Source organism: Sphaerisporangium sp. NPDC051017, assembly GCF_040683095.1.
GTDB lineage: Bacteria > Actinomycetota > Actinomycetes > Streptosporangiales > Streptosporangiaceae > Sphaerisporangium.
In genome coordinates, this window is sequence record NZ_JBFBCI010000019.1 from 1 (window position 1) to 115,343 (window position 115,343).

A 115,343-nucleotide genomic window follows, 5' to 3' on the forward strand; every position below is an offset into this window, starting at 1 on the left:
TGAAAGATCACCAGAAGTCGCGCTCTTTCGTATGCCACCTGCCGAAACCTCAACCGCGCCATACCGCATCAGAACTCAAGAACGCCGGGGCCCTGCTACAACTCCTGCTATTGGGGTTACTGGAGGTATTGGAACTTCAACACGACGACCGGCAAGTACATTGGCTACATCCAGTTCAGATACACCGTTATCGGCGAACTGAATCGTAATCGTAGGTCGTTCGTGTACTCGGTGGTACTCGATGACTGGTCGACCGAGGGCTACGTCACCAGCCTATGGAGCGCCAGGATGAAGGTGGGAGTCTCATCCACCACAGATCAGACGTCACCTGATCGCCAGGCTAACTGCAAGCCGGACGCCTCCAATAACAAAAAGGAGCAGACATTCTTACAATGGAAGCTGGACGGCGTTGCGAGCGGTGGTATCTTTACATCTCCTCCGCCTACCCCTGCTCCGCCCCCGGGAACCACGGGAGAATGGCGCGACTACTGCCTCATTAAGATCTGGGCCTCTATGCCGGACAGCCAGACGGTCAAAGGTTACGTTTCCGATTCCTGGCAAACCGTTCGTTGTGACAGTGCGTCCTATATCAGTTGGGGTGGCGGGTGCGTTTTCCCCTGGGTTATCCCGCATCTCACCATCGCCAAAAATACAGGATACGATAACCAGGTATGGCACATCTGGTTCGCCTTGCACTATCCGGAGGCAACGCAGCCGCCAATAGCCGGGAAGCGCATACCTGGAGGCTCGTTGAACTCCAGGCTGACCCGTACGGCCGACCAGCAAATGAAGGCACGTAACAACGGTAGATCCTACAGAACCTGCAAGAGAATATGGGGGAAAAACTTCTCGGCAGACTATTCGATCGCGCATAGAAGTCCGCAGGGGCAGGCCGGACCTGTAGGGAACTGCGATGAATTCCCCTTCCAGTCCACGCGGGAGGGCTCAGCCCAAAGGGACCAGGCGACCAAAAAATTTAAGGACAACTACTCTGTATGGGTAATTCCTGGTCCCGAAAACCAGTTGTGGGGTACGGCCGTACTAGACGTGTTCTACTCGAACGACCACGTATTGGACGGCGATGAATTCTGGGTGAGAACCTGGGATCCCCCCGTGGGGTGACACAACCGTAACAGGTAGGCAGTGACGCGGGCTCAAGTATCCCTCGGAGCCCGCGTCCCTCATTCCAAGGGAATTATCATCGCCGGCGGCGATATGAATCGATGCTGGCGAGCCCGAGACTGATCTCCCTTCCAGGGCTAGCCGCGGGACGTCGTCGAGGAGTACGGTCTATCGGTTGTAGCCTAGGAGTTCGTTAGGAGGTACTTGACCATGGCCATCGATAAGTATTCTTGGATCACCGCGGATCATTTCTCGGGCCTATGGATATCAGGGTTCAGCGTTATCTTTGTAACGGGGGTCAGTGAAGAGAGCATCCGAGAAAGGCTAGGGCTGAACGCTCCTGTGGATTCTGGAAGTATGCAAACATCGGGAGGGCCGTTCGTCGCGGCGCTCCATACTGTGAATGGAGGGGTGCTCCTTGTCGAGCGCGCCGGCTACGCTGGCATGCTACAGAGCGTTGTTGGAATCTTGTCCACGGATACCACTATCGCAGCAGTGTCGCTTACATCGGATGATATCGCCAGTTTTGTATACGCGGTTGACGGCGAAGTTGTAACGGTATTCGACATCTACGACTCGTCGTTACGACGCGGAAGTGATGAAGATGCCTTATCAAGCGAGATAAGCGAGGTAAACCTCACTCCGTCGGACGAAGATCAAGATGAGGACGACGACGACTTCTACGACAAGATGTACGAATTCCGTCAGGCTGCCATTCCAAAGGCTTTGCTGCTGGCGTCTCGCCTGACACACCTATGGGTGCAGGAAGCGTACATGACGGAGGCATATCCGAGATACTCACTATCAGATTTCTACCTGAACGCAGAGGGGGTTCCTCCGGCTCTGGTGTAGACGATGATCTTCGTGCCGACGAAAGGACCTTCGATCGCCCTCAACCCCGTGCGGTGACCAGCCACAGCGCGATCGCAACCTGTACCGGTGTGATGGCCCAGCCCTAGCTCAGCCACGACGACGGGAACTCATTGGAGGCCATCGAGAACGGGATGATCTCGACATGCCGCAGTCGAGCGATCTCCGTGACGGTCGCTGCCGGGACAGGTACCAGGTGGCCGGCGCCCAGGCGGCATGACGAGGACCGGAGGAGGGGAGGAAGCGGCTCTCATCGTCTTACTGGCTGCTGCTGTCGGGCCTCGGGCGCGCGGGGCGGTGCGTGCCCGGACCGGCCGAAGAGCCGCAGCCGGGCACGCTTGCCGACCGGCGCGCCCGGCGGGCCGCGCAGCGGGCCGCCTTTCATACATGTACAGATAAGTTACTTTCGATCTTGGCCGGTTCGCATCTTCGCTGGTTGTACGTGTGGTGGTCGGTGTTCCGCTCGCTGGCCGGTGGAGCGGTGTTGAGTACGACTGGGGACGTCCTGTCTCAGCAGGGATTTCTTGGACGTCTTGGTGGTGTCCGGCTGTGTGGTGTCCTGGTTCTGGGTGTTGGTCGCATTCTTGGTCTCGTCATCGATGGAAAGGGGCGAGAGGGGAGGCGAGCATGCAGCGGAGGGAGGATCTGGGAGCGCGGTGCCGTGGGGTGGGCGTCGTGTGGGGTGGCTGCCTGGTGGCGGGTGTGGGTGAATGACGAGATGCGGGCGCGGGTGGCGGCATCTCGGGCGGCGCAGGGGCTTGCGCCGGTGGTTGAGGATCTGGCGGTGTTGGAGCGGGTGGCGTCGGTGTTCCGGCTCGTCGGCGGGGACGAGCCGGTGCTCTTGGATGCTGCCGCTTAGGCGATCCATTCGATGGTGAACCGGTCGGGGTCCCACTTCTTGCGTGGGTTGGCGGTGGCGACGGTGATGGAGCGAATGACCGCGGCGACGATGGCGCGTCGCTGGGAGACGTTCATGGCCTGCCACCTGGTGAGCATGTCTTGAGCGGTGCCGATGAAGGGGATCAGGGGCGAGGTTCGGGAGAGGCCGGCCAGTTGTGCCCTGTTCTTGTTCAGTGCAGTTCGATTGGGGCGCAGGCGGCCATCCATTCTCTGCGGGTGATCTCGCGGGTGGCCCATGCCTGGGCGAGTTCTTCGAGGAGTCCCTCGTCGGCGCGGATGGCCTCGGCGAGGTTGTCGTCGTCGCCGTCCTGGTGGCGGATGCGTTCGGCGAGGGCGGGGGAGTCGAGTGCGGTCAGCAGCATGTCGCGGATGTGGTCGTCGGTGCGGGCGGTGTTGCTGGCGACACCGCCGCAGGAGCCGCTGCCGGGGACGTTGGGGCAGACGTACCGGGGGACACCTTGCCGGGGGCGGCCGTTCATCCGGTGCCCGCATCGTCCGCAGCGCAGGATGCCGGACAGAAGGTAGGAGCGTCCGGTGGCGGCCTGGCGGCGGTAGTCGCGGGTGGGATCGCTGAGCAGTACACGTAGCCGGTCGGAGTCGACGGGGGTGATGATCGCGGGCCAGACGGCGTCGGCGACGATCTCACCCAGCAAAGGGCGGGTGGTGTGGAAGCTGCTGCGTGGCGTGTGCTCTCTTCGGCCACTGATCCGGGCGGACGCGAGCAGGCGGCGCAATGTGGTGGGGATCCAGTGACGGCCGGAAGGGGTCTTCACGTCCCGCTGCTCGAAGTCCTTGCAGACGCTGGCCAGTGATTCGCCGGCCAGCACCCGGCGGGCGGCCTCGCGGATCACCTGGGCTTCTTCTTCGAAGACGGTTATCCGGTCGTCTGCGTAGCCGTAGGGGCGCATTCCACCGCCGGATACCTTGCCGGCTTCGGCGTTCTGGCGTCGCTGGCGCTTTTGCCTTTCGGCTTTGTGCTCGGCCTCGTGGCGGGCGGCGGCTCCGAGCATGCGGGCGATCAGGCGGCCGGTCGGGGTGGCCAGGTCGATCTCTCCGGTCACGGTGGCGAGTTCGATGCCGCGCCGGTCGGCCAGGTCGATGACGTCTTCGAGTTCGCGCGGGGATCGTGTCAGTCTGTCGACGTGCCAGCAGACAATCGCATCGACCGTGCCGGCCTCGATGTCGCTGAGCAGTCGTCGCCAGGCGGGGCGGGGGCTTCCCGAGTACGCGCTGACGTCATTGTCGGAGTAGACGTCCGCTACCTGCCAGCCTCGGCGCTCGGTCATCGCCCGGCAGTCGGCTTCCTGGCGGGCGACGCCGAGTCCAGCGCCCGCGCGGTCCTGGCTGATCCGGCAGTAGATCGCAGCTCTCCGCATGGGTCACATAGATACACGCTCGTTGGAACGGGTGTGGTCTGCCCGGTTGGGCTGACGTCCGGTGAAGCCTGACGAAGCTCTCCCGTTAGCGGGTGAGGTGCCATCGTCCCCACGTGGACGCCTCGGGAGTTTCGTGGTCGAGCCGGGCCAGAGGTTGATCCAGAGGCCGCTGACGACCTGCTGGGTGACTTCCAGCCGCAGTCCGTCCCAGGAGTAGGGGTAGCCGTCAATATCGGGCCCCTTCATGAGGATGGCGGGGTGCGGACGTCCTGGGCCGAGGAGATCTTCGGCCTCGGCCAGGGTCATCCCGCAGCGAAGTAGCCCGATCCGACCGGTCCGGGCGAAGTCGACGAGTACGTCCATCAAGGTCACGACAGTGACTGTGGCACTCGCGTGAGCCTGTTCGCACGCTGTGCGGTAAAGGGTCTGGGTCGTAAGCGTCTGAGTGGTTCAGCCGACACGTAGCCTGGACCCTCCGCCCACGCCGGTTCACCGCGTCTCAGAATGTGTTCTGATTTACGATGGTGAGGTGAGCGCTAGCAATGTCGACGCCGTGACGTTCTCGGATCTGTCGAGGAACCCTCGAGCCGTGGCCGAACGCGCCACACGGCTCGGTCGAGTGCGGGTTACTCACCGCGATGCCCCGGATTTCTACCTGACCGCAGCAGATAGAGAGGAACGGCGCGAGCAGACGCTGGCTACGGCATCTCGCCTGTTCCTGGCCCTCATCAAGCATGATCCGACTGCTCGCTCCTTGGTCATCGCCATGCCCGAGGTCTTTCCCTGGGTCCGCCACCTCACCTCTGCCGAGCTACGTGCCTTCACCCTCGAACTGGTCGAGGCGCTGTCCGATGCGGCGGAACTTGATGTTGATGTCACCCTCCAGGAGGTCATCACCGGTTGGCGGGCAACCGCTCGCATCAAGGCCGACCCCGCCGACTATGCCCAGGCCCGTACGGCTACGAGCGGCGACTTCGGACCGGTCGAGGTTTCGGCGTGAGTCCGAAGCGTGGAGACCGGGTGACGGTCCCACCTCCGGACGGTGAGTGGGATGTCCGGTTCGGTACCAGCGACGCGGTCAAGGGCTGGGAGGAACTGTGCCGTCACGCCTTGGCCAACACGCGCCGCTGCTTCGAACTGCTACGCACCGATCCACGCTCGCGGGCAGATCATGAGCGTCAGCACCGCCTACGCGGCGACCTCGCGACTCATCGTCATAACGGACAAGACCTTGAGCAGTGGGAATTCGAGGTCACCAGCGGCGGGCGCGTCCGCTACGCCATTGATGATCTCACTCGAACTGTCTGGGTGATCTACGCATCGCCTCGTCACCCGAAGGACACCGGCGCCTGAAGACTGACGGGTAATCCGGCAAGCCACGGCCTTGGGCCTGGTCTACGAATTACTGCCGGAAGCAGACCGCTACCACCAGCAATACTTGTTTAAGGTGCCAAACGGCTACTGCGGCCTCGGGGCACCAACGTCATGGAGCGCCCCGGGTTGGTTGGAGGCCCTGATACCTGGAAGGGTGAGGGCTATGGCACCCCCGAGGAAGTACTCCGTCGAACTGCGTGAACGCGCGGTCCGGATGGGGTCCCGGTCCGAGGCTGTGGCCTCTCCTCCATCAGGTCTCCAGTCCCCTTGGCGTTCGGAAAAAACCCTACCTCCGTTGCGTGCGGAGAGTGGGTATTTCCCGAACGCTACGCTGGTCGTGGTGACGTCCCGCCATGGGGGCGGTGCCGTTGGGCCCTTGGTCCCGATTGCCGCATGAAGCGCAGTGCTACCACCAAGCAGTAGCTGTACAAGCTCCCCAACGGCTACTGCGGCCTCGGGGCACGGGCGTCGCGTGTCCGATTGGAGTCGTCCGTGTCCGCTAGGCGCCTGGAAGCACCGTGGTGCCGCTCGCCCTTGGAGGCCAGTCGATCTGGCCGTGGAGGGCCGCCTGGGCTCCGGTGAGCAGGGCCCAGTAGCGGTCGCCGTATGACCAGTGCCACCATTCGGTGGGGTAGTTGATGAATCCTGCTTCCTCAAGAGCCTCGTTAAGGATCATCCGGTTGTCCCTGGCCTGAGCGGAGATGTTTTCCGCAGCCGTGTAGCAGGCGTTTTCGCTTTCTTCGGGACTGGCGTTGACTTCCGTCCCCATGTCCAGCTCCTGGCCGTCCCGTGTGCACAGGGTGAGATCTACGGCGGCGCCGCAGACATGAGGGCCGATGTGGGGTGGGGAAAGGGAGCGACTTGCCTGCACGTAGACGTGTTCCTCGGACCAGTCAGGATTGGCGTCGCTCAGCTTTGCCGCGTATGCCGAGAAATACTGTTTCTGCAATGCCAGCGGCCGGTAACCCTCGGTGATCAGCAGACGCAGGTCTTCCGGCAGCCGTTCCTGAGCTCGCAAGAGCCGGCCGACATGTCCTTGGCGAATATGGGCGTACGCGCCGTCGGAATCGGCGAGGCGCTGATCCAGGAGCAGATCCGGGATCGAACGCAGGTCCACAAGCGGCTCTCCCCGGTCCTCGACAGGGATCGCGGACACACGAGGGTCGGACATGAGCACGATTTCCGGCACGTTGTTCTCCTGGGACTGAAAAGAAGGTCGCCGCCACGAGCCCGCCGGTTGGGCGCGCTCGTAACGGCGGATAGATCTCCCCCAGGTTCGGCCTATGCTCTATAAGTTCCCTACAAGAACGCACCAAGCGGGTCGTTGGCGATTCAGCCGACCGAGCCGTCCCGTTGACCGCCGAGCTCGCCGTACTCGCGTGTGCCGAATTCGGCGAAAATGCCGAGGGCGGTAACCCGGAGGGACTCGGCGGTCTTCTCGTCTCCGACCGCTTCGCGAACGGACGCCAGGTCACGCATCGTACGCGCGCGGAACAGCGGAAGTTCCAGCCCGTCCCACATCACGATGGACCGGTTGAGATGGGCCTCGGCAAGGTCGTGCCGCCCGCGGGCCAAGTGCAGTTCTCCGATGGTGCGCTGGATGAGTCCGACCCCGAACCGGTCGCCGTGCTGCTCGCACACGCTCAAGGCTTCGACGAGGTCGGGCAGAACCGGGACATCGCCCCCGAGCCGGATCCGAATCTTGGCAAGGGCCTGAACCGCGTATGCCTCCATGAGCGGATCACCCGCCTCACGCAGCAGAGCGGCCGCCTGCACGCACAGCGCCTCCGCCTGCTCGAGGTCGCCCAAGCCTCGGTGGACCAGTGCGATCGACCGCAACGTGAGGCCTTCACCCCGCTTGCTGCCCAACCGCCGGAAAGCGGCCAACGCCGCGTTCAGAAGTGACGACGCGGCCTCGAAGTCACCCGTTTCGAGCATCACCGACCCGGCCAGCCGGTTAACGTAGCCGATACCGGCGTCGTCGCCGAGCGATTCGAAGGCGGCACCCGCGTGCCGGAGGTGGACCAATGCCTGCGCGAAATCTCCCTGTTCTCGGCAGGCGGCGCCGATTCCGGCGATGGCCACAGTTTCCCCATGGGTGTCCCCGCCCTCCCGCAGGAGCGGAAGCGCTTGGCGGAAGAACGCCCGCGCCTCCGGATAGCGGTCCTGTCGCTGGCGCAGCTGGCCGAGCCCCACCAGCAAGGTCGCTTCACCCAATAGGTTTCCAGCCCGCCTGGCGGCGTCCAATGCCGATTCGTGGGTGCGTTGCCACTCCTCGAATCGCGTGTCCACGGAGAATGACGAAGGACACAGTGCGGCGGCCACCTCGCACGTCACCTCGTGGAGATCCATCGTGGCGGCCCGTTCCACGGCTACGACGAGCGCCGAAGCCTCGGCGTCGAACCACGCCGTCATGTCGTCGGCCACCCGCTCCGACACTTCCAAGCCGATGGGCCGAGCCGTGGCGTAGTCGCGGCGTAACGGAAGCGCGCCCGAAGGGCTCGCGGCGGCGGCATGCGTGATCAGCCACAGCCATCCACCAAGCGCTCGAGTCATCGCCGCGGCGCGTTCCTCGGCCGGTTCCTCCGCCTCTGCTCGCTCGGCCGCGTACACGCGCAGCAGGTCGTGCAGCCGGTAACGGCTCTGGCCGGCGGCGTCGACAGCGACGTGGTCGAGGAGCTGGGCGTCCATCAACCGCTCGATGATCTCCTCACCTGTCACCTCTGCCACGTCCAGGAGCGCCCCCACGACCCATGACGTGAAGTCGGGCACTCCCAGCAGCCCGAGCCGGCGGAACGCCTTTTTCGCCATGTCGTCGAGCCCTCGATAGCTCAGCCCTACGCTCGCCCGCACCTCCAGGTCGCCGGCGGTGAGTTCGTCGAGCCGGCGGCGTTCGTCGCCGAGACGCGTGGCCAGCGTCGCGAGCGACCAGTGCGGGCGGGCGGCAAGTCGCGCGCCCGCTGTACGAAGCGCCAGCGGCAGGTGGCCGCATAGACGGACGATGCGCTCGGCGGCATCGTGCTCGGCATAGACGCGCTCGCGTCCCGCGATGCGGGCCAGCAGGTCGACGGCCCCCTGCGTGTCGAGCACACCGAGATCGCTCAGGCTCATCCCGTCCAGGCCCACCAGCCTTCGACGGGCTGTGATCAACACCGCGCAGGTATGGCTGCCCGGCAACACTGGGCGAACCTGCTGTTCGGTGCCCGCGTCGTCGAGGACGACGAGCAGTCGGCGGCCCGCCAGGAGGCTCCGATAGGTGTCGACCCTTTCCTGAAGCGTGTCCGGGATCGCAGCCGGCTGGACGCCGAGGGCTCGGAGAAACCGTCCCAGCACCTCCAGAGGCGGCGCGGGCGACTCGGTGACGCCACGCAGGTCGGCGTACAGCTGGCCGTCGGGGAACGCCTCGGCTACGTGGTGCGCCGCCTTCACCGCGAGCGCGGACTTGCCCACTCCGCCCTTGCCAGAGATGACACACACCGTCACAGTGTCGCTGGGCGTGGTGAGGATGGCGGTGAGCTCGCTGAGCTGCTTGTCCCGCCCTGTGAAATCGGCTATACCTCGCGGGAGATGGCTCGGAACGACATCCGGTCCGGCCCGGCGTACGGGTTCCTGGACCTCCGGTCCGGCCCGGCGTACGGGTTCCTCCGCAGGCACGGGCTCGGCGACGTCGACACACTCGGCCACCCGTTGCGCCGCAGACGGAAGCAGCGACGAATCCGCTCGCAGCATCGCCTCGTACAACTGCCGTAGCTCCGGGCCGGGATCGACGCCCAACTCGTCTGCCAACGTCTGACGGCCCTCGTGATAGACGCTTATCGCGTCCACCTGGCGACCCAGCCTGTACATGGCCTTCATGAGCTGTGCGCGGAGGCGCTCGCGAGTTGGGTGGCTCCTCACCAGCTCGGTGAGCTCGCCGATCATCTCCGCTTCCTTGCCCAGCGCGAGTTCGGCGTCGACTCGCTCCTCAAGGACGGACAAGCGCGTCTCCTCGAGCCGCTCCGCTTCGGCGCGCAGTGCGAGGCCCAGCCCTCCGAGGGCGGCTCCTCTCCACAACGTCAATGCCGCTCGCAGATCCCTGGCGGCGGAATCGTGGCGACTGTCGGCGGCATGTCGTCGGCCGTCCGCGACCAGTTGCTCGAAAGTCTCCAAGTCCACTTGCCCGGGTCGGGGGCGGGCCACGTAACCGGGCGGCCGGGTCTCGATCACGGGCGTCTCGCCGATCGCGGCAAGTCCGCGGCGCAGCCCGTAAACGTAGGTCTGGATGAGCGCGTGGGCACTTCCCGGCGGTTCCTGCCCCCAAAGGATGTCCACCAGGCGATCGCTGGAGACCACCCTGCCGGGGCTCAGCAGCAGAGCGGCCAGGAGAGCACGGGGTTTCGGGCCCCCCAGCGGTAGGCGGCGCGCACTGTGCCATGCTTCGACCGGCCCGAGCAGACGAAACTCCAACAATCCCCCTGTGGGGGCCGACGTGACGAAGTAAGGCAATGATAGGAGCCGGGCTTCTCAAGCGGAACCCATTGGCGGACTTCCGTCTCCATATCTCCAGGTCGGGCCCAGGATCGGTCTCCAGCCGTTGTCGCGCGACGTGATGGCTCGATGGCGCAGCGCACGAGCAGGGAGCCTCTCCAACTCACCAGGCCTAATGGGCACGGGCGACGGCTTCCGCCTGCCGGCGTCGTCCCGGCTTCTATAGATGACGCTGGAGCACTATTACAGGAAATTTGGAGCGCCGGAAAGCAGCCTTTCTCGCAGAGGTCGACCAGGACCCCCGGAGAAAGGCACGCCCATGAGCAAGAAGGTTGCCCGGATAGGAGCACACAGCGGCCCGCGATTCGTCCGACGCCTCGGCGCCGGGCTGACCACCGCGACCGTCCTGGGATCGGGATTGATCGCCGCCACCGCGACGCCGGCCGCTGCCGTGTCCCGCAACACCATCGTCTCGGTCGCGCAAAGCCAGCTCAACAACTCATCGCGCAACCACGAGCAGCCGGCGGGAAGCGGGTGCAACTACTACACCGGCTACTTCCGAAACTGGAAGCCCGCATCCGGTTGCCCCTCCACAGACGGAGTTCAGTGGCGCCAGAGCGACTGGTGCGCCGACTTCTCCAAGTACGTGTGGAAGAACGCCGGCGTGCCGTACGCCGATGTGCCCGAGACCAGCGGAGGCGTGCTCACCGGCTGGGCCAGTTCCTTCAAGGACTACGGCACGAAGCACGGCACCTGGCACACCCGCGCCAGTGGCTACACACCCCAGCCGGGCGACTCCCTCGTCTTCGACTGGGACCAGAACGGCACCATCGACCACGTCGGGATCGTCAAGTCGGCGACCAGCAGCACCGTCTACACCATCGAAGGAAACAGCAGCAATCGCATCAAGGAGAACAGTTACTCCCGCACCAATATCGACATCGTCGGCTACTCCGCCCCCGTGGGCGGGGTGGGTGGTTCGGATCTGGGGGTGCTGGACTTCTATCTGACCGACGATCAGAACTCCACCGTTGCCACTCGGCCGGTGATCCATTTCGGCAATAGCCCGATGGTGCCCATCTCGGGTGACTGGGATGGTGACGGCAAGGACACTGTCAGTGCCTACGACCCTACTTCGGGTCGTTTCTTCATCAGTAACAACCCGGCCGGTGGTCAGGCCGAGTACACGTTCGTGTACGGCGACCCCGGTGCGGTGCCGTTCGTGGGTGATTGGGACGGTGACGGCAAGGACAACGTCGGTGTCCGGATGGGCAATGGGTTCTTCATGCGTACCAGCCCGGTCACCTCGGCGACCGAGACCACGCAGTCGGTGGCCTACGGCGACGCTCCCATGATCCCGCTGGCGGGTGACTGGGATGGTGATGGCAAGGACACCGTCAGTGCCTACGACCCGGCGTCGGGTCGTTTCTTCATCAGTAACCATCCCGCCACCGGTCAGGCCGAGTACACGTTCTTGTACGGCGACTCCGGTGCGGTGCCGTTCGTGGGTGATTGGGACGGTGACGGTAAGGACAACGTCGGCGTTCGGATGGGTAGCGGGTTCTACATGCGTACCAGCCCGGTCACCTCGGCGACCGAGACCACCCACCTTGTCAGCTACGGCGACGCCGGCGACCTGCCCGTGATCGGCGACTGGGACGGCGACGGCAAGGACAGCCAGGGCATCGTCCGCTGACATCCCCGTGACTTAGGGCCACCAAGGCTCTTCGAGCCGGATCTCGGCCGGAGAAGACATCCGAGCACGACATCCGGCTGCCCTCCCCTTCTCACTCTCCCTGCGCCCTGTCTCCCGACGGCTGGAGACAGGGCCATCACATCCCTCCAGGAGAAGACCATGAACACCCTTCCCCGGCGCCCCCGTTCTTTCGTCGTCCGACCTCTGATCGCGCTTACCGCTCTCGTCGGCGGACTCCTCGCCTCCGCCGCCGGGGCGACCACGGCCCAGGCTGCCGGACTCGGACCCACGCCTCCCGTTCCTGGTCCCGCCGGCCCTCCGGTGTCCGCGGAGCTCTCGGCCGCGCTGGCTTACGCGGCGTGCGTACCGGGCGGGGAGACCGCGGCCGACGGCGCGGTCGCCAACCAGGTGAGGCCGTCCATGAACGGCCCGCGCCTGGGACGGAGTGTGAACGCCTACAACGTGTCGTGCGCCCGGATCATCACCCGCACCGTCAAAGGCCGCGGGCTGGACAAGCGGGCGGCGGTGATCGCCGTGACCACGGCGATCACCGAGAGCACCCTGCACAACTACACGGTCGCCGCCGACCACGACAGCCTGGGACTGTTCCAGCAGCGCCCTTCCCAGGGATGGGGTACCCCGGCCCAGCTGACCGACCCGGTGTACGCCACCAACGCGTTCATCAACGCCATGCTGCGCAAGTTCCCCAACAACTCATGGATGAGCGGGGACATCGGCGCCATCTGCCAGAAGGTACAGGTCTCGGCGGTTCCGGACGCCTACGGCCGCGAGGTCCACGACGCCCAACTGCTCGTCAACGCCCTGTGGAACGGCTCTGGCGACTTGGGGGTGCTGGACTTCTATCTGACCGACGATCAGAACTCCACCGTTGCCACTCGGCCGGTGATCCATTTCGGCAATAGCCCGATGGTGCCCATCACGGGTGACTGGGATGGTGACGGCAAGGACACCGTCAGTGCCTACGACCCTACTTCGGGTCGTTTCTTCATCAGTAACAACCCGGCCGGCGGTCAGGCCGAGTACACGTTCGTGTACGGCGACCCCGGTGCGGTGCCGTTCGTGGGTGATTGGGACGGTGACGGCAAGGACAACGTCGGTGTCCGGATGGGCAACGGGTTCTACATGCGTACCAGCCCGGTCACCTCGGCGACCGAGACCACGCAGTCGGTGGCCTACGGCGACGCTCCCATGATCCCGCTGGCGGGTGACTGGGACGGTGATGGCAAGGACACCGTCAGTGCCTACGACCCGGCGTCGGGTCGATTCTTCATCAGCAACCATCCCGCCACCGGTCAGGCCGAGTACACGTTCTTGTACGGCGACTCGGGTGCGGTGCCGTTCGTGGGTGATTGGGACGGTGACGGTAAGGACAACGTCGGTGTCCGCATGGGTAGCGGGTTCTACATGCGTACCAGTCCGGTCACCTCGGCGACCGAGACCACCCACCTTGTCAGCTACGGCGACGCCGGCGACCTGCCCGTGATCGGCGACTGGGACGGCGACGGCAAGGACAGCCAGGGCATCGTCCGCTGACTTGATCCTTAACCTGTGGGTCCCCTGGGGCGACCCCGAGTGACCTATGAGACAGCCCTTGGCTGATCGTCTTCGTGTCTAGGGAAGAAGATCAGCCAAGGGCTGTCTGGTGACCTGCGCCAGGAGTCGACGGGGAGTACCTTCCCCGGTCAATCCAGATCGTACGGAGACCGGCGGCCCGTCCCCCACCAATGTCGGCGACCAGATGGTCCCCGACCATCCATCCCCCACCAGCAAGGTCCATGCCACATCGTCGAGCAGCGATCTCGAACAGGCCGATGTCGGGTTTAGTGCGCGTTTTCGAACCCAGGATCCGTGTTGCGTAGTTTTACCGATGCCGATAAGCAACGAGTCTGGAAGTATCACGTCCGCCTTTGCGGCGGGCTTCGCCATTGGCCCCGGGAAGTGCCAATGGCGGCCGGTATCTTGCGTCAACCCACGCGACACGGCATGAAGGAGTGCTCATGGTGACACCCGAGACGGACCCGGCGACTGACCTCAGCGGGTGGGGTGCCGCGCTGGCCAGTGCCTTCGAGATACTGCTCGGTGGAAAGCCGACCGTCGACCCCGCCGCCAGATACGGGGTGTATTACGCCTCGGACCCCCTCGACGAGTTCCTGTTCCCGAATCCCTGGGCCATCCCTGACGCGCTGTCAGGTCGGGAGCCGAGGCACCTTCCGGATTCGGACGGTGAGTACCCCTTCTCCCCTTGGACATGGCAGTTCAACCTGAGCGAGTCGCTGTTCCGCTTCGATGCCGAACTCCTGGCAGGAACGGGGCCGTGGGGCGACGGCGGGCACAAGGGCCCCCGGCCGTTCGACGACACCTTCGTCGCCGACCTGCGGACCGTCTCCTCGGTCGATGAAGCCGGTGAAGTGCTGGTGCACGGCGCGGAGTTGGGACCGCTCCTGGGCCGCCATGGCGTCGACCTGACCAACAAGGAATCCAAGAAACTGAACGGCTGGCTGACCGTGCTGCTGCGCGTCGCCACCGATGGCACTCTCACCGATGCGATGCGGGCCGCTACGTTCACCGAGCGTGGCCCCGAACACCTGGTGTCGATTCACGACATGGATGGCGCCTGCTCCGCCGACGAACCCTGGGAAGAAAGGCTGAGCGCGGTCACGCATCCCGCGCTCCGCGACCATCTCCGCATGCTCTGCCTCACCGAGGACGACGCGCGCAGCGAGGGCGGCTTCTACTGCGGCACCGACTACTGGCCGTGGACCGATGTCCTGGAAGCGGTCGGCTGCTCCCTTGTTGCAGGCTGGGGGTTCGGCGAGTCCCAATCCGGTACAGCCGTCGTGCGATTGCCAGACAAACCAGGAGCGCGCTGAACACGCCGCTTCGGCTTTGTGTCCGGCCTCGTGGCGGGCGGCGGCTCCCAGCATCCGGGCGATCAGGCGTCCGGTCGGGGCGGCGAGGTCGATCTCCCCGGTGACGGTGGCCAGTTCGACGCCGTGGCGGTCGGCCAGGTCGATCACGTCTTCCAGTTCGCGCGGGGAGCGGGTCAGCCGGTCGACGTGCCAGCAGACGATGGCGTCGACGGCTCCGCCTTCGATGTCGGCCAGCAGACGTTTCCAGGCGGGGCGCGGGGCTCCGGAGTAGTCGCTGACGTCGTTGTCGGGGTAGACGTCCACGACGGTCCACCCTTTGCGTTCGACCAGGGCTCGGCAGTCGGTTTCCTGGCGGGCGACACCTGATCCTGCGCCTTCGCGGTCCTGGCTGATCCGGCAGTAGATCGCTGCTCGTCGCATGGGGCACATAGATACACGTTGGTAGGCACCGGCGTAGCCTGCGCGGTCGGCCTCACCGCCAGCGAAGCGTGATCCGTGAGCCCGCCCTCACCTGGAGGGCGCCTCCGCCCCGGGATGTCAAGGCCAGGAACTTCTGTCATCACGTTCGGTATCTGTATAGTGACATGTATAGTTAGGTGTATGACGGTTCTGCATGATGCCACCGAACTGAGCGTCACTGAAGCCGCCCAGCGCGGAGTAGCGCGCCTGGTCGCCGACGCGGAGAAGGGAACCGACCTGGTGGTGACCCGCCGACACCAACCGGTGGCGGCGGTGGTCAGCATTCGTCGCCTGGAAGAGCTGGAGGAAGCCGCGGCTGACCTTCGGGACTTGGCTCTGGTGCTCGCGCGCTCGGTCACGGACACGGGTGAGCGGATCACGCTCGATGACGTGCTTGGCGCCTTCGGGCAGACGCGGGAGTCACTGGCCGCGATGCCGGATGACGAGTAGGCATGTCCGATGTCGTCTTCACCGCCCCGGCGGTCGATGACCTACGGCGAATCGGTCCCGATGCCGCGCCGAAGGTTCTCAAGAAGATCCTCCTTCTGCTCGACAATTCCGAGGCCGGCTACCCCTTGGGCGGAGAGCTGACGGGGTTCCGCAAGCTCGTGGTGGGGCGCAACACCTGGCGGGTCGTCTACCGCATCGCTGACGACAAGTCGATCGAGATTTGCGAAGTATCGGCTGTTGGCGAAAGAGCCGACGCGGAGGCCACGGCCAGGGTCCGGGCCGCTGGAAAGGGGCGTCCCGAAGTAGTGCGACTCGCGGAGCTCATCGAACGTCTGGGCGCTATGGCCGATCACATCCGCGTCGATCAACCGCCTCCCCGGGAACCGGTGCCGGACTGGCTCGCGGACCGCCTCATATACACGGCGGGGATGTCTCGCGAGGACGTCGCCACTCTTGATCTACAGCAGGCTGTTGATCTATGGGCTGAGTACCGGTCAAACCGACGCTAGGCCATCAGATCTACGGTGAGCTACTGCAGTTGTTTCGCAAGGATCGCAAATGGGCGAACCCGGCGTTGTCTCCCCTCGTCGGCCGGGACGCCCCCTGCCTCCGAGCCGCCGGGAGGTGGTACCAAAAAGTGGTACCGTCGGTGGTATGGCTGAGACACGGCTTCGGCTGCCGGATGAGACGTACGAGCAGATCAAGAAGATCGCCAGTGGGGACGCCCAGAGCGTCAACTCGGCGATGGTGCTCGCCATCGAGGAGTACATCGCCCGGCGGAGGCGCGAGCGCTACCAGGCCATGGGGCGGAAGATCGCGGAGCGAGACTGGGAGCTGCTCGAGCGGCTCGCCCGATGACCGTCTATCCGACCACTGAGGACCTGCTCGCGCTGGCCGAGGCGGTGCTGCCGGAGGTCCGTCTCCGCGACGGTGGCCAACTGCATGCCGCGGTGCTCCGCCCGCAGACCACCGTATTCGGAGACGACGCCTATCCGGATTTGTGGGGAAAGGCGGCTGCCCTGATGCAGAGCATCCTGATCGGGCACCCGCTGGTGGACGGCAACAAGCGGCTCGGCTGGTCGGCGGCCGTCGCCTTTCTGGAGGACCACGGGGAGATCCTGGAGTACCAGGACGTGGACGAGGCCGAAAGAGTGGTCATCGCCGTAACGACGGGGGAGTTGGAGGACATCCCCGACCTGGCGCAGCGACTCCGCAAACTGCGCGGCTGAAGACCGGCGAACAGATCGACACGGTCATCGCGGGCGTGATCCCTATCTGCCCTGTTGAACGCCACAGCGAGGGGGCCTGTGTCGCAGAGGATCACGCGATGATCGCTCCGTCGGACTCCTCGTGGTGAGGATAGGTGAGCTACCGGTCATGGTGGACGCCGAGATCTGCTGGCCCTTGTAGGGCGCTGGCCAGAGCGGCGAGGTGCCGAGGCAGCTGCGGCTCATCGAGGGGTTCCTCAGTGCCGGCCCAGGCATCGTCATCGAAGTCCATGGTCCCAAGTGTGGGCGCTGACCTGCCCGGGGCAGAGGAATCTGGATGCTGCAGTGACGACAGTTATCGCCCGAGGTGGACCGCTACCTCGAGCGGGACCTTTCCGTGAATGGTCGAGGCGCCGTGCGGTGGTCCGGTGCTCTCCCCGCGAACGCTACGGGCTGGAGTACGTAGCACCGGTCGGCGAGGCCGAGCGCGGAGTGGTTTGTACGGCCCGCCCGCAGCGCCAGAGCCGGTTCAGATACGGACCAGCGCCGCCACGGCGGTGCTGGTCCGAGGGCTCGATCGGTTCGGGGCTGGTGCGGTGGCCGGGTGGGGAGGTCCCGCGAGTGATCACGGGAAGGCGGCTCTGGCGCACCTCGGTCGTGGTTAGCTGAACGTGATGCGGAATTGGTAGTTGTCGCCGTAGGTGGAGCCGCGGATGGTGAACGCCGCGCCGCCCGAGCTCACTCGGCCCGAGACCGTCGCCCCGGCGTTGACAGCGTAGACGAACCGGGTCGAGCCGAGGTTGCGGCAGGGGACGATGGCCTTCTCCCCGTAGAAGTGGTTGAACGTGGCCCCCTCCGCGCGGTGGCTGTCGACCAGCTTGCCGGACCAGGAGGTTCCCGATCGGCCGGTGACCCAGTAGCCGAGCAGCAGCCTTGGGTCGCGCGGGTTGCCGCCGATGTCGCGGCCCGACGTCGTGACGATGGTGGCCGAGCCGAACTGGAACGACCCGACCTGCCCGATGTTCCCCACGTACAACTCCCAGTAGAAGGGGTTGCGCTCGACACGGCCGGCGGCGGTCTTACGCGGACCGGTGACGAACCTGGCGGCCGCCTTGTACCGGCTGGTGCCGATGAACCGGTGCTCCCCTCCGAAGGAACCCCCACAGTAGTCATAGGAGTCGACCACCACGGTGGCCGTGCCGCGATATACCTGCAGAGCGGATTGCGCGTCGGCCGCCGGACTGGCCGGGAGCGTCAACCCGAGTACGGCGGTCACCGAGGTGATCGCGGCTAATACGAGTTTTCGTGCTTTGCCCTTCATAGAGCAACCCCTCCTTGTCGTGTCGCTGATGGTCACACAAGGAGGGGCTCGCGAATACGCTAAAAATACTGCTTTCGCGGGAAGCGCTGACGCGTTCTTCTCCGGATCCCGCCCAAACCCCAAGACAGAGGCTCCGCCTCAGCACCTCCGACCCTGGAGCCTGAGTGATCGGAACCGGCCGGGCCTCCGCGTCGGTCGGTTCGTCTTACACGCGACCGTTATACGAAGGGCGCGTGGCCGAGGGTCAGCCGGTTCGTTGGAGTAGGAGGGTGACGAAGCCGAGGATTCCTCGGTAGCCGTGCAGCCACATCGCGCGGTGCTCCAGGGCGGCCGCGCGCGCTGCGGCGGCGTCCGGGCCGGGGTTCTCATTGGCCCAGCGCAGGAGCGTTCCCGTCCAGGACCATTCGTAGTCGTCCCATTCGGACTGGTCGCTGGTGTACGCATAGACCGTGTCGAAACCGGCGGATTCGGCGGCGGCGACGGTACCTGGCAGGTCGAGGAACTCCGACGGTTCGGCGCCGAGCCGGGTGAGCGCCTCCGGCGTCGGATCGTGCTCCCAGAACCCCTCGCCGATGAGCGCCAGACCGTTCGGCCTCAGGTAGCGCCGTACGTGGTCGACGGTGGGGCCGAGTCCGCCGAACGCGTGCGTCGCCCCGACGCAGAGCACCAGGTCGTACCGCTCGGCCACCGGGAAGTCGGCGGCCGGCATTTCGTGTAGCCGGATGCGCTCCCAGACGCCCTGGGCGTCGGCATATCCCTCGGCCGCCTTGAGCCCGTCGGCGGAGATGTCGACGCCGTCGGCGGTCGCGTCCTCATAGAGTGCCAGCGCGCGCAGCGTCCAGGCCGCCTCACCGCAGCCGAGGTCCAGGATCCTCGCTCCCTCGGGCAGCCGGGCCCGGCGCAACAGCCGGGTCACATGCGCGCCGGACACCGGAGCGGCGATGGGATGGTCTCGATGGGCAAGGTGGCTGATGAACTGGCGTTCCATGGAACAAATCTGTCGTATCCCCGCAGGCCACACCAGCCGTTTTGGTCGCACATCCCGAACCAGCCACGTCCCGTCCCGGGATTCCCCGGCGAGTTCGGGTGATCCCGGGACGGACGGTTCCCGGTGAGGAGCCTCTCCAACGGCGTTCGGGCTCGGGGGCCAGAGGGCGTTACAGGATGGACGGGGGTCGTCCACCGGCGCCACGGGTACGGAGTTCGGCGTAAAGAGGGGAGATCGTTGTCCTGCTTGGCCGCCTGCCACAGACCGCGCTGCGGGGAGAGCCCTGCGGATTGAGCGAGGGCTCTCCCGCATTGTGGTCGGCTACGTGCAGGTTGGAGGGGTCAGGCGTTCAGTGCGCCGAGTTTGAGGCCGGTCATGAACGTGGACCATGCGCTTGAGGTGAAGCCCAGGGCGGGGCCGGTTGGGATCTTGCTGTCTCTGACCGCGACGAGTCCGGGCAGATTCGACGCGACCTCGACGCAGTTACCTCCGTCGCCACCGCTGTACGTGCTCTTGCGCCACCGTGCGCCCTGAAGGTCATGAGCCACTGAGGTTCACCGCTTCCTTTATGAGCTGGAGGGACTGCCTAGACGGTAGCGCCTCGGCTCTTATGGCGTCGTAACGGCGGAGAAGTTCGGCGATGACGTTGCGGTCGTCCACGGTGCGGCCCTTGGGTTGGGACTCGATGTAGGCCGCCTGTGGTACTCCGGCTCGCTCGGCGATGATGAACCCTCCGAGGAGACCGCACATCGCCCGGGCCGAGTACGGCACGATCTGTATGCTCACCTGAGGTAGTTGCGCCACTTCGCACAAGTGCTTGAGCTGCGCGTGCATGACTTCCGCGTCCCCCAAGGGCCGCCGTATCACGGCCTCGTCGATCAAGGCCGCTACCAGGGGCGGTCGATCACGGTAGAGGATGGATTGCCGCTGTATGCGAGCGGCGACGCGCTCGTCGATCTCGGCGCTGGTGGCCGCCTGGACCGTCGCCGAAAGCCTAGGCGATCAGCCCACTTACCAGCGACCGCCCCCTTGGACTGGAGCGATGGCGAGGTGAAAGCCCCTACGCCGGATCAGGGGCACGTCTTCCCCCGGGCCTCGCCGTCGCTCGACATTCGGCGCACGCGCCGGCTCGTCTAGTGCTGTGACTACGAACGTTCACCGGGTTGGCCGCCGTACGGCGGCGCCGGATTCGCCGTGCGCCTTCCCGCCGACGCGGCGCCCCGCCGTGGAAAAGCCACGCGGTGAGCGCGTGGAAAGGCACGGCGAAGGTAAGTGGTCACCGCACTAGCCGCAATATTTCCACGTGTCTTCTGGGGTGCCTCCGTGGACGACGGGCTGGGAGCCGATTCTGATCGCTCCGGTGAACTGGACGCAGAGGCCTTCGGCGGGGGCGTACACCGGGCCCGCGAACCACTTGTACTTCGGGCTGCCGTCGGCGATTCCTATGTCAGGGCCGTCGTACTTTCTGTTCCTGTTCTTGTCCACGTAGAGAGCGACGTACAAATAGCTCGACTTCCCGACGTAGCGGTCCGCCAACCGGGCTATCACGCACTTCCTGTGCGCCGTGGGGCTCTGGTACAGCGTGACGGTGCCGTACGAATTCCCGTCCTTCGCGCCCGTCGCGATGGGATAGGTGGCCACTTTGCGGTACGAATTCCCGCAGGCGCCCTGGGGAAAGGCCTGCGCGGGACCGGCGGACACCAAGGTGAGGGCTGCCGAGGCGGCCACGGTCATGCCGCCCGCCATCCAACGAGTGATCTTCACGTGCGCGAGCCTGACTGCCGGGGGGGTGGTCATCGAATATCCGTAACGAGCGAATACGGAGGTGATCACGCTAGCATGGCAGCTTTTGCGATTGGTGACGTCGTTCGAGAATCACAGCTCAACGTGCGGTACGCCTCCCCGTCCATCAACTGATTCGACGCCCTGCGGGGGTGCGCCGCGGACGTGGACTGATGGGCGTTCGCGGAGGCCGCTGTCGTCACGGTGAACGGGCGCTTCGCGTTACCTGTGAGGTCAGGGGCAGCGCGTGCGGAGGTGTGTACTGGGGACAGAATTGCCTCCTGCGCTGTGAGAGGGAGAGATATGGGCGACGCGATGTGGGCCGGAACGGTCACGATCCCGGGATACGAGCAGGCCGAGCTGGAGGCGTATCTCGCCAGGCCGCTGGACGATCGGCCGCGCGGGGGTGTCGTGGTGATCCACCACATGCCGGGGTACGACGAGGCCCACAAGGAGATCGTCCGCCGGTTCGCGGCGAATGGATACGCTGCGATATGCCCGAATCTTTACTCGCGGGAGGGGGCCGGCGTCAGTCCGGACGACCAGGCCGCCGCCGCCCGGGCGAAGGGCGGTGTGCCGGACGAGCAGGTCGTCGGCGACGTCGCGGGGGCTGCCGGGTACCTCAACTCCCTCGACCACGCCAACGGGAAGATCGGCGTGATCGGGTACTGCTCCGGGGGACGGCAGACCTTCCTGGTGGCCTGTTCGCTCGACGTCGACGCGGCGGTGGACTGCTACGGGGCGTTCGTCGTGAACGACCCGCCCGCGCAGTTCCCGCTCAAGGTGAAGCCGCTGCTCTCGAAGGCCCCCGGCCTGTCCTGCCCGCTGCTCGGCCTGTTCGGCGCCGACGACTCCCACCCGGCTCCGGACGAGGTGGCGGTGCTGTCCGCCGAGCTGGACAAGCTGGGCAAGGAGCACGAGTTCCACACGTTCCCGGGCGCGGGCCACGCGTTCTTCTCCGTCGACCGCCCCGCGTACCGCCCGGCCGCCGCGGTGGAGGGCTGGAAGAAGATCTTCGCGTTCTACGGCCGCCACCTCGCCGCCTGAGCCGCCGCCACCTGAGAAGGAGACCGGTATGTGCACCTACGTCACCGAGAAGATCGCGCTGGACGGCGCCGGCAAGGGCGGGTCGGGCTGGTTCACGGTCCGCGAGGGCCTCGTCTACGTCGACCACCCCTACCACGCGTGCCACGAGCACACGGTGAACATCGACTTCACCAACCCGGACGAAGGCCCCTCGGCGCGGGTCGCGGTCGAACTGACCGAGGAGTCGGCCCTGGCCCTGATCGAGGCCATCCAGAAGGCCCTCGCCCTGGCGCCCCCGGGACTGGCCTCCGCCCGTAACGGCAGGTAGGGGACCTCAACCGAAATCCCCGTCCCCGCCGCGGCTCCCGCCCGGATCTCGCCGATGCGGGGCCTTTCGTACGGAGGCGCTCGGCGTCGCCGCCAGGTTGGGGCGTGCCGGGCCGCGGGAATGCGCCGCCGCCGCTCGACGTCAGATTGAGACGTGACGGAATTTCGGCAAGCCGCAGCCCCCCTCTCCGGACGGACCGCATGGGCGCGACGATTCGACACGCCCCTGCGCGAGTTCCTGCGTACCGAGACGGGCAGCGCCGCGATCCTGCTCGCCGCCACGGTCGCCGCGCTGGCCTGGGCCAACGTGGACGCCCGCTCGTACGAGGCCCTGTGGAGCACGGACCTGTCCATCCGGTTCGGCGGGTCCGGCGTCGCGATGGACCTGCGGCACTGGGTGAACTCCGGGCTGATGACGTTCTTCTTCTTCGTCGTCGGGCTGGAGGCGCGGCGCGAGTTCGACATGGGGGAGCTGCGCGACCGCCGCCGGCTCCTGCTGCCGGTGGTCGCGGGCATCGGCGGCATGGTCGTGCCGGTCGTGATCTACCTGCTGTTCAACGCGGGACGGCCGTCGGCGCACGGCTGGGGCGCGGCGATGTCGACCGACACGGCGTTCGCCCTCGGCATGCTGGCGCTGGTCGCGTCCCGCCTGCCCGCCCGCGCGCACACGTACATGCTGACCGTCACGGTCGTGGACGACCTGGTCGCGCTGGCCGTCATCACGATCTTCTACAGCGAGCACGTCTCGGGGCCCGCGCTCTTCGCCGCACTGGTGATCTTCGCGCTGACGCTGCTGGTCAAGTTCACCCGCGTGCGCAACGGCTCCGTCTACGTGATCCTCGGCGTCGGTGCCTGGGTCGCGCTGTTCATGTCCGGCGTCGAACCGGTCGTGATCGGCCTCGCCATGGGCCTGCTGACCTACGCCTCGCCCGCGACGCGCGGGGACCTGGAACGGGCCTCGGACCTGTTCCGGCTGTTCCGCGAGCAGCCGACCGCCGAACTCGCCCGCTCGGCCAGCGCCGGGGTGGCCCAGGCGATCTCGCCGAACCACCGGCTGCTCCAGCTCTACCACCCGTGGTCCAGCTACGTCATCGTGCCGCTGTTCGCGCTGGCGAACGCCGGGATCCCGATCAGCGGCGGCTTCCTCGAACGGGCCTTCACCTCGCCGATCACCCTCGGCATCCTCGCCGCGTACGTCCTCGGCAAGCCGGTCGGCATCGTCGGCGCGACGTGGCTCGTCAGCCGGCTGACCCGCGGACGGGTGCGGCCGCCGGTCGGCTGGGCGGCCGTCGCGGGCGGCGGCACGATCGCCGGGATCGGCTTCACCGTGTCCCTGCTGATCGCCACCCTGGCCTTCCAGGGAGAGCGACTCGAGGAGGCCAAGTTCGGCGTGCTCGCCGCGGCGCTGCTGGCGTGCGTGCTGACCTGGGTGGTCGGCCGCGTGACCGCCATGCTTCCGAAGCCGGTCAAGGTCCGGGCGCTGCTCGGCACCGCCGAGAGCATCGTCGACCTCAGCGCGCCCGTCGACCCCCGCCGCGACCACCTGCGCGGGCCGGAGGACGCGCCGGTCACCCTGGTCGAGTACGGCGACTTCGAGTGCCCCTACTGCGGCCAGGCCGAGCCGATCGTCCGGGAGCTGCTCGCCGACTTCGGCGACCTGCGCTACGTCTGGCGGCACCTCCCGCTGCACGACGTGCACCCTTCCGCGCGGCTCGCCGCCGAGGCCGCGGAGGCGGCGGCCGCGCAGGGGGCGTTCTGGGAGATGCACGACGTGCTGCTGGAACACCAGGGCGACCTGCTGATCACCGACCTGGCCGGCTACGCCGAGAACCTCGGGCTCGACGTCGAGCGGTTCCTCGCCCACATCGAGGAGCACGCGGGCACCAGGCGGATCGAGGAGGACCTCGAGTCGGCCGACCTCAGCGGGGTGTCCGGGACGCCGACGTTCTTCGTCAATGGGCGGCGGCACCACGGCGCGTACGACATCGAGACGCTGTCGGCGGCCGTCCGCACGGCGAAGGCGCGCGCGTACGCGTCCCGCGTCGGCGTCTCGTGGCGGGGGAGTGCCTGATCCGTCCGGTGTCCAGTACCTGCAGCCCTCCCTGGCAGCGGGCGACGCGACCTAGCCTGGTCACGTGAACGGGCGACAGAAGGCCACCGGGCTGGTGCTGGTGCTGGTGCTGCCGCGGGTGAACCTGCTGGACCTCGGCGGCCCGGTGCAGGTGTTCGACGCGGCGGCGAGCCTGGGCGCCGGGTACCGGCTGCGGTTCGTCGGCGACGAGACGGACGCGACGTCCGCGCAGGGGCTGAGGCTCGCGGGGCTCGACGGCCTGCCGGAGATCGCGCCTGGCGACCTCGTCCTGGTGCCGGGCCCGCGGCTCACGTCGGCGCGCCCGGAAGCGCCGCTGGTGTCCGGCACGGTCACGCGGTGGCTGCGAGAGGCGTACGAGAACGGGGCCAGGATCGCGTCGGTGTGCAGCGGCGCGGCGGCGCTCGGCGAGGCCGGGCTGCTGGACGGGCGCCGGTGCACCACTCACTGGTCCCTGGTCGAGGCGATGCGGCTGCGCTACCCGGCGGCCCGCGTCCAGCAGAAGGTCCTGTACGTCCACGACGGTCCGGTGAGCACCAGCGCCGGGATCTCGGCGGGGATCGACCTCGCGCTCTCGCTGGTCGAACGCGACCACGGTCCCGCGCTCACCGCCGCCGTCGCCCGGGAGCTCGTCATCTACATGCGCAGGGACGGGTCCGCCGCGCAGATCAGCCCGTTCCTGCGGTACCGGTCCCACCTGCATCCGGCCGTCCACCGGGTCCAGGACCACCTCGCGCAGCACCTGGACTCCGCGCACACGCTCGCCGAACTGGCCGCTGTCGCGCATCTGTCCCCGCGCGGCCTGAGCAAGGCGTTCAGCGCCGCGATCGGCATCAGCCCGCTGGAGTACCAGCAGCGGCTGCGCCTGGAACGGGCCGCGGCGCTGCTCGCCGAGACGGATTTCGGCGTGGAGGCCGTGGCGGTCCGCTGCGGGTTCCGCGACGCCCGCCACCTGCGCCGACTATTCGCGGCCCGGTACGGCATGCCGCCGTCCGCCGCCCGTGTGAACCGTTCCTGACCTTCCCCCAGGAGGCCGCGCCCGCCTGCCCGGCCTCCTGGGGAGAGCCCGCGCCCTGTACTGAATCGGAAGCCGGAAGAGAGCCCGCCATGACCAGTTCTCGCCATGCCCGCACGTTGCCGGGCCGATCCCCCACAATGCCCCCCTCTACCCGCAAGCCGCCAGGCGTCCTGCGGCGTGCCGGGCGCGTGCTGCCGGCCGTGCTCCTGACGGCCGCCACCCTGAGCGGGATCTGTGCCGCGGGCGTCGCCACCGCCATGGCGCAGAGCTACGCCGGGGCCGGTGAGGGCATGCCCGCCGCGCCGCCCGCGCCGAAGGCGATACCCAAGGGGAAGATCAGCGTCGCGGTCGTCGTGAGCGGCGCCGGGTCGGTGACGGCCGACGTCCTCGCCCCGTACGAGGTCTTCTCCCGTTCCGAGCGGTTCGTCGTGTACACCGTCGCCGCCCGGCGGGTTCCGGCTCCGCTTTCCGGGGGGCTGCGCCTGCTGCCCGATCACACCCTGGACGAGGTCGACTCCGGGGCGATCCCCGAGCCGGACGTGGTCGTGGTCCCCGCCGTCGTCGACCCGGCGGGCGCGGCCGAGGCGCCGCTGCGTGCGTGGATCACCGCGCGGGCGCGGCACGGCGCCCGCGTGCTCGGCGTCTGCGCGGGCTCGGCCCTTCTCGCCGCCACCGGCGTGCTCGACGGCCGCCAGGCGACGTCCTTCTGGGCCAATATCGACGGGCTGCGGGCCGACTATCCACGCGTCCACTGGCTGCGTGGTGAACGCTATGTCGAGGACGGCGAGATCACGACGACCGCCGGCATCACCTCGGGCACGGTCGGGGCGCTGCGCCTGGTCGAGCGGCTCGCCGGCGCGGCCGAGGCCGGGCGGATCGGCGCGGAGCTGCGCTATCCCGGCTGGACACTGGACGGCCCGACCGCGATCACCGCGAACCGCCTCGTCCCGTCCGACCTGCCCTACGCCCTGAACGCGGCCTTCCCCTGGCTGCGCCCGACGGTCGGCGTCGGCCTGTCCGACGGCGTGGGCGAGATCGACGTCGCCGCCGCGTTCGAGGTCTACTCGGGGGTCTCCTTCAGCGCCCGCGCGATCCCGGTCGGCGCCAAGGAGACGGTCACCACCCGGCACGGCGTCGTCCTGGTCACCGAGCCCGCCGGCGAGGCGGTTCCGGCGCTGGACCGGCTGCTCATCCCGGGCACCGACGCGGCGGGCGTGGCGGGGGGCACCCCGAGGGCGGGGGAAGCAGGTGGCGCGGCCGGGCCCGGAACGGGCACCGGAGGTCAGGCGGATCCGGTGCTGGCGCGCTGGGCGTCGGGGCGGGGGCTCGTGCCCGAGACGCCCGGGGGCGGGCGGCGGGCGGCCGAGTTCGGGTTCGACCCGGTGCTCCGCGACCTCGCCCGGCACGCCGACCGCGCGACGGCCAGGATCACGGCGAAGTTCTCCGAATACCCGATCGACGGCCTGCGCCTGGAGGGGCCGGCCTGGCCCTGGCGTTCCACCATCCTGCTGGCCGCCGCCCTGGCCGCCTCCGTCTTCGTCGGCCTGACGCCGACGCTCGTCCGCCGGGTCCGCTCCTCCAGAGCCCGGGACCGGCGCGCGGCCGGGTGAGGCGCGCGGTCTGAGTCGCGGCGAGCTTGGCGACGTTCGCGTCCCACGAGCCGCGTCCGGCTTCCCGGTGAGGACGCCGATCGGACGGCTGCTCGGCTGATCAGGGCGTGATCTGCACGGCCGGGTTGCCGCGCCAGCGGGCGCCGGCGGCCAGTTCCTCGCCTTTCATGAGGAACGAGTCGGCGTCGAGGGTCGCGCCCTCGCTCATGGTCACGCCGTAGTGGACGAGGGCCTTGATGCCGATCGTGCATCCACCGCCGATCACGATATATCCGGACTTGAAGGTGCCGTCCTCCAGCGAGTGCGCCTGGATCAGCGCCCCCTCCGACAACGTGCAGTCGCCGCCCACCGTCACCAGGGTCCGTTCCGGCATGTGGCACCCGTCGTCGAACACACGAGGCCCGAGGCGCACCCCGAGCAGCCGCCAGAGCAGGTTCTTGAACGGCGTGCCGTTGTACACGTCCAGCAGGGTCGTGCCGCTGAGCTTCCAGAACCGCTCGTGCCACCAGTAGTACGGCTGGTAGATCGAGCAGAACTCCGGCCGCAGCGCCCGGAACCCGGTCGAGGCGCGCTCCACCAGCACGAGGAAGATGCCGGTGAACGCCAGCGTGCACAGCACGTCCGCGGCGATCACGGCCGGGCCGAAGCGGCCGTACAGGCTCGTGGCCGCCATGGCGATCAGCGTGGCGCCGAAGACGTACCCCCACCGCACGAGCAGGAACAGGCCGACGGTGACGGCGTTGTGCCGGTTCTTGGCCGCCAGGCGGCGGCGGAACTCCTCGCCGGTCTTCAGGCGGTCGAAGCGGGTGTCGCGCTGCACCGAGCGCGGGATCTCGAAGCACGGCGAGCCGAGCAGCCCGACGTCACGCCGCTCGGGGCCGTCGATCGGGATCATGACCTTGGTCGCGAGCAGGCAGTTGTCGCCCGCCCGGCTCTGCGCGGGGTAGGCGATGTCGTTGCCGAGGAACGTCCGCGCCCCGATCGCGGCGCGCGAGAGGCGGAACGAGGTGCTGGAGTAGTCCGCGTTGATGATCGACAGGCCGTCGGAGACCATCGTGCCGCTGCCCACGGTGGCCAGGTACGGCGTCTCGTGCTTGAGCTCCAGGCCGAAGTTGGACCCCGTCTGGTCCACCGCCGACAGGTCGTACCCGAGGCGGCGCAGGAAGTGGACGATGGAGGAGCTGTCGCCGAACAGGCGGTTGAGGAACGCCGAGTTCGTGAATCGCGCGACGGCGCGGTGCGCCCAGTAGTGGAAGCCGTAGAGCGGGTAGACCCTGCCGGGCGTGAGCGCGAGGTTCAGCAGCCGCGGCACGGTGGTGACCAGCGCCAGCCCGGCCGCCACGACGCCGAAGAACAGCAGCGCGGACGCCGCCAGCGCCTCGCCCACCAGCCCCCACCCGTCGGCGTCCTCCCCGGCGAGCCCGGCGGGCTCCAGGACGAACGTGCCGAGCGCGTAGGCGCCGCCGATCGTCAGCGGCATGATCACCAGCAGCGTGCCGAGTAGTTGCAGGGCGCCGTAACACAGCCGGCGCGCGGTGCCGCAGGCGGTGGGTTCGACGAGCCGGTAGTCGGTGTCCGCAGGCTGGGCGGGCGAGCCGTGCCAGCGCTCGCCGTCCGGCACCCGCTGGCCGGTCTGCAGGGAGGACGTGTGGCCGAGTTGCGCGCCGTCGCCCATCCGCGTCCCGATGTCGATCACGGTGAACTCGCCGACCACCACGTCCCTGCCGAGGGTCACCGGTCCGGTCTCGATCATGCCCGCGCGGGCCCGGTAGCAGCTGAAGTACGCGTCCTTGCGGATCACCGTACCCGCCCCGACGGTGAGCAGGTCGGTGCAGACCGGGACGCGGCGCGACAGGATGACCGCGCCCGGCCCGATCCTCGCCCCGAGCGCCCGCAGGTACATCAGGTACAGGGGCGACCCGGCGAACAGGACCATCGGGCTGTGCCGCACGAGGGTCTTCACCGTCCAGAACCGCAGGTAGGCGAGGCCCCAGACGGGGATCGCGCCCGGCTTCCACCGGCCGACCAGCGTCCACTTGGCCAGCACGGGGACGGCGGCGAGGCCCGCGAACGCCGCGCCGCCGCACGCCAGCGCCCGCAGGTAGAACTCGGCGGGCCCGGCGGCGTCCGAGAGCCACTCGTACGCGCCGACCAGCGCCAGCCCGCCGCAGTAGGCGTAGCCGAGGAACAGCAGCAGTTGCAGCGCCCCGCACAGGACGTACCTCGCCGTGCTCCCCGCGCGGCGCGGGACGGCCTGGGGCGCGACGGGCGGCTCGGGGGCGGGCTCCGTGGTGGGCTCCGTGGTCGGCGCGGCCTCGGTCAGCGCGGCGGCCAGGTCCCGGACGGTGGGGTGCAGGTAGACGTCCTTCATCGACACCGGGGGCAGGCCGCCCTCCTCGCGGACGCGGGCGCAGAACCGCGCCAGGAGCATCGAGTTCGCCCCGAGCTCGTCGAAGAAGTGGCTGCCGACCGACACCTGGTCCAGCCCGGCGACGCGGCCCAGGGTCTCGGCGAGGATCTTCTCCGCGACCGTCACCGGCGCCTCGTACGCCTGCCCGCCCGCCGTCCCGCGGGGCCCGGCGGGCGCGGGGAGGCGCGCGCGGTCGGCCTTGTCGCTGGGGAGCATCGGGACGGCGGTCAGCGGCTCCAGGTACGCCGGGATCATGTACCGGGGGAGGCGGCGGCGCAGGTGCGCATAGATCTCCTCCCGGTCCAGGTCCGGGGCGTCGTCATGGGTGCTGTAGTAGGCGACCAGCTCGACCACGCCCGGTTCCGGCTCGTGGGTGCCGGCGACCGCCTGGGCTACGCCGGGCACCTCCAGCAGCACGGACCCGATCTCCGCCAGCTCCACGCGGAACCCGTTGATCTGGACCTGGTCGTCGATGCGGCCGTGGTACTCGATCTCGCCGTCGTCGTTGATCCGGCCGAGGTCGCCGGTCCGGTAGATGCGGCCCGACGGGTTGCCCGGCAGGCCGACGAAGTCGGGGACGAAGGCCCGCGCGGTCAGGTCGTCCCGGTTGACGTACCCCCGGGCCAGGCCGATGCCCGCGATGCCGATCTCGCCCGGCTCGCCCGGCGGCACCTCCTCCGGCCTGTCCGGGTCGAGGATCACCACGGAGTACGTGGGCAGCGGGACGCCGAGCGTCACCGGCCTGCCGGGGCGCAGCGTCGTCCAGGTCGCGCTGACCGTCGCCTCGGTGGGGCCGTACACGTTGAGGAACCTGCGGCCGGGCCGGTGCCACCGCCGGACGAGATCGGCCGGGCACGCCTCCCCGGAGACCAGCAGGAAGCGCAGGCCGGGGACGTCCTCGTCCAGGGTGGACAGCAGGGTCGGGACACAGCACAGGGCGGTGACGCGGTTGTCGCGCAGGTATTCGCCCAGCTCACGGCCGATCAGGCTCGCGCCTGGGGGCCGCGGCACGAGCGTGGCCCCGCATATCCAGGGCACCCAGATCTCCTCCACCGAGAAATCGAAGGCGATCGTCATGCCCTGGTACACGCGGTCGTCCGCCCGCAGCCCGTACGTCGCGGCGGCGACGCGGACGAAGTTGCAGATCGAGGCGTGCTCGACCGCGACGCCCTTGGGACGGCCGGTGGAGCCGGAGGTGTAGATGATGTAGCAGAGGTCGTCGGCCGGGTCGCCGTGCTCCTCGCGGGTCAGGCGGTGGGCGTCCTCGGCGGCGATCGCGTCCTCGGCCTCGTCCAGGCACAGCAGGGCGGCGCCCGGCACGCGGTCGCGCAGGTGGCCGAGGGTGAGCACCATCCGCACGGCGGCGTCGCGCAGGATGTAGGCGAGGCGGTCGGGCGGGAAGCCCGCGTCCAGCGGCACGTACGCGGCGTTGATCTTGAGTACGGCGAGCATGCCGACGTAGGCGTGGACGGCGTGGTCCGACAGCAGCGCGATCCGGTCGCCCGGGCGGGCCCCGCGCCGGATCAGATGGCGGGCCAGCCGGTTGGCCCGCGCGTCCAGCTCGTCGTACGTCAGCACGACGCCCCCGGCGTCCACCGCGGCGGCGTCCGCGTGGCCCGTGGCCCGCAGCCGGTCGCACTGCTCCTCGAAGAGGACGCCGAGCCGGCCCCCGCCCGGCTCCGGCGCCGATGCGGGCCCGGATTCCGGCCTGGCGCGCCGGGCGTCCTGGACATTGGCCTGTCTGATCATGCTGCCTCCGTCAACCCCCGCAGGTGCGCGTCGTCGCCGAACCCCTCAGGCCGCCACCAGGCAGCACTCCTCGATGGCGTCGATGAGGATGGAGCAGGCGGTGTCGACGACGTCGGCGGTCACGTTGAGCGGCGGGAGGATCCGCATGACGCTGTCGTCGCGCCCGCCGACCTCCATGACCAGCCCCCGGCGCAGCGCCGCCGCCTGGACGCGGCGCGCCGTCTCGGCGGCGGGGCGGCCGTCGCGCGGGTCGGCGAGCTCGACCCCCCACATCAGGCCGAGGCCGCGCACCTCGCGCACCCACGGGTTCTTCTCGGCCAGCGGGGCGAGCCGCCCGGCGACCTGCTCGCCGCGCCTGCGCACGTTGCCGAGCACGTCGTCGCGGCGGATGATCCGCACGGCCTCCGCCCCGGCGGCGAACGCGAGCTGGTTGCCGCGGAAGGTGCCGATGTGGGCGCCGGGCTCCCAGACGTCCAGCCGCCGGTCGTAGAAGATCACCGCCACCGGCAGGCCGATGCCGCTCAGGGCCTTCGAGGCGACGATCACGTCCGGCTCGATGCCGTACCGCTCGAAGGCGAACCACGTGCCGGTGCGCCCGCAGCCGGTCTGCACTTCGTCCACGATGAGCGGGATGTCCAGCTCGCGGGTCAGGTCGCGGACGCGCCGCACGAACTCCTCCCGGGCGGGGACGACCCCTCCCTCGCCCTGGACCATCTCCATGATGACCGCGGCCGGCCGGGCCACGCCGCCGTTGGGGTCCTTCAGCGCGCGTTCGAGGTAGGTCGCGCAGTTGGTGGCGCACGTGTCGGGGGCCAGGTCCAGCGGGCATCGGGCGCAGTAGGAGTACGGAAAGAAGTGGACGCCCGGCACGCCGTTGGCGACCGGCGCCTTCTGCCGGACCAGCCCGCTGAGCGCCATCGCCGCGTGGCCGCTGCCGTGGAAGCCGCCCTGGAAGGCGACGACGTCGCCCCGCCCGGTCGCGATCTTGCACAGCTTGACGGCGGCGTCGACGGCGTCGCCTCCCGTGGGGCCGCAGAAGTGCAGCTTCATGCGGTCGCGCATCGGTTCGGGCAGCATCGACACCTGGGCCTCGGTGAACGCGTCCTTGGCGGGGGTGGGGAAGTCGAGGCCGTGGGTGAGCCGGGAGACCTGCGCCGTCACCACGCGCACCAGCTCGGGGTGGTTGTGGCCGAGGGACAGCACGCCCGCGCCGGTCAGGAAGTCGATGAAGGTGTTGCCGTCGAGGTCGCGCAGAAAGCTGCCGTGGGCGTCCGCGACCGCGATGGGCAGGCGGCGCGGGTAGGTCCGGGCGTCGGACTCGCGTACGGCCTGCCGGGCGAGCAGTTCCGCGGAGCGCGGGCCGGGGAGTTCGCTGTCAACATTGGGCTGCAGGAATAGGTCGTCTTTGGCGCTGCGCTCGGCGAGACTCATCGAGGCTCTCCTCCCAAGGGTGCCGGCGTGCTCGTTCCTTTCAAAAGGTGTCATCGTCCTGCTCCACGATTACAGATTAACCGGGCATTTCGGAAGTCCAGCCCGGGGGACCGGGTCGGGGTAGAGAGGGCGAACCCGGGCGTCGCGGCCGTGATCCAGGCGGGCGAACTCGCGGGAACGGCGGACGGCGGCGCGGCCGGGGGAACCCGCCGCGATAAAGTCGCGCGGCGGTAAAGCGAGGCTCATGCCTGGGCCGCCTGGTCGATCGTTCGCCCAGGTCAGTGGCTGTATGGTATCCGTCAAAGGGTCGGCGGCGAGCAGGCCTGGCGTCCACGCGAACACGGGGGACGTCCCGGCGTCGGCATCGGAATCGCGCCGTGACGGGCATCCCGCCGGGCGGTGGGCAAAAGAAAACCCGCGAGTGAAGGCGGCCGGGTAAAAGAGCGTTCACGGCGTCGCGCCTCGCGTCCGCCAAGCGGTTCATCAAATCGCGGTCAGGCGGTCCGGCGGTGCGCGTTCCCATGTTCTCCGGAATTCGCGGCGTATTCACGATCGCCTCTCCCGGCGGGCCCCGCGTGAAACCGTATTTCCCGTCCGATGACCGCCCTCTGTGCCATTCCATGCCGATCGGCGCCGGGACGGGGGGCGCGCGGCCGATCTCGGGGCCAATCGTTGATCGCGCGGCCAGTTCCCATGATCTTTGGTGTGGTCTTCGTAGATTCGCTGCCCACGCGTCACACACGCGCGGTGCCGCACATCAGCGCGGAGCGGCCAGGATGGGAGCATGCGCGCCTCGCGGTTGATCTCCGTTCTCCTGCTGCTGCAGTCGCGCGAGACGATGACGGCCGCCGAACTGGCCCGCGAGCTGGAGGTCTCCCCGCGCACGATCGCCCGCGACGTGATGGCGCTGTCGGCCGCGGGCGTGCCGGTGTACGCCGACCGGGCTGCGCGCCCAGGTCGCCGGGGCCGCACGGCGCATGGCCGCGCTGTACGGCCCCGGCGCCGAGCGGCCCTGAGCCTCCTGGCGTGGCGAGCGGCGCCGGGTTCCGGCGGCGACGATCGCGCGGGCCCCGGCCGGCGGAGGGTCGCGTAGGTCAGCGGTAGGAGTCGGCGCTCGCCACCTTGCCCCCGTCGACGACCTCGGTGATGTAGGCCCACGCGTCCGGGCGGCTGCCGTCCAGGTCGGTGAAGCCGTACACCTGGGCGAGCCCGGCGCTGGACAGGGACCGCCCGTTCCAGCGGGCCACATCGGGGTCGGCGGCGAGCGCGGCCACGGCCCGCCCGACGTAGGCGGGTGTCTCGGAGATGCCGAAGTGCGGGTCGCGGGCGACGTGGTCGCGCCAGGTCTCCTCGGTGACCCCGTAGATGTCGAGCATGTTCTCCGAGCGCAGCCAGCCGGGGGTGAGCGCCACGGCGGTGCAGCCGTACGGCCTCAGCTCCTCGCCCTGGCCGTACGCGAGCCTGATCACCGAGGACTTGGCGAGGTCGTAGAACGCCGACAGCCGGTAGTTGGCGGCGTTGTACTCGGCGGTGCCGTCGGTGACCTCCACGAGCAGCCCGCCCGGCCGCCTGATCAGCAGCGGCAGCAGGTAGTGGCCGGTGATCAGGTGGGTGTCCACGGCGAGCCTGAGCAGGCGCAGCCCGGCGTCCAGGTCGTGCTCCCACAGCTTGCTCTGCCACTCGAACAGGGCGTCCCCGCCCCAGATGTCGTTGACGAGGATGTCGAGGCGGCCCCGCTCGCCGTCCACGCGCTCGGCGAGCGCCCGTACCTGGTCCGGTTCGAGGTGGTCGACGCGGACGGCGATGGCGGTGCCCCCGGCCTCGTTGATCAGCTCCGCGGTCTCCTCGATCGTCTCCGGCCGGTTCATCTCCGAGCGGGACGCGCGCGTGGAGCGGCCGGTGACGTACACCGTCGCGCCCGCCGCGCCGAGTTCCCGGGCGATGCCCCGCCCGGCGCCGCGCGTGGCCCCCGCCACAAGGGCGACCCTGTCGTCGAGCGGTCGCTCCGGTGGCCCCTGCGGTGGCCCCTGCGGTGGCCCTGCCACCGGTTCGTGTGTCGATGTCATGAAGGGGATGCTCCCAGCGATATACGACACCTCTTGTCGGGTTTTCCGGGGCTACCCGGGTACATCAAAGCTTTGCGAACCGCTGGGGGTATCGGTGCGTCGTATACGTGCGTAGCGATCGACGCCGGACATAATCTGACTTATGCCGACTTGCGTGCTTTGGTGGATTCGGGTCGGCGGGTGAGGCACGAAAAGATCGGGATGGGCGCGATGGCGGTGAGCACCACGAGGTCCCGGCGGACGCACGGGCTCCCGGCCGAGGTCACGAGCTTCGTCGGACGCCGGCGCGAGCTCGCCGAGACCAGGTCGCTGCTGTCGAAGTCCCGGCTGGTCACCCTCACCGGCGTGGGCGGGGTCGGCAAGACCCGGCTGGCCTGCCGCATCGCCGCCGAGGTCGGGCGGGCCTTCCCCGACGGCGTGTGGTTCGCCGACCTGAGCTGCCTCGGCGACCCCGAACTGCTCCCGCTGGCCGTCGAGGACGTGCTGGGCTTGCACGAGGAGGGCGGCCGGCCGTGCCTGGACCGGCTCACCGAGCACCTGTCCGGCAAGAAGGCGCTGCTGATCCTCGACAACTGCGAGCACCTCGCGCACGACTGCGCGGTCCTCATCGAGGAACTGCTCGCCTGCGCGCCCGAGCTGCGCGTGATCGCCACCAGCAGGCGGCCGCTGCACGTCGGCGGTGAGCGGACGCTGGCGGTGCTCCCGCTGCCGCTGCCCGAGGAGGGCGGCAGGCCGATGTCCGTCGACTCGCTCGCCCAGGTGGACTCCGTACGGCTGTTCGTCGATCGGGCCGAGGCCGTGCTTCCCGAGTTCGCGGTCACGGACGCCAACCGGGACGCCGTGGAACAGATCTGCCGGCGCCTGGACGGCATCCCGCTGGCGATCGAGCTCGCCGCCGTGCGGCTGCGCGCGCTGTCGGTCCGGCAGCTCCTGGACCGGCTGGACGACCGGTTCCGGCTGCTCGTTTCGGGGTCCCGCGCGGTGCCGCCCCGGCACCAGACGCTGCGGGCGCTCGTCGAGTGGAGCTACGACCTGTGCACCGAGCCGGAACAGCTGATGTGGGCCCGCGTCTCGGTCTTCTGCGGCGGGCTCGACCTGGAGGCCGCCGAGGCGGTGTGCTCCGGCGACGGCATCGCGCGCGAGGACGTCGTCGACCTGGTCAGCGGGCTGGTGGAGAATTCCGTGCTGCTGCGCGAGGAGGCGCCGTCGGGGGTCAGGTACCGGCTGCTGGAGACGATCCGGCAGTACGGCAGGGACCGGCTCGCCGAGGCCGGCGCCGAGGACGCGTTGCGGCGGCGGCACAGCGCCTACTACCGCGAGCTGGCCGGGCGGGCGCTGGCGCACCTGTTCACCGCGGACCAGGTGGAGTGGCTGGCCTGGCTGCGGCTCGACCACGCCAACCTGCGCGGCGCGCTGGCGTACTGCTTCGAGCAGGGAGGGCACGAGGAGGCGCGGGAGGGCCTGGAGATGGCCGCGGACCTGGTGTTCCACTGGAAGACCAGCCGGCAGGTCCGGGAGGGGCGGCACTGGCTGGACCGCGGGCTCCTCGCGGTCGCCGAGCAGGACGAGCTGCGGGCGCGGGCACTGTGGGCGAACGCCTGGCTCGCGCTGATGCAGGGGGGCGACGCCGTGGCCGTCCCGATGCTGGAGGAGAGCCGCCGGATCGGCGAGCGGCTGGGCCTGGACCGGGTGCTCGCCTACGCCACGCTCTTCTCAGGCATGGCGTCGCTCTACCAGGGCCACACCGGCCCGGCGATCAAGATGTTCCAGGAGGCCCTGGCGTCCCACCGCGCCGTCCACGACGAGGTGGGCGAAGTGGTGGCACTGACCCGGTTGTGCCTGGCGTACTCCCTGGAGGGGGACTCCGCGCGGGCGGTGAGCTGCGGCCAGGAGGCGCTGGAGATCTGCGAGGCCCGCGGTGAGCTCTGGCACAAGGCGTACGCGCTGACGGCGCTCGGCATCGAGGTCTGGCGCCAGGGGGACGGCGCACGGGCCTCGGCCATGGTGAAGCAGGGGCTGCGCGTCAACGGCTCGCTCGACGACTGGATCGGCGTGGGGATCTGCCTGGAGGTGCTGGCCTGGTTGGCCTCGGGCGAGGGGGACCACGAGCGGGCGGCCCGGCTGTTCGGGGCGCTGGACGGCATCTGGCAGGGCGTGGGCCACCAGCTGTCGGTCTTCGGATACCTGATGCGGTACCACGACGAGTCCATGACGCGGACACGGGACGCGCTCGGCGAGCCGGCGTACCGCGCCTCGGCCGCGCAGGGCGCCCGGCTGTCCCTGGACGAGGCGCTCGCGTACGCGATGGAGGAGCCCGCGCCCGGGCTGGAGTCCGTGGGCGCGCCCGAGCCGGCCCCCTCGCCGCTGACGCGCAGGGAGACCGAGATCTCCCAGCTCGTCGCCGAGGGGCTGAGCAACAAGGAGATCGCCGCGCGGCTGGTCATCGCCCAGCGCACGGCGGAGGGGCACATCGAGCACATCCTGGGCAAGCTCGGGTTCCACTCGCGGGCGCAGATCGCGGTGTGGGTGGCCGAGCAGAGACGGGCCTGGGACGGCGCCGCGTCCCGGCGGCGCGGAGCCTCGCCCGAGTCCTGAAACCCGAGAGCCCGAGGTCCTGAGGCCTGAGAGCGGGGGCACCGGGGCTGAGTGGTGTGGGCGGTCCGTCTCAGCCCCGGTGCGGTGGGGGAAGCCTGGGGATCGAGGGGGGACCGGCCCATTCCGAGCCGGGGTGGTAAGCGTTTGCCGTACGGTCTCAGTAAGGTCAGTAAGGAAGGACGCGTCCGGACGGGGTCCGCAGGTCGGGAATGTCCCCTTCGGCGGCGCGGGCGCGCTGCCTGCGGACGCGGACGCGCCGATGGGCGTGTGGCCTCCCGGCGTTCGGCGGGTCCACGCCCTGGTCGTCCGGTCTTCGCGTCTCTCTCATGTCTACATCACCGTTCCTTGTACGGCCTCACGCGGTACGGCCTCACGCGGTCCGCTCGGCGTCCTCGGCCGTACGGGCCGCGGATTCCTCGGTGACGGGCAGTTCGAACCAGACGACCTTGCCGGTGGGGACGCGGTAGGTGCCCCAGGAACCGGAAAGCGCTTCCATGAGGTACATCCCGCGACCGCCCTCGTCGCCGTCGTGGGCTTCGCACACCCGCGGGAACGCGGGGTTGGTGTCCTGCACCTCGCACCGGAGCACGCCGTCGACCATGGTCACGGTCATGACGGCCGCCCACGCGTGGCGCATGGCGTTGGTGACGACCTCGCTGACGAGCAGCTCGATGATGCCGGCCTGGTCGCCCTGCTCCCCGATGCCCCAGGCGGCCAGCAGGTGGCGAACCCGCCTGCGGGTCTGCGGCACGGTGGTCGGCTCGGGGAGCAGGACCCACGTCGCCTGCCTGCCGCGGGGGCGGGCCGGGCGGATGTGGAGCACCGGGCCGAAACGGCGCAAGGTGTCCATCGCGGGTGCTCTCTCGGTCATCGTCATTGTCATCGTCATGCCGCCCGTTCGTACGCTTCGCGCCCGTAGGGGACCTGGTGGAGTGGAGGAACGCTGCGACCGTCCGGCAGGAGTTCGCCTGTGTCGTCGAAGACCACCACGCCGTTGCACAGCAGGCCCCACCCCTGCTCGGGGTGGAACGCCACCAGGCAGGCGGCTTCGTGATCGACGGCATCCGCCGGCGGGCACTGAGGTTGGTGTTGACACATGGCTGGCACCTGATCCGATTGGTCTCTTCGTGGCGTTCTTTGCCAACACGTCGAGCATCTCCCGACGACCCCATACCTAGTAACGGGACATCTACCCACATCACTACCCATTCCGCCCAAATGGGTACCGTTTCTTTACGTTGAGGCCTCCCTCATGGGGGTCCGCATGACCCGGGCGCGTGGTTGGGAAAGCGCTCGCCCGTCGGGACGTCCGGGCCGCGGGTCACCTCCGATGCGAACGCAAGGGGCCGTTGACACATATGTGGTCCTAGTGCTTCCATTTGTTAGGTAACTTTCCTAACTTCGCCGGAGGCGCTCCCGTCTCCGGCCAGACCGCCACAGCCTCCCGGCGGCGCGAGACGGCCGTACCCGGCTCGCGCACCCCCGTCAGGAGCGGCGAAACGGAGAGACAGGTGCGCATCCCCCGGCAAACCACCCCCCGCAGGGCCGCGTTGCTCGCGCCCGTGCTGGCCGCGGCGCTCGTCCCGGCCGTTGTCGGCGCGGTTGGGATCGGCGGCACCGCACACGCGGCCGCCTCGGTGATGTCCGCCCCCGCGCGTGCGGCGGCCGTGGACCTCACCGACCCCCACAAGAAGGACATCGCCATGCAGCTGGTGTCGAGCGCGGAGAACTCCTCGCTCGACTGGAAGGCGCAGTACAAGTACATCGAGGACATCGACGACGGCCGCGGCTACACGGCCGGGATCATCGGCTTCTGCTCCGGCACCGGCGACATGCTCGACCTCGTGGAGCTCTACACCCAGCGCAAGCCGGGCAACGTCCTCGCCAAGTACCTCCCGGCGCTGCGCAGGGTCAACGGCAGCGACTCCCACAGCGGCCTTGACCCCAACTTCACCAAGGACTGGGCGACCGCCGCCAAGGACTCGGTCTTCCAGAAGGCGCAGAACGACGAGCGCGACCGGGTCTACTTCAACCCGGCGGTCCAGCAGGCCAAAGCGGACGGCCTGCGGGCCCTCGGCCAGTTCATCTACTACGACGCCATCGTCATGCACGGGCCGGGCAACGACAGCGTCAGCTTCGGCGGCATCCGCAAGACGGCCATGAAGAAGGCCAAGACCCCCGCCCAGGGCGGCAACGAGACGACCTACCTCAACGCCTTCCTGGACGCCCGCAAGGCCGCCATGAAGACCGAGGAGGCCCACAGCGACACCAGCCGGGTCGACACCGAGCAGCGGGTCTTCCTCAAGGCCGGCAACCTCGACCTCAACCCGCCGCTGACCTGGAAGGTCTACGGCGACAGCTACCGAATTCCTTCGTAGTGCTCCGGCATTCAGGCCGGGGTGATGCGGACTCTCCCGCGTAGCGGGGCAGGGAAAGCCGATCCGCCGCCATGGCGGATCGGCGTCTGTTAGCCTGCTCGCGTCAGGTACCGCCGGATGGGCGGGAACGGAGCCCTCGGGTTCGAAAGCCTGTGGAGACCCGGTAAGACCGCTTCGGTGGCGCAGGTCGGTGAAGCAGGAAGCCGCAGAAGTGCCGCACGCGCGGCACAGACTGAATCTCCGGCATTCATGCCGGAGAGCGCGTCAAACCATCAAGAGCTAGCGGACATGGCACGGGTCCCCTCCGGGCAGGGGGGACCCGTGATCCATGACGAGCCCGTGCGGATCGCCCGCCCGGACGTAGGGGGTCACAAGGCCCGCAGGCCCTGGATCACCTCGCGCAGGATGCGTTCCTCCGGAAGCTGCGACACGTTCGCCGGGGCCCTTACGGTGACGAGCTGCTGGTCGCGTAGATCGCCCAGCAGGACGCGGATCACGCCGAGCGACAGGCCGCTCTCGGAGGCCAGGTCGACCACCGACGTCGGCGCCGCGCACATGCGCAGGACGCGCAGGTGCTCGGGGCCGAGCCCGGGATGGGGCCGCCCGCCGGGGACGGCTCGTACGATCGCCACCATGTCGAACGCGGGCCCCGTGGGGCGGGTGCGGCCCCGCGTGACGGTGTAGGGGCGGATGATGGGGCCGGCGTCCTGGTCGAGCCAGCGCTCACCGCCGTCGTTCACGTCCGGTCCTCCTCTCCGTCGCGCGCGCGCTGCCATCCTGCCCGGAACGAGGAGAACATGTCGGGGGTCGGCTCAAGGTGCTCCCCGCCGCCGGGGCCTTCCGCCGCGCCGCCGGGCTGCGGCGTGGCGGCGTCGCGCAGCTGCGGGGCGAGGTTCGCCTGCCGCACGCGGTGGGGGAGGCCCGCGGTGCCCTTGGGACGCCCGTTCGCCGCGCGCCCGCCGTTCCCGTCCGTGGTGTTCCGCGCCGCCGCTTCCCCGTCTTCCCCGTCTTCCCCGTCGTTTTCCCCGTCGCCTGAGCCGCCCGCGACCGCGAGGCCGCCGGGCGTCCTGCCCCCGGACTGGCGGGCGTGGCCCGTGCCGGCCTCGATGGCCGCGATCCGCTCCACCGAGTAGTGCTCCCGGGGGACGGATTCGGCCGGGGTGACCAGGCCCTCCGGGATGAGGACGATCGCCGTCGTGCCGCCGTACGGCGAGACGCGCAGCGAGACGCGGATGTCGCGCCGCGCGGCCAGGCGGCCCACGACGAACAGGCCCAGCCGGTCGCTGTCGGCGAGGTCGAACTCGGGCGGATCGGCGAGCCTCGCGTTGATCTCGTCCATCTCCTCCGGGCTCAGCCCGAGCCCCCTGTCCTCGACCTCGATCGCGAACCCTCTGGCCACGGCCTCGCCGCGCACCTCGACGTGGGTGTGCGGCGGCGAGAAGATCGTGGCGTTCTCCACGAGCTCGGCGAGCAGGTGGATGATGTCAGTGGCGGCGTTGCCGCTCAGCGCCATGTCCTCGGGCACGGCGACGTGCACGCGCAGGTAGTCTTCCACCTCTTCGACCGCCGCGCGGACGACGTCGAACATCGGCACTGGAGTGCGCCATCCGCGCCCGGGGACCGCACCGGACAGGATGATCAGGCCCTCGGCGTGCCGGCGCATGCGCGTGGTGAGGTGGTCGATGCCGAACAGCTCGTCCAGCAGGTCGGGGTCGGTGACCTTGTGTTCGAGGGCGTCCAGCATCGAGAGCTGGCGGTGCAGCAGCGACTGGTTGCGGCGCGCGAGGTTGAGGAACACCTTGCCGACGCCCTTGCGGATCTGCGCCTGCCCGACGGCGGCCTCGACCGCGGTCGTCTGCACGGACGTGAACGCCTGCGCCACGATGACGATCTCCTGGGTGGTGCCCGTGGCGATCGGCGGGGTCTCCGCGGCGACGTCGACGTCCTCGCCCTGCCGCAGCCTCCGCACGACCGAGGGGAGCCTGCGGTTGGCCAGCTCCAGCGCGACGCTCTGCAGGATCACCAGCTCGGCGGTGATGCGCCGGCCGAAGCGGACGCATACCCACAGCGAGAAGCCGATGCCGATCAGGCCGAGCGCGGCGGCGACGCCGATCCGCCATAGGATGCCCATCGCGATCGGCTTGGCGCGGTCGATGATCTGAGTCGCCGCGACCCTGTTCTGCCGCTCGAAGAGCTGCGTGATGGCCTGGACGTTCTCGGCCCAGTTCGACGAGGCGGCGGGCAGCGCCCTGCCGGGGGTGACGTCCTGGCTGATCTGGTCCTCGATGGAGGAGAACTTCGTGTAGGCGTGGGAGTTCTGCAGCACCAGGTACGGCTGGCGCAGCTCGTCGTCCAGGAGTTCGAACCCCATGTCGTACAGAAGGCGGCGCTTGGTGACCATCGCGGCGAACGCGGTCCGTTCGTCGGCGCTCATCGTCCCTGTGCCCACGGTGGCCACGACCAGGGCCGCCTGCTGCCACATGAGGTCGCGGCTGCGGTCGATGAGCATGACGGCCCGCGTCTGCGCGCCCAGCTCGGGGTCGCCCGCGAGGCGCACGCTGCCATAGACGCGGGCGACGGCGTCGGCGAGCACGTCGTAGGCGTCCAGCGTGAGCAGCGGCGTGAAGCTCCTGGCGTCGACGCGGGCGCGGATGTCGGGCAGCCGGCCGGTGACGGTGATCAGCTCGATCGTCCGCCGGTAGATCGGCATGTCCGGCGCGTCCTGAACGCCGCCCGGGAGCGCGTCGTGTTCAAGCACGGCACGGGCCTGGTCGGTCCTGGCTCGCTGGGCGTCCAGGGCGGTGCGGTCGCCGGGGCGCGATCCCAGGTAGGCCAGCGACTCGTAGCGCTCGCGGTAGAGCTGCGTCGACAGGTTCTCCGCCGGGATGATCACGCGGGTGTAGATCGTCTGTACCTGAAGGAGGTCGAGCCCGCTCTGCACGGTGATCGTCGCCGCGAAGGCCCAGACCCCGACCAGGGAGATCATTGGTACCAGCGCCAGGGTCAGGATCTTGAACTTGATGGATCTCGTACGCCCACCCATGAGACCTCGCTGGGGAGCCGCATCGTTACACGCGGGTGATTGGTGGCGAAACAGTACCAACGTGGGTGTGGGGGAGACAGGGTCCTTAAACAACGAATCATGCGCTATTTCCGACCGAAACCCGCCCCTCCATTGCGGCAAGTGTCTAGTTGTCAGACAATATCCGCATGGTGTCCATCCCCGCCAAGCACGGCCCCTTCCGTGGCGCCGCCGCCGGTCCCGCGGGCGTGATCGCCGCCGCCGTCCTCTGGGGGACCGCGGGCACGGCGGGGACGCTCGCGCTCGCCGGACCGGCCGACCCGATCGCGCTCGCGGCCGCCCGGCTGGTCATCGGCGGCATGGTCCTCGCCGCCGTCTCCGGCCGTCCCGCCCGGCGCCTGCTCGCCCGGGGCCGTACGCTGCCGCTGGCCCTCGCCGCCGCGGCCGCCGCCGCGTACCAGCTCTGCTTCTTCGGCGCCGTCACCCGCACCGGCGTCGCCGTCGGCACCGTCGTCGCGATCGGCAGCGGCCCCGTCTTCACCGGCCTTCTCTCCTGGGCCTACGACCGCAGGCGCCCCGGCCGCCGCTGGGCCCTCGCGACCGCCGCCGCCGTCGCCGGGTGCGCCGCGCTGGTGTCGGGCGGCGAGGCGGTCGGCGTCGACCCGCTGGGCGTCCTGCTGGCGCTGGCCGGGGGACTGCTGTACGCCTTCTACGCGGTGGCCGCCTCGCGCGCCATCGCGGCCGGGGCGCCGTCCAACGCCGTGATGGCGGTCATGTTCGGCGGCGCGGCGGTGGTGATGCTGCCGATCCTCCTCTGGAGGGGCATCGCGTGGCTCGGCGAGCCGCACGCGCTGCTCGCCGCCGTCTACCTCGGCTGCGTCACGACGGCGCTGGCCGCCTTCCTCTACGGGCGCGGCCTGCGCGCCACGCCGGTCGCCCGCGCCGCCACGCTCACCCTGGCCGAGCCCGCCGTGGCGGCCCTGCTCGGCCTCGCCGTCCTGCACGAGCGGCTCACCGCGGTCTCCTGGGCGGGGCTCGCCCTGCTCGGGGCGGCCCTGGTCGTGGTCGCCCTGCCCGGACCCGCCCTGCCCGACCCAGCCCGGCCCGAACCATCCGGGCCGGTCCCCGCCGAGCCGGCCGTGACGGCACAATCGTCGGCGTGAAACTGCGCCCCGTCTCGACCGTCGACGCGCTCGCGGACGCCCTGCGCCGGCGCGTGCTCTCCGGCGAGATCGCCCCCGGCACCGCGCTGCCCGAGCAGGAGCTGTCGGCCCTGTACGGTGTGGCGCGCCCGACCGTCCGCGAGGCCCTCGCCGTCCTGGTCCACGAGGGGCTGCTCCGCCGCGAGCGCAACCGCAGCGCGTACGTGCCCGAGGTCACGCTCGCCGACCTGGACGATCTGATGTACGTCCGGCGTCCCCTGGAGGATCTCATGGCGGCCGCGCTGGCGGGCCGGCCGGTGCCGCGGGCGGACGCCGCGCTGACGCGCATGGCGGTCCTCCCGGCTGACGCGCCGTGGGCCGACGTCGTCGCCGAGCACATGGCGTTCCACGAGGAGCTGATCCTCGCCGTGGGCAGCCCCCGCCTGGAACGGCTGTACGCCGCGCTGGCGGCCGAAACCCGGCTCGGGCTCGTCCGCCTTCGTGCGATATATCACGACAGGGCGAGACTCGTGGACGAGCACCGCGCGCTGCTGGACGCCATCACCGCAGGTCCGGCCGAGGCCGCGCGCCGCGCGACGGCCGCTCACCTCGTGCACGCCTGGGGTGCTGATTAGCCGCTTCTCTTGCGAGGACGCCTCGGAAGTCGTCACAATCGCGCCCATGCACGGCAACTCAGTGCCGGACTCTTACGTGTACGTCACCGAAGAGGGCGTCACCCGTCACTACGCCGACGGCAGTGTCGAGGCCCTCGCGTGGGAGGACGTGGTCGAGGTCCGCGTCGGCGGCGTCACCGAGTCCGACATGCTGATCGTCCTGCTCGACCGCGACGGCCAGGGGTGCGTGGTGCCGCGCTCCGCCACCGACGCGACCTTCCTGGCGCGGCTGCGGTATCTGCCGGAGTTCGACCTGGAGCGGCTGAGCGACGCGGCGACGTCCGCGCACGCCGCCTCCGGGGGCAACGCCGGCGCTGCGGGGCACGCGGGCCACTCCGGGTACTCCCGGTATTCCGAATACGTGGTCGTGTGGCGAAGCCCGGATCCGCCGTCGTCGTTGCCGGATCTGGAGTACGACTAGCCGCGGGCGATCACCGGCCGGGCCGCGTCAGGTTCCGTGGCGGCCGGCGCCCGAGCGGAACCGGCCGACGCCGCCGGCGGCGCTCCGGAGCGAGACCAGCCCATGGCGGAACTCGCCGCGCAGCGCCTCCTCCTCCGGCAGCCCTTCCTGCTCCAGCAGGGACAGGCGATCGCGCCGCATGCACTCCTGGGGCAGGGCGGCGAGCTCGCGGGCCAGCTCCTCGGCGTGCCGCCGCGCCGTTCCCGGCGGGACGACCCGGGTGACCAGGCCCATGTCCAGCGCCTCGGCGGCGCCCACGGCCCGTCCGGTGAGGATCAGGTCCATCGCCCGGCCCGTGCCGATCAGCCGCGGCAGCCGCACGGTGCCACCATCTATAAGAGGTACGCCCCAGCGGCGGCAGAACACCCCGAAGACTGCGTCCTCGGCGGCCACCCGTAGGTCGCACCAGATCGCCAGCTCCAGGCCGCCCGCCACCGCGTACCCCTCGACGGCGGCGATCACGGGCTTGGACAGGCGCATGCGTGTGGGGCCCATGGGTCCGTCGCCGTCCTCGCTCACCCGGTTGCCGCGCTCGGTGCCGATCGCGTGCAGGTCCGCGCCGGAGCAGAAGGTCCCGCCCTCTCCCCACAGCAGGGCGACGGCCGCGTCCGACTCCTCGAAGTCGCGGAACGCCTCGGCGAGCGCGGCGGCGGTGGGACCGTCCACCGCGTTGCGCACCTCGGGCCGCGACAGCACCACGGTCATCACCGGGCCGGATCTCACCACCTGGATGTCAGACATGTGCTGAAATCTAGCCGGGCTCCGTCATCTACACGGGTTTGGACCGTTCCGTCAAGGGATTGCCGTGTGCGGGGAGGAGGCCGATTGTGGCCAATGCCCGGCTATTTCGCTTGTTAGAGACGATCTTTAGTATTTGAACGGGTACCCACGCTCCTGATGTTTCGGAGCCATGTGTCAACCAAAGCGACGCGATGGCCGTCTGCTATCTAGGTCTGACAGGAGCAGGGCAGGGGTTAAGCATGAGGGTGGGGTTGCAGGAGCGCTCTGTCGCGCTTCTCGACACGGGCCCGCTGACGTCGTCGAGCATCTGGACGCGCTCCTATATGCGGGCTCTACTCGCAGGTGACATGGCATGCGCCATGATCGCCTGCGAACTGGTGATGGGATTCAGGCTCTGGGTGGGCGCCTTCATCCCCTGGTCGGAGTTGTTGTTCGGGTTCGGTCTCGCGCTGGCCTGGCCCGGTGCCATGGCACTGGCCGGCGTCTACCGCGAGAAGAGTCACGGAGAGGGCAGCGAGGAGTTCCGCGGGGTCTTCGACGGAGGTGTGGGGCTGACGGCGGCCGTCGCCATCGGCGCCTACGCCACCCAGACGATGATCGCGCGTAGCTACGTGATGGCGATGCTGCCGCTCGCGACGGTGCTCACGCTGGCGTTCCGCCACCGCATGCGCAAGCGGTTGCACCGGCGCCGGGCCGAAGGTGAATATCTGCGGCGCGTGGTGGCCGTCGGCCACCGCACGGCCGTTCTCGATCTGGTCATGCAGTTCCGGCGGCAGCCGTACCACGGCATGCGGGTCGTCGCGGCGTGCCTGCCGCCCGGGCAGTACCCGGGCAACGGGCTCGACATCGACGGCGTGCCCGTGTACGGCGACTTCGCCGACGTCGCCACCGTTGCCGACAAGGTGTCGGCCGACGCCGTGGCCGTCCTCGCCTGCCCCGAGCTGGACGGCGCCGCGCTGCGCCGCCTGGCCTGGAGCATCGAGACCAAGGGCACCGAGCTGTTCGTCGCCCCGGCGCTGATGGACGTCGCCGGGCCGCGCACGAGCATCCGCCCGGTCGCCGGGATGCCCCTGCTGCACGTGGAGCACCCGGAGTTCGACGGCGGGCGGCAGATCGTCAAGAGCCTGTTCGACAAGCTCCTGGCGACCGCCGTGCTGACCGTCCTGGCGTTGCCGATGCTGGTGATCGCGTTCCTGATCAGGTCGACCAGCCCGGGACCGGCGCTGTTCCGGCAGACCCGGGTCGGCCGCGACGGCCGCGAGTTCCGGGTCTTCAAGTTCCGCACGATGGTGCGCGACGCCGAGAAGCTGAAGATGGACCTTCTTGACAGCAACGAGTTCGACGGAGTGCTGTTCAAGATGCGGAACGATCCAAGGATCACCCGCGTGGGCGGCTTCCTGCGCCGGTACTCCCTGGACGAGCTGCCGCAGCTCTTCAACGTCGTACGCGGCGAGATGTCTCTGGTGGGGCCGCGCCCGCCGCTTCCCGAAGAGGTGGCGCAGTACGGCACCGACGTCCGCCGCCGGCTCGTCGTCAAGCCCGGCATGACGGGCCTCTGGCAGGTCAGCGGGCGCTCCGACCTGTCCTGGGAGGAGTCCGTGCGGCTCGACCTCCGGTACGTGGAGAACTGGTCGCTGATCCTCGATCTGCAGATCCTGTGGAAGACATGGTCTGCCGTCACCCGTGGTGGAGGGGCTTACTAGTGAAGGCGCTCGTGCTCGCCGGAGGCTCAGGCACACGCCTCCGGCCGATCACTCACACGTCCGCCAAACAGCTCGTCCCCGTCGCCAACAAGCCCGTGCTGTTCTACGGGCTGGAGGCGATCGCCGCGGCGGGCATCCGCGAGGTCGGGATGATCGTCGGCGACACCCACGAGGAGATCGAGGGGGCCGTCGGCGACGGGTCGGCGTTCGGGCTGGAGGTGACCTACCTGCGGCAGACCGCGCCGCTGGGCCTGGCCCACGCGGTGATGATCGCCCGGGAGTACCTCGGCGACGACGACTTCGTCATGTACCTCGGCGACAACTTCATCGTCGGCGGAATCGAGCCGCTGGTGAGACGGTTCCACGACGAACGCCCGGCCGCGCAGATCATGCTGACCCGCGTCGCCGACCCCCGGCAGTTCGGCGTCGCCGAGCTGGACACCTCCGGGCGGGTCGTCGGGCTGGAGGAGAAGCCGGCCGACCCGAAGAGCGACTTCGCCCTCGTCGGCGTCTACCTGTTCACCCCGGCGGTCCACGAGGGCGTGGCCGCGCTGAAGCCCTCGTGGCGCGGGGAGCTGGAGATCACCGACGCGATCCAGTGGCTGATCGACGAGGGCCACCAGGTCTCGTCCACGATCATTTCCGGCTACTGGAAGGACACCGGCAACGTCACCGACATGCTGGAGGTCAACCGGCTGCTGCTGGAGGATCTCCAGCAGCGCCTCGACGGCGTGGTGGACGACGCCTCCGAGATCATCGGCCGCGTCGTGGTCGAGGACGGGGCCGAGATCACCCGCTCGCGCATCGTCGGCCCGGTGATCATCGGGCGGGGCGCCGTGGTGCGGGACTCCTACGTCGGCCCGTTCACCTCGGTCGCCGAGGACTGCCAGGTCGTGGACAGCGAGATCGAGTACTCCATCCTGCTGCGCCGCGCGTCGATCCACGGGGTGCGCCGGATCGAGGCCTCCCTGATCGGGCGCGACGTGGAGGTCACGCCCGCTCCCAACACTCCCAGAGCCCATCGGCTGGTGCTCGGCGATCACAGCAAGGTGCAGATTAGCTCATGAGGGTTCTGGTAACCGGCGGCGCCGGTTTCATCGGGTCGCACTATGTCCGCACGACGCTCACCGGCGGCTACCCGGCGCTGGAGGGCGCGAAGGTCACCGTCCTCGACGCGCTCACCTACGCGGGCAACCTCGCGAACCTGGAGCCCGTCCAGGGCGGGTTCGAGTTCGTGCACGGCGACGTCTGCGACGCGGCGCTGATGGCCGACGTCGTCCCCGGCCACGACCTGGTGGTCAACTTCGCCGCCGAGTCGCACGTCGACCGGTCGATCGACGGGCCGTCGGCGTTCGTGCGCACCAACGTGCTCGGCACCCAGACCGTGCTCCAGGCGTGCCTGGACGCGGGCGTCGCGAAGGTCGTCCAGGTGTCGACCGACGAGGTGTACGGGTCGGTGGACGAGGGCTCCTGGGCCGAGGACGCCCCGCTCCAGCCGCGCTCGCCGTACTCCGCGGCCAAGGCGGGCGGGGACCTGCTCGCCCGCGCGTACGCGGTGACGTACGGGCTGCCGGTGTCGATCACGCGGTGCGGCAACAATTACGGGCCGTACCAGTACCCGGAGAAGGCGATCCCGCTGTTCGTCACCAACCTCCTGGGGGGCGGGAAGATCCCGCTGTACGGGGACGGCCTGAACGTCCGCGACTGGGTGCACGTCGACGACCACTGCCGGGGCATCCAGCTCGTGGCCGAGCGCGGCGAACCGGGCGAGGTCTACAACATCGCGGGCACCGCCGAGCTCACCAACCTGGAGCTGGTCCAGCGCATCCTCGACGAGCTGGACGCCGACTGGAGCGTCGTCGAGCGCGTGCACGACCGCAAGGGGCACGACCGCCGCTACTCCCTGGACGACTCCAAGCTGCGCGCCATGGGGTACACGCCCGCCACGTCGTTCGACGAGGGCATCACCGAGACCGTCCAGTGGTACACCGACAATCCCTCGTGGTGGAAGCCGCTCAAGGGCGCGCGGTGAACCCGATCTCTGGGGGTGCGGTGAACCGCGTGCTGGTCACCGGGGCCGCCGGCATGCTCGGCACCGCCGTGGCGGCCGAGCTCGCGCGGCGCGCGGACGGCCCCGACGTGCTGGCCTACGGTCGCGACCGGCTGGATCTGCGCTACCTCGACGGCGTCCGCGACACCGTCCGGCGCGAGAAGCCGGACATCGTGATCAACTGCGCCGCCTGGACCGCCGTGGACGACGCCGAGACCCGCGAGATCGACGCGCTCGCGGTCAACGGCAGCGGCGTGCGGGCCCTGGCCGAGGCGTGCGCGGAGGCCGGCGCGCGGCTGGTCCACGTCTCGACCGACTACGTCTTCGACGGCAGGGCCGGTACGCCCTACGGCGAGGACGCGCCGACCGGGCCCGTCAGCGCTTACGGCCGTACCAAGCTCGCCGGGGAGCGCGCCGTGCTGGAGGTGCTTCCCGAGGCCGGGTACGTCGTGCGCACCGCGTGGCTGTACGGCGCGGGCGGGCGCAGCTTCGTCCGCACGATGATCGGCCTGGAACGCGCGCACGACACCGTGAAGGCCGTCGACGACCAGGTCGGCCAGCCCACCTGGACCGGCGACCTGGCCGCCCGGCTCGCCGAGCTGGCCCGCGCCGACGTCCCGCCCGGGGTGTACCACGGCACCGCCTCCGGCGAGGCGACGTGGTACGACCTGGCGCGCGAGGTGTTCACCCTGCTCGGCGCCGACCCCGGCCGGGTGCTGCCCACCGGGAGCGCGAGCTTCCCCCGCCCGGCCGCCCGTCCCGCCTACAGCGTGCTCGGCCACGGCCGCTGGACCGAGGCCGGGATGCCGCCCCTGCGCCACTGGCGCGACGCGCTGCGCGCCGCCTGGCCGTCCATGATCGCGGCGGCCGTCTGATGTACCTGTCCGAGTCGCGCCGGTCCGACTCCCACGCGAAGGCGGCCGACGCCGAGGGAGAGCCGACGTCCGGCCGTACGGCGACCACGCGCGTGCTCGCGGGGAACGTGGTCGCGCTCGGAGTGGTCAGCCTGCTCACCGACGTCTCCTCGGAGATGGTGACGGCGATCCTGCCCCTGTACCTCTTCTACCAGCTCAGCCTTAACCCGGCGCAGTTCGGCCTGCTGGACGGCCTCTACACCGGCGCGACCGCCGTGCTGCGCCTGGTGGGCGGGCACGTCGCCGACCGGTTCCGCCGCCGCAAGCTGGTGGCGGGCGCCGGGTACGGCCTGTCGGCGGTGGTCAAGCTCGGGTACCTCGCCGCCGGGCGCTCCGTGCCGCTCATCGGCCTGATGATCGGCCTGGACCGCACCGGGAAGGGCCTGCGCACCGCGCCCCGGGACGCGATGATCTCGCTGAGCGCGCCGCCGGAGGCGCAGGGCCGGGCGTTCGGGCTGCACCGGGCCATGGACACCGCGGGCGCGCTCATGGGGCCGCTCGTGGCGTTCGGCGTGGTCGCGGCCGTCGGCAGCGCCTACGACGCGGTGTTCGTGGTCAGCTTCTGCGTCGCCCTGCTCGGCGTGCTGGTGCTCGTGCTGTTCGTCCGCGAGCCCGGCGGCCCGGCGCGGGAACGTCCCAAGGTCACGCTGCGCGACACCGTCACGCTGCTGCGGGACCGGCCGTACCGGCGCGTGCTGACCGCCATGGTGCCGCTGTCGATCGCCACCGTCAGCGACTCGTTCCTCTATCTGGTGGTGCAGCGCGGGGCCGGTCTCGACGCGGGCTGGTTGCCGCTGCTGCCCGTCGCCGTCTCGGCGGCCTACCTGCTCGCCGCCGTACCGTTCGGCCGCCTCGCCGACCGGGTGGGCCGCTCCACCGTCGTGGTCGGCGGGTACGCCGCCCTGCTGGCCTGCTACGCGCTGCTCCTGCTGCCGCAGGGCCCGGCGGTGCTGGTCGCGGTCCTCGTGCTGCGCGGCCTGTCGTACGCGGCGACCGACGGCGTGGTCAGCGCGCTCGCCGGGCCGCTGCTGCCCGAGGAGCGCCGGGCCACCGGCCTCGCGGTCGTCCAGACCGGGCAGGCGCTCGGCGCGATGGCCGCCTCCTGGGCATTCGGCGTGCTGTGGACGGCCCTCGGGTCGCGTACCGCCGTCACGGTGATGGCCGCCGCCCTGTGTCTCGCCCTGGCCGTCGCCGTCCCCCTGCTCAGGAAGGCACGCGCGTGAACCTGTCCGTGATCATCGTGACGTACCGCAGCGCCGGCTACATCGCCCGCTGCCTCGCGGCCGTCGAGTGCGCCGCCAAGGCCGTGGACGCCGAGGTGATCGTCGTCGACAACAACTCGCCCGACGACACCGTCGAGGTCGTCGAGGCCGCCGCGCCCTGGGCCCGCGTGGTCGCCCGGACCGAGAACGGGGGCTTCGCCGAGGGCTGCACGGCCGGGGCCGAGGTCGCGCGGGGACGGCACCTCGTCTTCGTCAACCCCGACGCCGAGGTCCGGCCGGACGCGTTCGCCGAGCTGCTCGCCTGCGCCGCGCGCCACCCGCGCGCCGGCATCGTCGGCGGGCGCTGCGTCACCGAGGCCGGCGACAACGACCCCCGCTCCTGGTGGGGACGGCCGACGCCGTGGTCGGCGCTGTGCTTCGCCACCGGCCTGTCCACCGCCTTCCCCGGCAACGCGCTGTTCGACCCGGAGTCCCCGGTGACGTGGACCGGCGAGCGGCGCGTGCCGATCGTCACCGGCGCGCTGATGCTCGTCGACCGGCGGCTGTGGGACCAGGTGGGCGGGTTCGACACGCGCATCTTCATGTACGGCGAGGACGCCGACCTGTGCCTGCGGGCGCGGGCCGCCGGCTACCGGCCGATGGTGACCGACCGGGCCGTGTTCGTGCACCCCGGCGGCCTGTCGTCCTCCAGCCTGAACAAGCTCGTCCTGCTGTTCACCGGAAAGGCCACCGTGGTGCGCCGCCACTTCCCGCGCGGCCTGCGCGCCGCCGGGGTGTTCCTGCTGCTGTTCGGGGTCTGGCTGCGCGGCACGCTGAGCCGCCGGGTGTCGTCCCCGGACGCCGACCGGCAGGGACGCCCGACGGCGCGCGGCGGCGACTGGGCCGAGCTGTGGGCGCTTCGCGCCAAGTGGTCCGGGGGCTGGGATGCCCGCGGCGCCTGACATTCACGTTTCACCATCAAGTAGTCACATGAGATCGAAGGGTTGGGGTGGTGAGCGATGACTCGCCATGAGGGTCGTCTCGGCGCGCTCGCCGAGGTCGACGCGTCCGCGGCGGAGCTGGTCGACCGTATGGTCGCGCTTTCGGTCCGCGGGCTTCCTCCCGGTTACGCCAATGGTGAGTTCGTCTTCACCAGGCGGGGAAAGCTCGGCGCCGACGGGCGCTGGACGGCCGTCCCCGAGGGCCGCAGCGTGCGCTACAGCGCGATCGTCGCCCTCGGCGTGGCCCCGCTGCCGCGGGAAGCGCAGCGCGCCGCGCTGGCCGGCGACCTTGTGGGCGACCTGGTGGGCAACCTGGTCCGCGGGCTCCCGGGGGTCACCAACCTCGGCGACGTCGCCCTGATCACCTGGGCGGCCGCCGAGGCCGGGCACGAGGGGCTGGAGCAGGGCCTCGCGCGGCTGGCCGAGCTGGAGGCGGGGCTGCGCGACGGCGAGCCGGTGTACACGGTCGAGGCGGCGTGGGCGCTGGCCGCGCTGGTCGCCGCGCACCGCGTGCGGCCGGGCGCCGAGCTGGAGAAGCGCATGGCCCGCGCCCGCGAGAGGCTGCTGACCGGGCTCGGCGACGACCGGCTGTACCGGCACGTCATCGGCCCCGCGTCCTGGTACCGCGCCCACGTCGGCTGCTTCGCCGACCAGGTGTACCCGTTGCAGGCCCTCGCCCGCCTGCACGCCCACACCGGCGACCAGGCGGCCCTGCGCGCGGCCGAGCGCGTCGCCGGGGGCATCTGCGCGGCCCAGGGCGAGCACGGCCAGTGGTGGTGGCACTACGACGCCCGCACCGGCGGCGTCGTCGAGGGCTACCCGGTGTACAGCGTCCACCAGCTCTCCATGGCGCCGATGGCGCTGCTCGACCTCGCCGACGCGGGCGGCACCTCTTATATGAAGGAGATCGCCCTCGGCCTGCACTGGATGACCTCGCGGCCGGAGATCGACGACGAGCTGATCATCGAGGAGCTGGACCTGACCTGGCGCAAGGCCGCCAGGGACGACCCCAAGAAGATCGTGCGCGGCGTGCGCGCCGTGGCCACCGCGATCAACCAGGGGTCCAGGCTCGGCGTGCTCGACCGAATCTACCCGCCGCTCGCCGTCGACCGCGAGTGCCGCCCGTACGAACTGGGCTGGCTGCTGTACGCGTGGCTGTTCTCGCTGCCCCGCGACGTGACCGGCGGCGCCCGGTGACCGCCACGGCCCCGCGCTCGGCGATCCTCGGCATGTCGCTGGACGCGCTCACCATGGAACAGACCATCGCCCGGTGCGTCCTGGCGGTCGAGAACCGCGAGAACCTCACCATCGGCGTGGTCAACGCGGCCAAGGCCGTCCGCATGCGCGAGGACGCCGCGCTGCGCGACTCGGTCGTCTCCTGCGACCTGGTCGTCGCCGACGGGCAGGCCGTCGTGTGGGCGTCGCGCATCCTCGGCAGGCCGCTGCCCGAGCGGGTGGCGGGCATCGACCTGTTCACCTCGCTCATGGCGGAGGGCGCGCGGCGCGGGCACCGCGCGTACTTCCTCGGGGCCCGGCCGGAAGTGCTGGAGCGCGTCGTCGAACGGGTACGCGCGACCTACCCGGGCCTGGTCGTCGCGGGCGCCCGTCACGGGTACTTCACCGACGACGAGGCGCCGTTCGTCGCCGCCGAGATCGGCGCGTCCCGGCCCGACCTGCTGTTCCTCGGCATGACCTCGCCCAAGAAGGAGATCTTCTGCGCGCGGTTCGCCGACGACATCAAGGCGGGCGTCGTCCACGGCGTCGGCGGGTCGTTCGACGTGTTCGCCGGGAAGGTCCGCCGGGCCCCCGCCCTGTGGCAGAGGCTCGGCATGGAATGGCTGTACCGCTTCCTGCAGGAGCCGATGCGGCTCGGCCCGCGCTACATGTCCACCAACACCAAGTTCGCCTGGATGGTGGTGAAGGAGTACGTCCAGGGCCTCGGGCGCGGGCGCCGGGGGTGATCCCTCAGGTCCTGCTGCTCTCGTCCCGCAGCCACGTGGTGTAGTCCTTGGACTTCACCGCGCGGCGCGCCCGCGCCCGCGCGACCAGCGTGACGGCGAGGAACACCGCGAGGTGGGGGACGAGCCACGGCGCGCGGCCCGCGATGCCCGCGAGGTCGCGCAGGCCCGTCCGCGCCTCCTGGCCCTGCATCGGGCCCTGCTCGATCTCGGCCACCACCGTCACCGCGCGCACCCGGCGGCGCATCAGGTCGCCCAGCGTGCGGGGCGGGTGGATGACGGCGCGGGCCGTGCGCACCACCCGCCGCTCGCCGGGGGCGAACGCGAGCGACGCGGCGAGGTCGTCGCCCATGACCGGCGGCAGGTCCATGAGGCGGCGGTTGCCCTCCTCCGACACCGCGATCACGCCCCGCCCGAACAGGCCCTCCCGGACGGCCGGCAGCCGCGTCCACACGGCGTAGTACGCCCGCACCGGCCAGGGACGGTCGCGCAGCGCCAGCGCCCGCTCCGGAGCCGCCGCGAGCGGGCCGCCGGGCGCGGTGAGGGCGTCGCGCAGGGCCCGCACGTCGGCCGTGCCCACCTGCACGTCCGCGTCCACGTAGACGCGCGGGTGGCTGTCCGCGGCCTCGTCGCCGAGGCGCAGCGCCTCCCGCTTGGAGGGGATCTCGGTCTCGACCACGCGGACGCCCTCGTACCCGCGGGCCACGCCCGCCGTGTCGTCGTCGCAGCCGTTGGCCACCACGATGACGTCGAACTCGCCGTCCTTCGCCTCCGCGAGCAGGCTCGTCAGGAGTCGGCCGATTACCCGGGCTTCGTTGTGTGCCGGGATGATTACGCTCGCGCTTGGCATAGTTCCGAAGTATCCACCCTGAAGGGGAATGTCTGATGACAGAACCGCGAATCGCACCCACCGCCGACGTGGACCCGAGCGCCAAGATCGGTGCGGACAGCGCGGTCTGGCATTTAGCCCAGGTACGTGAGGGCGCCGTCCTCGGCGAGGGGTGCATCCTCGGCCGCGGCGCCTACGTCGGCCCCGGCGTCCGGATCGGGGACCGCGTCAAGCTCCAGAACTACGCGCTGGTGTACGAACCGGCCGTGCTGGAGGACGGCGTGTTCGTCGGACCCGCCGCCGTGCTCACCAACGACGTGTACCCGCGCTCCACCGACGTGGACGGCGCGCTCAAGCGCGACGGCGACTGGACCGCCGAGGGCGTCGTCGTCCGCGAGGGCGCCTCCGTCGGCGCGCGGGCCGTCGTCGTCGCCGGGCGGACGATCGGACGCCACGCGCTGGTCGCGGCCGGCGCGGTCGTCACCAAGGACGTGCCGGACTTCGCGCTCGTGGCGGGCGTGCCCGCGCGGCGCATCGGCTGGGTCGGGCGCGCGGGCGTGACGCTGGAGGAGGCCTTCGGCGGCTGGCGCTGCCCCTCCACCGGCGAGCTGTACGCCGAGCACGACGGCGTCCTCAGCGGGCCGTACGCCACGCTCCCCGGCGCGTCCGGCACCGAGCCGGGGGAAGCGCCGGCGTGAACGTCTCCGGCCTGTCCACGCGGGCGCGGGTGGCCGTCCTGGTCGCCGCGGTCGTGGTCCTCGCCGCCGCGGGCACGGTGTACGTCCTGCGCGCCCGCGCCGAGACGCCCGCCGCCGCCCCCCGGCTCACCCCCGGCGCGACGCCCGCGCCGAGCGCGACGGCCCTGGAGCCGGGCGCGCTGATGACGGTCGGCGCCGGGCCCGCGTCCGACAGCGGCATGGTGCGCGTCGCGCCCGGCAGGGGGGAGGGCCCCGCCCGCACCACCGGCCTGCGCTGCAAGCGGTTCTACGCCGCCGCCGGCACCGGCGTCTGCCTGCGCGTCGGCGAGACCCTCACCATCGGCTCGGAGGCCATCGTCCTGGACGACCACCTGCGCGAGGTACGGCGCGTCGCGCTCGCGGGCATCCCCAGCAGGGCGCGGGTCTCGGCGAGCGGGCGCATGGTGGCCTGGACGTTCTTCGTCTCCGGCGACTCCTACCTCAGCGTCGGCTTCTCCACCCGCGCCGGCATCCTCGACACCCGCACCGGCACGCTGGTCAAGAGCCTGGAGGACTTCACGCTGGACAAGGACGGCCGCATCCACTCCGCGGTCGACCTGAACTACTGGGGGGTGACGTTCGCCTCCGACGACAACCGCTTCTACGCGACCGTCTCCACCGGCGGCAGGACGTACCTCGTCCAGGGCGACTTCGCGGCGCGGAAGATGCGCGTCCTGCGGGAGAACGCCGAATGCCCCTCGCTGTCCCCGGACGGCACGCGGCTCGCCTACAAGAAGCGCGTGGGCGGCGCGAGCGACCCCTGGCGGCTCTACACGCTGGACCTCGCGAGCGGCCGGGAGACCAGGCTCGCCGAGCCCGCCAACGTGGACGACCAGGCGGCGTGGTTCGACGACCACACGGTCATGTACAGCAAGCTGCGCGGCGACAGCTCGGACGTGTGGGCGGTGCCGGCCGACGGATCGGGACGCCCGGAACTGCTGGCCCGCGACGCCTTCTCACCCGCAGCCACGTGACAGCGCCTATGGCCGCGCCTTCGGCACGGCCGGTTCGGGGCGCCCCGAACTGTGTCTATTGCCGCGCCTCCGGCACGGCGGGTTCGGGGCGCACTTCAGGCGGCGTTCTTCCGCCCTCAGACGCAAGGGATCGTCCCTCACCCTCGCGCCTGAGGACTCCAGAACACCGCCGCGCCCCGAACTCAGCCCTCGACGGCTTCGCGGGTGTCCTCCCACACGTTGCCCTCGAAGCGGTTGCCCTTGCCCTTGGTGTCGAAGTAGGTGACGGGGCCCCAGAAGCCGCCCTTCGGGAACAGGCGGCGGGTGAACACGTTGTTCAGGATGCGGATGTCGGTCGGCGTGCCGAACTTCCCGGCCCCGCCGTAGATCGTGTAGCCCCCGCCACCCAGCAGGTTGTTCTCGATCAGCACGTCGTGCGCCCGGCTGAAGTCCTGGTAGATCGAGATGGCCGAGGTCTGCGAGAGCTGGTTGAAGATCGTGTTGTGGCGGATCGTCAGCGTCAGCCCGTCCTGCGGGGAGCCGTTGATCTGCGGCCCGGTGATGTGGTCGCCGGGGAACTCCTTGAAGTCGTGCATGTAGGAGTCCTCGATGAGGCCGTGGTCGGTGCCCACGGAGTTCGACACGGTGTGGATGTTCGCCCGGCGCACGGTGATCTGCCCGCCCTGGTTCAGCACCCCCCACTGCGCCTTGACGGTGCCGTTCCCGGAGATCTCGCAGTCCTCGATGACCGCGCCCGACGCCCCCTCCGCCTGGATGACCGACCAGTCGCCCTCGCCGATCACCCGCACGTTGCGCACGGTGACGTCGTCGGCCTTGATGTTGAGCTTGCCGTGAACCTCCAGGTTCTCGACCACGGCCCCCTTCTTCAGGACCGTGACCTCCCCGACCTTCTTCAGCACGCTGCCGGGGCGCAGGCCGGTCGTCTGGGCGGACGGGAAGCCGCCGCCGATGGCGTCGCTCGTGGCGGAGGGACTGGAGGGCACGGTCTCGGCGGAGGGCGTGCGTCCGGGGAGGGGGTCGCGGGCGCCGTCCCGCGTCCCGGAACCGCCGCACGCCGCCAGGGCCGTGACCCCGGCGAGGACGAGCACCGAGAGCCTGGCCGGCCCTCTGAGGCCCGGGGAGCCGGTGGACTCGATGGCTAAGCGGCGTGGGCGTGGTGGCGAAGAGGTCACCAAGGGCTCCAGGGCTCGTATGGGAACGCTCCATAGCGGTCTCGCCGGAGCGCGGGTCACCTACGGGGTCGGGCTTCTACGTGGTCGTACCGGGATGCGGCGGTTTCGGCCGCCGCACGGTGGTCATCATGAGGTGATCGGGGGGGCTGCCGGAGTCGCGCTTGCTGCGGTCACGGGTCATCGACATGACCGCGGCCGACGCCAGCACGGCGATCAGCCCGATGCCGACGGTGGCGCGGCTCTTCTGGAGCGGCTGGCGCTGCGGCCCGAAGATGGACCCGATCGTCTCCCACTTGATCATCACGCGGCCGCTGGCCCCCGAGGAGGTCTGAAGCTTTTCCACCTTCTGCGTGAGAAGCTTGAGCGCCAGGTTCAGGGTGTCGATCGACTCCTTGGGGTCGTCCGACAGCGACTGCAGCGTCGCGTACGGCTGGCCGTACACAGGGAGCTCCTCGTTGCCCCAGTGGGCGACCTGGTACGAGAAGTCGGCCGTGCCGCCCATGGCGCGCAGCCGCTCCCGCGTGCCGGGGTTGTCGAAGTACCGGGCGGTGGCGAGCGCCATGAAGATGTGGTTGTCGGTGAAGTGGTCGTACACCTCGCCCGCGAAGTGATTCGTCTTCGTGATGAACGCGACGGTCACCACACTCTGGTAAAGAGGGGACTTGTATCTCACCCACCACACCGCGAAACCGGCGAGCAGGAAGACCAGTGCCAGGCAGGAGTACCTGATGACCACTCGCCTACGCACCGACACATCGTGACACAGGCCCGACCAGTTTCGCGCCGGGCCTGGCGAAGAAAGCACGCGCAGGAAACACTTGAGGGGGATATGACAACGTTCCGAGGTGCTCGGGCGTCCTACCTCGGCGGCTCGGCGGAGTGGGACCGCACGGAAGTGGCCCGCCGGGCGGGGGTGAAGGGACACTATGGACCTGCTTGATTCGTTGCGTGCGCTGCTGAGACGGTGGCCGGTGACGGCGACGTTGCTGGCCGTCACGCTCGCGGCGACCATCGGAGCGTTCTTCGCGATCCCTTGGCAGTACGAATCCAAGGCCACCGTCGTGTTCCTCTCCTCCAGGAAGGGGTCCCAGCCGGTGGGCGGCAACCCCTGGCTGGCCTTCGACGGGTCGCTGACGATCACGGCCGAGGTCATCTCCCGCGGCATGAGCGACGAGCGCACCCTGCAGAAGCTCAAGGACGAGGGCAAGACCGCCGAGTTCACCGTCGGCCTGGCCCAGGACTCGCGGGGACCCCTCCTCGACATCACCGCCACCGGGCCCGACCCGAAGATCGCCCAGGCCACCATGGAGACGCTCGCCGATCTGAGCCTGGCGCGCCTGACCGAGGTCCAGCAGAAGTCGTCGATCCTGCCGGACGCGACGATCCGGGCCGAGCTCGTCACCTCCACCGAGGAGGCCCAGCTCACCCCGGAGAAGAAGATCCGCATGCTGGTCATCATCTTCGCCGGCGGCATGCTGCTGACCGTCGGCGTGCCGCTCTTCCTGGAGTCGATGGCGCAGAAGCGCCGCCGGGTGAGCCAGGGCGGCGACCCGAGGGCGTCCATGACGGGCCCGTTACCAGTCGTCCCGACGCATCAGCAGCGCATGCCCCGATCCACCTCCGCGCCGCGCCCCGGCGGCCCCACGGTGCCGCGCAGCCGTCCCCCCGCGCGCTCGCCGAGGCCCATCGAGCCGCCCGAGCCGCGGGTTTACGACCGCCGCCTCGCCTCCCCGGGCAGGCCGCCGGGCCCCGAGCCCCGGGACCCGTGGGCCGGCCAGAAGCGCCCGGAGGAGGGCCACACCCCCACGGCCCCCGCCAAGGCCGAGAAGGACCTCTACGCCGACGGTGACCGGCGCGGCCCGGCCGCCTCCGACGGCAGGGGCAACGGCGCCCGTCCGTCCCGGGGCATGTCCCCGGCCCCGGACTCCCGCCCCTCCGCTGCGGCGACCGACAAGTTCCCCGTCCAGGGCCGCCGCGCCCGCCGCCCGGCGCCGGGTCCGGGCCCCGCTCCCGCTCCCGCTCCCGCTCCCGCTCCCGCGAAGCGTCAGGGCCCCGACGGCGACGCCGATGGCGAGCCGTACATCGTGTTCGACCCCACCAGGCCCGGGCGGTGACGAGCACCCCTTCGGTCGAGCGGACCCACGCCCCCGCTCGGCAGCCTCAGGAGCGCCGCTCCAGGCTGCCGAAGAAGGCACGCGTGGACCCGGTGACGATCATGACGTTCTTCCTGGTCGTCCTGTTCGTCATGCCCGCCCGGTACGTCGTCGGCCCCCTCGGCGGCGCCGGTTCGCCGTCCTCGATGGTGGCCGTGCTGCTGCTGGTCTGGTATTTGATGTCCACCTTGTCCCCCCGGTGGACGCCGATCCGCGGACGCCAGCCCGTCCGCTCGGTCATCGTCTTCTTCGTCCTCGCCGTCCTCGCCAGCTACGTCGCCGCCAACACTCGCCCCCTGTCCGGCGACGAGCTGAACGCCGCCGACCTCGGGCTCGTGCTGGTCGCCGGGTGGGCCGGCATCGCGCTGGTCACCGCCGACGGCATCACCAGCATGGACCGGCTGGAGGTGCTGCGGCAGCGCATCGTCATGGGGGCGAGCTTCCCCGCGCTCGTCGCGATGGTGCAGTTCTTCACCGGCATCGAGGTCACCCAGTACCTCGCGCTGCCCGGCCTGGTCGAGAAGGGCTCGGCCGTGCTGTTCGAGCGCGAGGGCTTCTTCCGCCCGGCCGGCACCGCGACCCACCCCATCGAGCTCGGCGTCGTGCTCGCCGCCATCCTGCCGCTGGCGCTGCACGGCGCGCTCTTCTGCCACGTCCCCGAGCAGCGGCGCAAGCGATGGATCATGGTCGCGCTCATCGCCGCCGCGCTGCCGATGAGCGTGTCGCGCTCGGCGATCCTGGGCCTGTTCGTCGTGATGCTCGTGCTGCTGCCGACCTGGCCGTCGGAGTGGCGGCTCCGGGCGGTCCTGATCTTCGGCGCGTCGTCCATCCTGATGCGCCTGCTCATCCCCGGCCTGATCGGCACGGTGCTCAACCTGGTGTCGGTCATCGGCTCGGACGAGAACTCCACCACGCGCACCGGCGACTACGACGCCGTCGTGGCGGCCGTCTCGCAACGCCCCTTGTTCGGGCAGGGCTTTGCGACCTATCTGCCGCGCATGTACCGCGTCATCGACAACCAGTACCTGATGTCGTCCCTGGAGACGGGGCTGGTGGGCCTGCTCGCGCTGATCGTCTTCCTGCTGGCGGGCTGGGTGCTGGCCCGCCGCGCCCGCCGCGCCGCGACCGACTACGAGACCCGCCACCTCGCCCAGTGCTTCGCGGCGTCCTCGGCCGTCGCCATCTTCGGGTTCGGCACCTTCGACGCCTTCAGCTTCCCCATGATCACCAACGTGATGTTCCTGATCCTGGGCTGCTGCGGCGCGCTCTGGCGCCTCCAGACCCAGCCCCGCGCGCACGCCTGATCGCCTACCCGTACGGCCCCGGCAGACGCCCACTCCCGCCGGCGCGATGTCGCGCGCGTGACGCGAAGACGACGCGGCCCCCGGGGGCCTTTCGGGGGGTCTGGGTTTGTCGGTGGCGCGGGCTAGCGTGGGTCGGCACACGAGGCAAGCGTGAGTAAGGGAAGACCATGACCACACTCAAGAACCGGCCGAACACCGCACTTCTCGTCATCGACGTGCAGAACGGCAACGTCGACGGGGCTCACCAGCGCGACACGGTGGTCGCGAACATCGCCGGCCTCGTCGAGAAGGCGCGGCGCGAGCAGGTCCCCGTCGTCTGGGTCCAGCACTCCGACGAGCAGCTCGTGCGGGGCGGTGAAGAGTGGCGCATCGTCCCCGAACTCACCCGTGCCGACGCCGAGCCGCTCGTCGAGAAGAGCTACCCCGACTCCTTCGAGGACACCACCCTGGAGGCCGTTCTGTCGGGCCTCGGTGTCGGGCGCGTCGTCGTGACCGGCGCCCAGACCGACGCGTGCATCCGCTCGACGCTCCACGGCGCGCTCGTGCGGGGGTACGACGCCACCCTCGTCAGTGACGCCCACACCACCGAGGACCTGACGGCCTGGGGCGCGCCCCCGCCCGCCCAGGTCATCGCCCACACGAACCTGTATTGGACCTACCACACGGCCCCGGGGCGCACGGCCGGCACGGTGGAGACCGAGAACGTCGACTTCACCACCAAGTCCTGAGCCCCGGCGGCACGACATCGAGGTACGGCGGGGGCGGTGCCTGAGACGGCCTGGCCGTGACGCGCTCCCACTTACTTCCTTCCGGACGGCGCGTCACACCACAACGGGCGGACGTCGCCTGGCACGACACACTAAACTTGGGTTATTCGCTCTCTTGAATGGTTCGTGTTTGTGGCGATAGATTTGGTGCCATGAGCGCACCCAAGACTCCGACCACCGCCGAGGAGCTGCGCGGGGCAGGCCTGCGGGTGACGGCCGCGCGTGTCGCGCTGCTCGAAACCGTCCGGGGTGGTGACCACCTCGGGGTCGAGGCGATCGCCTCCAGGGTGCGCGACCGCTTGGGTCACATCTCCCTTCAAGCCGTGTACGAGGCCCTCCAGGCGCTCACCACGGCCGGGCTCGTACGCCGCATCGAACCGGCCGGCAGCCCCGCCCGGTTCGAGGGTCGCGTCGGGGACAACCACCACCACGTCGTCTGCAGGTCGTGCGGTGTCATCGGCGACGTCGACTGCGCGACCGGCGCGGCGCCGTGCCTCGACGCGTCCGACGACCACGGCTTCGCGATCGACGAGGCCGAGGTCATCTACTGGGGCCTGTGCCCTGGCTGTTCCACCGCCCGCAGTTCCTGAGCACCGTCATTCAGTCCGGAAGGATTCCCATGTCTGAGAACAATGATGCGATCGTCACAGACCCGAAGCCGGAGGGCGAAGGGGGCTGCCCGGTCGCGCACGGGCGCGCCCTGCACCCCGCTCAGGGCGGCGGCAACCAGCAGTGGTGGCCGGACCGGCTCAACCTGAAGATCCTTGCCAAGAACCCCGCCGTGGCCAACCCCCTCGGTGAAGAGTTCGACTACGCCGAGGCGTTCAAGAGCCTTGACCTCCCAGCCGTGAAGCGGGACATCGCCGAGGTGCTGACCACCTCGCAGGACTGGTGGCCGGCCGACTTCGGCCACTACGGCCCCTTCATGATCCGGATGGCGTGGCACAGCGCGGGCACCTACCGGATCAGCGACGGCCGCGGCGGCGCCGGGGCCGGCCAGCAGCGTTTCGCCCCGCTCAACAGCTGGCCGGACAACGTGAACCTCGACAAGGCCCGCCGCCTGCTGTGGCCGGTCAAGAAGAAGTACGGCCAGGCGCTGTCGTGGGCCGACCTCATGATCCTCGCCGGCAACGTCGCCCTGGAGTCGATGGGCTTCAAGACCTTCGGCTTCGCCGGCGGTCGCGCGGACGTCTGGGAGCCCGAGGAGGACGTCTACTGGGGCCCCGAGTCCACCTGGCTCGGCGACGAGCGCTACACCGGCGACCGCGAGCTGGAGAACCCCCTCGCCGCGGTCCAGATGGGCCTCATCTACGTCAACCCGGAGGGCCCGAACGGCAACCCGGACCCGCTCGCCGCGGCCCGCGACATCCGTGAGACGTTCCGCCGGATGGCGATGAACGACGAGGAGACCGTCGCCCTGATCGCCGGCGGTCACACCTTCGGCAAGACCCACGGCGCGGGCCCGGCGGACCACGTCGGCGTCGCCCCCGAGGCCGCCCCGATCGAGCAGCAGGGCCTGGGCTGGAAGAGCACCTACGGCACCGGCAAGGGCGCGGACGCGATCGGCAGTGGTCTGGAGGTCACCTGGACCACGACGCCGACGAAGTGGTCCAGCAACTTCTTCTGGAACCTGTTCGGCTACGAGTGGGAGTTGACCACGAGCCCGGCCGGCGCGCAGCAGTGGAAGCCGAAGCACGGCGCCGGTGAGGGCACGGTGCCCGACGCCCACGACCCGTCGAAGCGTAATGCGCCGGCGATGTTGACCACCGACCTCGCGCTCCGGTTCGATCCGGTCTACGAGCAGATCTCGCGGCGCTTCTACGAGAACCCCGACGAGTTCGCGGACGCGTTCGCCCGGGCGTGGTTCAAGCTGACCCACCGCGACATGGGCCCGGTCGTGCGCTACCTCGGCCCGGAGGTCCCGACCGAGACGCTGCTCTGGCAGGACCCGATCCCCGCGGTGACGCACGAGCTCGTCGACGCCGAGGACATCGCCTCCCTCAAGGAGCAGGTCCTCGCCTCGGGCCTGTCGGTGTCCCAGCTCGTGTCCACCGCGTGGGCGTCGGCCTCGTCCTTCCGCGGCAGCGACAAGCGCGGCGGCGCCAACGGCGGGCGCGTCCGCCTCGAGCCGCAGAGCGGGTGGGAGGTCAACGACCCCGACCAGCTCGCGACGGTGCTGCACTCCCTGGAGGGCATCCAGGAGACCTTCAACGCCGCCCAGACCGGCGGCAAGAGGATCTCGCTCGCCGACCTGATCGTGCTCGCCGGCGGCGCGGCCGTCGAGCGGGCCGCCAAGGACGTCGGCGTCGACGTCCAGGTCCCCTTCACCCCGGGCCGCGCGGACGCGTCGCAGGAGGAGACCGACGTCGAGTCGTTCGCCGCGCTCGAGCCGACCGTCGACGGGTTCCGCAACTACCTCGGGAAGGGCAACCGGCTGCCGGCCGAGTACCTGCTGCTCGACCGGGCGAACCTGCTGACCCTGAGCGCCCCCGAGCTGACCGTCCTGGTCGGTGGCCTCCGCGTCCTCGGCGCGAACCACCAGCAGTCGTCGCTCGGCGTCTTCACCGCGACCCCCGGTGCCCTGACCAACGACTTCTTCGTCAACCTGCTCGACCTGGGCACGACGTGGAAGGCGACCTCCGGGGACGCGAACACCTTCGAGGGCCGCGACGCCGCCACGGGCGAGGTCAAGTGGACCGGCACCCGTGTCGACCTGGTCTTCGGCTCCAACTCCGAGCTCCGCGCCCTCGCCGAGGTCTACGCGAGCGACGACGCGAAGCAGAAGTTCGTCAACGACTTCGTCGCCGCGTGGACCAAGGTAATGAACCTGGACCGCTTCGACCTGGTCTGACAACAACGTCCAGGTCGGCCCTCAGGGCCGACCTGGACGCTTTCAGCTCAGAGGCTCACTCACTATGGCGCGCAAGGACATGGCATTCACACGGCCCCTACTCGGCGCCGTTTGCTGGTTGGAGTGCCAGATCTTGAACCAGTGGCGGTACCAGGGTTATCTGATGTACTTCAGATAGCATGGAAGTCATGACAACGAGGAACTTCCCGTACAGCGTCTTTCTCCGTGGGCCGTCGCAGGTTCTGCCTTCCTTGGATGACGCTGACGTCGTGCTCGAACGGCGCGATGACGAGAACCTCATCCTCATGCGTGCGGAGCGATTCGAAGCGAACGTCGCCTCACTGCGCCTCGCGGCCCGTGCCCTGGCGATTCTCGCCCGGCGCAACAGCGTCCTCGCCGAGGAGGTGCTCGGCGAGGAACTGCCCTGGACCGTATGGTTGCCGGAGTCCGAGCGACACGTCTGCGTGCGCGAACTGCTCGCTCACCTCGTCGCCGGAGCGGATACGGGGGAGCTGCTGCCGTTCAGCAGGGCGCTGACCGCCTGGCGGTCCACCGCCGTTGTCTGGAGCGACCCCGGCCTCGCGCGACGCCTGCAGGGCCCGTTCCCCGGCGACGGGCCGGAGGTCGAAAGACCCCTGGGCGAATCCACGTGAGCCGCCGCGGCGGGGAGGTTCCGCGCCCGAGGCCCTGGACCGTCCGTTTCGCGGACCGGCAGGCGGCCGAGGGATGGGGTCATCTTCTTGTCCAGGCGCCGGAGAACACCGATCGGGCCTGGGTGGCGATCACCGGCGACCCTCGCCACGTGGGCGGTCGCCAGCATGCCCTCAAGGGGGCTCTGAGCACGGTCAAGATGGGCGGCCAGTCGTTGGAGCAGTGGCAGTACGAGGCCACCGCCGGTGGGCGAATCTGGTACGCCATCTATGACGAAAACCGCACGCTATGGATCACTTGGGCCGGGACAGGTCATCCCAAGGAGACCGACCGCCGGAGGCGGTGAAGGTGCCTCCGGCGGAGCAGTGTTTGGTTAGAGGTGGGTTAGGAGGGATTCGAGGGTTTCGGCTACTCGTTCCTGCTGGCTGGGGGTCAGGTGGGGGTGCATCGGGAGGGAGAGGATTTCGGTGGCGGCCTTTTCGGCGACGGGGAAGTCGCCGGGGGCGTAGCCGAGGTCGCGGAAGGCCGGTTGGAGGTGCACGGGGGTCGGGTAGTGGATCTGCGCCTGGATCCCGGCGGCGTGCAGCCCGGTCATGATCTTGTCGCGCGCGGGGACGCGGACGACGTACAGGTGCCAGACGTGCAGGTTGCCGGGGGCGGTGCGCGGGAGGCGGATGCCCTCGATGCTGGACAGCATGCGGGTGTCGCCGCGACTGGGTCGGGTCGAGGTGCGGATGTGCAAGCCATGCCGGGAGCGGCAACTGGCGCAAGCGGCGCGGCGGTGGCGCCCATGCGGTACGGTGCGAGGCTCCTACGCTTTCGCCTGGAGCAGCGGGCGGGCACGCTCGACGAATGCGTGGACCTCAGGCGATCCGTACGGCTTGAGGGACTTCACGAGGCGGGAGGTGTGCCCGACGCAGCGCGCGGAGTCGACCTGGCCGGTCAGCGCGTCGACGGCGCGGCCCCCGTACTCGAGCGCTTTGTCGATGTCCGGTTGGGGCTGCTGCACGTACGTCGTGGCGAGCAGGACGTGGCGGAGCGCGCCCTCGCGTGAGTGCGTCGCTGATTGCAGGCGTAGCCCGCTGCGCAGGTGTGCGCGGGCGCGGGTGTGGTCGCCGAGTCGCAGGTAGCAGTACCCAGCCTGGGCGTGCGCTTGGGCCTCGGTCATCCAATAGCACCAGGCCGGTGCCCCCGATGAGGCGGAGGAGTCGCCGAGTACGTCGAACGCGGCGTCGATGGCCCGCCTGCAGGCCGCGACCGTGCGGGTGCTGGTCGCGTCGTCGTTGGCGTACGCCTCCGCTACGCGCAGGTGCAGGATCGCGGTCACCTGCGGGCTGGCGCCGGGGTAGCCGTTGCGGGCGGTCTCGGCGAGGGTGATCGCTTCCCGGGTCCGGCCGAGGTCTTTCGCCTGGCACGACAGGAAGCCGAGGATGTTCGCGGTCAACGCCCGATCGCCGGCGGCGTAGGCGGCGCGCAGCGCGGCCGACCAGTACTGCTGGGCTTGGGCGTGCGCGGAGGTGTCGAAGGACAGGAACCCGGCTAGGCGGAGCAGTTCGGCGACCGCGCTGTGCAGTCGCAGCCCCACGACGTCGCTGTAGCGGCGGTTGTTCAGCAGGTCGACCGCGCTGGTCACGTGCTGCTGTACCAGCGCCAGGAGGGCACCGCCGCCCAACTGGTCGTCCATGCGGCGCAGTTGGTCGGTGATCACGTCGAGGGAGTCGACGACCTCAAGCGGTAGCGGCGCCGCCCCGCCGCGGCCGGTTCTGGGATCGGTCGAGCGCGTGGCCCCCGCCAGTGGAGTCACGACATCGTTGATCCAGGGGGTGGCCGCGGACAGCAGACCGACCCGTATGGCTGTTCGGCGGTTCGTCGCGTTCCCCCCGTCACCGGTAGCTACTGCAGCAGTCGGCGTTCCTATTAGGTCATCTATCAGACATCGGTAGATCTGCGCTAGGCGGATGATGTCGGTATAACTCGGTTCCCGGGCATTCGGCGATGCCGGGCTTCCCGGCCCCTCCCACCGTTCCCAGTACGAGATGTACTTCCCCGTTTTCGGTTTGTCGCTCGGCCACAGCTGGTTGTACAGGTCCGCGACGCCGTCCTGTGTGAGTCCCAGCGCGAGCCGGAACGCCACCCGCATGTTCACGCCGTGGGCGGCGGCGATCGCCGCGGCGATCTGCCTGGTGCTCGCGCCGAGCCCGGCCATGGTCGAGCGGAGTTGCAGGATGTCGCCCCTGCTGAGGCGGCGAGGCAGCTCGACGCCGGAAGCCATTGGACGGCCCTCCTCCTCACGTCCCTCGATCCGACCTTGCTGGTGGCGCTTCACCCGTAGATGACCACACACCTGGGCGGCACGCCAGCGGGATCGGGCGGCCGGGTCTGTAACTCCCCCGCCGCGTGGGTGGAGGTCGACACACCCAGTGACCGACAGTCATGAATACATCACACAGGGGTGGTGGGGAGCCCACTCACTCGGCCAACGGAGGCGCATGTGCATCCCCTGACCAGCGTTCGCTACCCAGACCCTGGCGCGATCTTCGCGACCACTGCGGACGACTACACGCGGTACCGGCCGGACTTCCCGGCTGCTCTCGTCGAGTACGTGACCGGCCTCGCCCAACCGGGCGCCCATCCGACCGGCGCGCCCGTGCTGGACCTCGGGTGCGGGACCGGCCGGGTCGCGTTGCAGCTGGCCCAGCGGGGCCTGCCCGTGCTGGCGGCCGACCCGTCGACGGAGATGTTGAAGGCGGGCCGCATGCACGCGGCCGACCTCGGCGTCGACGGCATCACCTGGCAGGTAGGCGACTCCACCAACGTGGACGAGCTGCCAGCGGCGCGCGGAGCGACGATCGGCGACGCGTTCCACTACATGGACCGAGACCAGGTCCTCGCCGACCTCGACAAGGTCGTAGTCCCGGGCGGGTTCGTGGCGGTCCTGGTAAGCCACGCGATCGGCACCGCGCGCGCCTGGTGGGAGCCTGTCCTGGACCACCTGCGCGATCACTACCTTGGGACGCACCGGGCCGCTGGTGCCGGTGTGCCATACCAGTACCTCGCCGAGGACCACGAGACGGTGCTGCGCCGCTCCCCGTGGTCGCAGGTCCGGGTACTGCGCGCCGACCAGCGGCTCAGCCTGTCGCTGGACGAGCTGATCGGCATGCAGTTCACCTACGCTTTCTCCAGCCGGGCCGTCCTCGGCGACCAGGCCGACACGTACGAGCAGGCGCTGCGCAGGACGCTGACCGACATGCAGCCGGACGGGCGGTTCACCGCGACCGTGCAGGCCGCGGTGATCGTCGGCCAGCGCCCGTGAAGCGCCTAACCGCGCCCGGGCCGGTGGATGGTCCAGTCGTGCTCGTTCCACCAGACGTCGTGGAGCACGGCCCGGGTGTCGATCGCGACCCGCTGGGCGACGACGCCGCCCAGATCTTGGGGATTGATGGCGCGGAACTCGGGCCAGCCGGTCATCACCAGCAGCAGGTCGGCGCCGCGGGCCGCGTGGATCGGGTCGTCGGCGTAGCCGAGGTCGGGGTGGGCAGCGCGGGCGGTCTCGATGGCCATCGGGTCGTACACGGTGAGCGCGGCGCCTGCCGCGTGCAGACGGGTGGCGACGTCCAGGGCGGGCGAATCGCGGATGTCGTCGGTGCCGACCTTGAACGCCGCACCCCACACGGCGATGCGCCGTCCGGTCACGTCACCGCCGAGCGTCTTCGTGGTGAGGTCCACGACCCGGTCACGCCGGGCTGCGTTGATCTGATCGACCACGGACAGCAGTTCGACCGCGCCTTCCGCGCCGAGGTCGCGGGCTCGTGCGGCGAACGCCCGCCCGTCCTTGGGGAGGCAGCCGCCGCCGTAGCCGAGCCCGGCGTCGAGGAACGCTCGGCCGATGCGGGGGTCCAACCCGATGGCATCGGCGAGCAGTCGGACGTCGCCTCCGGCCGCTTCGCACAGGTCGCCCATGGCGTTGATGAAGCTGATCTTCATGGCGAGGAAGGCGTTCGCGGAGCCCTTCACCAGCTCGCAGGTCACCGGGTCGGTCACGACGAGCGGCACTCCGGCGTCGGTGATCGGCGCGTACGCCTCACGGATGACCCGTTCGGCTTCGGTGCTGTTCACGCCGACGACGATGCGGTGTGGGCGCAGGGTGTCCTGTACGGCGTGACCCTCACGGAGAAACTCGGGATTCCACACGACCTCCACGGCATCCCCGGCCGGGGCCAGTTCGCGGACGAGGTCCCGCACGGCCGCCGTGGTGCCGGCGTGGACGGTCGACTTGCCAACGATCACGCAGGGCCGGTGCAGGTGCTCGGCCAGCATCGACACCGCCGAGAACAGCTGCGACAGGTCGTACTCGCCGCGGTCTGTGCCGGGAGTGGCGACGCCGACGAAGTGCACGTCGCCGAACTCGCCCGCTTCGGCGAAGTCTGTGGTGAAGCGGAGCCGTCCGGACGCGATGTGCCGGGTGAGCATGTCGTCCAGCTCCGGTTCGTGGAACCAGGCTTTCCCCCCGCGCAGCGTCTCGATCTTTGCTGCGTCGATATCCACCCCCAGAACATCATGACCGATCTCCGCCATCGAGGCCGCGTGTGTCGCGCCCAGATGGCCACACCCGATCATCGTCATCCGCACGGTCTGGCCGTCCCTTCGTTCGGAGGTGCCCAATGAAGATCAGCGTTATCGGATGCGGCAGGCTCGGAGTCCCGTACGCCACTGGTCTGGCGATCGGGGGTCACGAGGTGCTCGGCCTGGACGTCGCCCCGGCCACTGTCCGCATCTTGTCCGCAGGCCGGGCACCGTTCGAGGAGCCCGGCCTGGCCGAGGCTATCGCCCGCCATCGCGACGATGGGACGCTTCGCTTCACCAACTCCTACGACGACGTGGCAGCCCACGCCGACCTGCACATCTTGTGCGTCGGCACGCCGCAGCAGGCGGGCGGCGAGCTCGCGGCCGACCTGAGCGACCTGAACACCGCAGTGGTCGACCTGGTTCCCCGGCTTGAGCGCGACGCGGTGATCGTCGTAAAGTCGAGCGTTCCCGTTGGGACGACCGCCCACCTCGGTGGCGTCGCCCGGAGCCTCGCCCCGGCCGGCGTCACGGTCACCGTGGTGTGCAGCCCCGACTTCCTCCGGGAGGGCATGTCCCTGGAGGACACGGCCTGCCCGTCGCGGATCGTTCTGGGTCTGCCGCCGGACCCCGGTGACGCGGAGGCGACGCTTCGGCAGGCGTGGGACTTCCAGATCGCCGCAGGGTCGCCGCTCGTCGTTACCGATCTCACGACGGCGGAGATGTGCAAGACAGCGGCCAACGCGTTTCTGGCCACGAAGGTGTCGTCCATCAACGCGTTTGCGGCGCTGTGCGAGGCCACGGCCGGCGACGTGCGGCAACTGAGCCGGGCCCTGGCGCTCGACCCGCGTATAGGCGGCGACTTCCTGGCCGCCGGTCTTGGGTGGGGCGGCTCGTGCCTGCCGAAGGACCTGCGGAGCCTGATCGCGCAAGGGCGGGAGCGGGGTCTGGCCGACCTGCAGATTCTGGCCGAAGCCGACGCGATCAACCAGCGCCGCCAGGCTCGCGCGGTCGAATTGGCGCGGCAGGCGTGCGGCGGTGTGCTGCTCGGCCGACGGGTGGGCGTCTGGGGCCTGGCCTTCAAGCCGGGCGTTGACGACATCCGCGATTCGCCCGCGCTCGCCGTGGCGCTGGCTATCCACGGGGAGGGCGGGATCGTGTCCGCCTACGACCCGATGGCGATCGGCATTGCCCGGGCCGCGCACCCGGAGTTGTCCTACGCCGACAGCGCGGCCGACGCCCTGGTCGACGCCGATGTGCTGCTACACCTCACCGCGTGGCCGGAATTCACCGGCGTGGGCAGGGAGCGGCTTGTGCGGTTGGCGCGACTCGCCCGTACCCCGGTCGTGGTTGACGGGCACGCCGCACTGGACCAGGCGGAGTGGATCAGCGCCGGGTGGGCTGTGGAGTCGCTCGGGCGTGCCCCCGCAGCGGTAGCGGTCGGCGTCGGGAGGGCCTGACCAACGTGTGCCGGCAGGGAGCCCCGCATCTGTCGTGGGTGCAGGGCTTTCCCCGGCTCGCGCTACAGGTGTTCGACGATGGTCAGGCCATACGTGTCGAAGTAGGAGACGAGGGTTCGGTGGATGGCATGCCGGTGATTCCCGCGCAGGTCGATCCGCTCAGCGAAAGCGGTCGTGGCCTGTGGCTGGTCCGGGAATTGTCTTCGGCTTGGGGCTGGGGGCAGACCGAGCCCGGGCGAACCGTCTGGTTTGAGGTGGCGCTATGACGGGACGCCTAGGGCTCGTCGAGGCTTCCACCTCCCCATGGGGCGCGCCATGGGGGTTCTCGCGTGATTACCTGACTGACCCTCTGGTCTGCGATCCCCACTCCAGGAAATGGGAGCTTGAGCGGATGCTGTCCTGGGTTCGGGGGGCGGCCGGTGGGAGGCTCGGCCTGGCTGTGGAGGGAGCTGAGGGACGTCTCGGATTGGGGGCGTCCCTCAGGGCTCCGGTTCGGGTTAGAGGCGGGTGAGGACTTTCTCCAGGGTTTCGGCTACCTGCTCCTGCTGGGACGGGGTCAGGTGGGGGTGCATCGGGAGGGAGAGGATCTCGGTGGCGGCCTTTTCGGCGACGGGGAAGTCGCCGTGGGCGTAGCCGAGGTCGCGGAAGGCCGGCTGGAGGTGCACGGGGGTCGGGTAGTGGATCTGCGCCTGGATCCCGGCGGCGTGCAGCCCGGTCATGATCTTGTCGCGCGCGGGGACGCGGACGACGTACAGGTGCCAGACGTGCAGGTTGCCGGGGGCGGTGCGCGGGAGGCGGACGCCCTCGATGCCGGACAGCAGCTTGTCGTACCGCTCGGCGGCCGCGCGGCGCAGCTCGTTCCAGCGTGCCAGGCGCTTGAGCTTGGCTCGCAGCACCACGGCCTGCAGGGTGTCCAGGCGCGAGTTGAAGCCGAGCGTCTCGTGCCGGTACTTCGCCTCGCTGCCGTGGTTGGTCAGCAGCCGCACGGCGCGCGCCGGCTCCGGTGAGGAGGCGAGGACGGCGCCCGCCTCGCCGTACGCGCCGAGGTTCTTGCCCGGGTAGAAGCTGGTCGCGGCCAGGCCCACGGGCGGGCGGTCCTGCTGCTCGGAGCCCTGCGACTGCGCGGCGTCCTCGACGAGGGTCAGGCCGTGCCGGGTGGCGATGTCCTGGACGGCCGCCATGGGCGCCTGCTGGCCGTACAGGTGGACGGGCAGGATCGCCGCGGTGTCCGGGCCCACGGCGGCCTCGGCGGACGCGGGGTCGATGAGCAGGTGGTCGTCGTCGCAGTCGGCGAGCACGGGACGCAGCCCGGCGCGGACGACGGCCTCGGCGGTGGCGACGAACGTGTTGGCGGGCAGCACGGCCTGCGACCCGGCGGGGGCCCCGGCGGCGCGCAGGGCCAGTTCGAGCGCGTCGGTGCCGTTGCCGACGCCGACGCAGTGCGGCACGCCGGAGTACTCGGCGTATTCCTTCTCGAAGGCGGCGACGTCGGGGCCCTGGACGAAGGCGGTGTCCTGGAGTACCCGGTCGAACCCCTGGAGCACCTCCTCGGCCACCTCGGCGTGGGCAGACCGCAGATCGACGAATGGGATCATTTTCCGGGCTCCGTGATGACTGATGCGGGACGGATGAATCGTGCGGGCACACCCGCCCAAACCTCTCGGGCGGGGACGTTCTTGGTGACGACGGCCCCCATACCTACCAGGGCGTGGGCGCCGATCGTGAGGTTCTCGCGGACGAGCGCGCCGGACCCGACGTAGGCGCCGCTCTCGACGCGCACGCCTCCGGCGAGACGGCATCCCGCCGCGAGCGTGACGAAGTCCTCGACGACGTCGTCGTGGGTGAGGGTGACGTGCGGCATCACGCAGACGTGGGCGCCGACGGTGACGGCGGCGGTCAGCACGACCTGGGCCAGCACGACCGACCCCGGGCCGATCGAGGACGAGCGGGACACGCTCGCGGCGGGGTGCACGAGCGTGGCGTACCGCTCGGGCGGCAGGCCGAGGCGCGCGGCGATCCGGGAGCGGACGGCGTTGTCCCGGGGGTTCGCCGTGCAGATCACGATCTTGGCGTCCTCGCGCTTGAGGGCCTCGTCGGACCCGGCCAGGACGGGCACGCCGTCCACGACCGTGCCGTGCCTGGCGGGGTCGTCGTCGAGGTGGCCGAGCAGGTCCCAGGTGGGCGACGCGTCGTTGATCGCGTGGACGACCTGGACGGTCTCCCGCGCGAGCCCTCCCGCCCCGACGATCAGAAGCGGCGTCATCGGCACTCCTTCATGAGCGGGGTCTCGGACTTCATGAGCGAGGTCTCGGGCGGCGAACTCACGGACGCGGCCCGCCGCTTCGAGCCCACCGCTGTCGCACCGGCTGGGGCGATCATGACGTCTCCTTCACGGTGCGCAGCACGCCGCGGCGGCGGTAGCCGTACAGGCCGACCACCAGGACGGCGAACGTGCCCGCGGCGGCGAGGACCAGCAGATCCGGGGACAACATCCGGACGGCCAGCACCGCGACGGCGGCGACGGCCACGGCGGCGAGCACGGCCTGCCAGAGGTTCGCGGCCAGGTCGAGGAGCCGGACCCCGGACCGCCTGAGCTGGCCCAGGTAGGTGGGCAGGACGACGATCCCGGCCACCGCGACCAGCGCGACGGCGGCGCCGCGCAGCCCGTCCCGGTTCACGCCGATCCACATGGCCGGGACCAGCACGACGAGCCACAGGGCCTGGACGGCGAGCACGGCGCGGGACCGTTCGATGACCACCAGATAGTCGTAGACCAGCTCGAAGAAGATGCGCAGCCCGGCGAGGACGCCCAGCCCGGCCAGGGCGACGGCCGCCGGCGCCCACTCCTCGCCGTACACGAACCTGATCACCGCCGGGGCGGCCCCGCTGAGCAGCAGGCAGATCGGGAGGGTGAGCCCGACGAGCAGCCCGGCCACCGCCACGAACGACCGGTTGAGCGTCGGCCGGTCGTGCTGGAGCCGCGCGAACGCGGCGGGCGCGACGGCGCGCACCGGCTGGGAGAACACCGCGACCGGCCACCCGGAGAGGTTCACGGCCAGCACGTAGAAACCCAGCGCCGTGGACCCGAGGACATGTCCGATGACGAGCTGGTCGGCGTACCCGACGAAGAACACCAGCAGGGAGGATCCGGCGAGCGGGACGCCGAACGCGAACAGCCGTCGCGCCACGTCCCGGTCGAAGCCGAACCGGAGCCGTCCGGGCGCGAAGTGGACCAGCAGCGCGCCGCCCGCGAGAGACCCGGCGACCCGTCCGATGGCCAGGCTCATCGCGCCCATCCCCGCCAGGGCGAGCCCGAGCGAGACCAGGGCTCCGAGCCAGTTGTCCACCTGGTCGGCGATCATCTTGCGGCCCTGCATGAAGTGCCGCTGGATCAGCGCCGCCGACGTGGCGACCAGCCCGTTGGTGAGGACGCTGAGCGAGAGCACCCGGACGGGCCCGGTCGCGGCGGGGTTGCCCATGGCCTCGGCGAACGCGGGCGCGGCCAGCATGAACGCGCCGCAGACCAGCACGCTGAACGCGGCCGAGAGCGTGGCGACGGTCGGGACGATCGTGCGCGGGTCGTCGGGCCAGCGCACGATGGCGAGGCTGACACCGAGTTCGTTGATGCTCAGCATGGCGAGCAGCGCCACCAGCGCGACGGCGAACGTCCCGAACTCGTGCGGGCCGAGCACGCGGGCGAGCGTGATGCCGATGGCCAGCGTCCCGAACCGGGCGGCCAGGGTGCTGAGAAAGCTCCAGCCCAGCGCCTTCCCCGCCCGCGCCCGCAGCGAGCCCGCGTCGGACGGGGGACCCGGCGGCGGGAGGGTTCCGGGGTCCAGGTCGGTCATTTGGGGCTCCGGGCTACCGCGTTGAAGTCGTCGCGGGCGTGGGTGCCGCGCAGGCGTTCGTACTTGCGCCGCAGCTTGTACCCCAGCACGCCCGCGGCGGTGCCGACCGCGTCCATGGCGGCGGGCCGCTCGCTGACGGCCTGTTCGTAGATGCCGAGCTGCACCCGCGCGGCCCGTTCGAGGCTGAACCGCTCGACGACCAGCCGCCTGCCGTACGCGCCGAGCCGCGCGCGCAGCCCTGCGCTCGCGTGCAGGCCGCGCAGCATGCTCTCCAGGCGCGGCGCGCCTTCCTCGGCGCCGCCGCCGATGCCGTACCAGCCCTGGCCGAGGAAGATCTTCTCGGTCTCGGGGGTGAGCAGCTCGAAGAAGCCCAGCTCGCCCTGCACGATGAGCGGCTTGGCGAACGCGAGCGACCGCAGCGCCGAGCCGCCCATGGCGAGGCAGACGGTGGCGGCGGCGTAGGCGGGCCGGGGGTCCAGGAGCTGCCCGGTCACCACGACGACGCGGCGCCCGGCGGCGGCGTTGGCGACCTTGGCCCGCCGTTCCACCTCGGCGCGGGCCGGGCCGTCGCCGACGATGACGAGCCGGACGTCCAGCTCGGCGGCGAGCCGTCCGACCACGCCGATCGCGGTGAGGATGCCTTCGAGCTTCAGCTCGGCCACCAGGCGGCTGACCACGACCAGGTCGAACGGCCCCGGCTGCAGGTCGTGCGCGCGCCGGAACTCGTCCACCGGGTGCCCGGGGGCGTTGGCGACGACGTCGACGGGCGGTTCGATGAGGTGGACGTGCCTGCGGCCGGGCGCGGCCCGCTCCTGGATCTCACGGGTGCCCACCACTAGCGGCAGCGACGCGGGCAGGAACGGCGCCACGGACATCGACATGATCGTGCACACGGCGGCGGCCGGCCCGCGCAGGCCCGCGTAGAACGCCTCAACGCCCGGCGGCCACTCGTACCCGTGGATCACGTCCAGCCCGCGCCGGACGGCGAGGTCGCGCAGCATGCGCACGGTGGTCATCGACGGCCGCCGCCGCGCGGGGTCGAGGGGCAGGTGTTCGAGCCCCGCGCCGGTGACGTACTCGACGAGCGGCCCCGGCTCGCCGATCACGGCGACCTCGTGCCCCAGCGCCTGGACGGCGGCGGCGAGCTCGACGGCGTTGAGCTGGCTGCCGCCGACCTCCATGGCGTGGGGGTACACCAGGATGCGCACGGTCAGCTTCCCGCGGCGGCGTGGATCGCCTCCACGACCTGGTCGTGCTCGGCGTCGGTCATGGTGTGGAACAGCGGCAGGATCAGCGAGTTCGCGGTCAGCCATTCGGTGGCGGGCAGGTCGCCCGTGGCGGTCCCGGCGTACGCGGGCTCCAGGTGGGCGGCCATGATGCCGCGCCGCGCCGAGACGCCGCGCGCCGCGAGGAACGCCAGCAGCTCGTTCCGGCTCAGGGGGAAGTCGTCGGGCAGCGCGATCCAGAACGACTGGAAGTTGGACGTGCCGTGCTCGGGGTCGCGCACCATGGTCAGGCCCGGGACTCCGCCCAGCAGGTTCAGGTAGCGCGCCGCGAGCGCCCTGCGGCGGGCGACCATCTCGGTGAGCCTGCCGAGCTGGACCAGCCCGACGGCGGCCTGGAGGTCCGTCATGCGGTAGTTGAAGCCGACCTCGGTGTACTGCTCGGGCGCGGTGGACCCGGAGGCGTGCCGGTCGGCGGCGCTGACGCTCATGCCGTGCTCGCGCAGCCGCCTCGCCCGCGCCGCGACCTCGGGGTCGTCGGTGGTGAGCATGCCGCCCTCGCCGGTGGTGAGCAGCTTGCGCGGGTGGAACGACCAGGCGGCCAGGTGCGCGCCCGCGCCCACGGGCCGGTCGCGGTAGGTCGAGCCGGCGGCGCAGGCGGCGTCCTCGACCAGGACCAGCCCGTCGTGGGCGGCGCGGATCTCCTCCACGTCCGCCGGCACGCCGCCCTGGTGGACGACGATCACCGCGCGGGTGCGCGGGGTGCGGGCGGCCTCGATGGTCTTGGCGGTGAGGTTGCCGGTCGCCGGGTCGATGTCGGCGAACACCGGGGTCGCGCCGACGTACTTGACGGCGTTGGCGGTCGCGATGAACGACAGGGACGGCACCACGACCTCGTCTCCGGCGCCGATCCCCGCGAGCACCAGGGCCAGGTGCAGCGCTGTCGTGCAGGAGGAGGCGGCGACGCCGTGACCCGCCTGGACGCTCGCGGCGAACCGGCGCTCGAACTCGGCGACCCGCGGCCCCTGGGCGACCCAGCCCGAGGCGATGACCTCGCCGACGGCCGCTTCTTCCTCCTGGCCGAACCACGGCCGCATCACCGGGATCATCGCCCGGCCACCTCCCTGATCTCTAATCCGAGGAGGTCCGCCAGCAGGCGGACCCTTTCGTTCCAGTCGTGCCGTGCCGCGAAGGCCCGCCGCCGTTCGGCGAGCGTCGGCGTGCGCGGGATCCGCAGATGCGCGGTGACGGTGGCGGCGAACTCCGCCGGGGTGCGGGCTACCGGGATCAGCGGGCCCGCCTCCAGCCACGCGGTGGCCGGGAGGTCGGTGGAGACGACACCCCGCCCGGCCGCCAGGTATTCGAGCGTCTTCAGCGGGAAGCTCGCCCGGTTGAACGCGGTGTCGGTGTACGGCGTGAGCCCGACGTCGATGAGCCGCAGGTAGGACGGCAGCTCCTCGTAGGGCTTGCGGCCCACCCAGTGGACGTTCGCCCGGCCGATCAGCGCGGGCCACCGCTCGGGCTCGTAGCCGACGCCTCTCGGCCCGACGATCACCAGCGGCGCGCCGGTGTCGGCGACGGCCTCCAGCAGGGCGACGTCGATGCGCGCGTTGACGTGCCCGACGAATCCGGCCACACCGGTCAGCCCGGCGGGCAGGTCGGCGGGCGGCGGCGCGTCGTCGATCGACGCGTACGCGGCCACGTCACATCCGTTGGGGACGAGCGTCGCGTCGCGGCCCAGGCGCGTCACCCGCTCCACCAGGCCGGGGGAGACGACGGCGACCGCGTCCGCCCGCCGCGTCATGCGCGCCTCCGCCTGGGCCAGCCGGGACGCGGACATGCGGATCAGCGACGCCCCGGCGACCAGGTCGTCGGTGACGTACCGGACGGTGCGGGCGCCGGGCCGGACGTCCAGCAGGTCGGTCGTCCCCGCCACCACGACCCCCCCGATGCGCAGGCCCGCCTTGCGCGCGGCGCCGCGGACGGCCCGCCGGGCGAGGGCCGCGGTGAGCCGGTCCACGCCCGGACGGTAGGCGGCGGGCGGAGCCACCGGGCTCAGCCGCCACAGGCGCGGCGCGACGTGGCGCAGGACGTGGCCCGCCTCGCCGGTCTCCGGGTCGCGCAGACCCGAGCGCACCGGACGCGGCGGGTCGACGTACAGGACGTCGGTGAACGCGCTCAGCCGGTCGGCCATGTGCCGGTCCGTGCCGCTCACGCCGTCGTAACGCGTGCCTCCCGCGTAGACGATCGAACCGTTCACCGGGCCTTCTCGGCGCGCCACCACGCGACCAGGCGGCGCAGGCCCTCCTCCAGCCCGATCTCGGCCTTCCAGCCGAGCCGGTCGGCGGCGGCGCTCACGTCGGCGAGGCGGCGGGTGACGCCGTTCACCGCGCGGGCGGGGCCGAACTCCAGGCCGAGGTCCGTGCGTCCCATCACCGACATCAGCGTCTCGGCGAGCTCGCGCAGGCTGGTCTCGGTCGAGTTGGCGATGTTGAACACCTGGTCGGTCGCGTCGCTCTCGGCGGCGAGCAGGTTCGCGCGGGCGATGTCCTCGGTGTAGACGAAGTCCATGGTCTGCAGGCCGTCGCCGAGGATCAGCGGCGGCTGGCCGTTCTCGATGCGCTCCATCCAGCGGATCAGCACCTCGGTGTAGAGCCCGTGGATGTCCATGCGCGGGCCGTACACGTTGAAGTACCGCAGGGCGACGTAGTCGAGCCCGCGCATGGCCTTGAAGCTGCGCAGCAGGCCCTCGTTGAACGTCTTGGCCGCGCCGTACAGGGTGTCGTTGTCGTACGGGTGGTGGTCCTCGCGGGTGGGGAACTCGGTGGCCAGGCCGTACACCGACGCGGACGAGGCGGCGACGACCTTGCGGACGCCCGCGTCGGCCGCGGCTTCGACGACCTCGTAGGTGCCGTCGACCAGCACCTCCAGGGCCAGGCGCGGCTCCTCGGCGCACTGGGTGATGCGGATGGCGGCCTGGTGGAACACCACGTCCATGCCCGCGGTCACCGACCGGACGAGGGCGGTGTCGCGGATGTCGCCCTCGACCACGCGCAGACGCCCCTCGGCGACCGCCTCGGCGGCGGCGAGGTTGGCCCGGCGGCCCCGGACGAAGTTGTCGAGCACGACCACCTCGCCCGCGCCCGCGGCGAGAAGCCGGTCCACGATCGTCGAGCCGATCGTGCCCGCGCCCCCGGTCACCAGGCAGCGGCTGTCCTTGATCATTGAGCGGATCCCCCCAGGTCGATTCGTCTGCCGTCATTCTGGATGCTTCGTCCCGCCGCTTCCAGCAGAGCCAGCACGCGCAGCCCGGCCCTCCCGTCCGTCAGCGGGGCGCGGCCTTCGATGATGGAGGCCGCGAACTCGCTCATCACCCCGCGCAGCGCCTCACGCTCGGGCAGGGCGGGTACGACGACGTCACCGGTTCGATAGGAGATGAGGGCGGCCCGTCGCTCGTCCTCCCCTACGGCCGAAAGGTCCACCCCCCGGTCGTACACGGCGAGGCGCTGGGCCGGGTTGACGTCGTCCCACACGATCGTGCGGCGCGAGCCGCCGATCACGGTGGTGCGGATCTTGGTCGGGCTGAGCCAGTTCACGTGGACGTGCGCGATGGCGCCCGAGGACAGCCACAGGGTGAGGTAGGCCAGGCACGGCTTGCCCGCGCCGATCGGGTCGGAGCTGTGCGCCGCGACCGCCACCGGGGTCACGCCCTCGGGCAGCACGAAGTCGAGGATCGACAGGTCGTGCGGCGCGAGGTCCCACAGCACGTCCACGTCCGGCTGGACCAGGCCCAGGTTGATGCGGACGGAGTCGACGAACTGCACGTCACCGAGCTCGCCGGACGCGACCAGGTCGCGGATCTTGCGGACCACCGGCGTGTAGCAGAAGGTGTGGTCGAGCATCAGCACCCGGTTCCGCTCCTCGGCGAGGGCGACCAGCTTCGCGCCCTCCTCGTGGGTCGGGGTGAGGGGCTTCTCGACCAGCACGTGCTTGCCGGCGTCCAGGGCGGCGCGCACCAGGTCGAAGTGCGTGCGCGCGGGGGTGGCGATGGCCACGGCCTCCACCGCCGGGTCGGCCAGCACCTGGTCGACGGACGAGGTCGGCCTCACCGTGGTGTAACGGCCGAGTACCGCCTTCGCGCGCTCCTCGTCGAGGTCGCACAGCCACTCCAGGCGCAGCTCGGGGGTCGCCATGGCGTTGCGCACCAGGTTGGGCCCCCAATAGCCCGCCCCGATGACGGCAAGGCCGATCGATGTCACGCGGATCTCCTCTCGTGTTCGCATGGGCCACCGCGTGCGGCCCGCCCGCCAAGGACGAGCGAACCGCACGCGGATGACGTGATTAGCTCGACGGGGTGAACAGCACGTCCACCCAGTAGTTAGCGCCGTTGTAACTGGAGGCCGGGAAACCCGGGTCCGATCCGTACCGGTAGACGCCGTTTGTGCCGGCCGGCCCGCCATTGGCCATGGCGTGCAGCGGCGAGTTGTCAACAGGCCCGGCGTTGAAGTAGCCGCCGTCGCCCGCGTAGTGCCCGTTGGGCGCGAGGTAGGAGGCCACGTACACCTGGCCGGCGACGACGTTCACGGGCGTATCGAAGATCAGCGTCTGCCAGCCGGTGGCCGTCTCGTTGGTGAAGGTGCCCGACGCCAGCATGGTGCCGGTGGCGCTCCACAGGTGGCCGAGGTGGGTCCCGGTGTTGCCCGCGCCCTTGTAGAAGCGGACGCCGGTGATCTGGCCGTCCATCTCGGCCGTGAACTTCACGCCGAGCTCGACCGCCTCGGTGTCGTTGACATCGGGGTGGGCAGGGACGGCGTTGCTGGGCCAGATGGAGCACGGGCAGCTCGTCGCGCCGCCGGTCGTGAACGACCACGACACGGCGGTCATGGCGTTGTCGGACTCGTCCTTGGCGCCGCTGACCGTCACGGTGTAGGTCGTGCCCTGCGCCAGCGCGGCGTTCGGGGTGAACGTGACCATCGTGCGGGCCTCGTTGAGCGCGGTGGTGCCCGCGACCGTCTGGTCGGCGGCGTTCTTGACCGTGATCGTGGCGCTGTTCTCCACGATCGGCTCGCTGAACGTCGCCGTCACCGCGGTGCCGGTCGCCACGCCCGTGCCGCCGTCTTCAGGCGACTTGGCCGTGACGTACGGCGCGGCGGTGTCGGCGAGCTTGGTGAAGATCACGTCGACCCAGTAGTTGGTCGCGCCCCACGACTCGGTCGGGAACGCCCGGCTCCCGTACCTGTAGACGCCGTTACCGCCGCTGCCCGAGCTGGCGAGTATCCGCAGCGGGGTCGCGTTGACCTGCGAGGACAGGCCGCCTCCCGTCGCGGAGTAGCGGCCGCTCGGAGCGTGGTAGGACGCGACGTAGGTCGTGTCCTTGGTCACCGGCACCGGGGTGTTGAAGCGGACATCCTGCCAGCCCTGCGTCGACTCGTCGGTGAAGGTCGCCGTGGCCAGTTCCTGACCCGCGGCGTTCCACAGCGTGCCGGTGTGCGTCCCGGTGTTGCCGAGGCCCTTGTAGAAGCGGACGCCCTCGATGAAGCCGTCCGTCGTGGTCTGGAACTTCACGCCGAGCTCGACGGAGCCGTTGTCGTTGACGCTGAGCTCGGCCGGGACCGTCGTCTCGGGCCAGGTCGTGCACGGGCAGACGCCCGCCGTCCACGGCTTGGCGGTGGTGAACGAGAAGTCGATCGGGTTCACCATCGTGTTGCCGCCGTCGTCCTTGGCCCCGCTGACCGAGACGGTGAACTTCTCGTTCGGCGCCAGCGGCGCGGCCGGGACGAAGGTCAGCGACTCGCGCGTGGCGTCCAGCGAGACGGTGCCCGCCACGTCCGCGTTCGTCGCGTCCTTCAGCGTGAACGTCGCGCTGTCGGCCTGGATCGGCTCACCGAAGATGATCTTCGGCTGCACGGTCGTCGGCACGCTGGACGAGCCGGGGGTCGGCGTGATCGAGATCGCCGCCGGCGGGTACAGGTCGTTGATCGTGAACTCGATGTCGACGTAGTAGTTGCCGCCGTTGAACGTCTGCGTCGGGAAGCCCTGCCCGGACCGGTAGACGCCGTTGGGAGCCTCCTCGGTCGTCGCCGGCGCGGTGAGCGGAGCGTTGACCAAGGGCTGGTAGCGGAAGTAGTCCGCGTCGGCCGCGTAGTGCCCGTTCGGCGAGTAGTACGAGGCGACGTACTGCGTGCCCGCGGTGATGTAGACCGGCGAGTTGAGGGTCAGCTTCTGCCAGCCGGTGGCGGTCTCGTTCGAGAAGGTGCCGGTGGCGATCTGCTCGCCGGTGTTCGACCACAGGGTCCCGATGTGGGAGCCGGTGTTCCCCGAGCCCTTGTAGAACTTGATCGCGGTCACGTAGCCGTTGGCCGACGAGCTGAACCGGACGCCGAGCTCGATCGGGCCGGTGTCGCTGTCCGCCGGGTTCTTCGGAACGGTCGACGAGCCGAACAGGCTGCACGGGCAGTCGAGGGTGACGTTCCGCGCCACCTCGGCGCCGACGTTGCCGCTGTCGTCGCTCGCGCGCACCTTCAGGGCCACCGTCCCGGCGCCCGAGGCCTTCCAGGAGTACGTCCACGAGCCGCGGCCGGTGGCCGGGTGCCACGTGGCGCCGCCGTCGGTGGAGACCTCCACCGCGCCGACCTGGCCGCCGACGTCGGCGGCGGTGCCGCTGATGGTGACGGACGAGCCGTGGATGATGTGCGCGTTCACCGCGGGCGCCGTGATCACCGCGGTGGGCGCGGTGGTGTCGGTCGAGGCGCTCGCCAGGCTGAGCCCGGCGACCAGGGACTTCGGCTGCACGCCCATGTCGGCGAGCACGTTGACCGTGGCCTGCTTGATCCGCGTGTCGGCGAAGCCGGTGTCGGTGTAGCTGTCGTGCTCGTTGTCGAGCCCCCAGGTCCACTGCACCGTTCCGGCGCTGAAGACGAGCGCGCCGCTCGGCGCGCGGTAGAACGTCATGCGGTGGGTGGCGCTCTTCTGGGCGACGTTGGTGCCGTAGTCGGCCAGCACCTGCTCGGCCGTCGCGGTCGTGCTGGACAGCGGCACCAGGCCCTTCGGCCGGAATCCGTTGTCGATGTCCTCGTCCCACTCGTAGCCGACGACGCCCGGGACGCTCTGCGACCCGGAGATCTGGTTGGCCACGGACGTGCCGCGCCAGAAGCGCATCTTGCCGTCGGCGGCGGGGACGGTCAGCGGGATCGCCGCGCAGCCGTCGTTGGAGGAGGTGCAGTTGACCGTGAACAGGGTGCCGGTGAGGGCGTTCTCCGGCTTGCCGCCGTCGGCCGGCGGGCTGAACCGCGGGTCGCGCCAGGTGCCCGTCCACACGTTCGGGGTCGGGTCGATCTTGGCGTTCGCGTGCGTCTCCTTGTAGGAGACCAGCGTGCGGTGGTCGTTCTCCCAGCGGGTCTTCCAGTAGACCTCGTTGCCGCTGAAGAAGGCCAGGTTCACGCCGTTGTCGCGGGCGTTCTCGAACGCGGCGCGCTCCTCGCCCGACCAGTACTCGTCGTGGCCGACCGACAGCACCGACTTGTGGGTCAGCAGCGTCTGCGGCGCCCGCCCCGCGTCCAGCGACGACTGGTACGACACGTTGTATCCGTTGGACTCAAGCCAGCGGACCATCGGGTACTCGTTGGCGAACACGAAGTCGCGGCCCCAGGGAGTGGACTCGCGGGTGTTGAACGGCCGGTTGTAGCTGACCTTGACCGCGCGGCCCGGCGCCACGACGCTGTCGCCGCGGTACAGGCTGTTCAGGACCCTGTTGGGGTTGTCCTGGGTCTGGGGGATGTCGCCCCAGGAGTTGTAGGCCTGCCAGGTGCTGTCAGAGGTGCGGAAGAGGACGTCCGCGGTGCTCGCGTCGTCGCGCACGACGAAGACGATGTGGGTGTCGTCGCCGGTGTCGGTGCGGGTCACGTGGGCGAAGTAGATGCCCGAGACCGCCGTGGCCGGAACGGTCCAGCTCGCGACGTTCCCCCAGTTGCAGGAGACCTCGCCGGTGGTGGTGTTCTCCGGGCAGTTCGGCTGGTTGCGGGAGACGAGCGTGTTGGCGGGCACCGAGGTGATGAGGCGGGCGCCCTTACCCTGGTAGTAGCCCATCCGGTAGATGTTGATCTGCAGCTGGAGAGCCGCGGACCGCACCTTGAAGTTGACCGTCTGGCCGAGGTCGACGCTCATCTGGTCGCCGTAACCCTCGACCGTGCCGCGTGGGTCGGTGTCCCACTCGGACCGGTCGGCCCCCACGTTGTCGTTCTCACAAGTGATCTTGTTCCCACCCGCGTCGCACGGGCCCATGGCCTGTGCGGGCGATGCGGGTGCCGTCAACAGCGCGGCCACGGTCAGCACTGCTGCTGAGATGGCCGCTCTGTACCGGCGCGCGGCATGGCGCGATTTCAATGAAGCTCCCACGTGATCTGGGTGATGATCCCCGGTGGTGCTCACGCATCGGAGCGTGGTCCCGACGAATCGACGTCTGGACGGTGAGCTCGGTTTACGTGGTCTGCCAACATCTGTCCCAAGAGTCACGTGAGTACCCCCCGAGCACCTCGGCGGTCAGCGCGTCTTCATCGCGATGACCGACTTCACGAGGCCGCCGAGGCGCTCGTATCGGATGACCGAGGACGGGAAGTAGTGCCGCATCTCGGTGATGCTGAGCAGTTCGACCTCCATGACGATGTTGCGCGCGGCCACGCGGTCGGAGGTCGGGGTGTGCACGAGCGGCCAGCGGCGCAGCAGCGCCGTGCGCATCGCGAGCGGCATGTACTGGAAGCCGGGGAACAGGAAGTGCGGCTCGACGGGGAAGTAGCGGTACGGCGTCTGCACCCAGTGCAGGCCGGCCAGGCGGTGCACCGAGTCGGCGAACATCTGGCGGCGCAGGTGCCCCCCGACGTGCTCGATGACGGCGTTCGAGAACACCAGGTCGTACTTGGTGTGGAGGATGTCGCGGGGCAGTTCGCAGGCGTCGGCGACGTCGGCCCGCAGCCACGCGGGCAGGTCCGTCGGTGGCTTCTCCAGGTTGACGACGTGCACGTGCGCCGGGCGCACGGGGGCACGCATCCAGGCCCCGGCCGTGCCGCCGAGGTCGATCACCGACATGGAGGACAGATCAGGGAAGTTCTCGGCGAACCAGTGCCAGCGGCGGGTGCGCGCCTTGGCGCCGAGCGAATCGGGGGCGTCGACGAAGCGGCTCCGAAGAGCGTTCAGCCGGCTCATGGTCTCTCCTATGCGGCGAGTTCGAGCGTGGGCGTCGAAGTGGGGGACGGGAGAGCGTGGTCGTCGCGGAGGCGGCCGGGGTCGCCGGGAGCGGCGTCGGCACGTTCCAAGTCGGACCGCCCAACTATCTCAGAAGGGGCTACATCACTGTCGCACGCCCGAGTCATTCGATAGCGCACTGAGATCGGAGATGTCAGTCTTGGCCACGTGAAGGAACTCACCATCAGCGGCGCCTATCTCCACACCCCCGCCCTCCACGGAGACGACAGAGGAACGTTCCTGGAGTGGTTCCGCGCGGACGTGCTGCGCGAGACCGTCGGGCACGATCTGAACCTCGCCCAGGCCAACCTGTCCATCTCCAAGCGCGGCGTCATCCGCGGCGTGCACTTCGCCGAGGTGCCGCCCGGCCAGGCCAAGTTCGTCACCTGCGTCTCCGGCGCGGTGCTGGACGTGGTCGTCGACATCCGCGTCGGGTCCCCGACCTTCGGGCAGTGGCAGTCCGTCGTGCTCGACGACCGCGCGCGCGAGGGTGTGTACGTCAGCGAAGGGCTGGGGCACGCCTTCATGGCGCTCACCGAGCAGGTGAGCGTCGTCTACGTCTGCTCCGAGCCCTACACCCCGTCCCGGGAACACGGCGTGCACCCGCTCGACCCGCGGATCGGCATCGCCTGGCCCGAGGACATCGAGCCCCTGCTGTCCCCGAAGGACACCGTCGCCCCCACGCTGGAGGAGGCCCAGGAGAAGGGGCTGCTGCCGGTGTACGACGACTGCCTGGCGTATTACGCGCGGCTGCGGGGAGGGGGACGGCAGGCCGGGTGAATCACCGCGTCGCCGGTTATCGCGAATTCCTCAATTCGTCACCCGCGCGACACCCGGCAATGGCGGCCAGGGAAAGATCGCTCCTTGGCCGCTCACGCCCCCTTGACCCCGCCCGTCGTTCACGTTGACAAGCATGGTCGCTCATACCACACATTCGGCCGGCTCCGATCCTCGAATTGTGTTGCCAGAATCCAGCTTTCCATGCCGAATGAGGTGGATTAACCGGTAAAACACGGCGTTCCGGTTGTCACACCGTTTCTCAACCGCAACAATGGCCTCGCACTGAAACATGATCGGAGCCCGGCGCCCGTGAAAGCGCCGGATGTGGAGGCTCGGGCAATGAGCAATCCCCGGCATGCGGACGGGCCGCGCGAGGAGCGCCGGCACCCGTCCGCCGAACCTCGATCCGGCGGGGCCCGGTTCCCCGTGCTCGGAAAGGTGTCGTTGCTGGCGGCCGCCGCGGTGATCGGCGCGACCGTCACCGTCGTCGTCATCAACAAGGACGAGGCCCCGGCCGCGTCCGTGAACACCGTTCCCGTGTCGACCGAAGTGACGCTGGAGACCAGCCTCTGGAAGTCCAAGAAGGTCGTCAAGGGCAAGAACCAGACCGAGAACACGCCGCTCGAACTGGGCACGCGGTTCAAGGCCGCCCGCAACGGCGAGGTCGCGGGCATCCGCTTCTACAAGCCCGCCTCCGAGCGCGGCACCCACCGCGGCAGCCTCTGGGACTCCAACAAGAAGCTGCTCGCCAAGGTCACCTTCACGGGTGAGACCCGCAGCGGCTGGCAGCAGGCGATGTTCGACAAGCCCGTCCCCGTCGTCGCCGGCCGCACGTACACGGTCTCGTACCACACCAACAACGGCGGGTACGTCGCCTCGGCCGGGGTCTTCGACAGCCCGGTGACGGCGGGCCCGCTGACCGGGCAGGCCGGGGTGTTCGCGGCCGCCCGCAACGCGTCGTACCCCTTCCGCGTGCACCCGAAGAGGGTCAGCTACTGGGTGGACGTGGTCTTCCGGCACCGCGAGTGGCGCAAGCACCGGCCGGGCGAGCGCCCGACCCTCGCCCCGGACGAGACGCCGGTCACGCCCGGCCCCACGAGCTCGCCGACCGCCACCCGGCCCCAGACGAGCCCCACGCCCACCGGGCCGGAGCAGCCGAACGGCGGGGTCACCGTGAGCCCGACGCCGACCGAGACGGGCGGCGGCGAGGCCGGCCCCACGCCGACCGAGTCCGCCACGCCGACCGCGCCGACCGAGTCCCCGACGAGGACCGCCACGCCGACCCCGTCGCCGAGCCGGTCCTCGCAGACGCCCAAGCCGTCGCTGTCGGCCGACCCGACGCGGCAGCCGACCAAGGAACCCAGCGCCACGCCGACCCGGTCGTCGACCCCCACGCCCCCGCCCACCGGCGGGTTCCCGGGCGCCTCCACCACGGGCGTGCCCTCCGGGACCACCCTCAAGCCGAGCAAGTCGATCACCGTCACCAAGGACGGCACGGTGATCGACGGGCTGGAGGTCAGCGGTGAGATCAACGTCGAGGCCGACAACGTGACGATCCGCAACGTCCGCCTGGCCGCCGCGCCCGGCGACTGGGGGATCATCCAGCGCAACGGCCACAGCGGGCTCACCGTCGAGGACAGCGAGATCTTCGGCAACGGCAGCCAGCGCACGCAGTTCGCCATCCTCAACCAGGGCGGCGACCTGACGGTCCGGCGCGTCGACATCCACACCATCAGCAACGGAATCCTCACCGAGCAGGGCCTCATCGAGGACTCCTACCTGCACGATCCGAAGTACTTCTCCGGCGACCACACCGACATGATCATGTGCACCGCGGGCCCGCCGTCCGGGACCAAGCTCGTGATCCGCAACAACACGGTGATCAACACGCTGGAGCAGACCGGCGCCATCGCCCTCTTCCAGGACTTCGGCGTCGTGCGCAACGTGACGGTCGAGCACAACTTCCTCGCCGGCGGCGGCTACTCGCTCTACGCGGGCGCCGGCAGCAAGGGCACCTCGTCCAACATCAAGGTGATCGACAACGTCTTCAGCAAGGACGTCTGGCCCAAGGGCGGCTACAACGGCCACGTCGCCTACTGGGACAAGAACGGCTCCGGCAACGAGTGGAGCGGCAACGTCTGGGAGGACGGGAAGGTCGTGCCCGCGGGCTGATCCATCCGGCCGCTTCACCGCTCACGGCAGGGCGTCACCGATCATCCCGGTGGCGCCCTGCCGCCGTCCGGGGGCGTGCGGCCTCGGGGGCGCGCGCCTCGTCGCCGAGGCCGAGGTCGGGGCCGAACACCTCGTAGTGGACCCGGGAGCCGGGGACGCCGCGCCGCAGGAGCTGCTCCCGCGCCGCGCGCATGAACGGCACCGGCCCGCACAGGTAGGCGCGGGTTCCGTCGAGGAGGTCGATGCCGGACAGGTCGGCGAGCCCGGTCCGCTCGGCCGGCCACGGGCGCTCGGGGTACTCGTACCAGATGTGCGTGACCGCCTGCGGGATCCGCGCGGTGAGCAGGCCGAGTTCGGCGCGCAGCGGGTGGGTCCGCTGCGAGCGGTCGGCGTGGACGACCGTCACCGGCCGGGTGGTGCCCGTGGCGGCCAGGTGGGCCAGCATGCTGATCATCGGGGTGCAGCCGATTCCGGCGGAGGCGAGCAGCACCGGGGAGTCCTCGTCGTGCAGCACCACCTCGCCGCAGGGGACGCTCACGTCCAGCACGTCGCCCTCGCGGACCTCGGCGTGCAGGTGGTTCGACACCTCGCCGTCCGGGGTGCCCTCGACCCGCTTCACCGAGATCCGCAGCTCGTCGCCGCCGGGAGCGCACGACAGGCTGTAGTGCCGGATCTGCCGCGCGCCGTCGGGCAGCTCCACCCGCACCGAGACGTACTGGCCGGGCCGGAACGGAAGCGGGGCGCCGTCGCCGGCGGAGCGCAGCGTGAAGGTCGCGACATCGGGGGTCTCCTCGATCCGGGCGGTCACCCGCCAGGGCCGCCAGACCTCGCCGCCGGTGATCCCCGCCCGGGTGTACAGCGCGGACTCCTGGGCGATCAGGGCGCCGGCCATCAGCCAGTACACCTCGTCCCATGCGGCGGCGACCTCGCCGGTGACCGCGTCGCCGAGCATCTCGGCGATCGCGTCGAACAGGTGCCGGTGGACGATGGTGTACTGGTCCGGGGTGACGCCCAGCGAGACGTGCTTGTGGGCGATGCGGGAGAGGAGTTCCTCGGGGCCCTGCCCGGGGTCGCCGGTGAGCCCGCCGGTGAGCATGGCGGCGAAGGCCACGATGGAGCGCCCGAGCGCGCGGGCCTGGGTGTGGTTCGCCTGGTTGCCGCGGTTGAACAGGTCGCGCAGCAGGCCAGGGGAGGCGGCGAACATTTTCCCGTAGAAGACCGGGGTGATCCGGTCGATCGTGTCGGCCAGCACCGGCAGGGTCGCGCGGACGACGGTGGCGGACTTCTCTGACAGCATATGAGGCTCCTGAATTTGCATCTTGAATTCGTATTTAAGGTCGTGACGCGCCCCGGACGGACCGGGCCGGGTCAGGTGGACGAGGAGACGAACAGGCGCACCAGCCCCGGACGGGCCGGATCGCCGACGAGGTCCCGCACGGTCAGCGGGTCGAGGGCCGCGTAGAACGCCTCCTGGGCGTCGCGCAGCGCGGCGCGCAACCGGCAGGCCCCGCGCAGCGGACAGGGGGGCGAGTCCTCGCAGCCGACCACGTCACCCGCGCCCTCGAGCTCGCGCACCAGCCAGCCGACGGAGGCCTGCCGGCCCGCGGCGGTGATCTCCAGCCCGCCGCCGCGCCCGCGCCTGGCCTCCAGCACGCCGAGGTGCTGCAATCGGCTCACCGCCTTCGCGACGTGGGTGTACGGGGCGGCCACCGACGCGGCGACCTCCTTGGAGGTCGGCGCGGTCTCGTCCGCGACGGCCGTCAGCCGCATCGTGACACGCAACGCCAGGTCGGTGAACTTCGTCAGCCGCATGCGCCGAGCGTATCAAATACGCATATCAGATGTTTGTTCAGGGGTGCTCGTGCCAACGGAAACGCCCCCCGCGAAGATCCGCGGAGGGCGTCCAGGTGGAAACGGTCAGCTTACGGCCCAGGTGTCGCCGCCGCGCAGCAGGTCGGCGAGGTCGCCGGGGCCGCGCTCGGCGACGGACTCCTCCAGTTGCCCGGCCATCAGCGAGTCGTAGGAGGGCCGGTCGACCGATCGGAAGACGCCGATCGGCACGTGCTCGAACGCCGGCTCGTCCAGCCGGGACAGCGCGAAGGCCACCGACGGGTCGGGGTCGTGCGCGTCGTGGACGAGGATCTCCGACTCGGGCACCGAGGCGCGGTCGACGACCTCGATGGCCCCGCCCGGGGCGCGGCGCGCGGCCTTGGAGGCGGAGACGATCGGCTGCCCGTGCTCCAGGCGCAGCGTGATGTCGTCGCGCACCTCAGGGTCCTTGAGCTGGTCGAACGCGCCGTCGTTGAAGATGTTGCAGTTCTGGTAGATCTCGACCAGGCTCGTGCCCCGGTGGGCCGCCGCCTCGCGCAGCACCGACTGCAGGTGCTTGCGGTCGGTGTCGAGCGTGCGGGCCACGAAGCTCGCCTCGGCGCCGAGGGCCAGCGAGATCGGGTTGAACGGCTTGTCCAGCGAGCCCATCGGCGTCGACTTCGTGATCTTGCCGACCTCGGACGTCGGGGAGTACTGGCCCTTCGTCAGCCCGTAGATCCTGTTGTTGAACAGCAGGATGTTGAGGTTGACGTTGCGGCGCAGCGCGTGGATCAGGTGGTTGCCGCCGATCGACAGCGCGTCGCCGTCACCGGTGATCACCCACACCGACAGGTCGGGACGCGAGGCGGCGAGGCCCGTGGCGATCGCCGGGGCCCGGCCGTGGATCGAGTGGAAGCCGTAGGTGTTCAGGTAGTACGGGAACCGGGAGGAGCAGCCGATGCCCGAGACGAACACGATGTTCTCGCGCTTGAGCCCGAGCTCCGGCAGGAAGCTCTGCACGGCGGCCAGGATGGCGTAGTCGCCGCACCCGGGGCACCAGCGCACCTCCTGGTCGCTCTTGAAGTCCTTCATCGTCTGCTTCTCGGTCGCCCGGGGGATGAGCGTGAGCCCGGTGCCCCCGTTCGGAACCGTGATGTGCCCGTTGGTCGCGATATCACTCACTGTCGATCACGTCCTGGATCACTCCGGCCAGCTCCTCGGCCTTGAAGGGAAGACCGCGTACGCGGTTGTAACTGATGATGTCGACCAGGAACCGCGCACGCAGCAGCAGCGCGAGCTGGCCGAGGTTGATCTCGGGCAGCAGCACCTTGTCGTACGCGCGCAGGACCTCGCCGGTGTTGGCCGGAAGAGGGTTGAGATGGCGGATGTGCGCCTGGGCGACCTTCGCGCCGGTTCTGCGCACCCGCCGCACGGCCGCCGCGATGGGGCCGTACGTCGATCCCCAGCCGATGACCAGCACACGCGCGTCGCCGTCGGGGTCGTCGACCTCCAGCGGCGGGATGTCCTGCGCGATGCCGTCGATCTTCGCCTGGCGGAGCCGGACCATTCGGTCGTGGTTGTTCGGGTCGTAGGAGATGTTGCCCGAGCCGTCGGCCTTCTCGATGCCGCCGATGCGGTGCTCCAGGCCGGGCGTGCCCGGGACGGCCCACGGCCGGGCCAGCGTCTCCGGGTCGCGCCGGAACGGCAGGTAGGTCTCGCCGTCGTCGCCGTTCGGCGTCGTGGTGAACTCGACCGAGATGTCGGGCAGCTCGCTGATCTCGGGCAGCCGCCACGGCTCGGAGCCGTTGGCGAGGTAGCCGTCGGACAGGAGCATGACCGGCGTGCGGTACTTCACCGCGATGCGGGCGGCCTCCAGCGCGGCGTCGAAGCAGTCCGACGGGGTGGAGGGCGCGATGATCGGCAGCGGCGACTCGCCGTTGCGGCCGTACATGGCCATCAGCAGGTCGGTCTGCTCGGTCTTGGTCGGCATGCCCGTGGACGGGCCGGCGCGCTGGACGTCGATCACCAGCAGAGGCAGTTCGGTGGCGACCGCGAGGCCGACCGTCTCCGCCTTCAGGGCCACGCCCGGCCCCGAGGTGGTGGTCACGCCGAGCGCGCCGCCGAAGGACGCGCCGAGCGCGGCGCCCACGCCCGCGATCTCGTCCTCGGCCTGGAAGGTGCGGATGCCGAACCGCTTGTGCTTGGACAGCTCGTGCAGGATGTCGGACGCCGGGGTGATCGGGTAGGACCCGAGGAACAGCGGCAGCTTCGACTGCACGGACGCGGCGATCAGGCCGTAGGCGAGGGCCTGGTTGCCCGAGATGTTGCGGTAGAGCCCCGGGGCCAGCTTGGCGGGCTTGATCTCGTACGACACCGAGAACGACTCGGTGGTCTCGCCGTAGTTCCACCCCGCCTGGAAGGCCGCGATGTTCGCCTTGGCGATGTCGGGCTTCTTGGCGAACTTGCCCTCGAGGAACTTGATCGTCGCCTCGGTCGGCCGGTGGTAGAGCCAGGACAGCAGGCCGAGCGCGAACATGTTCTTCGCCCGCTCGGCGTCCTTCTTCGAGATGTCGAAGCCTTCGAGGGCCTTGACCGTCAGCGACGTGAGCGGGACGGCGTGCACGCGCCACTCGCCGAGCGAGCCGTCCTCGACGGGGCTGCCGGCGTACCCGACCTTCTGCAGGTTGCGCTTGGTGAATTCGTCGGTGTTGACGATGATGTCGGCGCCGCGGGGCAGGTCGCCGAGGTTGGCCTTCAGCGCCGCCGGGTTCATCGCGACCAGGACGTTCGGGGCGTCGCCCGGCGTGAGGATGTCGTGGTCGGCGAAGTGCAGCTGGAAGCTCGACACGCCGGGGAGCGTGCCCGCGGGGGCGCGGATCTCGGCCGGGAAGTTGGGGAGCGTCGACAGGTCGTTGCCGAACTGCGCGGTCTCCGCCGTGAAGCGGTCTCCGGTCAGCTGCATGCCATCGCCGGAGTCGCCCGCGAAGCGGATGATCACCCGGTCGAGTTGCTGAACCTGCTTTGTCACAGCTCGGTCCTCCTCGACGCGTCAGGGCGCCGTCGCTCGTGGCACGTGTACATTTCCATGCTAGATCCCTTGGGGCTGCGCGGGCTTATTTACGCATGCGCGTCGGACAGGGCGTGACCTGCGTCCCTGTGACGGCGCTGATCTCTCGGCGGGACCGGAGTTGCCCAGGTCATCGGTGGTCGGGCCGGTGACGCGCGGTAGACGGAACCGGGGGCGGCTCAGGTCGGTACGCGGCAGGTGACCACCGCCGGGGGGTCCGGGAAGCCGGAGAGCCCCGGAGGCCATGTGAGCCCGGAAAGCATGGTCACGACCGGAAACCGCTCTCGGGTACACAGCCCGGAGGCGAGCCGGCACAGATCAATGTGCAGCCGCGAGTAGAGAGCGTGTCGGGTCACGATGACTAACTATATGTCCCCGCTCCGGATCGCTCGGAGTGTCGTACGTCACCCCCGCCCCGCGTGGCGGGAGCGGGAGCGGACTTCGTCACAGGGCCGTGGGCACTACGTGTGGTGTTCACCAGGGGCTCAGCCGTCCAGACGCGCCGGTTTCGCCCCCTCGGTGTAGATGTGTCCCGGCGGCATCCCCGATGACGCGTACAGCTCCGGGACCGTGACGAACGCGTACCCCCGGGCCGCCAGGGCGCTCAGGATCCGCGGCAGGGCCCGCAGGGTCGCCCTGCCGCACTCGTGCATGAGGACGATCGCGCCCGGCCGCACCCCGTCCACGGCGCGCCGGGTGACGGCGGCGGGGTCGTCGTCGCGGGCGTCGGCGGTGTCGACGTTCCAGCCGACGATCGAGAGCCCGAGCGCCCGCGCGGCGGTGATCACCTTGTCGTTGACATGGCCGTACGGCGCGCGCATCAGGCCGGGGGTGCGGCCGGTGGCGGCGCCGATCGCGATCTGCGTGCGTCCCAGCTCGTCGGAGATCTGGCGGACGTTCAGGCTGTCGAGGTCACGGTGGGACCAGGAATGGCCGGCGACCAGGTGGCCGGCGGCGGACAGGCGGCGCAGCAGGTCGGGGCGGGCCTCGGCGTTCTGCCCGACGGTGAAGAAGGTGGCGCGGGCGCGGTACTCGGCGAGGATCGCCATCAGCTGCTCGGTGGCCCCGCCCGGGCCGTCGTCGAAGGTCAGGGCGACGCAGCGCGTGATGGAGCAGTCGGCGCTCGCGCCCTCCGGGCTCTGCAGGCCCGGGGTGGGCGTGGCCTGCGGGGGCGGTGTGTCGGGCAGAGTGCCGGGGGTGGCGGAGTCGACGGCGTGCATGACCCTGGCGCCGAAGCCGGACAGGAGCGGCTTGGCCTCGTCCATGGGGATGGCGACCGCGATCCGTCCCATGCGCCCCGCCGCGACCTGGTCGTCGTCGAACTCGGCCACGAGATCGCCGTGGGGGTTGAAGTTGATCGAGTCGAACATCGCGCCGTCCGGGCCGATCGCGTCGGGACGGACGCCCGCCCCGAGCTTCCACAGGCGGTTCTTGACGAGGGCGGCCAGGGTTCCCAGGGCCTTCTGGTCCTTGAGCAGGTCGGAGGAGTTGTGGACGCGGCGGGTGGTCTGGTCGTACCAGACCGTGTTCAGGGAGTTGCGCCAGGCGCCGCCGGCCGGCGCGCCCGTGCGCAGGCGCACGCCGAACACGCCGTCGGAGGCGGCCGTGATCTGCCAGCCGAGGTTGAGCTCCGAGGGCGCGGCGCCCGGGGACGCGGTGACGTGGCCGGGGGAGCGGGTGGCGGGCCGGCGGTCGTACCGGCGCAGGGCCTCGTCGGTCAGCTTCTGGAGCCTGGCGGCGAGCGCGGGGGCGTCGGGGGGCACGGGGTAGCTGGCGAAGGCCCGTTTCGTCCCCGCCGAGTCGTCGGAGATCGTGCGGATCGTGAGCCCAGGGACCGTCGAGGGGTCGACGAAGTTGATCGTCGTGGGTTGCGCGGGCAGCGTCGTGGGTCCGTCCCTGGACGGCAGGGAAAGGGACATGCCGCAACCGGAGACAAGGGCCAGGGTGAGGGCGGTCGCTCCGGCGAGCAGGGAGCGCGACATGGCTGCCAGACTAGGCGGGCAATACGGGTATTTGCCGCTATTTGGTGTGATTAGCGCGTGCCCTTTGACCGCGATGGGTAACCCGAGGGTGACGGATGGCGACGACGGCCGGTACGCTGATCGACGTCAGGGTGCCGCCGGACGGGCGGGAACGGAGCCGCGAGGTTCACAAGCCCGTGGAGACGTGGTAAGACCACTCCGATGGCCCAGGTCGGTGAAGCGGGAAGCCACAGAAGTGCCGACGGCACGGGCTGATCCCGGGCCCTCAGGCCGGGGATCGCGTCGACAACGGCACGAGGTCAACGATCACGCCGGGGCGGCGCGTGCCGGCGCGGTGGCCAGGCAGGAGGCTGCATGGACGGATATTTCGGTTCCTACGCGGTCGTCGCCGTGCTGTTCGCGATCGGCCTCGCCATCTTCGGCGGCGCGCTGCTCGCCAACCGGCTGCTCCGGCCCCACCGTCCCACCCCGGAGAAGCTCACCACCTACGAGTGCGGGGTCGACCCGGTCGGCGAGGGATGGGCGCAGTCGCAGATCCGCTACTACGTCTTCACCTATCTCTACGTCGTCTTCGCCGTCGACGCGGTGTTCCTGTTCCCCTGGGCGACGGTCTTCGCCGCGCCGGGCTTCGGCATGACCACACTGGTCGAGATGTTCGTCTTCCTGGCGTTCATCGCGCTCGGCATCCTGTACGCCTGGCGCAAGCGCGTCCTCGCCTGGACGTAGACCGCCCGCCCAGAGCCCGCACAGAGTCCGCACAGGGCCCGCCCAGAGCCCGCCCAGAGCAGCCGGAAGGGCCGGAAGAAGGGAGAATGCCTGCCATGGCAGCCCGAGATCTCCCCATGCCGACGGTCGGGCCGGTGTCCCGGCTCGCGCCCAAGCCCATGCGCTTCATCCTCAACTGGGGGAGGCGTTACTCGCTGTGGGTGTTCAACTTCGGGCTGGCCTGCTGCGCCATCGAGTTCATCGCGACCTCGATGAGCCGCCACGACTTCATCCGCTTCGGGGTGATCCCCTTCGCCAACGGGCCGCGGCAGGCCGACCTGATGATCGTGTCGGGCACCGTCACCGACAAGATGGCCCCCGCCGTCAAGCGCCTCTACGAGCAGATGCCCGACCCCAAGTACGTCATCTCCTTCGGCGCCTGCTCCAACTGCGGCGGCCCGTACTGGGACTCCTACTGCGTGACCAAAGGGGTGGACCAGATCATCCCGGTCGACGTGTACGTGCCCGGCTGCCCGCCGAGGCCCGAGGCCCTGCTGTACGGCATCATGAAGCTCCAGGAGCGGATCGCCGCCGAGTCGCTCGGCGAGCGCTACACCGCCCAGGCCGAGGACGTGCGCGGGTGAGGGCCGCCATCGAGGAGCGCTACGGCGCCCGCGCCGAGATCTCCGAGTCCTTCGGCGAGATCACCGTCGACGTCGCGCCCGGCGACTGGCTCGACCTGCTGACGTTCGCCCGCGACGACCTCGGCTGCGCGTTCTTCGACTGGCTGACCGGCGTGGACGACCCGCCCGGCTCCTTCGAGGTGGTCGCCCACGTCTTCGACCCCGTCCGGCACGCCCACCTGCTGCTGCGCACCCGCGTCCCCCGCGAGGCCCCCGTCCTGCCGAGCGCGACCGGCGTCTACCGGGGCGCCGACTGGCACGAGCGCGAGACGTTCGAGATGTTCGGCGTGATCTTCGAGGGGCACCCGCGCCTGGAGTCGCTGCTGCTGCCCGAGGGCTTCGAGGGCCACCCCCTGCGCAAGGACTTCATCCTCGCCTCGCGGGTCGCCAAGCCGTGGCCCGGCGCCAAGGAGCCCGGCGAGTCCGGGCAGGGCTCGCCGAGCCGCCGCAAGACGCTGCCGCCGGGCGTGCCCGCCGCCTGGGGCCCGCAGGCGGCCACGCCTTCCACGCCTCCCACGCCCCCGCCCACGCGCGGCCCGCGCGCCGTACGCCGCGACCAGCCAGGGAGGGACGCCGATGGCTGAGGTGCTCGACGTCGCGCTGCGCCTCGTCGTGATCGTGATCGCGTTCCTGACGCTGCCGCTGATCGTCGGGCAGACCGAGCACAAGGCCATGGCGCACATGCAGTCCCGCCTCGGCCCGATGTACGCGGGCGGCTTCCACGGCTGGGCGCAGCTCATCGCCGACGGCGTGAAGTTCGTCCAGAAGGAGGACGTGATCCCGGCGGCGGCCGACCGCCGCGTGTTCGCGCTGGCCCCGGCCGTCGGGCTGCTGCCCTACCTGATCGTCATGATCGTCATACCGGTCGGGCCGGGCCTGTTCGGCGCCGACCTCGACGTCGGCCTGTTCTTCGTCCTCGCCGTCATGGGCGTCGGCGTGCTCGGCTCGATCATGGCCGGGTGGTCGTCCGCCAACAAGTACTCCGTGCTCGGCGGCATGCGCGCGGCGGCGCAGCTCATGTCGTACGAGCTGCCGCTGGTGCTGGCCGCCTCGTCGGTGGCCATGGCGGCGGGAACGCTGTCGCTGCCGGGCATCGTGGAGGCCTGGCGGTGGTGGTGGCTGCCGTGGCAGGCCGTCGGCGCGGTGGTGTTCTTCGTCGCGGGCCTCGCCGAGCTGCGCCGGCCGCCGTTCGACATGCCGATCGCCGACTCCGAGATCATCATGGGGCCGATGACCGAGTACACCGGCATCCGCTTTGCGTTGTTCATGCTCGCGGAGTACGTCGGCATCGTGGTGCTCTCTGCGCTGACGACCGTCCTGTTCCTCGGCGGGTGGAACGGCCCGCTGCTGCCCGGGCCGGTCTGGACGCTGATCAAGATCTTCGCGCTGGCCTTCGTGGTGATCTGGATCCGCGTCAGCTTCCCCCGCCTGCGGGCCGACCAGCTGCAGAAGCTCGCCTGGGTCGGCCTGGTGCCGCTGGCGCTGTTCCAGCTCGCCCTCACCGGCGTCGTGAAGGTCCTCGCGGGCTGAGCGTCACCACCCGAGCATCGCGCCGCCGTTGATGTGCAGGATCTGCCCGGTGAGGTAGCCCGCCTCCGGCGAGGCGAGGTACTTGACCGCGGCCGCGATCTCGGCGGGCGTGCCCGGCCTGCCGACCAGCGTCTGGTCGACGCGCGACTTGACGAACTCCGGCGTCGCGCGCCCGCCGAAGAACTCGGTGTCCTCGACGTACCCCGGGGCCACGGCGTTGACCGTGACGCCGTCGGCGCCGAGGCGCTGGGCCAGTTCGTAGGTGTAGGCGTGCAGGGCGGCCTTGGCGCCGCCGTAGGAGCCGGGCCCGCGCACCGCTGCGATCGATGACAGGTGGACGACGCGCCCGCCCGGCCGCCGCAGGTAGGGCAGCAGGCCCTCGGTGAGCAGCACGGCCGTGATGACGTTGGCCTCGAAGTTCGCGCGGTACCCCTCCGCGACCCCCGCGGGCGTGCCGTCGTCGCCCCACGCGACGTTCCCGCCCGCGTTCGTGACGATGACGTCCACCGGGCTGTGCAGGGCGACGGCCTCCACCGCGGCCTGCGCCTGCGCCGCGTCGCTCAGGTCGGCGGTGGTGAAGGAGACCAGGTCGGCGCCGTGGGCGGTGTTGAGCTTGTCGGCAGCCTCCTTGAGGACCTCGGTGCGGCGGCCGATGATGACGACCTGGTCGCCGTCCGCGGCGAAGGCCGCCGCCGTCGCCAGGCCGATGCCGGTCCCTCCACCGGACACCACTACCCGTCGCGTCATTGCCGGACCCCTTTCATCGCGGTTTCCGTCATTCTTACCGTCCAGCGGGTTTCAGTGGTGTGATTTTCGTCCGGCCTGTCGCCGCCCGCGCCGGGCTCCGATCCAGCCGGTCACTCGCCCGAGCCGCCGCGCCGGAGGGCGTCCATCCGCGCGGCGAACGCGTGGTCAGTGCACGATGGCGAGCATCACGTCGGACGCCGACGGCCGCCCGTCCGGCCGCTTCGCCAGGCATGAGCCCACCACCTTCGCCAGCGAGCCGGGCAGCGCGGACAGGTCCGGGTGCGCGGTGAAGATGCGGTTCAGCACGGCCGCGATGTTGTCCTCGCCGAACGCCGGGCGGCCCGTCGCGGCGAAGACCATCGTCGCCGCCCAGCTGAACACGTCGGACTCCGGCCCGACCCGCTCGCCCGCCACCTGCTCCGGCGACATGTAGGCCGGGGTGCCCACCACGCCGCTGGAGGTCGCGGTCGCCTGGTCGACCACGCGGGCGATGCCGAAGTCGACCACCCGCGGCCCGTCCGCCCCGATCAGCACGTTGCTCGGCTTGAAGTCCCGGTGGACGATGCCCGCCTTGTGGATCGCCGCCAGCGCGCCCGCCGTCCCGAGCGCCAGCCGTACCAGCCCGTCGTGGCCGCGCGGGCCCTGCTCGCGTACGAGCTGCTCCAGCGAGCAGCCCTCGACGTACTCGCTGACGATGAACGGGCGCTCGTCCGCCACGCCCGCGTCGATCACGCGCGCGGTGGAGAACGGCGCGACACGCCTGGCCGCCTCGACCTCGCGCAGGAACCGCTGCCGCGCCCCGGCCTCCGCGGCCAGCCGCGCGTGCAGCACCTTGATCGCGACCCGCGTGCCCTCGGGGGTCTCGCCGAGGTAGACGGCCCCCTGGCCGCCCTGGCCGAGGCTGCCGATCAGGCGGTAGCGCCCGACGTGGTCCGGCTCGCCCGCGGGCAGGGGCCCCGGCGCCGAGACGGGGAGCGTCGAGCCCCGGCCTGGACCGCCTGGCGTGCCGCCGCCCAGGCCGCTCGGCGCGGTGTCCTGGTGGTACCGCAGACGCGAGCCGCCCGGGATGCTCGGCGTCTGGTCGGCCGGCCGGTGCGCGGGCCCCGGCGGCGTCCGGTCCACGGGATGACGGACATGTCCGTCGTGCTGCTGCGGGGGCAGGACGGACGTCCGGTCCACCGGGCGGTGCGGGGGCGTGCGGTCCACCGGGTGGTGCGCGGGCCTGGGCGGCTGGTCCACGGGGTGGTGCGAGGGCCGGTTCGGCGGTACGTGGCCCTGCGGCGGCTGGTCGCGCGGCCCGTTCTGGAACCGGTCGTGAGGCTGGTGCTGGGGCGGGTGCTGGTGCTGGGGCCGGTGCGCGTACGCGGGAGGCGCGGGCGGGGCCGGGTACGGCGCGGCGTACGGCGCCTGCCGGTAGGCGTGCGGCGGCGGGGCGTACCCGTGCCCGGCCGGGCGGGGCGCGAAGACCGTCGAGCGGATCGCCAGGGAGTGGATGGGCCCGCCGATCCAGTTGGTGAACAACCCGACCACGACGAGGACGGCCGGCCCGTCCGGGTAGGACGGCGCTTGGTTGTAGACGACGATGACCGCGAACATCACGAAGAGGCCGAGGAAGTACAGCAGCGCCGCGACCGCCAGCATCGGGGCGCGCCTGCGGTAGGCCGCGTACCCGATCGTGAAGGGCGTCGCCAGGCCGCAGGTGAAGAGGGGAGCCAGGGCCCAGAGGATGCTGATCGCGAGGGTGGACTGTGAGGGCCGTGCTGGCTGCATATCGCGAAGAATACGGAGATAGAGGGCTCTGCGCAGGTTTTGTGGGCACGGTTTATGCAGCCGAGACCACGGCCCCCACGCCCGATCGGCAGGTCAGGGCAGGTAGATCGTCAGCTCGACCAGGTCGGGGGTGAGCCGCGGCGGCAGGTCCACCGCGATCGAGAGGTCCTCGGCCGAGACGAACCCGCCGACCTCCGCCCTCGCCTCGACGACGCGCCGCGCGAGGTCGGCGGTCATGCCGGGCAGCCCGGCGATCACCTCGACCGGCACATGGTTGACGTCCACGAGCCCGCCGTCGTCGTAGTGGCGCGGTAGGTCGGGCCGCCCGATGCGCAGCTCGCGGGCCAGGACCGGGTCGCGCTCGGCCAGCTCACGGGCCTCCTGCCGGAGTCGGCGGCGGTGCTGGGCGGCGGCCACGGCGTGGTCGTTCGGCGACTCCGACCGGTCGAAGACGCGCCTGCGGATGATCAGCGAGTGGATCGTCCCGCCGAGCCAGCTTCCGGTCGTCCCCAGCATTGTGAGGAGCTGCAGGATCATGGGCGTCGGGCCGACGTCATCCAAGGCGACGGTCAGCACGAACGTCGCCATGCCGGCCGCGTACAGCGCCGCGCTGATGCCGAGCAGCGTGCTGCGCAGTTTGGCCGCCGCGTAGCCGATGGTGAACGGTGTGGCGGCGCCGCAGGTCAGCAGGGGCGCAAGGGCCCAGAGCACGCTGGCGGCGGTGTTGCTTGGGGGACCCGGCGGGGGCGGCGGGAAGGGCGGCTGTCCCGGCCGCGGCCCGTGCGGGGCGCCGTACGGGCCGGGAACCGGCGGGTTGTACGGGGCCAGGCCGGGGCCGAAGCCGTGTGACGTCCCAAAGGGGTCGGCCCCCGCGTCCGGCGAGGCGTACGGAGATCGCTCGGGGCGCGGGCGGGGCGTTTCGGAGGAGGAGCGGCCCGGCGGCGTGGACCTGCCCGGCGGCGTGGATCGGCCCGCGGGCGGGCGGCGGCGCTCGGTGGGGCGGCCGTCGTACGGCGTGCGGCGCTCGGACCCGGGACGGGGGCCGTGCTTCAGGCGCGGCTCGTCGAGGCGGGCGTCCGGGTCGTGATCGGAGCCCGGGTGGTCCTTGGGCGTCCGGGGCTCGCGGCCCGGCAGGGGGCGGCCCTTCAGATGGGGCCGGGGAGCGGTCGGGCCGTTCGGATCGTCGGAGTCCGGAGGAAGGGCTTCCGGCGGCCCCGATCCCGGGCCCCCGTGGCCGTTGGTCGGGTGCATAACGCGAACAATACGGCGTCGCCGGTACGTCTCGCATCGGCCACAAGGACCACTCGCTATGTCCGACTAGTCCCCCGAAATCGTGATGATTGAGGAAAACTGGGAGCCGATGGGGGGCTCCGCATTCACGAGAACGCCCATGTGCGTCATGATGTTGAACCGTGGTAGGTATACCAGGAGAAGGCTTGGCGAAGGGGCTGGCCGTCACCCTGCGCCATATGCTCAGCAAGTCGGAGACGCGGCAGTACCCGGAGGTCCGGCCCGAGCTGCCCCCGCGCAGCCGCGGCGTCATCGCCCTGGTCGAAGAGAACTGCACGGTCTGCATGCTCTGCGCCCGCGAATGCCCCGACTGGTGCATCTACATCGACTCCCACAAGGAGACGACCCCGGCCCCCGAGGGCGGGCGCCCCCGCGCGCACAACGTGCTCGACCGGTTCGCCATCGACTTCTCGTTGTGCATGTACTGCGGCATCTGCATCGAGGTCTGCCCATTCGACGCGCTGTTCTGGTCGCCCGAGTTCGAGTACGCCGAGTACGACATCCGTGACCTTCTCCATGAGAAGGACAGGCTCGGCGAGTGGGTCCAGACCATCCCCATCCCGCCGCCCCACGACCCGAACGCCGAACCCCCCAAGGAACTCACCGCCTCCACCCGCACCACCCCCACCCGCCCAAGCCCCGGCACCTCGGCCCCCCGCACCGGCGTCCCCACCCCCACCGCAGGCGCCCCTGCTCCCACGTCAGGCGGTTCCACTCCACCTACGGCCGGCCCCACGCCCACATCAGGCGATCCCACTCCAACGACAGGCGCCCCCGCCCCCGCATCCGGCGCCCCCGCCTCGGAGTCCGCCGCGCGAGCCGCCGTACGGGCGATCCGACCCCCAGGCGCCCTCCCGAAGAAGCCCGCCCCCGCTCAGTCCCCCTCCCAGCCTGTTCCTGCTGAGCCTGCGGCTGGTGGGGACGCGTCGGGCGACGCCGGCAGGGTGGAGTCGCCCGGTGAACGGGAGGAAGGTTCGCGTTCGAGGGGTGAGGAGGGGCCTCCGGAGTCGGCTGGACCGGCGAGGCGGTCGTGACCGCCACGGCCCTGTGGCCCCCCACGGCGCAGGAGGTCGTCTTCCTGCTGCTCGGGGTGGTCGCCGCCGCGTCCGCGCTGCTGGTCGTCACCACGCGCCAGATCGTCCACGCGGCCCTGTGGCTGGTCGTCTCGTTCGGCGCGCTCGCGGGCTGCTACCTGGTGCTCACCGCCGAGTTCGTCGCCTGGGTGCAGGTGTTGATCTACGTCGGGGCCGTGGTCGTGCTCCTGCTCTTCGGCATCATGCTGACCCGCGCGCCCATCGGCCCGTCCGCCGACCTGAACTCCGGCAACAAGGTGATGGCCGCGATCGTCGCGCTCGCCACCGCCGCCGTCCTCGTCACCACCGTCATCGACGGCTTCCGCCTCGCGTACGCGCCGCTCACGCCGGGGGAGGGCGCCGCCAAGCCGCTCGGGGCCAGCATCTTCAGGAACTGGGTGCTGCCCTTCGAGGCGCTGTCGGTGCTGCTGCTCGCCGCCCTGATCGGCGCCATCGTGATCTCCCGCACCGACATCGGCGGAAAGGACTGACGTGCACGTCGTCTATCCCGCCGTGCTCGCGGCGCTGCTGTTCTCGACAGGCGTGTACGGCGTGCTGGCCCGGCGCAACACGATCCTCGTGCTGATGTCCGTCGAGCTGATGCTGAACGCGGTGAACATCAACCTGGTCGCCTTCGACGTGTGGCTCCGCGACGCCCTCCACGGGGGCCAGGTGCTGACGCTGTTCGTCATCGTGATCGCGGCGGCCGAGCTGGGCGTGGGCCTGGCGATCGTCCTCGCGGTGTTCCGCAACCGGCAGACGGTCGCGGTCGACCGGCTCCACGACCTCGCGGAGCCCGAGGACGACCGGACCGGCCCCGGCGGCCCCGACACGCCAGACGGCTCGGACGCTTCGGACCCGCAGGACGCGCCGGACGCGGGCGGGACGCGGGGCGCGCGGGCGAGGGGCGGCGCGGCATGACCGGACACGAGCTGGAGGCGGCCGCCGTCGTCGTCCTGCTGCCCTTGCTGGCCGCGGCCGCGGGCCTCCTGCTGACCCGCCGCCCGTGGCGGCCCACCCCTCCCGGCTCGGTGGACCGCAACGCGTACTGGAGGGCCGCGATGATCGCGGTCCTGCCCACCTTGATCTCCATGCTGCTGGCGATCTGGCTGTTCGCCGTCGTCTGGAGCCTCAGCCCGCCGGCGCCTCCGGCGGCGGGTCACTCCTTCTGGAACAGCGGCTGGAGCTGCCTCATCACCGGCTCCCTCACGGTGATCGACATCGGCGGGATCCCCATCACGGTGGGCCTGCGCCTGGACGTCCTGGCCGCGCTGCTGGCCGTCCTGGTGACCGTCGTGGCGCTCGCCGTGCAGATCTACTCGGTCGGGTACATGCGCGACGAGCCGCGTTACCCGTCCTACAGCGCGTTCGTCAGCCTCTTCACCAGCGCCATGCTGCTGGTCGTCTACGCCGGGGACCTGATCGTCCTCTACGTGGGCTGGGAGGTCATGGGCCTGTGCTCGTACCTGCTGATCGGCCACTGGTGGGAGGACCGCGCGAACTCGCGGGCGGCGGTCAAGGCGTTCCTGGTCACCCGCCTCGGCGACGTCGGCTTCCTGTTCGGCCTGTTCGTGCTCGGCACCGCCGCGGGCAGCTTCCGCGTCGACGACGTGCTCGCCAAGGTCGCGTACATGCCCACCCCTGTGCTGGTGACCGCCACGATGCTGATCCTGCTCGGCGTGGCCGGCAAGAGCGCCCAGGTGCCGCTGCACACCTGGCTGCCGGACGCGATGGCGGGCCCGACGCCGATCAGCGCGCTGATCCACGCCGCGACGATGGTCGCCGCGGGCATCTTCGTCGTCGCCCGCCTGTTCCCCGCGTTCCTGCTGGCCCGTCCGACGCTCGACACGCTGGCGATCGTGGCCTCGCTGGGCATGCTGGGCGCGGCCCTCGCCGCCCTCGCCCAGGACGACCTGAAACGGGTGCTGGCGTACTCGACGATCAGCCAGCTCGCGTACATGGCCGGGGGGCTCGCCGCCGGGTCCGACCAGGCGGCGATCTTCCATCTGGTCACCCACGGCGCGTTCAAGGCGCTGCTGTTCCTGTGCGCGGGCGCGGTGATCCACGCCGTCGGATCGAACCTGATGAGCGACATGGGCGGGTTGCGACGCTCTATGACGATCACCTTCCCCGCCATGACCATCGGCTTCGCCGCGCTCGCCGGGCTGCCGCCCGCCAGCGGCTTCTTCAGCAAGGACGCCGTGCTCGCCGCCGTCGAGCACGCCACCCGTTCGGGGGAGTACCTCACGGACGCCGCCGCCTGGCTGCTGTACGGCTGCGCGTTGCTCACCGTCGCCGTGACCGGCGCGTACGCCGCCCGCGCGTGGCTGCGCACGTTCTTCGGCCCGAGCCGCGTCCACAACGTGTCACTGCCGGAGCCGGAGCCGGGCGTCGCCCACGTCCACGACGGCCGCGAGGCCCCGCCGTCCATGCTGTGGCCCATCGGAGCGCTGTCGGTTCCCGCGCTGCTGCTCGGCTTCGCCGGCGCGGGCCTGATGGAGTGGCCCACGGCCGTGACCAGCGTCGTCGTCGCCCTGCTCGGCGCGGGCGTGGTGTACGCGGCGTGGCGCGCAGACCCGGCGGCCGACCCCGCGCGCGTCCTCGGTCCGCTGCGGGGGCCGTGCGAACGGGCGTTCCACGTCGACGCGGTGTACCACCGGCTGTTCGTGGCCCCGGTCCTGTGGCTGGCCGGCGCGGTCGCGCGTACGGACGACACGGTGGTCGACGGCGCGGTCCGCGGCTCGGGGCGGCTCGCCCTCGGCGCCTCCGGACTCCTGCGCCGCACCCAGACGGGCAACGCACAGCTGTACATCACCGGCATCCTGACCGGCCTATTGATCATCACGGTCGCGGCGGTGGTCCTCAAATGATCACAATCCCGACCACCTGTACCCGCGCCTGGGATCGTCCCCATGTCATGTTCGCGCGCCCGTACGGTGCCACCGCCTGGGACGGTCCGGGGATGAGCGTGGTACCGGTCGTCCCGCCGGCCGGGGAATTGTCGCCGCCGCCGAGTACGATGCGGCCGCGCCGGCACGGAGCCGGGGTCTCTGGGGCAGCGGGGGTGGTGGTGCGGGAATGAGCGTGGTGCTGATCGCTCTCCTGGCCGTGCCCTTGGCGGGGGCCGTCCTCCTGCTGCTCACGCGCGCAGAGCCGCCGCGCTGGTACGGGGCCGCGGTTTCGGGGCTGACGCTGGCGGCGGCGGTCGCGCTGGCCGTCGCGTTCGACCCCGGACGAGCCGGGCGGGCGCAGTTCCAGGTGGACCGTCCCTGGATCCCCGGGCTCGCGCTGCGCTTCCACCTCGGGCTGGACGGGATCTCGCTCCCGCTCGTCCTGCTGACCGCGCTGCTGACGTTCCTCTGCTTCGTCTACCTGACGCGGCACAGGCCCGAAGGCGGGCGGTTCCGGGCGCTGGTCTTCACACTGCTGATCCTCGAAGTCGGGATGATCGGGACGTTCCTGGCGCTCGACCTGCTGCTCTTCTTCGTCTTCTTCGAGATCGTGCTCGTCCCGATGTACTTCGTGATCGCCGTCTGGGGCGGGGCGGGGCGCGGTCCGGCGGCGGTGAAGTTCATCCTCTACACGCTGCTCGGCTCGGCCGTGCTGCTGCTGGGTCTGCTGCTGATCTGGGTCCACACCGGCACGCTGGACATGGTCCGCCTGGCCGAGGCCCACGGGTCCGGCATTCCGCGCGCCGCGCAGGTGCTCGCGTTCCTCGCGGTCGGGCTCGGGCTGGCGGTCAAGGCGCCGATGTGGCCGCTGCACACCTGGCTCCCCGCCGCGCACACCGAGGCGCCGACGGTCGGGTCGGTGCTGCTCGCGGCCGTGCTGCTCAAGATGGGCACGTACGGCTTCGCGCGCGTCGCGATCCCGGTCCTGCCCGAGGGGGCCGCCGTCGTGGCTCCGTGGCTGGGCGCGTTCGCGGTGGCGGGCATCGTGTACGGGTCGCTGGCGTGCCTGGCGCAGCGCGATCTCAAGCGCATGATCGCGTACTCGTCGGTCGGGCACATGGGGTTCGTGCTGCTGGGGCTGGCGACGCTCACGCCGGTCGGGATCAATGCCGCTTTGTTCGGAAATATCGCCCATGGGCTGATTACGGGTCTGCTGTTCTTCGTCGTCGGCGCGATCAAGGAGCGGTACGGCACGTCCGAGATGTCCCGCCTCGGCGGCGGCCTGCTCACGCGCCTGCCGTACATCGGCTCCCTGCTCACCTTCGCCGCCGTCGCCTCGCTCGGCGTCCCCGGCCTCGCCGGCTTCTGGGGCGAGATGCTGGCCCTCCTCGGAGCCTTCCACCCCGCCCCGACGCAGCCCCGCCCCCTCTTCCTCACCTTCATGGCCATCGGCGGCCTGGGCACCGTCCTGACGGCGGCCTACTTCCTCTTGATGCTCTCCCGAGTAACCCACGGCCACCCCACCGAGCCCGTCCGATCCCCCGAACCCCTCCCACCCCCCGACCCTGCCCCATCCAGCGAACGCACCCTCCCCGCCGAACCCGGCTCGTCCAGCGGGTATGGCCTACCCTCGGAACTCGGCTCCTCCGGTCCACATGGTCTGCCCGCCGAGCCAGGACCCGAGCGGTCCGGCGTCGAGCAGGAGCCCCTCGTCGCGCTCGCCGAAACCGGGACTGAGCCTCGCGTCCGCGTCTCCGCACGTCCCGGCGAACCCGCCGCGACCGGCGTCCCCTCCGAATCCGCTGCGAGCGGCGTCCCGTCGGAACCATCGAAGGCGCCGGTCGAGCCCGCCGCCGAAGAGACGGCGGCTGCGGGCGGTGAAGACTCCTGGTCGGCCGCGCCCGAGAGGGATGCCGCCACGCGAGAGACCGTCGAGCGCGAGGTGTCGCTTGCCGGGGCGGGGAAGGGCACCGTGCCCCCGGGGCCGCCCGTCGTGTCGGGACGCCCGCGAGACCTCACCCCGTACGAACTGGCCGCCTGGACACCCCTGGTCGCCCTCACCCTGGCCCTCGGCCTATGGCCCAAGCTGCTCCTGTCCCTCACCGACCCAGCGGTGCAGGCATTCCTGGGGGTGCGATGATCCAGTCGATCGACTACGCGGCCATCGCGTCGCCGCTGATCCTGGCACTGGTGGCCGGGCTGGTGCTGCTCCTGGACGTCTTCCTGCCCCGCCGTCCCGGCACCCGTGCGGTGCTCGGGTACGTGACCCTCGCCGGCGTGCTCGCCGCCCTCGCGGTGGTCGCGGCCCAGGCCGTCCAAGGCGCCCGGCTCGCCACGTTCTGCGTCCCCGCCCGCCCGGCCGGTCCCCTGAGGCCCAGGGAGGAGCCGGCGGCGTGCTCGTTCATCGTGGACGACCTCACGTTGATCTTCGCGGGCGTCATCCTCGCCACGGCGGTCGTGATCGTCCTCCTCTCGATGACCCAACTCGCGCGCACACCCGCCCCCGCCGCCGTACGAACCTCCCTCGACCCGTCCCTCTCAACCCCCGCGAATACCGGCTCTACCTCCGCGAGTAGCGGCCCCACCCCCACGAGTACCGGCCCCACGCCCGCGAGTGCCAGGCCCATCCCTGCAAGTGCCGGCCCAACCCCCGCCGGTACCGGCCCCGTCCATGCCGCTACCAGGCCCATCCCCGCCGGTGAGTGGTACTTCCTGCTGCTGTGCGCGCTGACCGGGGCCGTCACGCTGCCCGCCTCCCGCGACCTGATCATGCTGGTCGTCGCGCTGGAGCTCGTGTCCCTGCCCGTCTTCGCCCTCACGGCCCTGAAGCGGTACGACGCGCGGGCGTCCGAGGCGGCGCTGAAGCTGTTCCTCGTCTCGGTGGTCTCCACCGCCATCATGCTCTTCGGCGTCTCGCTCCTTTACGGCCTGACCGGCTCGGTGCACCTGGAGCGCATCGCGGCGAGCCTGAACGCACCCCTGTCCGCGATGACCGCCGCGGGCCCCGTCACGACGGACGCGACCTCCGCCGCCGCCCTCTCCGCGACCGCCGTTCCGGCGACGGCCGTCCCCGCGGTCGTGCTCACCGTCGCGGTCGTGCTCGTCCTCGCCGGGTTCGCCTTCAAGGTCGCCGCCGTGCCGTTCCACTTCTGGGCCGCCGACGTCTACCAGGGCGCGCCCGTCCCCGTGGCGGCCCTGCTGTCGGTGATCAGCAAGGCGGCCGGGTTCGCGGGGCTCATCCTCGTGCTCACGATCGCGCTCGCGGGCCAGTCCGGCCTGTGGGCGCCGATCGTCGCGGTGCTGGCCGCGCTCACCATGACCGTCGGCAACCTGCTGGCCCTGAGGCAGCGGCACGCCGTACGGCTGCTCGCCTGGTCGTCGGTCGCCCAGTCCGGGTACATCCTCGCCGCGCTGAGCGTGGCCGGGAAGACCGCCGCCGCGGCGTCCATCGCCTATCTGGTGATCTACGCGGCGATGAACGTGGGCGCCTTCGCGGTCGTCATGGCCGCCGGGCGGGCGGGGGAGCGCAACGAGCTGGAGGACTACCGCGGCCTGGCCTTCCGCGAGCCCTTCTCGGCCCTGGCCCTGGCCTTCTTCCTGATCTGCCTGGCCGGGCTCCCGCCGGGCCTCGCGGGGCTCTTCGCCAAGGTCGTGGTGTTCCGCGAGATCGTCCAGGGCGGCGACGGATTGCTGGCCGTGGTCATGGCCGTCAACACCGTGATCGGCCTGTATTACTACATCGCCTGGACCGCCCGCCTCTTCACCCCCGCCGTCGCCCCCGGCGCGAAGCCTGCCGGACGCGGCGCCATTCGCCCGGCCGTGATCGCCGTCGCGGTCGCGCTGGTCGTGTCCCTGGCCTTCTCCGTGGCACCTCAGATCGTGCTCTCCGCCGCCGGCTGACGCCCCCGCCCCGTCACACCGGGAACGTTCGACCAGGCCACGAGCGTTGCCAGGGGTGAGCGCAACATCCGGAAGGGGGAAGCGTGCACCACAACGGCCTGCGTACCGCCGTCCTTCTCGGCGCCCTGTCCGCGTTGATACTGGTGGGCGGAGCGTGGCTGGGCGGCGGTCGTGGTGTGCAGCTCGCCGTCCTGGTCGCCCTGCTGGCCAACGGGGCCGCCTACTTCTTCTCCGACCGCATCGCCCTGTCCGCCATGCGGGCCCGGCCGGTGAGCGAGGTCGAGCAGCCCACCCTCTACCGCATCGTCCGCGAGCTTTCGACGGACGCGCGCCAGCCCATGCCCCGCCTCTACGTCTCGCCGACCATGCAGCCCAACGCCTTCGCCACCGGTCGCGGCCCGCGTCGCGCGTCGATCTGCGTGACGTATGGCATCCTGCAGATCCTCGACGAACGTGAGCTGCGCGGCGTGATGGCACACGAGCTGTCACACGTGTACAACCGGGACATCCTCATCTGCTCGGTCGCCGCGGCCCTCGCCACCATGATCACGTACTGCAGCTACATCGCCGTGTTCTTCGGCGGCTCGGAGGACGATGACGGGCCCGGCTTCATCGGGGCCCTGTTGATGATGATCCTCGGGCCGGTCGCCGCCGGAATGATCCAGATGGCGATCTCCCGCTCCCGCGAGTTCCAGGCCGACGAATCCGGCGCCCTGCTCACCGGCGACCCGCTCGGCCTCGCGTCCGCGCTGCGCAAGATCGAGATGGGGGCGCGCTCGTTGCCGCTCCCAGAGGAGAGCCGTCTGACCTCGGCGTCCCACCTGATGATCGCCAACCCGTTCCGCGGCGCCGGGGTGGGCAGACTGTTCTCCACCCACCCGTCGACCGCAGCCCGCGTCGCCCGCCTCGAACGCATGGCGGGTTACCCACGCTGACCGTCCGCCGCACAACCCCCGCCGTACCCCGGCCCGCTGGACCTTACCTACCTCGGCAACCAGCGTCTCTGATTGGCTTAGCGATCCTGTGCGTTACTGTACACAGAATCAAGGCACAACGATCGGCTTCGTACCCTGGTGCCGGCAACTGGAGCCGTCGGCCCGTCGAGCACGTCCCTCCGGACGCCGACCGGTCAGGCGTGCACAGCCTGACCGGGGAGGGTGCCCGACGTCGCCTGGGCGCCGGGCGTGCTGGTAACAGCATGCCACGACATAACTACGATTCGCTAATCGAATCGGAGAGCCTGAACGCCTATGAGCGGTGCTTGACCGGGTCGGTCTCCTCGGCGCTCAGGGCAGGGAGCCCGTCGATGCTCTCCCGGTTGTGCTTGGCCCGGTAGGCGCGCTTCTGCTGGACGTCCTTGCGGTGGGCCCATTCGTCCAGCAGCGTCCGGTCTTCGTCGAAGCTCATGAACGGCACGGCGAAGCCGCAGGAATCGGAAATACGGTCACATTCGACGACGATGACCGATCGCACCCCCAGGTGCGGCCCGAACAGCTTGAGCAGCCCCGGGAACTCCTCGTCGCCCGGCGTCACCACCCGCCCGCGCCCGTACAGCCGCACGATGTTCGGCGGGCCGGAGAACGCGGCGAACATGATGGTGACGCGCCCGTTGTCACGGATGTGGGCGATCGTCTCAACGCCGCTTCCGTCGAGATCGAGATACGCGACCGTGGTGTCGTCCAGGACCGCGAACGTGTCCGCGTACCCCTTGGGCGAGACGTTGACGTGTCCGCCCTGCTCGGGCGCCGTGGCGACGAAGTAGACAGGCTGTTCGGCGATGAACGCGCGGAGCCGTTCGTTGAGCGTTTCATGGACCTTTGCCATGTGCCCTCCCGAACCGGAGTTTATCGGACGGCGCGCTGATCGACCCTCGCGCCGATCGACCCTCGCGCCGTCCGACCTTGCACCGTCCGACCTTGCGCCCCCTGACTTTGCCCCCCGACCTTGCACCGTCCGGTAGATCAGCGCGGGCCCGCCGTGCTGACGATCGGCGCGTCAGTCCCCGGGTAGCCACCAGTTCCACGCCTTGGCGGGCGCCTTGAAGCCGTCGATCTTCTTGAGCGCTCCCGTGGACGGATCGACCGTGCTGGTCGTCGCCCGCGTGACCGTCCAATCCTTGTCCGAGGTGAAGTGCCACAGCGTCAGCTTGCCGGAGTCGTCCCAGGCGATCCGGCTCGGGGAATCGTGGGAACGAAGCGGCAGCTCGACGGCGGGAGAGACCGAATCGGTGGACAGGTCGTAGAGCCGCAGGCGCGGCTTATTCTCCGGCGCCACGATGACCAGTCCCACCGTCACCCCGTCGTCGGCGAGGGCCACCGGCGCGTTGTTCGCCACCACCTGCGGCACCACACGGCTCTCCTCCGCGGCCCCGTCCGTGTCGTAGACCGTGTACTCGGTCGTGTTGTCCTCGGTGAACCGCGACGTCAGGACACGCCGGCCGTCCGGGCTGAAACCGGCCACGGTCAGGTCCCCGGGGATGCGCGCGATGTGGCCGTCCGTCAGACGGACGATGAGCGAGGGCATCTTCCCGTTCTGGTCGGAATAGTTGAGCGCCACCGCGTCGCCGCTGGGCGAGAACTTCGGGAAGACGTCGCCCATGCCGAGCCCCTTCGGCAGCCGCGCGGCCGCACCCGGCAGGACGTGCGTGCCCCCGTTGACGTTCTTGTAGACCAGCTTCCGGTCGGACTTCCGGAAGAAGAGCAGCCGCGTCCCGTCCCCGCTGATCGTGAACGGGGCGGTGATCTCCTTGTCCGTCTTCCCGTCCGCCCCCCGAGGGAAGACCTGGGCGTTCCTGACCCTGACCGTCTTCCCGTCGCGAAGCGTCAGCTTCCAGTCTCCGCACGGAACGTTGTACCCCTCCTTGGGCTTGCGGCAGGCGGCGACCCAGGCGTATCGGGCGGCGGCCCCCGCCGCGGCCGCTTTCACGGTGGCGGCCGTGCCCGCTGCGCTCGTCACGGCCGTGGTCGCCGTCTTCGTCGCGGACGTGGCCAGGCTCGTAGAGGCGGAGGCGGCTCCCGTTCTCGCCTCCGCGTCCGCCTTCGCGGGACCCGCGGCCGCGGTGACGGCGAGGGCAGCCACCGCGACCGGAGCAAACGTGCGCATGTACTTCATGACGCGATCCTTTCGACATCACCAATAGATGCCGTGGACGTCAGAAAAGTTGCGCTTGCCCCCACCGAACCCGGCCACGAATGGGTATCGGCTGGATATCGGTGCGTCGACCGCGCGATCGGCCCGCCGGGCAGGTTACGGGCATGATCGACGACTGGCGGCGGGACCGGATAGGCAGCGCCCTGCGCGGGGACAACCCCACAGTGCTGCGACGCCTGGACGCGGCCTTCGCCGTGATCGGAGACGGGCGGGTAAGGACACCAATCCGGACGGCGGGCGGTAGGGACACCAACGTCCATATAGGACGGAGACGCCAATGACTCAACACCGCACCACTTGACCCAGAGGGCCGTAACGCTGGGGTACTGACCCAGGGCACAACGGCGAACCAATGTGCCCTGGACACGCTCCCCTCAGGAGTGTCAGACCCGAAACACAAGGTCAGAGCAGGTACGGCAGGCAAACCTCAACCGCCCGCCGCCCCAGCCGTGAGACGAAGATCAGCTCAACGGTAATTCGTGAACTGCAGGGCGATGTCCAGGTCCTTGCCCTTCAGCAGCGCGATGACGTCCTGGAGTTCGTCCTTCTTCTTGGAGCTGACCCGGAGCTCGTCACCCTGGATCTGCGCCTTGACGCCCTTGGGCCCCTCATCCCGGATGATCTTCGAGAGCTTCTTGGCGTGCTCCTGGTCGATGCCCTCCTTGAGACCCACGACCAGGTGGTACTCCTTACCGGAGAGCTTCGGCTCGCCGGCGTCCAGTGTCTTCAGGGACAGACCCCGCTTGATGATCTTTTCCTTGAACACGTCGAGCACGGCGTTCGCGCGCTCCTCGCTGTTGGCCTTGATCGCGATGTCCTCTCCGGACCACGCGATGCTCGCCCCCGTGCCCTTGAAGTCGAAGCGGTGCCCGACTTCCTTGACCGTCTGGTTCAGCGCGTTGTCGACCTCCTGCCGGTCGATCTTGCTAACCACGTCGAAACTGCTGTCGGCCATCGGTATAGGTGTCCTCTCTCGTCCCCCTGACCCTAGCGACCCACACGTCATCCCGTGTGGATCACCCCACACCCTCCCGCACAACCTCTGGCCCCACAAAACATTCCACCCACCCAACCCTGCAGCCCGTCCCCGCTCGGCACCGCACGCGGCGACGTACACCACAGCCTCCACGGCAGGCCTGGGCAGAGCGTCCGACGCGGCCCCGCCGGGACAAACCGGTGTCACAGCCACCCCGGAAGTCCGCTATTCTTCTACCTGTCGCCGTGAGAGCGGCCAACAAGGCAGGTTGCCCGAGTGGTCAAAGGGAGCGGTCTGTAAAACCGTCGGCTCAGCCTACGCAGGTTCAAGTCCTGCACCTGCCACCAGCAGAAAAAGAGCCCCTGACCAGCAGCGATGCAGGTCGGGGGCTTCTTCGTTCCTTGATCCGTGAGTATCCCCGATTCCCCGTGGTTGACCCTGACTTAGGGCAGCTCGGGGCACGCGATCGGGGGTGCTCCTGCGCGCACGCCTCGCCTCCCTGATCATCCCGTCTGCCTCGACCCACCGCGAAGCGGCAGCGGGCTGGCGACGGAGGGGCAAGCCCGTCTTCGCGTGTAC

At 70.4% G+C, this 115,343-nt stretch carries 99 protein-coding genes, 1 tRNA gene and 4 pseudogenes; 56 read left to right on the plus strand and 48 right to left on the minus strand.

All coding sequences use genetic code 11. The annotated features are described in order from the left end of the window. The first annotated feature begins 1,332 nt into the window (after positions 1–1,332). Together AB0M95_RS17430 and AB0M95_RS17435 are read left to right on the plus strand one after the other, a co-directional pair. On the plus strand, positions 1,333–1,974 hold the full coding sequence (locus AB0M95_RS17430) for a DUF6461 domain-containing protein (protein WP_363765196.1): 642 nt from the start codon (positions 1,333–1,335) through the stop codon (positions 1,972–1,974). 724 nt (positions 1,975–2,698) lie between these two features. Continuing rightward, positions 2,699–2,851 carry a hypothetical protein gene (locus AB0M95_RS17435; RefSeq protein WP_363765199.1) on the plus strand — a complete coding sequence of 51 codons (153 nt, stop codon included), beginning with the start codon at positions 2,699–2,701 and terminating at the stop codon, positions 2,849–2,851. Here the strand turns inward: AB0M95_RS17435 and AB0M95_RS17440 are convergent. Together AB0M95_RS17440 and AB0M95_RS17445 are read right to left on the minus strand one after the other, a co-directional pair. Beyond that, positions 2,848–2,988, minus strand: coding sequence for a hypothetical protein (locus tag AB0M95_RS17440; protein ID WP_363765202.1), 141 nt, complete (start codon positions 2,986–2,988; stop codon positions 2,848–2,850). The genes AB0M95_RS17435 and AB0M95_RS17440 overlap by 4 nt on opposite strands. A 74-nt stretch (positions 2,989–3,062) precedes the next feature. Beyond that, entirely contained in the window at positions 3,063–4,268 is a 1,206-nt protein-coding gene (locus AB0M95_RS17445) for a recombinase family protein (RefSeq protein WP_363765205.1), read from the minus strand. 529 nt (positions 4,269–4,797) lie between these two features. Between AB0M95_RS17445 and AB0M95_RS17450 the strand changes: the two genes are divergently transcribed. Continuing rightward, entirely contained in the window at positions 4,798–5,268 is a 471-nt protein-coding gene (locus tag AB0M95_RS17450; RefSeq protein ID WP_363765208.1) for a hypothetical protein, read from the plus strand. Between the two features lie 20 nt (positions 5,269–5,288). Next, on the plus strand, positions 5,289–5,621 hold the full coding sequence (locus AB0M95_RS17455) for a hypothetical protein (protein ID WP_363765211.1): 333 nt from the start codon (positions 5,289–5,291) through the stop codon (positions 5,619–5,621). A gap of 520 nt (positions 5,622–6,141) precedes the next feature. Here the strand turns inward: AB0M95_RS17455 and AB0M95_RS17460 are convergent. Both AB0M95_RS17460 and AB0M95_RS17465 read right to left on the minus strand, forming a co-directional pair. Then, positions 6,142–6,831, minus strand: a complete 690-nt coding sequence (locus AB0M95_RS17460; RefSeq protein WP_363765214.1) for a M15 family metallopeptidase — start codon at positions 6,829–6,831, stop codon at positions 6,142–6,144. A 143-nt stretch (positions 6,832–6,974) separates the two neighbouring features. Continuing rightward, a complete protein-coding gene (locus AB0M95_RS17465; RefSeq protein WP_363765217.1) occupies positions 6,975–10,127 on the minus strand; it encodes a BTAD domain-containing putative transcriptional regulator in 3,153 nt (1,050 codons plus the stop codon). Between the two features lie 208 nt (positions 10,128–10,335). Between AB0M95_RS17465 and AB0M95_RS17470 the strand changes: the two genes are divergently transcribed. Further along, a complete protein-coding gene (locus tag AB0M95_RS17470) occupies positions 10,336–11,805 on the plus strand; it encodes a CHAP domain-containing protein (RefSeq protein ID WP_363765220.1) in 1,470 nt (489 codons plus the stop codon). 159 nt (positions 11,806–11,964) lie between these two features. After that, entirely contained in the window at positions 11,965–13,359 is a 1,395-nt protein-coding gene (locus tag AB0M95_RS17475; protein ID WP_363765223.1) for a hypothetical protein, read from the plus strand. A 91-nt stretch (positions 13,360–13,450) separates the two neighbouring features. Here the strand turns inward: AB0M95_RS17475 and AB0M95_RS17480 are convergent, their stop codons facing one another. After that, positions 13,451–13,672: an HAD hydrolase-like protein gene (locus AB0M95_RS17480; protein ID WP_363765460.1), complete on the minus strand. Its 222-nt coding sequence runs from the start codon at positions 13,670–13,672 to the stop codon at positions 13,451–13,453. A gap of 151 nt (positions 13,673–13,823) precedes the next feature. Here AB0M95_RS17480 and AB0M95_RS17485 point away from each other — a divergent pair, with 151 nt between their 5' ends. Continuing rightward, the gene (locus AB0M95_RS17485; RefSeq protein WP_363765466.1) at positions 13,824–14,696 is read left to right on the plus strand and encodes a hypothetical protein; all 873 of its coding nucleotides are present in this window, start codon (positions 13,824–13,826) and stop codon (positions 14,694–14,696) included. 69 nt (positions 14,697–14,765) lie between these two features. Here the strand turns inward: AB0M95_RS17485 and AB0M95_RS17490 are convergent. After that, positions 14,766–15,125: pseudogene (locus AB0M95_RS17490) on the minus strand (recombinase family protein); the annotation flags it as partial. Between the two features lie 171 nt (positions 15,126–15,296). Here AB0M95_RS17490 and AB0M95_RS17495 point away from each other — a divergent pair. The 4 genes from AB0M95_RS17495 (at position 15,297) to AB0M95_RS17510 (ending at position 16,834) form a co-directional block, all read left to right on the plus strand. Then, positions 15,297–15,605, plus strand: a complete 309-nt coding sequence (locus tag AB0M95_RS17495; RefSeq protein WP_363765226.1) for a type II toxin-antitoxin system prevent-host-death family antitoxin — start codon at positions 15,297–15,299, stop codon at positions 15,603–15,605. Between the two features lie 2 nt (positions 15,606–15,607). Then, on the plus strand, positions 15,608–16,114 hold the full coding sequence (locus tag AB0M95_RS17500; protein ID WP_363765229.1) for a type II toxin-antitoxin system RelE/ParE family toxin: 507 nt from the start codon (positions 15,608–15,610) through the stop codon (positions 16,112–16,114). Between the two features lie 145 nt (positions 16,115–16,259). Beyond that, positions 16,260–16,463, plus strand: a complete 204-nt coding sequence (locus AB0M95_RS17505) for an Arc family DNA-binding protein (protein ID WP_363765232.1) — start codon at positions 16,260–16,262, stop codon at positions 16,461–16,463. Next, entirely contained in the window at positions 16,460–16,834 is a 375-nt protein-coding gene (locus AB0M95_RS17510) for a Fic family protein (RefSeq protein WP_363765235.1), read from the plus strand. The genes AB0M95_RS17505 and AB0M95_RS17510 overlap by 4 nt, the downstream gene beginning before the upstream one ends. A gap of 640 nt (positions 16,835–17,474) precedes the next feature. On the opposite strand, the gene AB0M95_RS17515 is transcribed toward AB0M95_RS17510, so the two are convergent. The 5 genes and pseudogenes from AB0M95_RS17515 to AB0M95_RS17535 form a co-directional block, all read right to left on the minus strand. Next, positions 17,475–18,134, minus strand: coding sequence for a hypothetical protein (locus AB0M95_RS17515; protein ID WP_363765238.1), 660 nt, complete (start codon positions 18,132–18,134; stop codon positions 17,475–17,477). A 244-nt stretch (positions 18,135–18,378) separates the two neighbouring features. Beyond that, the gene (locus AB0M95_RS17520) at positions 18,379–19,122 is read right to left on the minus strand and encodes a class I SAM-dependent methyltransferase (RefSeq protein WP_363765241.1); all 744 of its coding nucleotides are present in this window, start codon (positions 19,120–19,122) and stop codon (positions 18,379–18,381) included. A 341-nt stretch (positions 19,123–19,463) separates the two neighbouring features. Continuing rightward, a complete protein-coding gene (locus AB0M95_RS17525) occupies positions 19,464–19,670 on the minus strand; it encodes a DUF397 domain-containing protein (protein ID WP_363765244.1) in 207 nt (68 codons plus the stop codon). After that, positions 19,660–20,088 (minus strand): annotated as a pseudogene (locus AB0M95_RS17530) (DUF5753 domain-containing protein); the annotation flags it as partial. The pseudogene AB0M95_RS17530 and the gene AB0M95_RS17525, both read right to left, overlap by 11 nt. A 318-nt stretch (positions 20,089–20,406) precedes the next feature. Beyond that, positions 20,407–20,886: a hypothetical protein gene (locus tag AB0M95_RS17535; protein WP_363765247.1), complete on the minus strand. Its 480-nt coding sequence runs from the start codon at positions 20,884–20,886 to the stop codon at positions 20,407–20,409. 321 nt (positions 20,887–21,207) lie between these two features. On the opposite strand from AB0M95_RS17535, the gene AB0M95_RS17540 reads away from it, so the two are divergent. The 5 genes from AB0M95_RS17540 to AB0M95_RS17560 all read left to right on the plus strand — a co-directional run bounded on the left by AB0M95_RS17540 (position 21,208) and on the right by AB0M95_RS17560 (position 26,974). Further along, positions 21,208–21,951, plus strand: a complete 744-nt coding sequence (locus AB0M95_RS17540; protein WP_363765250.1) for a dienelactone hydrolase family protein — start codon at positions 21,208–21,210, stop codon at positions 21,949–21,951. Between the two features lie 28 nt (positions 21,952–21,979). Then, positions 21,980–22,258 carry a DUF6295 family protein gene (locus tag AB0M95_RS17545; protein ID WP_358517022.1) on the plus strand — a complete coding sequence of 93 codons (279 nt, stop codon included), beginning with the start codon at positions 21,980–21,982 and terminating at the stop codon, positions 22,256–22,258. Between the two features lie 153 nt (positions 22,259–22,411). Next, the gene (gene nhaA, locus AB0M95_RS17550; protein WP_363765253.1) at positions 22,412–24,328 is read left to right on the plus strand and encodes a Na+/H+ antiporter NhaA; all 1,917 of its coding nucleotides are present in this window, start codon (positions 22,412–22,414) and stop codon (positions 24,326–24,328) included. A gap of 64 nt (positions 24,329–24,392) precedes the next feature. Then, positions 24,393–25,364 (plus strand): helix-turn-helix domain-containing protein, encoded by a 972-nt coding sequence (locus AB0M95_RS17555; RefSeq protein WP_363765256.1) that lies wholly within the window; start codon positions 24,393–24,395, stop codon positions 25,362–25,364. Between the two features lie 137 nt (positions 25,365–25,501). Next, positions 25,502–26,974, plus strand: coding sequence for a DJ-1/PfpI family protein (locus AB0M95_RS17560; protein ID WP_363765259.1), 1,473 nt, complete (start codon positions 25,502–25,504; stop codon positions 26,972–26,974). Between the two features lie 100 nt (positions 26,975–27,074). On the opposite strand, the gene AB0M95_RS17565 is transcribed toward AB0M95_RS17560, so the two are convergent. After that, positions 27,075–31,133, minus strand: coding sequence for a Pls/PosA family non-ribosomal peptide synthetase (locus tag AB0M95_RS17565; RefSeq protein WP_363765261.1), 4,059 nt, complete (start codon positions 31,131–31,133; stop codon positions 27,075–27,077). 45 nt (positions 31,134–31,178) lie between these two features. Next, on the minus strand, positions 31,179–32,564 hold the full coding sequence (locus tag AB0M95_RS17570; RefSeq protein ID WP_363765264.1) for a diaminobutyrate--2-oxoglutarate transaminase family protein: 1,386 nt from the start codon (positions 32,562–32,564) through the stop codon (positions 31,179–31,181). Positions 32,565–33,348: 784 nt separating this feature from the next. On the opposite strand from AB0M95_RS17570, the pseudogene AB0M95_RS17575 reads away from it, so the two are divergent. Next, positions 33,349–33,507 (plus strand): annotated as a pseudogene (locus AB0M95_RS17575) (HTH domain-containing protein); the annotation flags it as partial. A gap of 151 nt (positions 33,508–33,658) precedes the next feature. Here the strand turns inward: AB0M95_RS17575 and AB0M95_RS17580 are convergent. Continuing rightward, positions 33,659–34,630 carry an SDR family oxidoreductase gene (locus tag AB0M95_RS17580; protein ID WP_363765267.1) on the minus strand — a complete coding sequence of 324 codons (972 nt, stop codon included), beginning with the start codon at positions 34,628–34,630 and terminating at the stop codon, positions 33,659–33,661. A gap of 180 nt (positions 34,631–34,810) precedes the next feature. Here AB0M95_RS17580 and AB0M95_RS17585 point away from each other — a divergent pair, with 180 nt between their 5' ends. Beyond that, a complete protein-coding gene (locus tag AB0M95_RS17585; protein ID WP_363765270.1) occupies positions 34,811–37,225 on the plus strand; it encodes a LuxR C-terminal-related transcriptional regulator in 2,415 nt (804 codons plus the stop codon). Positions 37,226–37,391: 166 nt separating this feature from the next. Here the strand turns inward: AB0M95_RS17585 and AB0M95_RS17590 are convergent, their stop codons facing one another. The 3 genes from AB0M95_RS17590 to AB0M95_RS17600 are packed head-to-tail and all read right to left on the minus strand — an operon-like array spanning position 37,392 to position 38,323. Then, on the minus strand, positions 37,392–37,553 hold the full coding sequence (locus AB0M95_RS17590) for a hypothetical protein (RefSeq protein WP_363765273.1): 162 nt from the start codon (positions 37,551–37,553) through the stop codon (positions 37,392–37,394). A gap of 42 nt (positions 37,554–37,595) precedes the next feature. Beyond that, positions 37,596–38,096 carry an ATP-binding protein gene (locus AB0M95_RS17595; RefSeq protein WP_363765276.1) on the minus strand — a complete coding sequence of 167 codons (501 nt, stop codon included), beginning with the start codon at positions 38,094–38,096 and terminating at the stop codon, positions 37,596–37,598. 14 nt (positions 38,097–38,110) lie between these two features. Then, complete coding sequence (locus tag AB0M95_RS17600) at positions 38,111–38,323, minus strand: DUF5999 family protein (RefSeq protein WP_358517005.1); 213 nt, start codon at positions 38,321–38,323, stop codon at positions 38,111–38,113. 413 nt (positions 38,324–38,736) lie between these two features. Between AB0M95_RS17600 and AB0M95_RS17605 the strand changes: the two genes are divergently transcribed. Beyond that, complete coding sequence (locus AB0M95_RS17605) at positions 38,737–39,603, plus strand: chitosanase (RefSeq protein ID WP_363765279.1); 867 nt, start codon at positions 38,737–38,739, stop codon at positions 39,601–39,603. Between the two features lie 368 nt (positions 39,604–39,971). Here the strand turns inward: AB0M95_RS17605 and AB0M95_RS17610 are convergent, their stop codons facing one another. After that, positions 39,972–40,343: a DUF742 domain-containing protein gene (locus AB0M95_RS17610; protein ID WP_363765282.1), complete on the minus strand. Its 372-nt coding sequence runs from the start codon at positions 40,341–40,343 to the stop codon at positions 39,972–39,974. Next, positions 40,340–42,646 carry a nitrate- and nitrite sensing domain-containing protein gene (locus AB0M95_RS17615; protein WP_363765285.1) on the minus strand — a complete coding sequence of 769 codons (2,307 nt, stop codon included), beginning with the start codon at positions 42,644–42,646 and terminating at the stop codon, positions 40,340–40,342. Before AB0M95_RS17615 ends, AB0M95_RS17610 begins: the two co-directional genes overlap by 4 nt. A gap of 167 nt (positions 42,647–42,813) precedes the next feature. Here AB0M95_RS17615 and AB0M95_RS17620 point away from each other — a divergent pair, with 167 nt between their 5' ends. The 3 genes from AB0M95_RS17620 to AB0M95_RS17630 are packed head-to-tail and all read left to right on the plus strand — an operon-like array spanning position 42,814 to position 44,862. Continuing rightward, positions 42,814–43,788 (plus strand): EamA family transporter, encoded by a 975-nt coding sequence (locus tag AB0M95_RS17620; RefSeq protein ID WP_363765288.1) that lies wholly within the window; start codon positions 42,814–42,816, stop codon positions 43,786–43,788. Next, entirely contained in the window at positions 43,785–44,402 is a 618-nt protein-coding gene (locus AB0M95_RS17625) for a GntR family transcriptional regulator (RefSeq protein ID WP_363765291.1), read from the plus strand. The genes AB0M95_RS17620 and AB0M95_RS17625 overlap by 4 nt, the downstream gene beginning before the upstream one ends. A gap of 46 nt (positions 44,403–44,448) precedes the next feature. After that, positions 44,449–44,862: a hypothetical protein gene (locus AB0M95_RS17630; protein ID WP_358516996.1), complete on the plus strand. Its 414-nt coding sequence runs from the start codon at positions 44,449–44,451 to the stop codon at positions 44,860–44,862. A gap of 27 nt (positions 44,863–44,889) precedes the next feature. Here AB0M95_RS17630 and AB0M95_RS17635 read toward each other — a convergent pair whose 3' ends face one another. Continuing rightward, on the minus strand, positions 44,890–45,642 hold the full coding sequence (locus tag AB0M95_RS17635) for a crotonase/enoyl-CoA hydratase family protein (protein ID WP_363765294.1): 753 nt from the start codon (positions 45,640–45,642) through the stop codon (positions 44,890–44,892). Positions 45,643–45,881: 239 nt separating this feature from the next. Here AB0M95_RS17635 and AB0M95_RS17640 point away from each other — a divergent pair, with 239 nt between their 5' ends. From AB0M95_RS17640 to AB0M95_RS17675, 8 genes are read left to right on the plus strand one after another with little or no spacing between them, the layout of a single operon-like run. After that, complete coding sequence (locus tag AB0M95_RS17640) at positions 45,882–47,345, plus strand: sugar transferase (protein ID WP_358516993.1); 1,464 nt, start codon at positions 45,882–45,884, stop codon at positions 47,343–47,345. Beyond that, positions 47,345–48,412 (plus strand): glucose-1-phosphate thymidylyltransferase, encoded by a 1,068-nt coding sequence (locus AB0M95_RS17645; RefSeq protein ID WP_358516991.1) that lies wholly within the window; start codon positions 47,345–47,347, stop codon positions 48,410–48,412. The genes AB0M95_RS17640 and AB0M95_RS17645 overlap by 1 nt, the downstream gene beginning before the upstream one ends. After that, complete coding sequence (gene rfbB / locus AB0M95_RS17650; RefSeq protein ID WP_363765298.1) at positions 48,409–49,377, plus strand: dTDP-glucose 4,6-dehydratase; 969 nt, start codon at positions 48,409–48,411, stop codon at positions 49,375–49,377. The genes AB0M95_RS17645 and rfbB overlap by 4 nt, the downstream gene beginning before the upstream one ends. Further along, positions 49,374–50,270: a dTDP-4-dehydrorhamnose reductase gene (gene rfbD / locus AB0M95_RS17655; RefSeq protein ID WP_363765301.1), complete on the plus strand. Its 897-nt coding sequence runs from the start codon at positions 49,374–49,376 to the stop codon at positions 50,268–50,270. Before rfbB ends, rfbD begins: the two co-directional genes overlap by 4 nt. Beyond that, positions 50,270–51,532 (plus strand): MFS transporter, encoded by a 1,263-nt coding sequence (locus AB0M95_RS17660; RefSeq protein ID WP_363765304.1) that lies wholly within the window; start codon positions 50,270–50,272, stop codon positions 51,530–51,532. Before rfbD ends, AB0M95_RS17660 begins: the two co-directional genes overlap by 1 nt. Further along, complete coding sequence (locus tag AB0M95_RS17665; protein ID WP_358516984.1) at positions 51,529–52,473, plus strand: glycosyltransferase family 2 protein; 945 nt, start codon at positions 51,529–51,531, stop codon at positions 52,471–52,473. Before AB0M95_RS17660 ends, AB0M95_RS17665 begins: the two co-directional genes overlap by 4 nt. Positions 52,474–52,530: 57 nt before the next feature. After that, entirely contained in the window at positions 52,531–53,709 is a 1,179-nt protein-coding gene (locus AB0M95_RS17670; RefSeq protein ID WP_363765307.1) for a hypothetical protein, read from the plus strand. Beyond that, the gene (locus AB0M95_RS17675) at positions 53,706–54,473 is read left to right on the plus strand and encodes a WecB/TagA/CpsF family glycosyltransferase (RefSeq protein WP_363765310.1); all 768 of its coding nucleotides are present in this window, start codon (positions 53,706–53,708) and stop codon (positions 54,471–54,473) included. The genes AB0M95_RS17670 and AB0M95_RS17675 overlap by 4 nt, the downstream gene beginning before the upstream one ends. A 4-nt stretch (positions 54,474–54,477) precedes the next feature. Here the strand turns inward: AB0M95_RS17675 and AB0M95_RS17680 are convergent, their stop codons facing one another. Further along, entirely contained in the window at positions 54,478–55,320 is an 843-nt protein-coding gene (locus AB0M95_RS17680; protein ID WP_358516979.1) for a glycosyltransferase, read from the minus strand. Positions 55,321–55,355: 35 nt separating this feature from the next. Between AB0M95_RS17680 and AB0M95_RS17685 the strand changes: the two genes are divergently transcribed. Further along, positions 55,356–55,997, plus strand: coding sequence for an acyltransferase (locus AB0M95_RS17685; protein WP_358516977.1), 642 nt, complete (start codon positions 55,356–55,358; stop codon positions 55,995–55,997). Continuing rightward, entirely contained in the window at positions 55,994–57,010 is a 1,017-nt protein-coding gene (locus AB0M95_RS17690) for a hypothetical protein (RefSeq protein WP_363765314.1), read from the plus strand. The genes AB0M95_RS17685 and AB0M95_RS17690 overlap by 4 nt, the downstream gene beginning before the upstream one ends. A 182-nt stretch (positions 57,011–57,192) precedes the next feature. On the opposite strand, the gene AB0M95_RS17695 is transcribed toward AB0M95_RS17690, so the two are convergent. Then, positions 57,193–58,182 carry a hypothetical protein gene (locus AB0M95_RS17695; protein WP_363765317.1) on the minus strand — a complete coding sequence of 330 codons (990 nt, stop codon included), beginning with the start codon at positions 58,180–58,182 and terminating at the stop codon, positions 57,193–57,195. Positions 58,183–58,258: 76 nt separating this feature from the next. Continuing rightward, a complete protein-coding gene (locus AB0M95_RS17700; RefSeq protein ID WP_363765320.1) occupies positions 58,259–58,930 on the minus strand; it encodes a hypothetical protein in 672 nt (223 codons plus the stop codon). A gap of 178 nt (positions 58,931–59,108) precedes the next feature. Here AB0M95_RS17700 and AB0M95_RS17705 point away from each other — a divergent pair, with 178 nt between their 5' ends. The 7 genes from AB0M95_RS17705 (at position 59,109) to AB0M95_RS17735 (ending at position 66,254) form a co-directional block, all read left to right on the plus strand. Beyond that, complete coding sequence (locus tag AB0M95_RS17705) at positions 59,109–60,296, plus strand: hypothetical protein (RefSeq protein WP_363765323.1); 1,188 nt, start codon at positions 59,109–59,111, stop codon at positions 60,294–60,296. Then, complete coding sequence (locus tag AB0M95_RS17710; protein ID WP_363765326.1) at positions 60,293–61,639, plus strand: O-antigen ligase family protein; 1,347 nt, start codon at positions 60,293–60,295, stop codon at positions 61,637–61,639. Before AB0M95_RS17705 ends, AB0M95_RS17710 begins: the two co-directional genes overlap by 4 nt. 167 nt (positions 61,640–61,806) lie before the next feature. After that, positions 61,807–62,367 (plus strand): isochorismatase family protein, encoded by a 561-nt coding sequence (locus AB0M95_RS17715; protein ID WP_363765329.1) that lies wholly within the window; start codon positions 61,807–61,809, stop codon positions 62,365–62,367. 191 nt (positions 62,368–62,558) lie between these two features. Continuing rightward, positions 62,559–62,996, plus strand: a complete 438-nt coding sequence (locus AB0M95_RS17720; protein WP_358516964.1) for a Fur family transcriptional regulator — start codon at positions 62,559–62,561, stop codon at positions 62,994–62,996. A 29-nt stretch (positions 62,997–63,025) separates the two neighbouring features. Next, the gene (katG, locus tag AB0M95_RS17725; protein ID WP_363765332.1) at positions 63,026–65,257 is read left to right on the plus strand and encodes a catalase/peroxidase HPI; all 2,232 of its coding nucleotides are present in this window, start codon (positions 63,026–63,028) and stop codon (positions 65,255–65,257) included. A gap of 251 nt (positions 65,258–65,508) precedes the next feature. Beyond that, positions 65,509–65,910 (plus strand): hypothetical protein, encoded by a 402-nt coding sequence (locus tag AB0M95_RS17730; protein ID WP_363765335.1) that lies wholly within the window; start codon positions 65,509–65,511, stop codon positions 65,908–65,910. 122 nt (positions 65,911–66,032) lie between these two features. Further along, on the plus strand, positions 66,033–66,254 hold the full coding sequence (locus AB0M95_RS17735) for a hypothetical protein (RefSeq protein WP_363765338.1): 222 nt from the start codon (positions 66,033–66,035) through the stop codon (positions 66,252–66,254). A 27-nt stretch (positions 66,255–66,281) separates the two neighbouring features. On the opposite strand, the gene AB0M95_RS17740 is transcribed toward AB0M95_RS17735, so the two are convergent. Both AB0M95_RS17740 and AB0M95_RS17745 read right to left on the minus strand, forming a co-directional pair. Beyond that, positions 66,282–66,605 carry a DegT/DnrJ/EryC1/StrS family aminotransferase gene (locus tag AB0M95_RS17740; RefSeq protein WP_363765341.1) on the minus strand — a complete coding sequence of 108 codons (324 nt, stop codon included), beginning with the start codon at positions 66,603–66,605 and terminating at the stop codon, positions 66,282–66,284. A 114-nt stretch (positions 66,606–66,719) separates the two neighbouring features. Further along, the gene (locus AB0M95_RS17745) at positions 66,720–68,180 is read right to left on the minus strand and encodes a hypothetical protein (RefSeq protein ID WP_363765344.1); all 1,461 of its coding nucleotides are present in this window, start codon (positions 68,178–68,180) and stop codon (positions 66,720–66,722) included. Positions 68,181–68,399: 219 nt separating this feature from the next. Here AB0M95_RS17745 and AB0M95_RS17750 point away from each other — a divergent pair, with 219 nt between their 5' ends. Then, positions 68,400–69,221: a methyltransferase domain-containing protein gene (locus tag AB0M95_RS17750; protein ID WP_363765347.1), complete on the plus strand. Its 822-nt coding sequence runs from the start codon at positions 68,400–68,402 to the stop codon at positions 69,219–69,221. A gap of 5 nt (positions 69,222–69,226) precedes the next feature. On the opposite strand, the gene AB0M95_RS17755 is transcribed toward AB0M95_RS17750, so the two are convergent. Further along, complete coding sequence (locus AB0M95_RS17755; protein ID WP_363765350.1) at positions 69,227–70,531, minus strand: UDP-glucose/GDP-mannose dehydrogenase family protein; 1,305 nt, start codon at positions 70,529–70,531, stop codon at positions 69,227–69,229. 38 nt (positions 70,532–70,569) lie between these two features. On the opposite strand from AB0M95_RS17755, the gene AB0M95_RS17760 reads away from it, so the two are divergent. Both AB0M95_RS17760 and AB0M95_RS17765 read left to right on the plus strand, forming a co-directional pair. After that, positions 70,570–71,931 carry a UDP-glucose/GDP-mannose dehydrogenase family protein gene (locus tag AB0M95_RS17760; protein WP_363765353.1) on the plus strand — a complete coding sequence of 454 codons (1,362 nt, stop codon included), beginning with the start codon at positions 70,570–70,572 and terminating at the stop codon, positions 71,929–71,931. A gap of 38 nt (positions 71,932–71,969) precedes the next feature. Next, entirely contained in the window at positions 71,970–72,197 is a 228-nt protein-coding gene (locus tag AB0M95_RS17765) for an ATP-binding protein (protein WP_363765356.1), read from the plus strand. 231 nt (positions 72,198–72,428) lie between these two features. Here the strand turns inward: AB0M95_RS17765 and AB0M95_RS17770 are convergent, their stop codons facing one another. From AB0M95_RS17770 to AB0M95_RS17815, 10 genes are all read right to left on the minus strand, one after another. Then, complete coding sequence (locus AB0M95_RS17770; protein WP_363765359.1) at positions 72,429–73,526, minus strand: DegT/DnrJ/EryC1/StrS family aminotransferase; 1,098 nt, start codon at positions 73,524–73,526, stop codon at positions 72,429–72,431. Continuing rightward, positions 73,523–74,194, minus strand: a complete 672-nt coding sequence (locus AB0M95_RS17775) for an acetyltransferase (RefSeq protein WP_363765362.1) — start codon at positions 74,192–74,194, stop codon at positions 73,523–73,525. Before AB0M95_RS17775 ends, AB0M95_RS17770 begins: the two co-directional genes overlap by 4 nt. A 112-nt stretch (positions 74,195–74,306) precedes the next feature. Then, positions 74,307–75,779: an oligosaccharide flippase family protein gene (locus tag AB0M95_RS17780; protein WP_363765365.1), complete on the minus strand. Its 1,473-nt coding sequence runs from the start codon at positions 75,777–75,779 to the stop codon at positions 74,307–74,309. Further along, on the minus strand, positions 75,776–76,987 hold the full coding sequence (locus AB0M95_RS17785; protein ID WP_363765368.1) for a glycosyltransferase: 1,212 nt from the start codon (positions 76,985–76,987) through the stop codon (positions 75,776–75,778). The genes AB0M95_RS17780 and AB0M95_RS17785 overlap by 4 nt, the downstream gene beginning before the upstream one ends. 2 nt (positions 76,988–76,989) lie before the next feature. After that, positions 76,990–78,111: a DegT/DnrJ/EryC1/StrS family aminotransferase gene (locus AB0M95_RS17790; RefSeq protein ID WP_363765371.1), complete on the minus strand. Its 1,122-nt coding sequence runs from the start codon at positions 78,109–78,111 to the stop codon at positions 76,990–76,992. Continuing rightward, positions 78,108–79,262, minus strand: coding sequence for a glycosyltransferase (locus AB0M95_RS17795; RefSeq protein ID WP_363765374.1), 1,155 nt, complete (start codon positions 79,260–79,262; stop codon positions 78,108–78,110). The genes AB0M95_RS17790 and AB0M95_RS17795 overlap by 4 nt, the downstream gene beginning before the upstream one ends. After that, positions 79,259–80,227, minus strand: coding sequence for an NAD-dependent epimerase/dehydratase family protein (locus tag AB0M95_RS17800; protein ID WP_363765377.1), 969 nt, complete (start codon positions 80,225–80,227; stop codon positions 79,259–79,261). Before AB0M95_RS17800 ends, AB0M95_RS17795 begins: the two co-directional genes overlap by 4 nt. Next, positions 80,224–81,261 carry a Gfo/Idh/MocA family oxidoreductase gene (locus AB0M95_RS17805; RefSeq protein ID WP_358516945.1) on the minus strand — a complete coding sequence of 346 codons (1,038 nt, stop codon included), beginning with the start codon at positions 81,259–81,261 and terminating at the stop codon, positions 80,224–80,226. Before AB0M95_RS17805 ends, AB0M95_RS17800 begins: the two co-directional genes overlap by 4 nt. Positions 81,262–81,343: 82 nt before the next feature. Next, positions 81,344–85,384 (minus strand): DUF4082 domain-containing protein, encoded by a 4,041-nt coding sequence (locus tag AB0M95_RS17810; RefSeq protein WP_363765380.1) that lies wholly within the window; start codon positions 85,382–85,384, stop codon positions 81,344–81,346. Positions 85,385–85,540: 156 nt separating this feature from the next. Next, positions 85,541–86,200 (minus strand): hypothetical protein, encoded by a 660-nt coding sequence (locus AB0M95_RS17815; RefSeq protein ID WP_358516941.1) that lies wholly within the window; start codon positions 86,198–86,200, stop codon positions 85,541–85,543. Positions 86,201–86,407: 207 nt separating this feature from the next. Here AB0M95_RS17815 and rfbC point away from each other — a divergent pair, with 207 nt between their 5' ends. Beyond that, positions 86,408–87,019: a dTDP-4-dehydrorhamnose 3,5-epimerase gene (gene rfbC, locus AB0M95_RS17820; protein ID WP_363765383.1), complete on the plus strand. Its 612-nt coding sequence runs from the start codon at positions 86,408–86,410 to the stop codon at positions 87,017–87,019. Between the two features lie 339 nt (positions 87,020–87,358). Then, positions 87,359–89,191: a DUF4082 domain-containing protein gene (locus tag AB0M95_RS17825; RefSeq protein WP_363765386.1), complete on the plus strand. Its 1,833-nt coding sequence runs from the start codon at positions 87,359–87,361 to the stop codon at positions 89,189–89,191. A gap of 34 nt (positions 89,192–89,225) precedes the next feature. Here AB0M95_RS17825 and AB0M95_RS17830 read toward each other — a convergent pair whose 3' ends face one another. The 6 genes from AB0M95_RS17830 to AB0M95_RS17855 form a co-directional block, all read right to left on the minus strand. Continuing rightward, positions 89,226–90,488 carry a globin domain-containing protein gene (locus tag AB0M95_RS17830; protein WP_363765389.1) on the minus strand — a complete coding sequence of 421 codons (1,263 nt, stop codon included), beginning with the start codon at positions 90,486–90,488 and terminating at the stop codon, positions 89,226–89,228. Between the two features lie 71 nt (positions 90,489–90,559). After that, positions 90,560–91,003 carry an Rrf2 family transcriptional regulator gene (locus tag AB0M95_RS17835; protein ID WP_363765392.1) on the minus strand — a complete coding sequence of 148 codons (444 nt, stop codon included), beginning with the start codon at positions 91,001–91,003 and terminating at the stop codon, positions 90,560–90,562. A 105-nt stretch (positions 91,004–91,108) separates the two neighbouring features. Then, the gene (locus AB0M95_RS17840; RefSeq protein WP_363765395.1) at positions 91,109–92,182 is read right to left on the minus strand and encodes a 2-oxoacid:ferredoxin oxidoreductase subunit beta; all 1,074 of its coding nucleotides are present in this window, start codon (positions 92,180–92,182) and stop codon (positions 91,109–91,111) included. Further along, the gene (locus tag AB0M95_RS17845) at positions 92,175–94,028 is read right to left on the minus strand and encodes a 2-oxoacid:acceptor oxidoreductase subunit alpha (RefSeq protein WP_363765398.1); all 1,854 of its coding nucleotides are present in this window, start codon (positions 94,026–94,028) and stop codon (positions 92,175–92,177) included. The genes AB0M95_RS17840 and AB0M95_RS17845 overlap by 8 nt, the downstream gene beginning before the upstream one ends. 218 nt (positions 94,029–94,246) lie before the next feature. Then, positions 94,247–94,423 carry a putative leader peptide gene (locus AB0M95_RS17850; RefSeq protein ID WP_358516930.1) on the minus strand — a complete coding sequence of 59 codons (177 nt, stop codon included), beginning with the start codon at positions 94,421–94,423 and terminating at the stop codon, positions 94,247–94,249. A 129-nt stretch (positions 94,424–94,552) separates the two neighbouring features. Further along, the gene (locus AB0M95_RS17855; protein WP_363765401.1) at positions 94,553–96,049 is read right to left on the minus strand and encodes a polysaccharide deacetylase family protein; all 1,497 of its coding nucleotides are present in this window, start codon (positions 96,047–96,049) and stop codon (positions 94,553–94,555) included. 354 nt (positions 96,050–96,403) lie between these two features. On the opposite strand from AB0M95_RS17855, the gene ndhC reads away from it, so the two are divergent. The 4 genes from ndhC (at position 96,404) to nuoH (ending at position 98,967) form a co-directional block, all read left to right on the plus strand. Next, entirely contained in the window at positions 96,404–96,775 is a 372-nt protein-coding gene (ndhC, locus tag AB0M95_RS17860; protein WP_358516926.1) for an NADH-quinone oxidoreductase subunit A, read from the plus strand. 158 nt (positions 96,776–96,933) lie between these two features. Further along, positions 96,934–97,398 (plus strand): NADH-quinone oxidoreductase subunit B family protein, encoded by a 465-nt coding sequence (locus AB0M95_RS17865; RefSeq protein ID WP_363765463.1) that lies wholly within the window; start codon positions 96,934–96,936, stop codon positions 97,396–97,398. Beyond that, positions 97,395–98,021: an NADH-quinone oxidoreductase subunit C gene (locus AB0M95_RS17870; protein WP_363765404.1), complete on the plus strand. Its 627-nt coding sequence runs from the start codon at positions 97,395–97,397 to the stop codon at positions 98,019–98,021. The genes AB0M95_RS17865 and AB0M95_RS17870 overlap by 4 nt, the downstream gene beginning before the upstream one ends. Beyond that, the gene (gene nuoH, locus AB0M95_RS17875; protein ID WP_363765407.1) at positions 98,014–98,967 is read left to right on the plus strand and encodes an NADH-quinone oxidoreductase subunit NuoH; all 954 of its coding nucleotides are present in this window, start codon (positions 98,014–98,016) and stop codon (positions 98,965–98,967) included. Before AB0M95_RS17870 ends, nuoH begins: the two co-directional genes overlap by 8 nt. Positions 98,968–98,970: 3 nt before the next feature. Here the strand turns inward: nuoH and AB0M95_RS17880 are convergent, their stop codons facing one another. The 3 genes from AB0M95_RS17880 to AB0M95_RS17890 form a co-directional block, all read right to left on the minus strand. Beyond that, on the minus strand, positions 98,971–99,714 hold the full coding sequence (locus tag AB0M95_RS17880; RefSeq protein WP_363765410.1) for an SDR family oxidoreductase: 744 nt from the start codon (positions 99,712–99,714) through the stop codon (positions 98,971–98,973). 165 nt (positions 99,715–99,879) lie between these two features. Continuing rightward, entirely contained in the window at positions 99,880–101,484 is a 1,605-nt protein-coding gene (locus AB0M95_RS17885; RefSeq protein ID WP_363765413.1) for a serine/threonine-protein kinase, read from the minus strand. A gap of 93 nt (positions 101,485–101,577) precedes the next feature. Further along, the gene (locus AB0M95_RS17890) at positions 101,578–102,735 is read right to left on the minus strand and encodes a helix-hairpin-helix domain-containing protein (protein ID WP_363765416.1); all 1,158 of its coding nucleotides are present in this window, start codon (positions 102,733–102,735) and stop codon (positions 101,578–101,580) included. Between the two features lie 185 nt (positions 102,736–102,920). Here AB0M95_RS17890 and AB0M95_RS17895 point away from each other — a divergent pair, with 185 nt between their 5' ends. From AB0M95_RS17895 to htpX, 7 genes and pseudogenes are all read left to right on the plus strand, one after another. Next, a complete protein-coding gene (locus tag AB0M95_RS17895; RefSeq protein ID WP_363765419.1) occupies positions 102,921–103,808 on the plus strand; it encodes a 4Fe-4S binding protein in 888 nt (295 codons plus the stop codon). After that, entirely contained in the window at positions 103,805–104,338 is a 534-nt protein-coding gene (locus AB0M95_RS17900; RefSeq protein WP_358516914.1) for an NADH-quinone oxidoreductase subunit J, read from the plus strand. The genes AB0M95_RS17895 and AB0M95_RS17900 overlap by 4 nt, the downstream gene beginning before the upstream one ends. Position 104,339: 1 nt before the next feature. Next, positions 104,340–104,636: pseudogene (gene nuoK / locus AB0M95_RS17905) on the plus strand (NADH-quinone oxidoreductase subunit NuoK); the annotation flags it as partial. 128 nt (positions 104,637–104,764) lie between these two features. After that, positions 104,765–106,717: an NADH-quinone oxidoreductase subunit L gene (locus tag AB0M95_RS17910; RefSeq protein ID WP_363765422.1), complete on the plus strand. Its 1,953-nt coding sequence runs from the start codon at positions 104,765–104,767 to the stop codon at positions 106,715–106,717. A 208-nt stretch (positions 106,718–106,925) separates the two neighbouring features. Then, positions 106,926–108,878 carry an NADH-quinone oxidoreductase subunit M gene (locus AB0M95_RS17915; RefSeq protein WP_363765425.1) on the plus strand — a complete coding sequence of 651 codons (1,953 nt, stop codon included), beginning with the start codon at positions 106,926–106,928 and terminating at the stop codon, positions 108,876–108,878. Further along, positions 108,875–110,638: an NADH-quinone oxidoreductase subunit N gene (locus AB0M95_RS17920; RefSeq protein ID WP_363765428.1), complete on the plus strand. Its 1,764-nt coding sequence runs from the start codon at positions 108,875–108,877 to the stop codon at positions 110,636–110,638. The genes AB0M95_RS17915 and AB0M95_RS17920 overlap by 4 nt, the downstream gene beginning before the upstream one ends. An 83-nt stretch (positions 110,639–110,721) precedes the next feature. After that, positions 110,722–111,573: a zinc metalloprotease HtpX gene (htpX, locus tag AB0M95_RS17925; RefSeq protein WP_358516906.1), complete on the plus strand. Its 852-nt coding sequence runs from the start codon at positions 110,722–110,724 to the stop codon at positions 111,571–111,573. 313 nt (positions 111,574–111,886) lie between these two features. Here htpX and AB0M95_RS17930 read toward each other — a convergent pair whose 3' ends face one another. From AB0M95_RS17930 to AB0M95_RS17940, 3 genes are all read right to left on the minus strand, one after another. Further along, complete coding sequence (locus tag AB0M95_RS17930) at positions 111,887–112,462, minus strand: pyridoxamine 5'-phosphate oxidase family protein (protein ID WP_363765433.1); 576 nt, start codon at positions 112,460–112,462, stop codon at positions 111,887–111,889. Positions 112,463–112,633: 171 nt separating this feature from the next. Next, positions 112,634–113,749 carry a hypothetical protein gene (locus tag AB0M95_RS17935; RefSeq protein ID WP_363765436.1) on the minus strand — a complete coding sequence of 372 codons (1,116 nt, stop codon included), beginning with the start codon at positions 113,747–113,749 and terminating at the stop codon, positions 112,634–112,636. A gap of 505 nt (positions 113,750–114,254) precedes the next feature. After that, the gene (locus AB0M95_RS17940) at positions 114,255–114,743 is read right to left on the minus strand and encodes a YajQ family cyclic di-GMP-binding protein (protein WP_358516901.1); all 489 of its coding nucleotides are present in this window, start codon (positions 114,741–114,743) and stop codon (positions 114,255–114,257) included. A gap of 283 nt (positions 114,744–115,026) precedes the next feature. Here AB0M95_RS17940 and AB0M95_RS17945 point away from each other — a divergent pair. Beyond that, positions 115,027–115,111 (plus strand) — tRNA-Tyr (locus tag AB0M95_RS17945). Positions 115,112–115,343 lie beyond the last annotated feature (232 nt).

Coding starts and splice junctions, on each gene's coding strand:
- AB0M95_RS17430 (WP_363765196.1), top strand. CDS start 1,333: ATGGCCATCGATAAGTATTCTTGGATCACCGCGGATCATTTCTCGGGC.
- AB0M95_RS17440 (WP_363765202.1), bottom strand. CDS start 2,988: ATGCTCACCAGGTGGCAGGCCATGAACGTCTCCCAGCGACGCGCCATC.
- AB0M95_RS17445 (WP_363765205.1), bottom strand. CDS start 4,268: ATGCGGAGAGCTGCGATCTACTGCCGGATCAGCCAGGACCGCGCGGGC.
- AB0M95_RS17470 (WP_363765220.1), top strand. CDS start 10,336: ATGACGCTGGAGCACTATTACAGGAAATTTGGAGCGCCGGAAAGCAGC.
- AB0M95_RS17475 (WP_363765223.1), top strand. CDS start 11,965: ATGAACACCCTTCCCCGGCGCCCCCGTTCTTTCGTCGTCCGACCTCTG.
- AB0M95_RS17485 (WP_363765466.1), top strand. CDS start 13,824: ATGGTGACACCCGAGACGGACCCGGCGACTGACCTCAGCGGGTGGGGT.
- AB0M95_RS17495 (WP_363765226.1), top strand. CDS start 15,297: ATGACGGTTCTGCATGATGCCACCGAACTGAGCGTCACTGAAGCCGCC.
- AB0M95_RS17500 (WP_363765229.1), top strand. CDS start 15,608: ATGTCCGATGTCGTCTTCACCGCCCCGGCGGTCGATGACCTACGGCGA.
- AB0M95_RS17505 (WP_363765232.1), top strand. CDS start 16,260: ATGGCTGAGACACGGCTTCGGCTGCCGGATGAGACGTACGAGCAGATC.
- AB0M95_RS17510 (WP_363765235.1), top strand. CDS start 16,460: ATGACCGTCTATCCGACCACTGAGGACCTGCTCGCGCTGGCCGAGGCG.
- AB0M95_RS17515 (WP_363765238.1), bottom strand. CDS start 18,134: ATGAAGGGCAAAGCACGAAAACTCGTATTAGCCGCGATCACCTCGGTG.
- AB0M95_RS17520 (WP_363765241.1), bottom strand. CDS start 19,122: ATGGAACGCCAGTTCATCAGCCACCTTGCCCATCGAGACCATCCCATC.
- AB0M95_RS17540 (WP_363765250.1), top strand. CDS start 21,208: ATGGGCGACGCGATGTGGGCCGGAACGGTCACGATCCCGGGATACGAG.
- AB0M95_RS17545 (WP_358517022.1), top strand. CDS start 21,980: ATGTGCACCTACGTCACCGAGAAGATCGCGCTGGACGGCGCCGGCAAG.
- AB0M95_RS17560 (WP_363765259.1), top strand. CDS start 25,502: ATGCCCCCCTCTACCCGCAAGCCGCCAGGCGTCCTGCGGCGTGCCGGG.
- AB0M95_RS17565 (WP_363765261.1), bottom strand. CDS start 31,133: ATGATCAGACAGGCCAATGTCCAGGACGCCCGGCGCGCCAGGCCGGAA.
- AB0M95_RS17570 (WP_363765264.1), bottom strand. CDS start 32,564: ATGAGTCTCGCCGAGCGCAGCGCCAAAGACGACCTATTCCTGCAGCCC.
- AB0M95_RS17580 (WP_363765267.1), bottom strand. CDS start 34,630: ATGACATCGACACACGAACCGGTGGCAGGGCCACCGCAGGGGCCACCG.
- AB0M95_RS17590 (WP_363765273.1), bottom strand. CDS start 37,553: ATGAGAGAGACGCGAAGACCGGACGACCAGGGCGTGGACCCGCCGAAC.
- AB0M95_RS17595 (WP_363765276.1), bottom strand. CDS start 38,096: ATGACCGAGAGAGCACCCGCGATGGACACCTTGCGCCGTTTCGGCCCG.
- AB0M95_RS17600 (WP_358517005.1), bottom strand. CDS start 38,323: ATGTGTCAACACCAACCTCAGTGCCCGCCGGCGGATGCCGTCGATCAC.
- AB0M95_RS17615 (WP_363765285.1), bottom strand. CDS start 42,646: ATGGGTGGGCGTACGAGATCCATCAAGTTCAAGATCCTGACCCTGGCG.
- AB0M95_RS17620 (WP_363765288.1), top strand. CDS start 42,814: ATGGTGTCCATCCCCGCCAAGCACGGCCCCTTCCGTGGCGCCGCCGCC.
- AB0M95_RS17630 (WP_358516996.1), top strand. CDS start 44,449: ATGCACGGCAACTCAGTGCCGGACTCTTACGTGTACGTCACCGAAGAG.
- AB0M95_RS17635 (WP_363765294.1), bottom strand. CDS start 45,642: ATGTCTGACATCCAGGTGGTGAGATCCGGCCCGGTGATGACCGTGGTG.
- AB0M95_RS17640 (WP_358516993.1), top strand. CDS start 45,882: ATGAGGGTGGGGTTGCAGGAGCGCTCTGTCGCGCTTCTCGACACGGGC.
- rfbB (WP_363765298.1), top strand. CDS start 48,409: ATGAGGGTTCTGGTAACCGGCGGCGCCGGTTTCATCGGGTCGCACTAT.
- AB0M95_RS17660 (WP_363765304.1), top strand. CDS start 50,270: ATGTACCTGTCCGAGTCGCGCCGGTCCGACTCCCACGCGAAGGCGGCC.
- AB0M95_RS17670 (WP_363765307.1), top strand. CDS start 52,531: ATGACTCGCCATGAGGGTCGTCTCGGCGCGCTCGCCGAGGTCGACGCG.
- AB0M95_RS17680 (WP_358516979.1), bottom strand. CDS start 55,320: ATGCCAAGCGCGAGCGTAATCATCCCGGCACACAACGAAGCCCGGGTA.
- AB0M95_RS17685 (WP_358516977.1), top strand. CDS start 55,356: ATGACAGAACCGCGAATCGCACCCACCGCCGACGTGGACCCGAGCGCC.
- AB0M95_RS17705 (WP_363765323.1), top strand. CDS start 59,109: ATGGACCTGCTTGATTCGTTGCGTGCGCTGCTGAGACGGTGGCCGGTG.
- AB0M95_RS17715 (WP_363765329.1), top strand. CDS start 61,807: ATGACCACACTCAAGAACCGGCCGAACACCGCACTTCTCGTCATCGAC.
- AB0M95_RS17720 (WP_358516964.1), top strand. CDS start 62,559: ATGAGCGCACCCAAGACTCCGACCACCGCCGAGGAGCTGCGCGGGGCA.
- katG (WP_363765332.1), top strand. CDS start 63,026: ATGTCTGAGAACAATGATGCGATCGTCACAGACCCGAAGCCGGAGGGC.
- AB0M95_RS17740 (WP_363765341.1), bottom strand. CDS start 66,605: ATGCTGTCCAGCATCGAGGGCATCCGCCTCCCGCGCACCGCCCCCGGC.
- AB0M95_RS17745 (WP_363765344.1), bottom strand. CDS start 68,180: ATGGCTTCCGGCGTCGAGCTGCCTCGCCGCCTCAGCAGGGGCGACATC.
- AB0M95_RS17755 (WP_363765350.1), bottom strand. CDS start 70,531: ATGACGATGATCGGGTGTGGCCATCTGGGCGCGACACACGCGGCCTCG.
- AB0M95_RS17760 (WP_363765353.1), top strand. CDS start 70,570: ATGAAGATCAGCGTTATCGGATGCGGCAGGCTCGGAGTCCCGTACGCC.
- AB0M95_RS17770 (WP_363765359.1), bottom strand. CDS start 73,526: ATGATCCCATTCGTCGATCTGCGGTCTGCCCACGCCGAGGTGGCCGAG.
- AB0M95_RS17775 (WP_363765362.1), bottom strand. CDS start 74,194: ATGACGCCGCTTCTGATCGTCGGGGCGGGAGGGCTCGCGCGGGAGACC.
- AB0M95_RS17780 (WP_363765365.1), bottom strand. CDS start 75,779: ATGACCGACCTGGACCCCGGAACCCTCCCGCCGCCGGGTCCCCCGTCC.
- AB0M95_RS17790 (WP_363765371.1), bottom strand. CDS start 78,111: ATGATCCCGGTGATGCGGCCGTGGTTCGGCCAGGAGGAAGAAGCGGCC.
- AB0M95_RS17800 (WP_363765377.1), bottom strand. CDS start 80,227: ATGATCAAGGACAGCCGCTGCCTGGTGACCGGGGGCGCGGGCACGATC.
- AB0M95_RS17815 (WP_358516941.1), bottom strand. CDS start 86,200: ATGAGCCGGCTGAACGCTCTTCGGAGCCGCTTCGTCGACGCCCCCGAT.
- AB0M95_RS17825 (WP_363765386.1), top strand. CDS start 87,359: ATGAGCAATCCCCGGCATGCGGACGGGCCGCGCGAGGAGCGCCGGCAC.
- AB0M95_RS17830 (WP_363765389.1), bottom strand. CDS start 90,488: ATGCTGTCAGAGAAGTCCGCCACCGTCGTCCGCGCGACCCTGCCGGTG.
- AB0M95_RS17835 (WP_363765392.1), bottom strand. CDS start 91,003: ATGCGGCTGACGAAGTTCACCGACCTGGCGTTGCGTGTCACGATGCGG.
- AB0M95_RS17855 (WP_363765401.1), bottom strand. CDS start 96,049: ATGTCGCGCTCCCTGCTCGCCGGAGCGACCGCCCTCACCCTGGCCCTT.
- ndhC (WP_358516926.1), top strand. CDS start 96,404: ATGGACGGATATTTCGGTTCCTACGCGGTCGTCGCCGTGCTGTTCGCG.
- AB0M95_RS17865 (WP_363765463.1), top strand. CDS start 96,934: ATGCGCTTCATCCTCAACTGGGGGAGGCGTTACTCGCTGTGGGTGTTC.
- nuoH (WP_363765407.1), top strand. CDS start 98,014: ATGGCTGAGGTGCTCGACGTCGCGCTGCGCCTCGTCGTGATCGTGATC.
- AB0M95_RS17880 (WP_363765410.1), bottom strand. CDS start 99,714: ATGACGCGACGGGTAGTGGTGTCCGGTGGAGGGACCGGCATCGGCCTG.
- AB0M95_RS17885 (WP_363765413.1), bottom strand. CDS start 101,484: ATGCAGCCAGCACGGCCCTCACAGTCCACCCTCGCGATCAGCATCCTC.
- AB0M95_RS17890 (WP_363765416.1), bottom strand. CDS start 102,735: ATGCACCCGACCAACGGCCACGGGGGCCCGGGATCGGGGCCGCCGGAA.
- AB0M95_RS17910 (WP_363765422.1), top strand. CDS start 104,765: ATGACCGGACACGAGCTGGAGGCGGCCGCCGTCGTCGTCCTGCTGCCC.
- AB0M95_RS17915 (WP_363765425.1), top strand. CDS start 106,926: ATGAGCGTGGTGCTGATCGCTCTCCTGGCCGTGCCCTTGGCGGGGGCC.
- AB0M95_RS17920 (WP_363765428.1), top strand. CDS start 108,875: ATGATCCAGTCGATCGACTACGCGGCCATCGCGTCGCCGCTGATCCTG.
- AB0M95_RS17930 (WP_363765433.1), bottom strand. CDS start 112,462: ATGGCAAAGGTCCATGAAACGCTCAACGAACGGCTCCGCGCGTTCATC.
- AB0M95_RS17935 (WP_363765436.1), bottom strand. CDS start 113,749: ATGAAGTACATGCGCACGTTTGCTCCGGTCGCGGTGGCTGCCCTCGCC.
- AB0M95_RS17940 (WP_358516901.1), bottom strand. CDS start 114,743: ATGGCCGACAGCAGTTTCGACGTGGTTAGCAAGATCGACCGGCAGGAG.